General features: G+C 72.8%; 91 protein-coding genes (2 of these 91 only partly in view). 34 read left to right on the top strand and 57 right to left on the bottom strand.

Annotated features, from left to right (window positions below):
- Window positions 1-499, bottom strand: the 5' portion of a protein-coding gene (locus FHX71_RS04745) for a sensor histidine kinase (protein WP_182614650.1). Its footprint begins 1,151 nt before the window's first position; 499 of the gene's 1,650 nt are visible here — the first part of the coding sequence; the start codon lies at window positions 497-499; the stop codon falls past the left edge of the window.
- Complete coding sequence (locus FHX71_RS04740; RefSeq protein WP_246402213.1) at window positions 496-1,878, bottom strand: PP2C family protein-serine/threonine phosphatase; 1,383 nt, start codon at window positions 1,876-1,878, stop codon at window positions 496-498. The genes FHX71_RS04745 and FHX71_RS04740 overlap by 4 nt, the downstream gene beginning before the upstream one ends.
- 121 nt (window positions 1,879-1,999) lie before the next feature.
- Between FHX71_RS04740 and FHX71_RS04735 the strand changes: the two genes are divergently transcribed.
- Together FHX71_RS04735 and serA are read left to right on the top strand one after the other, a co-directional pair.
- Window positions 2,000-4,270 carry a HelD family protein gene (locus FHX71_RS04735; protein WP_182614649.1) on the top strand — a complete coding sequence of 757 codons (2,271 nt, stop codon included), beginning with the start codon at window positions 2,000-2,002 and terminating at the stop codon, window positions 4,268-4,270.
- A gap of 112 nt (window positions 4,271-4,382) precedes the next feature.
- Window positions 4,383-5,621, top strand: a complete 1,239-nt coding sequence (gene serA, locus FHX71_RS04730) for a phosphoglycerate dehydrogenase (RefSeq protein WP_182614648.1) — start codon at window positions 4,383-4,385, stop codon at window positions 5,619-5,621.
- Window positions 5,622-5,700: 79 nt separating this feature from the next.
- Here the strand turns inward: serA and FHX71_RS04725 are convergent, their stop codons facing one another.
- Entirely contained in the window at window positions 5,701-6,900 is a 1,200-nt protein-coding gene (locus FHX71_RS04725) for a sulfotransferase family protein (protein WP_182614647.1), read from the bottom strand.
- A 178-nt stretch (window positions 6,901-7,078) separates the two neighbouring features.
- Here FHX71_RS04725 and FHX71_RS29940 point away from each other — a divergent pair, with 178 nt between their 5' ends.
- The 4 genes from FHX71_RS29940 to FHX71_RS29935 all read left to right on the top strand — a co-directional run bounded on the left by FHX71_RS29940 (window position 7,079) and on the right by FHX71_RS29935 (window position 10,628).
- Window positions 7,079-8,374, top strand: coding sequence for a cytochrome P450 (locus FHX71_RS29940; RefSeq protein ID WP_182614646.1), 1,296 nt, complete (start codon window positions 7,079-7,081; stop codon window positions 8,372-8,374).
- Window positions 8,375-8,409: 35 nt separating this feature from the next.
- Window positions 8,410-9,234 (top strand): helix-turn-helix domain-containing protein, encoded by an 825-nt coding sequence (locus FHX71_RS04715; RefSeq protein WP_182614645.1) that lies wholly within the window; start codon window positions 8,410-8,412, stop codon window positions 9,232-9,234.
- A gap of 109 nt (window positions 9,235-9,343) precedes the next feature.
- Window positions 9,344-10,021 (top strand): nucleoside triphosphate pyrophosphohydrolase family protein, encoded by a 678-nt coding sequence (locus FHX71_RS29015; RefSeq protein WP_246402210.1) that lies wholly within the window; start codon window positions 9,344-9,346, stop codon window positions 10,019-10,021.
- The gene (locus FHX71_RS29935; protein ID WP_182614644.1) at window positions 10,014-10,628 is read left to right on the top strand and encodes a GyrI-like domain-containing protein; all 615 of its coding nucleotides are present in this window, start codon (window positions 10,014-10,016) and stop codon (window positions 10,626-10,628) included. Before FHX71_RS29015 ends, FHX71_RS29935 begins: the two co-directional genes overlap by 8 nt.
- 105 nt (window positions 10,629-10,733) lie before the next feature.
- Here the strand turns inward: FHX71_RS29935 and FHX71_RS04695 are convergent, their stop codons facing one another.
- Window positions 10,734-11,210 carry a nuclear transport factor 2 family protein gene (locus tag FHX71_RS04695; RefSeq protein WP_182614643.1) on the bottom strand — a complete coding sequence of 159 codons (477 nt, stop codon included), beginning with the start codon at window positions 11,208-11,210 and terminating at the stop codon, window positions 10,734-10,736.
- Window positions 11,211-11,327: 117 nt separating this feature from the next.
- Here FHX71_RS04695 and FHX71_RS04690 point away from each other — a divergent pair, with 117 nt between their 5' ends.
- The 7 genes from FHX71_RS04690 (at window position 11,328) to FHX71_RS04660 (ending at window position 20,521) form a co-directional block, all read left to right on the top strand.
- The gene (locus FHX71_RS04690; RefSeq protein WP_182614642.1) at window positions 11,328-11,921 is read left to right on the top strand and encodes a TetR family transcriptional regulator; all 594 of its coding nucleotides are present in this window, start codon (window positions 11,328-11,330) and stop codon (window positions 11,919-11,921) included.
- A 192-nt stretch (window positions 11,922-12,113) separates the two neighbouring features.
- Window positions 12,114-13,040 carry a carbohydrate ABC transporter permease gene (locus tag FHX71_RS04685; protein ID WP_182614641.1) on the top strand — a complete coding sequence of 309 codons (927 nt, stop codon included), beginning with the start codon at window positions 12,114-12,116 and terminating at the stop codon, window positions 13,038-13,040.
- Window positions 13,037-13,966, top strand: a complete 930-nt coding sequence (locus FHX71_RS04680) for a carbohydrate ABC transporter permease (protein ID WP_182614640.1) — start codon at window positions 13,037-13,039, stop codon at window positions 13,964-13,966. The genes FHX71_RS04685 and FHX71_RS04680 overlap by 4 nt, the downstream gene beginning before the upstream one ends.
- Window positions 13,967-14,038: 72 nt before the next feature.
- Window positions 14,039-15,355 carry an extracellular solute-binding protein gene (locus FHX71_RS04675; RefSeq protein WP_182614639.1) on the top strand — a complete coding sequence of 439 codons (1,317 nt, stop codon included), beginning with the start codon at window positions 14,039-14,041 and terminating at the stop codon, window positions 15,353-15,355.
- Window positions 15,355-17,220: a BNR-4 repeat-containing protein gene (locus tag FHX71_RS04670; protein WP_182614638.1), complete on the top strand. Its 1,866-nt coding sequence runs from the start codon at window positions 15,355-15,357 to the stop codon at window positions 17,218-17,220. Before FHX71_RS04675 ends, FHX71_RS04670 begins: the two co-directional genes overlap by 1 nt.
- Window positions 17,221-17,318: 98 nt before the next feature.
- Window positions 17,319-19,604: an FAD-dependent oxidoreductase gene (locus tag FHX71_RS04665; protein ID WP_182614637.1), complete on the top strand. Its 2,286-nt coding sequence runs from the start codon at window positions 17,319-17,321 to the stop codon at window positions 19,602-19,604.
- Window positions 19,604-20,521, top strand: coding sequence for a LacI family DNA-binding transcriptional regulator (locus tag FHX71_RS04660; RefSeq protein ID WP_182614636.1), 918 nt, complete (start codon window positions 19,604-19,606; stop codon window positions 20,519-20,521). The genes FHX71_RS04665 and FHX71_RS04660 overlap by 1 nt, the downstream gene beginning before the upstream one ends.
- Before the next feature lie 8 nt (window positions 20,522-20,529).
- On the opposite strand, the gene FHX71_RS04655 is transcribed toward FHX71_RS04660, so the two are convergent.
- Complete coding sequence (locus FHX71_RS04655) at window positions 20,530-21,321, bottom strand: DeoR/GlpR family DNA-binding transcription regulator (protein WP_182614635.1); 792 nt, start codon at window positions 21,319-21,321, stop codon at window positions 20,530-20,532.
- 83 nt (window positions 21,322-21,404) lie between these two features.
- Here FHX71_RS04655 and FHX71_RS04650 point away from each other — a divergent pair, with 83 nt between their 5' ends.
- Window positions 21,405-22,484 (top strand): acetylxylan esterase, encoded by a 1,080-nt coding sequence (locus FHX71_RS04650; protein ID WP_220489493.1) that lies wholly within the window; start codon window positions 21,405-21,407, stop codon window positions 22,482-22,484.
- On the opposite strand, the gene map is transcribed toward FHX71_RS04650, so the two are convergent.
- Complete coding sequence (gene map / locus FHX71_RS04645) at window positions 22,468-23,253, bottom strand: type I methionyl aminopeptidase (protein ID WP_182614633.1); 786 nt, start codon at window positions 23,251-23,253, stop codon at window positions 22,468-22,470. The two genes, FHX71_RS04650 and map, sit on opposite strands and share 17 nt — an antisense overlap.
- 67 nt (window positions 23,254-23,320) lie before the next feature.
- On the opposite strand from map, the gene FHX71_RS04640 reads away from it, so the two are divergent.
- Window positions 23,321-23,623: a helix-turn-helix domain-containing protein gene (locus FHX71_RS04640; RefSeq protein WP_182614632.1), complete on the top strand. Its 303-nt coding sequence runs from the start codon at window positions 23,321-23,323 to the stop codon at window positions 23,621-23,623.
- 21 nt (window positions 23,624-23,644) lie between these two features.
- On the opposite strand, the gene FHX71_RS04635 is transcribed toward FHX71_RS04640, so the two are convergent.
- From FHX71_RS04635 to FHX71_RS04590, 10 genes are all read right to left on the bottom strand, one after another.
- Window positions 23,645-25,081: a sulfatase-like hydrolase/transferase gene (locus tag FHX71_RS04635; RefSeq protein ID WP_182614631.1), complete on the bottom strand. Its 1,437-nt coding sequence runs from the start codon at window positions 25,079-25,081 to the stop codon at window positions 23,645-23,647.
- 75 nt (window positions 25,082-25,156) lie between these two features.
- On the bottom strand, window positions 25,157-26,023 hold the full coding sequence (locus FHX71_RS04630) for a carbohydrate ABC transporter permease (protein ID WP_312876924.1): 867 nt from the start codon (window positions 26,021-26,023) through the stop codon (window positions 25,157-25,159).
- A complete protein-coding gene (locus FHX71_RS04625; protein WP_182614630.1) occupies window positions 26,020-26,973 on the bottom strand; it encodes a carbohydrate ABC transporter permease in 954 nt (317 codons plus the stop codon). Before FHX71_RS04625 ends, FHX71_RS04630 begins: the two co-directional genes overlap by 4 nt.
- Window positions 26,970-28,424 (bottom strand): ABC transporter substrate-binding protein, encoded by a 1,455-nt coding sequence (locus tag FHX71_RS04620; protein WP_182614629.1) that lies wholly within the window; start codon window positions 28,422-28,424, stop codon window positions 26,970-26,972. The genes FHX71_RS04625 and FHX71_RS04620 overlap by 4 nt, the downstream gene beginning before the upstream one ends.
- Window positions 28,425-28,543: 119 nt before the next feature.
- On the bottom strand, window positions 28,544-29,572 hold the full coding sequence (locus tag FHX71_RS04615) for a LacI family DNA-binding transcriptional regulator (RefSeq protein WP_182614628.1): 1,029 nt from the start codon (window positions 29,570-29,572) through the stop codon (window positions 28,544-28,546).
- 49 nt (window positions 29,573-29,621) lie between these two features.
- Window positions 29,622-30,695 carry a WxL protein peptidoglycan domain-containing protein gene (locus FHX71_RS04610; protein ID WP_182614627.1) on the bottom strand — a complete coding sequence of 358 codons (1,074 nt, stop codon included), beginning with the start codon at window positions 30,693-30,695 and terminating at the stop codon, window positions 29,622-29,624.
- Between the two features lie 90 nt (window positions 30,696-30,785).
- Window positions 30,786-31,421: a hypothetical protein gene (locus FHX71_RS04605; protein ID WP_220489492.1), complete on the bottom strand. Its 636-nt coding sequence runs from the start codon at window positions 31,419-31,421 to the stop codon at window positions 30,786-30,788.
- A 52-nt stretch (window positions 31,422-31,473) separates the two neighbouring features.
- Window positions 31,474-33,384: an Ig-like domain-containing protein gene (locus tag FHX71_RS04600; RefSeq protein ID WP_182614626.1), complete on the bottom strand. Its 1,911-nt coding sequence runs from the start codon at window positions 33,382-33,384 to the stop codon at window positions 31,474-31,476.
- On the bottom strand, window positions 33,381-35,396 hold the full coding sequence (locus FHX71_RS04595) for a glycoside hydrolase family 127 protein (RefSeq protein ID WP_220489490.1): 2,016 nt from the start codon (window positions 35,394-35,396) through the stop codon (window positions 33,381-33,383). The genes FHX71_RS04600 and FHX71_RS04595 overlap by 4 nt, the downstream gene beginning before the upstream one ends.
- 276 nt (window positions 35,397-35,672) lie before the next feature.
- On the bottom strand, window positions 35,673-40,415 hold the full coding sequence (locus FHX71_RS04590) for a discoidin domain-containing protein (protein WP_220489488.1): 4,743 nt from the start codon (window positions 40,413-40,415) through the stop codon (window positions 35,673-35,675).
- Between the two features lie 335 nt (window positions 40,416-40,750).
- On the opposite strand from FHX71_RS04590, the gene FHX71_RS04585 reads away from it, so the two are divergent.
- On the top strand, window positions 40,751-43,894 hold the full coding sequence (locus FHX71_RS04585; protein WP_246402208.1) for a family 43 glycosylhydrolase: 3,144 nt from the start codon (window positions 40,751-40,753) through the stop codon (window positions 43,892-43,894).
- Between the two features lie 915 nt (window positions 43,895-44,809).
- Here FHX71_RS04585 and FHX71_RS04580 read toward each other — a convergent pair.
- The 4 genes from FHX71_RS04580 to FHX71_RS04565 all read right to left on the bottom strand — a co-directional run bounded on the left by FHX71_RS04580 (window position 44,810) and on the right by FHX71_RS04565 (window position 50,302).
- Window positions 44,810-47,011 (bottom strand): glycoside hydrolase family 127 protein, encoded by a 2,202-nt coding sequence (locus FHX71_RS04580; RefSeq protein ID WP_182614625.1) that lies wholly within the window; start codon window positions 47,009-47,011, stop codon window positions 44,810-44,812.
- Between the two features lie 48 nt (window positions 47,012-47,059).
- Window positions 47,060-47,953 carry a carbohydrate ABC transporter permease gene (locus FHX71_RS04575; protein ID WP_220489483.1) on the bottom strand — a complete coding sequence of 298 codons (894 nt, stop codon included), beginning with the start codon at window positions 47,951-47,953 and terminating at the stop codon, window positions 47,060-47,062.
- A gap of 1 nt (window position 47,954) precedes the next feature.
- Entirely contained in the window at window positions 47,955-48,884 is a 930-nt protein-coding gene (locus tag FHX71_RS04570) for a carbohydrate ABC transporter permease (protein ID WP_182614624.1), read from the bottom strand.
- Between the two features lie 113 nt (window positions 48,885-48,997).
- A complete protein-coding gene (locus FHX71_RS04565) occupies window positions 48,998-50,302 on the bottom strand; it encodes an ABC transporter substrate-binding protein (RefSeq protein ID WP_182614623.1) in 1,305 nt (434 codons plus the stop codon).
- Window positions 50,303-50,493: 191 nt separating this feature from the next.
- Between FHX71_RS04565 and FHX71_RS04560 the strand changes: the two genes are divergently transcribed.
- The 4 genes from FHX71_RS04560 to FHX71_RS04545 all read left to right on the top strand — a co-directional run bounded on the left by FHX71_RS04560 (window position 50,494) and on the right by FHX71_RS04545 (window position 53,825).
- Window positions 50,494-51,516 carry a LacI family DNA-binding transcriptional regulator gene (locus tag FHX71_RS04560; protein ID WP_182614622.1) on the top strand — a complete coding sequence of 341 codons (1,023 nt, stop codon included), beginning with the start codon at window positions 50,494-50,496 and terminating at the stop codon, window positions 51,514-51,516.
- Between the two features lie 28 nt (window positions 51,517-51,544).
- Entirely contained in the window at window positions 51,545-52,168 is a 624-nt protein-coding gene (locus tag FHX71_RS04555) for a trimeric intracellular cation channel family protein (protein ID WP_182614621.1), read from the top strand.
- Between the two features lie 83 nt (window positions 52,169-52,251).
- Entirely contained in the window at window positions 52,252-52,689 is a 438-nt protein-coding gene (locus FHX71_RS04550; RefSeq protein ID WP_182614620.1) for a hypothetical protein, read from the top strand.
- An 80-nt stretch (window positions 52,690-52,769) separates the two neighbouring features.
- Window positions 52,770-53,825, top strand: a complete 1,056-nt coding sequence (locus FHX71_RS04545) for a hypothetical protein (RefSeq protein ID WP_182614619.1) — start codon at window positions 52,770-52,772, stop codon at window positions 53,823-53,825.
- 43 nt (window positions 53,826-53,868) lie between these two features.
- Here the strand turns inward: FHX71_RS04545 and ggt are convergent, their stop codons facing one another.
- Window positions 53,869-55,680: a gamma-glutamyltransferase gene (gene ggt, locus FHX71_RS04540; protein ID WP_182614618.1), complete on the bottom strand. Its 1,812-nt coding sequence runs from the start codon at window positions 55,678-55,680 to the stop codon at window positions 53,869-53,871.
- 145 nt (window positions 55,681-55,825) lie between these two features.
- The gene (locus FHX71_RS04535; RefSeq protein WP_182614617.1) at window positions 55,826-56,683 is read right to left on the bottom strand and encodes an HAD family hydrolase; all 858 of its coding nucleotides are present in this window, start codon (window positions 56,681-56,683) and stop codon (window positions 55,826-55,828) included.
- 69 nt (window positions 56,684-56,752) lie between these two features.
- On the opposite strand from FHX71_RS04535, the gene FHX71_RS04530 reads away from it, so the two are divergent.
- Window positions 56,753-57,166 (top strand): hypothetical protein, encoded by a 414-nt coding sequence (locus FHX71_RS04530; RefSeq protein WP_182614616.1) that lies wholly within the window; start codon window positions 56,753-56,755, stop codon window positions 57,164-57,166.
- A 46-nt stretch (window positions 57,167-57,212) separates the two neighbouring features.
- Here the strand turns inward: FHX71_RS04530 and FHX71_RS04525 are convergent, their stop codons facing one another.
- From FHX71_RS04525 to FHX71_RS04515, 3 genes are all read right to left on the bottom strand, one after another.
- Entirely contained in the window at window positions 57,213-58,166 is a 954-nt protein-coding gene (locus FHX71_RS04525) for a DUF1177 domain-containing protein (protein WP_182614615.1), read from the bottom strand.
- A 71-nt stretch (window positions 58,167-58,237) separates the two neighbouring features.
- Window positions 58,238-58,939 (bottom strand): AroM family protein, encoded by a 702-nt coding sequence (locus tag FHX71_RS04520; RefSeq protein WP_182614614.1) that lies wholly within the window; start codon window positions 58,937-58,939, stop codon window positions 58,238-58,240.
- Complete coding sequence (locus FHX71_RS04515) at window positions 58,936-60,579, bottom strand: OPT/YSL family transporter (protein WP_182614613.1); 1,644 nt, start codon at window positions 60,577-60,579, stop codon at window positions 58,936-58,938. Before FHX71_RS04515 ends, FHX71_RS04520 begins: the two co-directional genes overlap by 4 nt.
- 176 nt (window positions 60,580-60,755) lie before the next feature.
- Here FHX71_RS04515 and FHX71_RS04510 point away from each other — a divergent pair, with 176 nt between their 5' ends.
- Window positions 60,756-61,637, top strand: coding sequence for an IclR family transcriptional regulator (locus FHX71_RS04510; RefSeq protein WP_182614612.1), 882 nt, complete (start codon window positions 60,756-60,758; stop codon window positions 61,635-61,637).
- Window positions 61,638-61,687: 50 nt separating this feature from the next.
- Window positions 61,688-62,425, top strand: a complete 738-nt coding sequence (gene pepE, locus FHX71_RS04505; RefSeq protein ID WP_182614611.1) for a dipeptidase PepE — start codon at window positions 61,688-61,690, stop codon at window positions 62,423-62,425.
- A gap of 18 nt (window positions 62,426-62,443) precedes the next feature.
- Here the strand turns inward: pepE and FHX71_RS04500 are convergent, their stop codons facing one another.
- From FHX71_RS04500 to FHX71_RS04445, 12 genes are all read right to left on the bottom strand, one after another.
- Window positions 62,444-63,646, bottom strand: coding sequence for an MFS transporter (locus FHX71_RS04500; protein ID WP_182614610.1), 1,203 nt, complete (start codon window positions 63,644-63,646; stop codon window positions 62,444-62,446).
- Window positions 63,643-64,623, bottom strand: coding sequence for an acetylxylan esterase (locus FHX71_RS04495; protein WP_182614609.1), 981 nt, complete (start codon window positions 64,621-64,623; stop codon window positions 63,643-63,645). The genes FHX71_RS04500 and FHX71_RS04495 overlap by 4 nt, the downstream gene beginning before the upstream one ends.
- Window positions 64,624-64,669: 46 nt before the next feature.
- Window positions 64,670-66,259, bottom strand: a complete 1,590-nt coding sequence (locus FHX71_RS04490) for a polysaccharide lyase 6 family protein (protein WP_182614608.1) — start codon at window positions 66,257-66,259, stop codon at window positions 64,670-64,672.
- Between the two features lie 85 nt (window positions 66,260-66,344).
- Window positions 66,345-68,834 carry a polysaccharide lyase 8 family protein gene (locus FHX71_RS04485; RefSeq protein WP_182614607.1) on the bottom strand — a complete coding sequence of 830 codons (2,490 nt, stop codon included), beginning with the start codon at window positions 68,832-68,834 and terminating at the stop codon, window positions 66,345-66,347.
- A gap of 132 nt (window positions 68,835-68,966) precedes the next feature.
- Window positions 68,967-70,325, bottom strand: coding sequence for a GDSL-type esterase/lipase family protein (locus FHX71_RS04480; RefSeq protein WP_182614606.1), 1,359 nt, complete (start codon window positions 70,323-70,325; stop codon window positions 68,967-68,969).
- On the bottom strand, window positions 70,322-70,993 hold the full coding sequence (locus tag FHX71_RS04475) for a hypothetical protein (protein WP_182614605.1): 672 nt from the start codon (window positions 70,991-70,993) through the stop codon (window positions 70,322-70,324). Before FHX71_RS04475 ends, FHX71_RS04480 begins: the two co-directional genes overlap by 4 nt.
- Window positions 70,990-73,188 carry a DUF4962 domain-containing protein gene (locus FHX71_RS04470; protein WP_182614604.1) on the bottom strand — a complete coding sequence of 733 codons (2,199 nt, stop codon included), beginning with the start codon at window positions 73,186-73,188 and terminating at the stop codon, window positions 70,990-70,992. The genes FHX71_RS04475 and FHX71_RS04470 overlap by 4 nt, the downstream gene beginning before the upstream one ends.
- Window positions 73,181-75,118, bottom strand: a complete 1,938-nt coding sequence (locus FHX71_RS04465) for a heparinase II/III domain-containing protein (protein ID WP_182614603.1) — start codon at window positions 75,116-75,118, stop codon at window positions 73,181-73,183. Before FHX71_RS04465 ends, FHX71_RS04470 begins: the two co-directional genes overlap by 8 nt.
- Window positions 75,115-75,879 carry an SDR family NAD(P)-dependent oxidoreductase gene (locus FHX71_RS04460; protein ID WP_182614602.1) on the bottom strand — a complete coding sequence of 255 codons (765 nt, stop codon included), beginning with the start codon at window positions 75,877-75,879 and terminating at the stop codon, window positions 75,115-75,117. The genes FHX71_RS04465 and FHX71_RS04460 overlap by 4 nt, the downstream gene beginning before the upstream one ends.
- A gap of 77 nt (window positions 75,880-75,956) precedes the next feature.
- Window positions 75,957-76,904, bottom strand: coding sequence for a carbohydrate ABC transporter permease (locus FHX71_RS29930; RefSeq protein WP_312876923.1), 948 nt, complete (start codon window positions 76,902-76,904; stop codon window positions 75,957-75,959).
- Entirely contained in the window at window positions 76,891-77,841 is a 951-nt protein-coding gene (locus FHX71_RS04450) for a carbohydrate ABC transporter permease (RefSeq protein ID WP_312876922.1), read from the bottom strand. Before FHX71_RS04450 ends, FHX71_RS29930 begins: the two co-directional genes overlap by 14 nt.
- A 34-nt stretch (window positions 77,842-77,875) precedes the next feature.
- Window positions 77,876-79,162, bottom strand: a complete 1,287-nt coding sequence (locus tag FHX71_RS04445) for an ABC transporter substrate-binding protein (protein WP_182614601.1) — start codon at window positions 79,160-79,162, stop codon at window positions 77,876-77,878.
- Between the two features lie 197 nt (window positions 79,163-79,359).
- On the opposite strand from FHX71_RS04445, the gene FHX71_RS04440 reads away from it, so the two are divergent.
- Together FHX71_RS04440 and FHX71_RS04435 are read left to right on the top strand one after the other, a co-directional pair.
- Window positions 79,360-80,415: a LacI family DNA-binding transcriptional regulator gene (locus FHX71_RS04440; RefSeq protein ID WP_182614600.1), complete on the top strand. Its 1,056-nt coding sequence runs from the start codon at window positions 79,360-79,362 to the stop codon at window positions 80,413-80,415.
- Window positions 80,416-80,455: 40 nt separating this feature from the next.
- Window positions 80,456-81,004 (top strand): hypothetical protein, encoded by a 549-nt coding sequence (locus FHX71_RS04435; RefSeq protein WP_220489481.1) that lies wholly within the window; start codon window positions 80,456-80,458, stop codon window positions 81,002-81,004.
- 525 nt (window positions 81,005-81,529) lie between these two features.
- Here FHX71_RS04435 and FHX71_RS04430 read toward each other — a convergent pair.
- From FHX71_RS04430 to FHX71_RS04400, 7 genes are all read right to left on the bottom strand, one after another.
- The gene (locus FHX71_RS04430) at window positions 81,530-81,937 is read right to left on the bottom strand and encodes a hypothetical protein (protein WP_182614599.1); all 408 of its coding nucleotides are present in this window, start codon (window positions 81,935-81,937) and stop codon (window positions 81,530-81,532) included.
- 3 nt (window positions 81,938-81,940) lie between these two features.
- Window positions 81,941-88,381, bottom strand: coding sequence for an RHS repeat-associated core domain-containing protein (locus tag FHX71_RS04425; RefSeq protein WP_182614598.1), 6,441 nt, complete (start codon window positions 88,379-88,381; stop codon window positions 81,941-81,943).
- Between the two features lie 81 nt (window positions 88,382-88,462).
- Window positions 88,463-89,425 (bottom strand): Dyp-type peroxidase, encoded by a 963-nt coding sequence (locus FHX71_RS04420; RefSeq protein ID WP_246402790.1) that lies wholly within the window; start codon window positions 89,423-89,425, stop codon window positions 88,463-88,465.
- A gap of 873 nt (window positions 89,426-90,298) precedes the next feature.
- The gene (locus tag FHX71_RS04415) at window positions 90,299-90,556 is read right to left on the bottom strand and encodes a helix-turn-helix domain-containing protein (protein ID WP_182614596.1); all 258 of its coding nucleotides are present in this window, start codon (window positions 90,554-90,556) and stop codon (window positions 90,299-90,301) included.
- 190 nt (window positions 90,557-90,746) lie between these two features.
- Window positions 90,747-91,100: a DUF5302 domain-containing protein gene (locus FHX71_RS04410; protein WP_312876921.1), complete on the bottom strand. Its 354-nt coding sequence runs from the start codon at window positions 91,098-91,100 to the stop codon at window positions 90,747-90,749.
- A 59-nt stretch (window positions 91,101-91,159) separates the two neighbouring features.
- A complete protein-coding gene (gene nrdR, locus FHX71_RS04405; RefSeq protein ID WP_121387196.1) occupies window positions 91,160-91,642 on the bottom strand; it encodes a transcriptional regulator NrdR in 483 nt (160 codons plus the stop codon).
- Between the two features lie 140 nt (window positions 91,643-91,782).
- A complete protein-coding gene (locus tag FHX71_RS04400) occupies window positions 91,783-92,394 on the bottom strand; it encodes a LysM peptidoglycan-binding domain-containing protein (RefSeq protein ID WP_182614595.1) in 612 nt (203 codons plus the stop codon).
- A gap of 192 nt (window positions 92,395-92,586) precedes the next feature.
- On the opposite strand from FHX71_RS04400, the gene lexA reads away from it, so the two are divergent.
- Window positions 92,587-93,402, top strand: coding sequence for a transcriptional repressor LexA (lexA, locus tag FHX71_RS04395; protein ID WP_376770121.1), 816 nt, complete (start codon window positions 92,587-92,589; stop codon window positions 93,400-93,402).
- Window positions 93,403-93,540: 138 nt separating this feature from the next.
- On the opposite strand, the gene FHX71_RS04390 is transcribed toward lexA, so the two are convergent.
- The 8 genes from FHX71_RS04390 to hflX all read right to left on the bottom strand — a co-directional run bounded on the left by FHX71_RS04390 (window position 93,541) and on the right by hflX (window position 104,746).
- On the bottom strand, window positions 93,541-94,527 hold the full coding sequence (locus tag FHX71_RS04390; RefSeq protein WP_182614594.1) for an L-lactate dehydrogenase: 987 nt from the start codon (window positions 94,525-94,527) through the stop codon (window positions 93,541-93,543).
- Between the two features lie 158 nt (window positions 94,528-94,685).
- On the bottom strand, window positions 94,686-96,791 hold the full coding sequence (locus tag FHX71_RS04385; RefSeq protein ID WP_425566311.1) for an ATP-dependent DNA helicase: 2,106 nt from the start codon (window positions 96,789-96,791) through the stop codon (window positions 94,686-94,688).
- A 145-nt stretch (window positions 96,792-96,936) separates the two neighbouring features.
- Window positions 96,937-97,842, bottom strand: coding sequence for a carbohydrate ABC transporter permease (locus FHX71_RS04380; RefSeq protein WP_182614593.1), 906 nt, complete (start codon window positions 97,840-97,842; stop codon window positions 96,937-96,939).
- A gap of 1 nt (window position 97,843) precedes the next feature.
- Complete coding sequence (locus FHX71_RS04375) at window positions 97,844-98,812, bottom strand: carbohydrate ABC transporter permease (RefSeq protein ID WP_182614592.1); 969 nt, start codon at window positions 98,810-98,812, stop codon at window positions 97,844-97,846.
- 7 nt (window positions 98,813-98,819) lie between these two features.
- Window positions 98,820-100,193: an ABC transporter substrate-binding protein gene (locus tag FHX71_RS04370; RefSeq protein ID WP_182614591.1), complete on the bottom strand. Its 1,374-nt coding sequence runs from the start codon at window positions 100,191-100,193 to the stop codon at window positions 98,820-98,822.
- Between the two features lie 99 nt (window positions 100,194-100,292).
- Complete coding sequence (locus tag FHX71_RS04365) at window positions 100,293-101,951, bottom strand: glycoside hydrolase family 13 protein (RefSeq protein WP_182614590.1); 1,659 nt, start codon at window positions 101,949-101,951, stop codon at window positions 100,293-100,295.
- 87 nt (window positions 101,952-102,038) lie between these two features.
- Complete coding sequence (locus FHX71_RS04360) at window positions 102,039-103,055, bottom strand: LacI family DNA-binding transcriptional regulator (protein WP_182614589.1); 1,017 nt, start codon at window positions 103,053-103,055, stop codon at window positions 102,039-102,041.
- A 149-nt stretch (window positions 103,056-103,204) separates the two neighbouring features.
- Window positions 103,205-104,746, bottom strand: coding sequence for a GTPase HflX (hflX, locus tag FHX71_RS04355; protein ID WP_182614588.1), 1,542 nt, complete (start codon window positions 104,744-104,746; stop codon window positions 103,205-103,207).
- Window positions 104,747-104,931: 185 nt separating this feature from the next.
- On the opposite strand from hflX, the gene FHX71_RS04350 reads away from it, so the two are divergent.
- On the top strand, window positions 104,932-105,516 hold the full coding sequence (locus FHX71_RS04350) for a hypothetical protein (protein ID WP_182614587.1): 585 nt from the start codon (window positions 104,932-104,934) through the stop codon (window positions 105,514-105,516).
- 9 nt (window positions 105,517-105,525) lie between these two features.
- Here FHX71_RS04350 and FHX71_RS04345 read toward each other — a convergent pair whose 3' ends face one another.
- Window positions 105,526-106,110 (bottom strand): GNAT family N-acetyltransferase, encoded by a 585-nt coding sequence (locus tag FHX71_RS04345; RefSeq protein WP_182614586.1) that lies wholly within the window; start codon window positions 106,108-106,110, stop codon window positions 105,526-105,528.
- Window positions 106,111-106,162: 52 nt separating this feature from the next.
- On the opposite strand from FHX71_RS04345, the gene FHX71_RS04340 reads away from it, so the two are divergent.
- Entirely contained in the window at window positions 106,163-106,762 is a 600-nt protein-coding gene (locus tag FHX71_RS04340; RefSeq protein ID WP_182614585.1) for a class I SAM-dependent methyltransferase, read from the top strand.
- Between the two features lie 65 nt (window positions 106,763-106,827).
- Here FHX71_RS04340 and dapF read toward each other — a convergent pair whose 3' ends face one another.
- From dapF to FHX71_RS04325, 3 genes are all read right to left on the bottom strand, one after another.
- Window positions 106,828-107,793, bottom strand: coding sequence for a diaminopimelate epimerase (gene dapF, locus FHX71_RS04335; protein ID WP_182614584.1), 966 nt, complete (start codon window positions 107,791-107,793; stop codon window positions 106,828-106,830).
- Entirely contained in the window at window positions 107,790-108,785 is a 996-nt protein-coding gene (miaA, locus tag FHX71_RS04330; RefSeq protein ID WP_182614583.1) for a tRNA (adenosine(37)-N6)-dimethylallyltransferase MiaA, read from the bottom strand. The genes dapF and miaA overlap by 4 nt, the downstream gene beginning before the upstream one ends.
- A gap of 64 nt (window positions 108,786-108,849) precedes the next feature.
- Window positions 108,850-109,446, bottom strand: a complete 597-nt coding sequence (locus FHX71_RS04325) for a hypothetical protein (protein WP_182614582.1) — start codon at window positions 109,444-109,446, stop codon at window positions 108,850-108,852.
- A gap of 112 nt (window positions 109,447-109,558) precedes the next feature.
- Here FHX71_RS04325 and FHX71_RS04320 point away from each other — a divergent pair, with 112 nt between their 5' ends.
- From FHX71_RS04320 to FHX71_RS04300, 5 genes are all read left to right on the top strand, one after another.
- Entirely contained in the window at window positions 109,559-110,158 is a 600-nt protein-coding gene (locus FHX71_RS04320) for a type III secretion system chaperone family protein (protein WP_274994189.1), read from the top strand.
- The gene (locus FHX71_RS04315; RefSeq protein ID WP_182614581.1) at window positions 110,155-110,748 is read left to right on the top strand and encodes a type III secretion system chaperone family protein; all 594 of its coding nucleotides are present in this window, start codon (window positions 110,155-110,157) and stop codon (window positions 110,746-110,748) included. Before FHX71_RS04320 ends, FHX71_RS04315 begins: the two co-directional genes overlap by 4 nt.
- Window positions 110,749-110,866: 118 nt before the next feature.
- Window positions 110,867-111,859, top strand: coding sequence for a WXG100 family type VII secretion target (locus FHX71_RS04310; protein WP_182614580.1), 993 nt, complete (start codon window positions 110,867-110,869; stop codon window positions 111,857-111,859).
- A 58-nt stretch (window positions 111,860-111,917) separates the two neighbouring features.
- Window positions 111,918-112,571 (top strand): hypothetical protein, encoded by a 654-nt coding sequence (locus tag FHX71_RS04305; protein WP_182614579.1) that lies wholly within the window; start codon window positions 111,918-111,920, stop codon window positions 112,569-112,571.
- A complete protein-coding gene (locus tag FHX71_RS04300; RefSeq protein WP_182614578.1) occupies window positions 112,568-112,879 on the top strand; it encodes a hypothetical protein in 312 nt (103 codons plus the stop codon). The genes FHX71_RS04305 and FHX71_RS04300 overlap by 4 nt, the downstream gene beginning before the upstream one ends.
- A 40-nt stretch (window positions 112,880-112,919) precedes the next feature.
- Here the strand turns inward: FHX71_RS04300 and miaB are convergent, their stop codons facing one another.
- Window positions 112,920-114,602: a tRNA (N6-isopentenyl adenosine(37)-C2)-methylthiotransferase MiaB gene (miaB, locus tag FHX71_RS04295; protein WP_182614577.1), complete on the bottom strand. Its 1,683-nt coding sequence runs from the start codon at window positions 114,600-114,602 to the stop codon at window positions 112,920-112,922.
- Between the two features lie 137 nt (window positions 114,603-114,739).
- Between miaB and FHX71_RS04290 the strand changes: the two genes are divergently transcribed.
- On the top strand, window positions 114,740-115,343 hold the 5' portion of the coding sequence (locus FHX71_RS04290) for an amino acid ABC transporter ATP-binding protein (RefSeq protein ID WP_246402205.1). It continues 212 nt past the right edge of the window; the window shows 604 of its 816 coding nt (coding positions 1-604); it begins with the start codon at window positions 114,740-114,742; its stop codon lies beyond the right edge, outside the window.

Genomic DNA, 115,343 nt, shown 5'->3' with positions numbered 1-115,343 from the left:
CCGCGCTGGGCGGGGCCGTGGCCAGCAGCGCCATGCGGCAGTCCATCTGCCCGGCGGGCGCCGCCTCGACGGCCGCGACCACCGGCTCGGCGTACTCGTCGAACCACCGGTCCGTGAGCCGCACGGCCTCCTCGTAGGCCTGCGCGACCTCGGCGTCCTTCGCCAGCGCCCGCCGCTCGACGTCGGCCAGGAGCATGATCCGGCCGCTCGACCCGACGGCGCGCGTCCAGGGCTCCAGCGCGGCCTCGTCGCACGTCGCGCGGTAGGCGCGCAGCGACGAGTCGGCGTCGGCCAGGGCCAGGGAGGCCCGTTCGCCGTCGACCAGGGCGCGGTAGTAGGGGCCGTCGGCGCGGGCGTCGAGGCCCCGGGACTGGACCAGCGCGAGCACCGCGACGGCGAGCGCGAGGACGAGCATGGCCGCGACGGCGCCCAGGAGCCGCGCGAGGCGGCGACGCATGGAGACACCGGTGAAACGGTGCTCGTCCGGCACCAGCGTCATGCCCGCGACCACTCCACCGAGTCGGCCAGGGTCGAGGTGCGTTCGCCCGGTTCGGTGGCGCCCGCGCCGGCCCAGCCGACGAAGAGCAGCGCGGCGTCGTCGACCAGGGGGCCGCCGTGCAAGGCACGCACCCGGCGCAGCACGCGGGTCACGACCTCCTCGGTGCCCTGGTCCATCTCGTGCTCGACGACGCTGCGCAGGCCGTGCGCGCCGAGGCGGGGCATGCGTCCGTGGGCGCTGGGCGGCAGGACGGGCGTCCCTCCGGGGTCGGCGCCGACGGCGGCCTCGACGAGCCCGTCCGTGTAGAGCACGGCGGTCCACACCTCGGGCAGGCGGACGCGGTGCGCCGTCCAGGTGCCCTCGACGGGGATGCCGAGGGCGCGGCCGCGGTCGGAGGAGGGCAGCTCCTCGCACTGGTGGGTGACGGGCGCGGACCGGCCGGCCGGCTTCTGCGGCACGACGAGCAGCGGCGGCAGGTGCCCGGCGAGGTAGACGTCCATGTGCGCTCGGTCGGGCGAGATCACGGCCTGGCAGATGGTGACGAACACCTCGGGCCGGCCGCGTTCCGCCAGGAGCACGCGCTCCAGCAGGGGCAGCACGTCGTCGGCGGGCGTGTCGGCGAGCACGAGGGTGCGCCACGCGGTGCGCATCGCGGCGCCGAGGGCGGCCTCGTCGGGGCCGTGCCCGGCGACGTCGCCGATGACGGTCACGAGGGTGCCGTCGGGGCGCTCGACCGTGTCGAAGAAGTCGCCGCCGAGCAGGCCGTTGCCGCCGGGCAGGTAGCCGACCATGACGGAGACCCGCGCGTCGGTGACCAGTTCCTTGGGCAGCAGCGCGCGCTCCAGCCGCGTGGTCTCGGCGGCGCGCACCTCGCTGCGGAACAGCGCGATCTGCTGGGCGGCGGAGCGCCGGCGCAGGGTCGCGTAGCGCAGGCAGCGGGCGAGGCCGTCGCCGTCCACCTCGCCCTTGACCAGGTAGTCGTCGGCGCCGTTGGCCACGGCGGCGGAGCCCAGGTCGTGCGACGTGTTGCCGGTCAGCACGACGACGGCGGGCTGCACGGGCAGCACCTCGATGCCGTCGATGATGCGGCGCAGGGCGCCCAGCCCCTCGGCGTCGGGCAGGCCCAGGTCGAGCAGCAGGCAGTCCACCGAGACCATGGACAGGATGTTCAGGGCCTCGTCCACGGAGCGGGCGCGGTGCAGGTCGGCGCGCAGGTCGGACTCCACGTCGGCGTCGGCGAGCAGCTCGCTCACGAGGAACGCGTCGGCGTCGTCGTCCTCGACCAGGAGCACGGAGATGGGGCCGTCCAGCCCGGAGGGGCGCGCCTCGGGTCCGGGCCCACCTCCGGGCCTCGCAGATCCCGCCCCGCCCAGTGCCATGGCGGCGATCCTATCCAGCGAGAAGACGCCGTGTCAGCGGACAGGCCGACCGGTAGGCGATAATGGTCGGCCGGTTCTTTCTGACCGGAGTGATCTTGCTGGTGGAACACGGAGGTAGGGCGTGACGGGAATCGCGGGCGAGCTCGCCCACGAGCAAGCAGTCGTCGACACGATGTACGTCCGCTTGGACACCCTGCGCGGCACCACCGCGAACCGGCTGCGGGACGTCCGCCTGGCGGGCTCGACGGGCACGCACCAGAACCGCAGCGAGCGCGACGCGTTCGCGACCCTCTACGAGGACCGCGCCGCGCAGCTCGACGCCGTCGAGGACCGGCTGGTCTTCGGCCGCCTCGACCTCGCGGAGGGGTCCGAGGACGGCGCGGTGACCCGGTACGTGGGGCGCATCGGGCTGACGGACGCCGAGCACCGGTCCATGCTGACCGACTGGCGCGCCCCGGCAGCCGAGGCGTTCTACCGGGCCACGGCGCTGCACCCGGGCGACGTGCGGCGGCGGCGGCACCTGGTGACAAAGGGCCGCGCGGTCACGGGCCTGGAGGACGAGGTCCTGGACCTCGAGGGCGACATCGACGCCGACGCGCTGTCCGGCGAGGGCGCGCTGCTCGCGGCGATGGCCCAGGGCCGCACCGGCCGGATGACCGACATCGTCGCGACCATCCAGGCCGAGCAGGACCGCATCATCCGCTCCGAGCTGAGCGGCGCGCTGGTGGTCCAGGGCGGGCCCGGTACCGGCAAGACGGCCGTGGCGCTGCACCGTGCGGCCTACCTGCTGTACGCGCACCGGCGCCTGCTGGAGCGCTCCGGCGTGCTGGTGGTCGGGCCGTCCAGCGCGTTCCTGCGGTACATCGACCAGGTGCTCCCCTCGCTCGGCGAGACCGGCGTGGTGTCCACGACGATCGGCAGCCTGCTGCCGGGCGTCCGCGCGACCGGCGTCGACGAGGGCCAGATCGCGCGGCTCAAGGGCCTGCTGCTGTGGCGCAAGGTGATCCGGCGGGCCGTGCGGGCGCGCGAGCGCGTGCCGGGGCACGACGTCGCGGTGCGGGTCGAGGGGCACGACTTCGTGATCCGCCCGCGCGACGTCGCCGACGCGATCGCCCGCGCCCGCCGCACGCACAAGCCGCACAACCTGGCGCGCGCGTCGTTCGTGCGCGACATGCTCGACCGCCTCACGGACCAGTACCGCGACTTCGAGGGCGCGCCGCTGTCGTCCGAGGACCGCGCCACGGTCTTCGAGGACCTGCGCTCCGACCGCGACGTCCGCGTGGCGCTCAACCTCGCGTGGCTGCCGATCACGCCGGAGAAGCTGGTCTCGGACCTGTACGCCAAGCCGCACCGGCTCGCCGAAGCCGCGCCGGAGCTCAGCGAGCGCGAGCGGCGCCTGCTGGTCCGCGCGCCGGGGGCGCCGTGGACGGAGTCGGACGTGCCGATCCTGGACGAGGCGTACGAGCTGCTGGGCGAGGACGACTCCGTGGCGCGGGCCGAGGCCCGCAACCGCGAGGCCGAGCAGGCCCGCGAGGTCGAGTACGCGCGCAGCGTGCTGTCCGCGACGGGCGCGGGCGGCGGCCTGGTCGACGCCGAGACGCTGGCCTCCCGGTTCGCCGCGACCGGCCCGTCCCTGACGACGGCGGAGCGCGCCGCCGGCGACCGGTCCTGGACCTACGGCCACGTGGTGGTCGACGAGGCGCAGGAGCTGTCCCCGATGGCCTGGCGCGCGCTGGTGCGCCGGGTGCCGACGCGGTCGATGACCATCGTCGGCGACGTCGCCCAGACGTCGTCGGCTGCGGGCGCGCGGAGCTGGGACCGGATGCTCACGCCCCTGCTGCGCGACGGCTGGCGGCTGTCCGAGCTCACCGTCTCCTACCGCACGCCGTCCACCGTGGCCGACACCGCCCAGCGGGTCGCGCGGGCCGCCCGGCTGCCCGTCTCCGACCTGCGCGCCGCGCGCGAGGTCGAGGGCTCCCTCGCCGTCGTCCGCACCTCGCCCGGGGCCGACGGCCTGCCGGAGGACGGCGCGGCGGTGACCGAGGCGCTCGGCCTCGTCAAGGAGCTCGTCGGGCCCGACGCCGGCCGCGTGGCCGTGGTCGCGCCGTCCGGCGCCGTCGCGCGCCTGGCCGCCGCCGTCGCCGAGGCGCTGCCGTCCGCCGTCGGCGCCGAGGAGGCCGCCCGCCTGAGCGCCCAGCGCCCGGAGGACGCGCAGCTCACCGTACTGGCGCCGCGGGAGACCAAGGGCCTGGAGTTCGACGCCGTCGTGCTGGTGGAGCCGGCCGCGATCGCGGAGGGCGCCGGCGGGGTCAGCGACCTCTACGTCGCGATGACCCGTCCCACGCAGCGCCTGGTCGTGCTGCACGTGCGCGACCTGCCCGAAGGGTTCTAGGCCGGCCGCACGCCGGCCCCGGCGCGCCCCGCGTCCCACCTGCCGTCCCAGCAGGCGGGACGTGGGGCCGATCCGTTTGTTGCATCCCCTCCCCCTGGCGCACCATGGGTGCGTGCAGCGAGCCCTTCTCCTCGAGAACGTCCACCCCACCTCCGTCCCGATCCTCGAGTCGGCCGGGTACGAGGTCGACTACCGCAAGGGAGCGCTCGACGAGGACGAGCTCATCGCGGCGCTCGACGGCGTCCAGCTCCTCGGCATCCGGTCCAAGACCGAGGTGACCGCGCGGGTGCTGGCCGAGACGGACAGCCTGGTGGGCGTGGGTGCGTTCAGCATCGGCACCAACCAGATCAACCTGACGGCCGCCGCCCACCGCGGCGTCGCGGTGTTCAACGCGCCGTTCTCCAACACGCGCTCCGTGGTGGAGCTGGCGATCGCGGAGATCATCTCGCTGACCCGCCGCATGACCGAGCGCGACCGCGCCCTGCACTCGGGTGTGTGGGACAAGTCCGCGGACGGCTCGCACGAGGTGCGCGGCCGCACGCTGGGCATCATCGGCTACGGCAACATCGGCTCGCAGCTCTCCGTGCTCGCCGAGAACCTGGGCATGTCCGTCGTCTTCTACGACACCGCGGAGAAGCTGGCCCTGGGCAACGCGCGCCGCGCCGAGACCCTGGACGAGCTCCTGGAGACGGCCGACATCGTCACGCTGCACGTCGACGGGCGCTCCGGCAACGCCGGCCTGTTCGGCGAGAAGCAGTTCGCGCGCATGAAGCAGGACGCGATCTTCCTCAACCTGTGCCGCGGGTTCGTAGTCGACGTCGACTCGCTGGCCGAGCACATCACGTCCGGGCACCTCTCGGGTGCGGCCGTCGACGTCTTCCCGGAGGAGCCCAAGAAGCGCGGCGACGCCTTCGAGTCGGTGCTGCGCGGCCTGCCGAACGTGATCCTGACCCCGCACGTCGGCGGCTCCACCGAGGAGGCGCAGGAGTCGATCGGCCAGTTCGTCGCCAAGAAGCTCAGCGACTACGTGACGACCGGCTCGACGATGCTCAGCGTCAACCTGCCGAACCTGCAGCTCGAGCACACCGGCGTGGGCCGCATCAAGCTGCTGCACCGCAACGTGCCGGGCGTGCTCGCCACGGTGAACCAGATCTTCGCCGACCACGGCGCCAACATCGAGGGCCAGATGCTCGCCACGCGCGGCGACATCGGCTACGTGGTCACCGACATCTCGGACGTGACCGAGCGCGGCGCGTCCAAGAAGCTCCAGGCCCTGGACGCGACCATCCGGCTGCGGATCCGCGACGCCTTCGAGCGCCCCGAGTTCCCGCCGGGCCCGGCGGCCCGCTGAGTCCGTCCACCGCTGGTCGAGCTTGTCGAGACCCGGGTCTCGACAAGCTCGACCAGCGACGGGGCCGACCAGCGATAGCTCAGTGCAGGACCGACGCCGGGATCTTGTACGCCGAGAACGCCTGCGCCACCTTCGCCTCGTCCAGGCCGTAGCGCTCCAGCGTGTACGCGTGCGGACGGTGTCCGCTCCGGTCGAGGGCGGCGGCCAGGTTGGCGTCGTCGGTCGCGCCCCAGTCCAGGCCCAGGGTCTCGAAGAGCCCGTGCACCACGGTCTCGGGGTCCTTCATGAGGTCGTCGTAGACCACGTCGATCACGGCGTCGTCGGGGAGCTGCTCGCGCAGCCCGACGGCGCGCTCGACGCCGCCCGCGGAGATGTCCAGCCACTCCCGGCCGATCCGTTCCAGGTCGATGCGGCCCGGCTTGATGTACATGGCCTGCGTCGCCTCGGCCATGGAGCAGCCGGAGGCGACGGCGGCGCCGGGCGCGCGGTGCGTCCACACGAAGCGCGCGCCGGGGAAGGCCTTCAGGATCTCCGGCATCCGCCACAGGTCCATCGGGTGCTTGAGCACCCAGCGGTCGGGCGCCTCGCCCGCGGCGATGACCTGCAGGGCGTCGCGCAGGAACCGGTAGTCCTCCGTGAGGTCGGCGCTGCCGACCCAGTCCAGGTAGCGCGGCGCCGGGCCCCACGTCGCGAACATCTCGGTGTGGGCGCGGAGCATGAAGTCCTCCTCCTCGCTGTCGGCGATCAGCGGGTGGAGGTGCCCCCAGGCGGGGCTGAGCCGCGCCACGTTCGCGAACTTCCTGCGGGCCTGCGCGATCAGCCGCTCGCGCTCCGCCGCGGGACGTGGCAGGCCCAGGTCGTCCATCTCCCACAGCTTGGGCCCGCGGTGGCCCGGGTGCCGGGCGATCAGGTTGTACGTGAGCGTCGTGCCGGTGCGCGGCAGCCCGACGACGAACACGGGCGCGGTCACCGGCTCGTCCCGCACCTCGGGCCGGCTGGCCTGGGCGGCGCGGACGACCGCCCGGTTGGTGAGCCGGGCCCGGATCTGGTCCTGCGTGCTCTGCCAGCCCATGCCGCTCAGGTCGGGGTTCGCGGCGTGGTCGGCCAGCAGCAGGCGCAGGCTGTCGAGCGCCGCGAGCTCGTCGGCGTCGAGCACGGCCCGCCCGCTCTGGGCGTCCTGGAGCAGCTTCTCGAAGACGGCGTCGGGGTCCTTGCGGGTGCGCAGTCCGGGGGCGAGCAGCACGTTGAGGATTCGGAGCAGAGGTGTGGCCTGGGGCATAGCGCACATCCTGCCCATGCGGCCGGGCGCCGACAAGCGGCCTGAGGAACGCCCGCCGGATCGTGACCTGCGGCATTGCTACTGGTAAACCCGGCCCGCTCGCGGTTAGCATCCCGAGCGGGGGCTTGTGCGCGGTGTCACGAACGACCCCGGCTCGGCCTCCGACGAGAGGGGAACTGTGACCGCATCACCGCCGTCGGGCCCAACGGTGCGCCTCGGCGACGTCGCCGACCGCACGCTGCTCGTGGAGACCACGGCCGCCGCCGACGCGAACGCGGTGTACGAGCGCCTCCGGAAACGGTGGGGCTCGGTGGCCCCGATCGAGCTGGAGGCCGGGGTGCCCGCCTGGCTGGTGCTGGGCCACTCCGCGGCGGTCGGGGTGCTGCGGGACGACCGCACGTTCATCAAGGACCCCTCGATCTGGAACGGGCACGGCCAGGACCTGCTCGGCCCGCAGTCCACGCTGCACCTCGTGCTCGCGAAGACCCCCAAGCCCACCCTGGCCGACGCCGACGGACCCAAGCACACCCGCCTGCGCCCGCCGGTCGACGACGCCCTGGAGCAGATCGACGAGACCCGGGCCGGCGCGATCACGCGGCGGCTGTGCGGCATGCTCATCGACCGGTTCCAGGACCGCGGCCGCGCCGACCTGGTCGCCGAGTACGCCGCGGTGGTCCCGTTCCTCGTGCTGTCCGAGCTGGACGGCCTGGAGCCCACGCAGGCGCAGCGCCTGCAGGAGATCACGCGGGCGATCTTCGAGGCGGGCGCCGACGCGCGGGCCCTGACCGACGAGCTGCGCGCGATCGTCACCGGGCACATCGCCTACAGCCGCGAGCGTGGTACCCACGACATCGCCGGCATCCTGTCCCGGCACGACAACTTCCAGAGCGACCTCGAACGGGCCCAGACGCTGACGGCGATCACCGCCGCGGCGACGGAGGCCCTGATGGCCTGGATCGCCCAGACGCTCGTGCTGGTGCTCAGCGACCCCCGGTTCTCCCACCGCATCTCGGGCGGCCGCCTGCACATCGACGACGCGCTCGACGAGGTGCTGTGGCGGTCCACGACCAACCCGAACCTGATGCCGCGGTTCGCGGCGCGCGACGTGACGATCGACGACAAGCTGATCCAGCTGGGCGACCCGGTGGTCGTGGCCGTGCACGCCGCCAACCACGACCCGCTGGTGCAGTCCGACGACCCGTGGGACACCGTCGGCAACCGCGCCTACCTGTCCTTCGGCGCCGGCGTGCACCGCTGCCCCGCGCCGCGCCTGGGCCGCGTCGTCTCCCGCATCGCGGTCGCCGAGCTGCTGCAGCGCCTCCAGGTCACGCTCGTGGGCGACCCCGACGACGTCGAGTGGGCCACCAGCCCGTGGATGCGGTTCCCGTCCCGGCTGCCGGTCACGTTCCCCTCGCCGCGCGAGGAGCCGCCGCCGCCCCGTCCCCTCTTCCCGACGACGGCGCCGCGCCGATAGGGGCAGCGTGGGTCCGCGCGCGTAGCCTCGGGTGCATGGCAGCCAGTCGGAACGCGTTCGGTGAGTTCCTCACGGCCCAGCGCGCCCGGGTCTCCCCGCAGGACGTCGGCCTGCCGACGGCGGGAGCTCGGCGCGTGGCGGGCCTGCGGCGCGAGGAGGTCGCCGTCCTGGCGGGGGTGAGCGCCGACTACTACGCGCGCCTGGAGCAGGGCCGGGAGCGGACGCCGTCGGCCCAGGTGGTGGAGGCGCTCTGCGCCGCGCTGCGACTCGGCCCCGACGCCCAGGCGCACGCCTACCGGCTGGCCCGGCTCGCCCCGACGGCCCTGCCCGTCAGCGACCAGGTGGGCCCCGACATGCTGCGCCTGCTCGACAGCATGCCGGACGTCGCCGCCTACGTGGTCAACCCCGCGTTCCGGGTCCTGGCCACCAACCCGGTCGCCGCCGAGCTGCTCGGCCCGGAGCAGGTGACCCGGGGCGCGGTCCCGTACCTGTTCCTCAGCCCCGCCGCGCGCACCTACTTCGTGGACTGGGAGCACATCGCCCGCGCGGCGGTCAGCGCGCTGCGGCTGGCGCTGGGCTTCAGCCCGCCGCGGCCGGAGGTGACCGAGCTGGTCGCCCGGATGGAGCGGGAGAGCACCGACTTCGCGCGGCTGTGGCAGGACCACCGCGTGACCGGCCTGGTCGCGACGACCAAGCAGATCAACCATCCCGCCGTCGGGCGGCTGGAGCTGACCTACCAGACGTTCGAGAGCCGGGACGCGCCGGGCCAGCAGCTCACGATCGCGACGGCCGCCGAGGGGTCGCCGAGCGCCGACTCGCTGGCGCTGCTCGGGACGCTGGCGGCGGACCGGGCGGTCTGAGCCAGGGAGTGCCACACCCAGGAAGCCACTGCCTTCCTCGCGCGGGCCGCGCACCTCAGGCTGGAACGGCACCCGGAACCCGGGCGCCCGCACCACGAGAGGACAACCCATGGCCCAGGTCCTGGAGATCACCACGCTCCGGCCCGCCCCCGGACGCACGCCGGAGGACTTCGTCACCGCGAACGCCGACATCGACGACTACCTGCGCCGGCAGCCCGGCTTCCTGGGACGGCGGATCGCCGTGCGCGACGACGGCACCGTGGTCGACGTCGTCGCCTACGACAGCATGGCGCACGCCCGGGCCGGCGCGGGCGGCATCACCGGCGAGATGGGTGACTCCCCCGTTCACGACACGATCGACCAGACGTCCGTCGACTGGCAGCTGACGACGGTCCTGCACGAGGTCGAGCCGCCGGCGCCGTCGGGCACCCCCGCCGTGCGTGACGGGGCCGAACCCGACCCGGCCGGGCAGACGCTGGCGCAGGCCGACGCCACCGCGCGGGAGGTCCGCGCCCTGTACGAGCAGATCGAGCAGCGCGTGCTCGGCCGCACCTGGACCCTGCCGGAGCTGGCCGTCGGGTTCACGAACGACGCCGCCTACGTGGGCCGCCTGGTCCTGGCGGCCGAGCACACGTGGGACATCTCCGGCGACGTCGACGCCGAGCTGCGGCACAAGCTGGCCGAGAACATGTGGTGGCTCTTCGTCCTCGCCGACAAGCTCGGCGTCGACCTGCCCGCCGCGTACGCCGAGACGATGGCGAAGATCGGCGGTGGGCTCCGTGGCTGACGCGCTGCTCCCCACCGCTCTTCTCGCCGCCGGCGACGAGCCCGAGCTGGTCCGCTCTCCCGCCACGCGCTACGTGGCCGTCCTCGGCGCGGGCGCGCCGGGCAACGAGGAGTACTACCGCCGGATGGCGCTCGTCTCGGACGTCGCCCGCGCGCTCGTGCCGGACCGGGCCGCGCCGGGTGCGGCTGCGCCCGACCGGTCGGTCGTCGAGGGTCAGTACTGGTACCCCGAGGGCTCGGCACCGGTCGGCATCGCGGACTTCTACAGCGTGCACCCGGTGACCGAGCTGAGCTACCGGCTCATGGTTGCCGTCGCGCAGGAGACCACGGCGGACGACGTCGCCGCGGCCCGCACCGCGGCGGCGAGCCCGTCGGACACCGCCGGGGACGCGCTGGAGGTGGTCGACCTGCCCGAGGAGACCGTCGTCCAGGTGATGCACCACGGCCCCTTCGCCGACGAGCTCGCCACGCTGGACCGGCTGGGCAGGTTCGCGGCGGGTGCCGGCGTGGCCCGCAGCGGACCGCACCGCGAGGTCTACCTCGTCGCCTACACCGCCGAGACGCCGCAGGACGGGCTGCGCACGATCCTGCGCGACCCGGTGGCCTGACGGCGGACGCGCGCCGCAGTCCGGCCCCGGGCCGAGAACGGCGAAAGGCCTCGCCGCCGATCCTTGCGGACCGGCGGCGAGGCCTTCGGCGTGGCGCGGGGCGACCTAGATGCCGGCGAGCACGCTGGTGTCGCCCGCGGTCCAGGCGTTGTCCACGGTCACGCGCCGGATGAGCCAGACCTCGTCGCCCCGGACCAGCTCGACGTCGTACCGGTTGGTCATCAGGACGTGCCGCGAGTGGTCGCCGCGCGGCAGGTGCTGGCAGGCGACGATCGCCTCCAGGTGGGCCGTGTCGCCGTCGAGGGTCACCCGCGGGTTGCTCACGGAGTGCGTCGTGTCGAGCGCGGCGAGCGACTCCGCCAGCGCCGCGGCGATGGTCTCGCCGCCCTCGACCGGCGGGTAGGCCTGGCCGGCCTTGGCGGTCGCCGGGCCGAAGTCGGCGACGGCGTCGTGCGTGAACGCGGAGGCGAGCAGCGCACGGTCGCGCAGGTCGAGCCCTGCCGCGTACCGGTAGAGGGTCTCCACCACCGCGAGCTTGTCCGCGGTGGCCGTGAGGGAGGTGATGCTGTCGGTGACCGACATGGTGCTTCCTTCGTCGAGGAGTGATGCGTGCTCCACGGTAGACCCCTATTCGACAGGTGTCGATTAGTTGGGCGGTGACGAAGGGAACACCGCCGACGCCTCCTGTACGGTGCGTTCATGGCGAGCGCTCACCCCTCGACGGCCGGCGAGGACCCGCGCTTCACGCGGTCCCGGCAGGCCATCACGGAAGCGCTGGGAAGGCTCCTGCAGCAGATGGGGCCCTACCCCTCGGTCGCGGCCGTGGCCTCCGCTGCCGGCGTCCACCGCGCCACCTTCTACAACCACTTCCAGTCGGTCGAGGAGGCCGCCGTCTCCCTGATCGCGGAGGACTTCCGCGCCCTGCGGACCGCCGACCCCGGGGAGACGACGCCCGCCGTCGACCCGGCAGCCGCGGCGCTGACGACGCTGGAGGCCATGCTCGAGACGCTGCGGCAGCGCCGCAACGTCTTCCTGGTGGCCTCCGCGTGGCGGTCACCGAGCGGGCTGATGGGCATCAGCGACCTCCTGGTGGAGCAGGTACGCGACCTCCGGCGCGCATCCGGCGGGGCCACGGCGGGCGCCGGCGACGACGTCGAGGACGTCTACGCGGCCTGCGGGATCAACGGGGTCCTGTCGGCCGCCGTCGGCGGGAGCCTGGGCGACCGGCCGGAGGAGATCGCCGCGCGCCTGTACGCCGTGCTGCCCGCCTGGATGCGGCGGCCCTCCCCCTAGCTCAGGCCGCAGCCCGGGACACGCCCGGGCCCTTCCGCGATGAGATGCGATGTTGTCTTCTGTTATTTAGTGAGAACTTTTTCGTCTCACATCTCGACGCGATCTAGCACGCTGATTGACAGAACCTCACAGAGTCGGCCATTGTTGCGCTCACATCCGGCAGCCCGCCCTCGACGACGAGGAACATCAGCGATGTCCGCTTCACAGCTTGAAACTCTTCATCACACTAGTTCACATTCGCCACCACGGCGGCTCAGCGACGGCCAGTTCGCGCTGCTCCTGCTCCTGCCCGGCGGCGCCCTGCTGCTCGGCGTGGTGCTCTACCCGCTCGTCGCGGCGCTCGTCACGGCCTTCTTCGAGCAGAGCTTGGTCGTCCCGGGCCGCACGTTCGTCGGCCTGGCGAACATCGTCGACGTCCTGACGGGCGACTTCCCCCGCCTGCTGTGGCAGACGCTCGTCTTCACGGTGGGCACGACGATCTTCCCGTTCGTCATCGGCTTCGCGCTGGCGCTGGCCCTGAACACCCGCATCCGCGGCGCCAAGGTGCTGCGCGGCCTCATGCTCATCCCTTGGCTGGTGCCCGGCGTCGTCGTCTCGTTCCTGTGGATGTGGATCTTCAACGCCAACTACGGCGTGCTGAACGCGCTCCTGGAGTCGCTCGGCGTCATCGACGGCGCCGTGCCCTGGCTCGCCCAGCCCGGCACCGCGATGACGGCGGTGGTCGTGGCCAAGACCTGGCAGTCCTTCCCCTGGATGATGGTCATGCTGCTGGCCGGCCTGCAGACCGTGCCGCGCGAGCTGCACGAGGCCGCGGAGATGGACGGCGCCGGCACGGTCCGCCGCTTCTTCTCGATCACGCTGCCGCAGGTCAAGGGCATCGTCGGCCTGGTGCTGCTGCTGGAGCTCATCTGGAACTTCCAGCACTTCGACATCATCTACGTGCTCACCGGCGGCGGCCCCGCGGGTGCCACCCAGACCTTCGCGACCGCCGTGTACGAGACCGCCTTCCACGGCTTCGACCTCGGGCACGCGGGTGCACTCGGCCTGCTCTGGATGGTCCTGCTGATGGGCCTCGTCGTCGTCTACATCCGCTTCTCGGAGAAGGGAGAGGCGAAGTGAGCGCGCTGACGCCGACCCGCACCCCCGTCCCCCGCACGCCCGCCGAGCCCGGCGCCGAAGCCCCCGCGCGCCGCCCCCTCCGACGCGACCTCCTGCGCTCCGAGCGCCCCGGCGTGCGCATCGCCGCGTGGTCCACCGTGGTGGTCTTCGGCGGTTTCGCCCTGCTGCCGGTGTACTGGCTGCTCGCCACCGCGCTCACCCCGCGCGACCAGGTCTTCGCCTACCCGCCCCGGCTGTTCCCCGCGACCCCGACGCTCGACGCGTTCGCCGCGCTGGCCGGCAACGAGCAGCTCTTCGTGTACCTGCGCAACAGCCTGCTGGTCTCGGTGCTCACCGCCGTGCTCTCGGTGCTGGTCTCGGCGTACATGGGCTACTCGTTCTCCAAGTTCCGCTACCGTGGGCGCCGCTCCCTGATGTACTTCGTGCTCGCGTCGCAGATGTTCCCGCAGGCCCTGCTGCTGGTCACCCTCTACTCGCTGTTCAGCGCATACGGGCTGCTCAACACCTACACCGCGCTCGTCCTGAGCTTCACCACGTTCACGCTGCCGCTGTGCGTGTGGATGCTCAAGGGGTTCTTCGACACGATCCCGGACGAGCTCATCGAGGCGGCCCGGGTCGACGGCGCCTCGCGGCTGCGGATCATCCACTCGATCGTGCTCCCACTGTCGGCCCCCGGGCTCATCGCGGCCGGGCTGTTCGCCTTCGTGCGCGGCTGGAACGACTTCATCTTCGCCCTCACCCTCGCGGGCCCCGAGAAGCAGACGCTGCCGCCCGGCCTCGTCAACACGTTCGTCGGCGAGGCGGCCACCGCCTGGCCGGAGCTCATGGCCGCGTCCCTCGCGGTCTCGCTGCCCGTGGCCATCGCCTTCATCGCCCTGCAGAAGTACCTGGTCGGCGGCCTCACCGCCGGCGCCGTCAAGGGCTGACGGCGGGGCGCACCGTCGCCCCCGCCCCGGCCCGCACCCCCGTACGCCCACCCCTCATCGTGGAGGACTCCCATGCCCACCTACCCCGCCCTCGACACCACCGCCCTGTCCCGCAGGCGCCTGCTCCAGCTGCTCGGCCTCGGCGCGGGCACGCTCACGCTCGCCGCCTGCGTGCCCGAGGCGGGCCCCGCGGCACCGAACGCGGCCGGCACCGCCGCAGCGGGCACGAAGACCGACTTCAGCTTCGCGTCCTGGTCCCTCACAGAGGAGAGCGCCGCCCCGGCGATCCGGGAGCTGCTCGGCCAGTACGCCGGCGACAACGACGTCGAGGTCCGCGAGGTCTCCTACCCGTACAACGAGTACATCAGCCAGCTCACCCTGCAGGTTAAGGGCGGCCAGGTCGCGGGCGCCGTGCACGTGGACGTGGCGTGGCTCGGCTCGCTGGCCGCGCTGGGCAAGCTCCAGGACCTCGGCCCGCTCGCGCAGGGCGTCGACTACACCGAGGCGGGCCTCTCGGCCGCGACGTTCGACGGCGTGCAGTACGGGCTCCCGTGGAACATCGGCGCCATCGGGCTCATCGCCAACACCGACCTGCTGGAGCGGGCGGGGATCGCCGCGGCGCCGACGACGGTCGACGAGTTCGAGTCCGCGCTGAAGGACCTCAAGAAGCTCGGCGGCGGCGTGGTCCCGTACGCGGCGTCCACCAAGGCGGCGCAGCTCAAGGACGTGCTGATCTGGATGGAGACGTTCGGCAGCCCCCTCCTGGACAGCGGCAAGGTCACCATCGGCGACGACGCGAGCGTCGAGGCCGTCACCTGGTACAGGTCGCTCTACGACCAGGGCCTCATCGCGCCCGACGTCGACCGGTTCGACGCCCGGTCGCTGTTCGCCCAGGGCCGCGCCGCGATCTACGACGACGCGATCGTGGGCCGTGACGCCGTGGTCACCGAGTCGCCCGACAAGAAGCTGGCGGACAAGCTGACTGCCTGGTCGCGTCCCGTGCTCGCCGCGGGCGACACCCCGCGCGCCCTGGTGTGGGGCGGCGCGATCGCCGTCGTCGACGGAGAGGGCGCCGAGACCGCGGCGGACTTCGCGCGGTGGATGACGTCGGACGTCGACGTGGCCCGGCAGTACTTCGAGGCGCGCGGCCTGCCGCCGGCCACGGAGTCGGCGCTGGTGCTGCCGGATGTGGCGGACGACGCGTTCGGCGCGCAGTTCGCCGAGCGGATCACCGCCACGGCCACCACCAACCCGTTCTGGGTCTACCCGCAGTACGCCCAGATCGAGACCGTCATCGCCGAGCAGGTCCAGGCGGTCCTGGTGGGCAGCGCCGAGCCGAGGGCCGCCATGGAGAAGGCCGGCGCGGCCGCGCAGAAGCTGGTCGACTGATGCGCCGGCACCACACCCGCGGCTGGAGCGCCGCCCGTGCCGTCACGGCCGCCCTCGCGGCGGTCGTGACCCTCGGCGCCGCCCTGCCGGCGTCGGCCGCGGCCCTGCCCGCCGCGGCCGTGTCGAAGCACGCGGCACAGGTCGACGAGCTGCCGTTCACCGTCGACTCGTCCAACCAGGCGGGCTGGTGGAAGCCGCTCGACGTCGTGGACGGCGTCACCTACGTCGCCTTCAACGCGCCCGGCCCCACGGCCGCGACGCACCAGGTGCACGTGGCCGCGCGCGGGACGGACGGCACCTGGACCGACGGCTGCCTGCGCACCGCGAACGGCTCGTGCGCCACGTTCGCGGACGACAACGGCCACAACCAGCCCTCCATCGTGGTCGACGGCGCGGGCCACGTGCACGCGTTCGTCTCGATGCACCACGAGCAGTGGAACTACTTCCGCACGACGACGCCGGGCGACGTCACCTCCCTGGTGGACGTCTCCGCGCAGATGCCGGACCAAGGCCTGGCGATCACCTACCCTGTGACGGCGCGCGGCGCGGACGGCGACGTCTACGTCATGGCCCGCGCGGGCGCCGACCAGCGCCAGGCCCGCACCGGCAACCTGTACCGCTTCGACACCTCGGCCGGCACCTGGTCGCGGGTCGCGGTGATCGCCGACGCGCAGGGGTACTCGTTCTATCCGGACGATCTCAAGGTCGGTACCGACGGCCGGGTGCACGTGCTGTGGGAGTGGGGCCCCTGGCCCGCCGACCCGTCGCGGCACCTCGGCTCGTACGCCGTGTACGACCCGGCCGACGGCTCGTTCCGCGACGTCGCGGGCGCCACGCTCACGACGCCGGTCACCCCGGCCACCCCGGGCGCCGTGATCTACCAGCCGTACGTGGACGGCGAGGACATCGGGTCGTACTGGCCCGCGCTGCAGACCGCGAAGCTGTCGGTGCACGGGGACCGCCTCGACGGCATCGCCTATCGGTTCCGCACCGAGGGCGTCACCGCGTTCGACGGGTACGACGTGCGGTACGCGCGCTGGGACGGCGCCGCCTGGCAGCGCGAGACCGTGCTCGACCTCGCGGAGCTCGGGCCGGGCGTCGAGACGTCGGCGGCCATCGAGACGACGTCGGCGGGTCCGACCACGCGCGTGTACGCCGTGGTGGAGACGACGTCGTGCGTGACGGGCCAGCAGAGCGCCGTCGTGCGGGCCGAGCGGGTGCGCGGCCAGAGCACGTGGCGGTTCGGCACGGTCGGCGAGCCCCGGACGGGCGCCCAACGGCTCAGCGCGGTGACCGGGCAGACCGGCACGGACCAGCTCTACGTCACGGTGCCGAGCGCGGGGCAGCTCTTCCACGCCACGCTCCCCCGCACGGGCGGCACCCCCGCCGGTACGACGGCGGCCCAGGTCGTCGCGGACCTGCGCGGCGAGACGACGGACGTCAACGTCGCCCGCGGCGCCGCCGTCACGGTCTCCTCGACACTGCGCGCGGACACCGGCGGCGGGCTCGCCGTCGACGGCTCGTGCACCGACGCCAGCCGCTGGATCTCCGCCCTGGACGACGCCGCGCCGGTGCTCACCGCCGACTGGGGCACCGCGACCGCCGTCGACACCGTGCGCGTGCGCAGCGGGTACAGCAGGGCGACCGGTACGGCGGACGTGCTGCGCGACTTCTCGGTCGAGCTGCACACGGCCGCCGGCTGGGTGCCGGCAGGCCAGGTCACCGGCAACACGCACGGCACGCTCGCCCTGACCTTCCCGGCCGTCGCCGCGGACCAGGTCCGGCTGCTGGTCACCGACCCGTCGGCGTCGGCCACCGACGTCGCCCGCGTCTACGAGGTCGAGGTGCTGGCCGTGGACGACTGATCCCCGGCGGGCGGGGACGGCCCCGAGGCCGCCCCCGCCCTGCCCGCACCACCGGCACCACCAGCACCCGCGACCAGCACAGAGGAACCAAGGAGAACATGCGCACCCAGACGGTAGAAGCCGACATCGTCGTCGTCGGAGGGGGCCTCGCCGGCGTCTGCGCCGCGGTCTCGGCGGCCCGCATGGGCCGGCAGGTCGTGCTGATCAACAACCGGCCCGTGCTCGGCGGCAACTCGTCGTCCGAGGTGCGGGTGTGGGTGTGCGGCGCGACCGCGCACGGCAACCAGCGCTGGGCCCGGGAGACCGGGGTCGTGGGCGAGATGTACGTGGAGAACCAGTACCGCAACCCCGAGGGCAACCCCGTCTACTGGGACGACGTCGTGCTGGACACGGTGCGGCGCGAGGAGAACATCCGGCTGTTCCTGAACACCGACGTCCGCGAGGTGCGTGCCACGGGGCCCGACGAGGCCCGGGGCATCGAGTCGGTGACTGGCTGGACCATGGCCTCGGAGATCCTGACGACGTTCACGGCGCCGGTCTTCCTGGACTGCACCGGCGACGGGCTCGTCGGGCACCTCGCGGGCGCCCGGTACCGGCTGGGCAAGGAGAGCCACGAGGAGTTCGGCGAGGAGTGGGCGCCGCCGGAGCCGGTGCGCGAGTTCCTCGGCTCGACGCTCCTGTTCTACACGAAGGACCTGGGGCACCCCGTGAAGTACGTGGCCCCGGAGAGCGCCATCGACATCACCACGACGCCCATCCCCGAGCACCGCATCATCCGCAGCGGCGACTCCGGGGCCCACTACTGGTGGATCGAGTGGGGCGGCGAGCTCGACACCGTGGACGACAACGAGCGCATCCGGGACGAGCTGCGCGGCGTCATCCTCGGTATCTGGGACCACATCAAGAACTCCGGGAAGTTCGACGCCGACAACCTCACCCTGGAGTGGATCGGCAACGTGCCCGGCAAGCGCGAGTACCGGCGCTTCGTGGGCGACTACACGCTGCACCAGGGCGACATCGTGGACCAGACGCAGTTCGACGACGGCGTCGCGTTCGGCGGCTGGTCCATCGACCTGCACCCCGCGCAGGGCATGTACGCGCAGGGCGCGGGCGCGCTCCAGCGCTTCTCCGACGGCGTCTTCGAGATCCCCTATCGGTCCCTGTACTCCGTGAACGTCGAGAACATGCTCTTCGCTGGCCGCGACGTCTCGGCCACGCACATCGCGTTCGGCGCCGCGCGCGTCATGGCGACCTGCGGCGCGATGGGCCAAGCCGTGGGGACGGCGGCGGCGCTGTGCGTCGAGCACGGCACCACCCCGCGCGGCATCTACACCGACCACCTCGACGAGCTGCGGCAGACGCTCCTGGCGTGGGACGCGCCCGTCGTCGGCGTGGCGAACACCGACCCGCGCGACCTGGCCCGGCGCGCCCGTGTCACGGCGTCGAGCACGACGACGACCGTCGGGGTCCCGGACGACGGGCCGGCCGGCGACCCCGAGGCCGACCTCGACGCGCACGACCTCGACGTCGACCTCGGCATCGCGCTGCCCGTGGACCCGCGCCTGGACAGCGTGGACCTGCTGGTCTCCGCGCGGCGGGACACGACCCTGAGCGTCGAGGTGTGGTCCACGGGCAGACTCCAGAACGTGGTGCCCGCCCTGCTGGAGGGCAAGGCCGAGGTGGCCGTGCCCGCGGGCGACCGGCGCTGGGTCACCGCGCACGTGGCCTTCGCGCCCGGCACGCCGCAGAACGCCGTGGTGGTGCTGCGCGCCAACCCCGACCTCGCCGTGCACACCACGGCGCCGCTGCCGCCCGGCGTGCTCACCCTGGTGCACCGCGTCGACAGCGACGACCAGAACGTGCAGGTCAGCACCGACGAGCTGCTGGTGCAGTGGCCCACCAAGCCGCTGCGCGGCCGCTCCGTCGTCTTCCGAACGGCGCCGGAGACGCGCGCGCTGGCGCCCGAGCGGGCGACGTCGGGCTACCACCGCAACCACGGCGGGCCGAACCTGTGGGCCTCCGGCCCGCTGTCCCCGGGGCGCGCGGAGTGGCTCCGCCTCGACTGGGACGAGCCCGTCACGGCGGGCGAGGTGCGGGTCGTGCTCGACGACGACCTCGACGTCGAGCTGAACACGCTGCACCACCACCGGACCCCGGACGAGGTGCTGCCGACCCTGGTGAAGGATTACCGCGTCGAGGTGCTGCCCGACGGCGCCGGCGAGGACTGGGTCACCGTCGCGGCCGTCACGGACAACCGGCGGCGGCTCCGGGTCCACCCGCTGCCGGACGACGTCGGCGCTCTGCGGTCCGCGCGCCTCGTCATCGCCGCCACCAACGGCGCCGCCCAGGCCCGCGTGGTCGCCTTCCGGGTGCAGGAGCGCTGATGGCGACCGAGAACCGGGTCCCGGCGCCGCGCCACCGGGCCGGCACCACTACGCTGTCGGTCGTGCACAGGAAAGAGCGCACCGGCATCGTGGCGCTCGCCGTGCCCGACCTGGAGGAGCCGTACTTCGCCGAGCTGACGGCGCTGCTGGTGCGCCGCGCGGACCAGCGCGGCCTTTCGGTGCTCATCCAGCTCACCGCGGGCGACCACGAGCGCGAGGTGAACGTCGCCAACGGCACGGGCCTGCCCCCGACGGACGGTCTGATCCACATCCCGCGCGCGCTGTCGGTCGCGGACCTGACCCGGCGCGCCACGCCGGGGCCGCTCGTGCTGCTGGGCGAGCACATCCTGGTCAGCCCGTTCACGCACGTGACCATCGACAACCGGGCGGCGTCCTACGCCGCGACCGAGCACCTCGCCCAGGTCGGCTGCGCGCGCGTGGCCTACGTCGGCACGCGGGACGCGCGTCCGTCCGACGCCGCGGACCGGCGGTTCACGGGTTACCGCGACGCCGTCGCGGCCCTCGGGCTGGCGGCGGAGGCCGAGCTGGTCGCCCAGGTGGACGCGTTCACCCCGGACGAGGGCCTGCGCGCGGTCGCGGACCTGGTGCGGCACGGGATCGCGTTCGACGGGCTGGTGTGCGCGAACGACTCCGTGGCCTTCGGCGCGCTCGTCGCGCTCCAGGCGGCCGGGCGGTCCGTGCCGGACGACGTGGCCGTGGTGGGCATCGACGACGTGCGCGGGGCGCGCTTCACGGCGCCCGCGCTGACGTCGGTCTCCCCGGACAAGGAGGCCCTGGTCGAGCGCGCGCTGAGCGAGCTCGAACGCCAGATCGCCACGCCGCCCGGCGGCAACCTGCCCGTCGAGCACGTGGTGGTCGGGGCGCGCGTGGTGCCCCGGGCCAGCACAGCCCGGTGAGCCCGGGCTCAGCCGACCGCGACCACCTGGAGCTCGCCGACCTGGCCGTCGAGCGCCGTGCGCGCGTCGTCGTCCAGCCCGTCGTCGACGACCAGCCGCGCGACGTCGCGCAGGTCGACGACGGTGGTCAGCCCGACGACGCCCCACTTGGAGTGGTCGGCGAGCACGACCGCCTGGCTGCCGGCCGCGAGCAGCGCGCGGTCGGTCTCGGCCTCCAGGAGGTTCGGCGTCGTCAGGCCGGCCTGGAGGTCGATGCCGTGCGCGCCCAGGAACGCGATGTCCAGGTGCAGGTGCTCCAGCGAGCGCACGGCGACGGGCCCCACCAGGGAGTCCGACGGCGTCCGCACGCCCCCGGTCAGCACGACCGACTGGGTGTAGGGCTCGTCGGAGCGGTCCGGGCGCCGGAACACCTCGGCGACCGGCAGGGAATTGGTCACCACGGTGAGCTCCGGGACCTCGCGCAGCTCCTGGGCCAGCACCCACGCCGTCGTCCCACCGGACAGGCCGACCGCCATGCCGGGCTCCACCCAGGCCGCGGCGTGCTGCGCGATGGCGCGCTTCTCCGCGACCTGGCGGTGCATGCGCGTCACGAACGTGCGGTCCTGCCGCGTCGTGTCGCTCTGCCGCGCCGTGGCGCCGCCGCGCACCTTGTCGAGCTTGCCGTGGTCCGCGAGCACGTCGATGTCGCGGCGCACCGTCATCGCGCTCACCCCAAGGTCGTCGGCGAGCTCGGCGATGCTCGCGGCGCCGCGGCGGGCGACCTCCTCGACGATCCGCGCCCTGCGCTCAGCGACCAGCACACCTACCCCTTTCGACGACCGGCTCAGTGTGCCACGAGCAGCGTGTCGCGCCGTCGAGCCGCGCCCCGCCAAAGGAGCTCGCCATGACCGCGCCCCTCTCCCTCCCGAGCCCGTCCCTCCCGAGCCCGTACGACCGGTGGTTCCCGGGCAGCCCGATCGACGGCACCTACGGGTACGGCCGTGACGCGCTGCTCGCCGTCGAGCCGGCCGACGAACCGGACGGGTACGCCGCGCTGTGGCGGTCGTGGTCCGCGCGGGCGCGGGAGGTCGCGCCCGAGGTGGTGCTCGAACCCGTGGGGCGGCGCGGCGCGCACGACGTGTCCGTCGCGACGTTCACGGCCGACGGCGGCCTGCGGCTGCGCGCCTGGGTCGCGCTGCCGGCCGGCGTCGAGCCCCGGGTGGGCGTGGTGCACAGCCACGGGTACGGCGGGCGGGACGCCCCGGGCTTCGAGCGGGTGCCCCGCGACGCCGCCGTCATCTTTCCCGTCGCCCGCGGCCTCGGCGCGCTGAACACCGGCGTCGGTGCCCCGGACACCAGCGCCCTGCACGTGCTGCACGGCATCGGGTCCGTGGAGACGTACACGGTGGGCCGGAGCGCCGTGGACCTGTGGCACGCGGCGTCCGCCCTGCTCGACGTGCTGGGGCGGCGCGACCCCGCCCTCGGGGACCTGCCGCTGTACTTCGTCGGCACGAGCTTCGGCGGCGGCATCGGCGCGCTGGCCGTGCCGTGGGACGACCGGTTCGTCGGGGCCACGTTCGAGGTGCCCACGTTCGGCCAGCACGACCTGCGGCTGCGCATGCCGTGCACCGGCAGCGGCGAGGCGGTGCGCCACCACGTGGCCGGCCACCCGGAGGCACGCGAGGTGCTCGCGTTCCACGACGCGTCCGTCGCGGCCACCTACCTGCGGGTGCCGACCCGGGTCGAGTGCGCCCTCTGGGACGTGCACGTGCCGCCGCCGGGCCAGTTCGCGGTCGCCTCCGGTGTGCGGCGGGCCGAGGCCGGGGGCACGAGCGCGCACCTGGAGCTCGCGGTGCACTCCGCCGGCCACGCCGAGTACCCGGGGATGGCGCGCGAGCTGGCCACGGCGTTCGCCGCGACGCGCGCGCACGTCGCGGCAGCGGTCCGCCGGGCAGCCGCGCCCGCGCCTACCGCGGCAGGGTGAGGATCTCAGCGCCGTCGTCCGTGATGGCGATGGTGTGCTCGCTGTGCGCCGTGCGGCAGCCGGTCGCGCTGCGCAGGGTCCAGCCGTCGGCGTCGGTGACGAGCACGTCGGTGTCCACCATGACCCACGGCTCCAGCGCGAGCAGCAGCCCGGGGCGCAGCCGGTAGCCGCGGCCGGGACGGCCCGTGTTCGTGATGTGCGGGTCCTGGTGCATGGTCGAGCCGATGCCGTGCCCGCCGAACTCGACGTTGATCGGGTACCCGGCGCCGCCCAGCACGGTGCCGATGGCGTGCGACAGGTCGCCGATCCGCGCCCCCGGCCCGGCCGCGGCGACGCCCGCGGCCAGCGCTCGCTCGGTCACCTCGATGAGCGCGCGGCTCTCGGCCGCCACGTCCGCCGGGAGCGACGCGCCGCCCACGACGAAGCTGATCGCGGAGTCGGTCGCGATCCCGTCCAGGGACACCGCGAGATCGAGGGTGAGCAGGTCGCCGTCGGCCAGCCGGTAGTCGTGCGGCATCCCGTGCAGCACGGCGTCGTTCACGGCCGTGCAGATGTAGTGACCGAACGGCCCGTTGCCGAACGACGGCGCGTAGTCGACGTAGCAGGACTTCGCCCCGGCCGCGTCGATCATGTCCCGGGTCCACCGGTCGATGTCCAGGAGGTTGGTGCCGACCGTGCTGCGCTCCTTGAGCGCCCGCAGGATGCCGCCGACGAGGGCGCCGGACTCCCTGGCACGGGCCAGCTCGGTGGGGTTGAGGATCTCGATCATGGGGTGCCCTTCGCATGCCTACCAATAACTATCCCGGCCATGTTATCCCGGTATTAGTATTGGCGTCATGGTCAGGTTGCCGCTCACCCCCGCCGACGTCGAGCGCGGACAGCGCCTCGGCGCGCTCCTGCGTCGCGCCCGGGGAGACCGCTCGATGCTGGAGACCGCGCTCGACGCCCGCGTCTCGCCCGAGACCCTCCGCAAGATCGAGTCGGGCCGGGTGGCCACCCCCGCGTTCTCGACCATCGCGGCGATCGCCGGCGTGCTCGGCCTCTCGCTGGACGAGGTGTGGGCGGAGATCAGCCGGCCCGACGACGACGGGGTGACCACCCGCGCGGGCCGCAACGCGCGCGAGTGGCTGGCGTCCTGACCGGCCGGAAGCCGGCACCGGCTAGAAGCCGGCGAGCCGGGGCCGGCTGCGGTCCTCGGTCGCGACCAGCACGTCCAGCAGCTGCTCCTGCAGGCCCAGGCGGCGGTCCCGGAACCGCTCGTCGTCCCAGAGGTTCGTGAGCTCCTGCGGGTCGTCGACCAGGTCGTACAGCTCGCCGGTCCGCTCCCGGGCCGTGCTCGGCGCGCCGTGGTGCACCACGACCTTCCAGTCGTCGGTGCGCAGCATCGTGGTGTGCACGGGCACCTCGTAAGGGATGCAGCTGTTGCGGTACTCGGCCAGCGCCCAGCCCCGCGCGTCGTCCCACTGCCCGGACCGCGCTAGCCCGAGCAGGCTGGTGCCCTGGGCCCGCGGCAGGGCCTCGACGCCGGCGGCCTCCAGCAGCGTGGGCGCCAGGTCGATCCACTGCACCAGGTCGTCGCGGACCGCGCCCTCGGGCAGCTCCCCGGGCCAGCGCACGATCAGCGGCACGCGCACCGAGCTCTCGAACATCATGGGGCCCTTGAGGAGCATCCGGTGGTCGCCGAGCAGCTCGCCGTGGTCGCTGGTGAAGACCACGAGCGTGTCGTCGGCCAGTCCCTCGTCCTCCAGCGCGGACAGGATGCGCCCCACCTCGTCGTCCACCAGCGAGACCATGGCGTAGTAGTCGGCGACGATCCCCTGGATCTCGTCGGCCGTGTAGTCCTCGAAGCCCGGCAGGCTGCCCGCGTACGACCGGGCGGAGGCCTCGCGGTAGATCGCGGGCTTGTCGTCGAGGTCGTCCGGACCTCCGACCGGGCGGGGCAGCGCCTCGGGGTCGTAGCGCTCCCGGTACTCCGGCGGAGCGCCGAAGCCGTGGTGCGGGTCGAAGAAGTTCACGACGAAGCAGAACGGCTTGGCCCTGTCGCGGCCGGTGGTCAGGTACTCGATCGCCTCCTCGCCGACCCAGTGGCTGTAGTGCGCCTCGGTGGGCAGCCGGTCGATCGCGTCGCCGCCCTGGGCCAGGGTCTCGTCCAGCAGGCCCGGGAACCGCTCCTCGAGCCAGGTGTGGTAGCTGTTCTCGGGGCTGCGCACGTACGGGTCGTGCGACCAGCGGAAGACCCGGAAGCCGTCGTCGAGCCGCGGCTCGGTGCGCCCGCCCCAGGCCGAGCCGAGGTGGAACTTGCCCACCAGGCCGCAGTCGTAGCCGTCGGCCGCGAGCGCCGCGGTGAAGAGCTGCTCGGTACCCGCGATGTCCACGCCGTTGGCCCAGAGCCCGTGGTTGCGGGGATAGCGGCTGGTCATGAGGCTGGCGCGCGACGGCGCGCACACGGGTGACTGCACGATGCAGCGGTCGAACCGCACGCCCTGGGCGGCCAGCCGGTCGAGGTTCGGGGTCTGGACGGCGCTGTTGCCGGCGGCGGCGAGCGCGTCCCAGCGCTGCTGGTCGGTGCAGATGAGCAGGATGTTGGGCCGGGTCATGTGGTGCTTCTCCTCCTGGGTGTCCGGGTGCGGGGCGTTCGGGGGTGCGTTCGAGGGCGGGCGCGTTCGGCGGGATCAGCTCTTGACCGCGCCCGCGATGCCCTCGACGAAGTAGCGCTGGAGCAGCACGAACACGAGCAGGACCGGGACGAGCGACATGGTCGCGCCGGCCGCGAGGCCGGTCCAGTCGGTCGAGTTGGTGCCCTGGAAGGCGAGCATCCCGACGGCGAGCGTGCGCTTGTCGGGGTCGCTGAACGTGAACACCAGCGGGACGAAGAAGTTGCTCCAGGTCCCGATGAAGGTGACGACGGCGACGGTGGCGGTGATGGGCCCGGACAGCGGCAGCATGACGGAGAAGAAGGTGCGCAGGAACCCGGCGCCGTCGACGTGGGCGGCCTGTTCGAGCTCGTCGGGGATCTGCGCGAAGAACCCCGTGTACAGGAGCACCCCGGCGACGTTGCCGCCCGCTGACAGGGCGAGGATCAGCCCGATGGTGCTGTCGAGGATGCCCAGCTCGGTGCTGAGCTGCACGATCGGGATGATGGCAAGGCCGGTGGGGATGAAGCTCGCGGCGAGCAGCACGCCGAGCACCACGCGGCGTCCGCGGAAGCCGTACCGGCCCAGCACGTAGCCGGCGGTGGCGCAGCGCAGCACGACCACGACGACGGAGCCGGTCGTGACGACCAGCGAGTTCAGCGTGTAGCGGGCGAACCCGGCGGTCTGCCAGGCCTCGGCGTAGTTCTGCCAGTTCCACTGCTGCGGGATGAGGCCGAGGCCGTCGGTGAAGATGGACGCGTCGTCCTTGAGGGACGCCGCGAAGATCCACAGCAGCGGGTAGACCCAGGCCAGGGCGAGCACGGCGAGGACGGCGAACTGGACCCAGCCGGCCGTGCGGCGGCGGCCGCGCAGCGGCTGGTTCCGGGTCATGGTGGTGCCGGTCACTGGACCGCTCCCTTCCGGCCGATGAGCCGCGAGACGATCGCCGCGGCACCGACCACGACGAGGGTGAGGACACCGAGCAGGACGCCGACGGCGGAGGCGTACCCGTACTCGGGCTTCGCCGTCTCGAAGGCCTGCTGGTAGATGTAGACCTCGGTGACGAGGGTGGAGAAGAACGGCCCGCCGCCAGTCATGGTCTGCACCAGGTCGAAGATCTGCATGGTCTCGACGATGGTGAGCATGGTGATGATGGCGACGAACGGCGCGAGCATCGGCAGGGTGATGTGCGTGAAGCGCTGGCGGGCGGTGGCGCCGTCGACGCGGGCCGCCTCCTGCACGTCGTTCGGGATGGTCTGCAGGGCGGCCAGCCAGTACATCAGCGTCAGGCCGAGCCACTTCCAGAAGTGGACGCCCATCACGGTCCAGAGCGCGGCCGAGGAGTCGCCGAGGAAGTCGACCGGGCCGATCCCCAGGTTGCCGAGCACGTGGTTGACGGGCCCGCCGGCGGGGTCGAGCACGAAGTTCATGACGATGCCGATGATGGCCGTGGTCGCCACGACGGGGACGAAGAACGCGGTGCGCAGCACACGGGCGAACGGCAGCCGGGGGTCGTTGAGGAAGATCGCGAGCACGAGGGCGAGCAGCACGCGCAGCGGCACCGTGACCACGATGATCAGCAGCGTGACGCCGATCGACTTCCAGAACAGCGGGTCGGAGAACGCGAGCTGGTAGTTGGCCCACCCGGCGAAGGGCCGCTCGGGACCGTAGCCCGACCAGCTCAGGAACGAGTACCAGATGCTGGCGAGCGCGGGCCACACGGTGTACGCGCCGAAGAGCACGATGGTGGGCAGCAGGAACAGCCAGATCCACGGGCCGTGTCGGCGGGAACGTGCCTGCTCGGGCGGACGGGTGGTGGCGGCCCGGCGGGCGGGCGCGGTGCTGACGAGGGTCATGGGCGGGGGCTCCCGGTGGTCTGGTCGGCGTCGTCGAAGATCCAGTCGTCGAGCGAGACCTCCTGGCCGCGCGAGCGGACCACCTCGATGGCCCGGTCGCGCTCGGTGGCCAGGCGGCTGCGGTAGCGCGTGAGCTCGGCGCCGACGTCGTCGACGTTGCCGCCGAGGTAGCCCTGCGCGATCTCCCCGAGGTTGGGGCGGATCTGCTTCATCTCGGACAGCACCGCGCCGACGGCGGGGTTCTTGGCGACGGGGCTGGGCCCGAGCCGCACGCTGTCCCGCATGAGGGAGACGGCCTGCCGGTAGGCGTCCGGGACGTCGGCCTCGGCGACGGCGGCGACGTCGGCCGGGGGCTGGTCCATCGCGGCGGCCAGTCCCCGCGCGTACTCCGCGGAGGCCATCGCCGAGAGGATCTCGCTCACGGCCGTGGCGTCGGACGACGTCCGCGACAGCCAGAACGAACCGCCGACCGGGCCGTTCATCGCCCGGGCGACGCCGTCGGGGGTGGGCATGGCCGACAGGCCGAGCGTGGCGAGCGCGTCGGGGAACTGGCCCGCGAGGACGCCGACGTTCCAGGGCCCGTCGAAGAACAGGCCGGCCGAGCCGCCCACCCAGCGGGCGCGCGCCGTGCGCACGTCGAGCGACGTCGAGGACGGGAACATGACGCCGTCGCGCACCAGGGAGCCGAGGAACTCGAAGACGTCGAGGAACTCGGCGGAGTCGAACGGGTACTCCCCCGTGCGCGCGTCGGCCACGCGGGGCGCGTCGGCGCCGTTGCCCGCGAAGCTGAGCACCGCGCCCGCACCGGTCGCGAGGTCGATCACGTGCTGGCGCAGCCGGTCGAGCAGCGCGAGCCCCTCGATCCAGCCTGAGGACGTGCCCGCGGACGTGAGCGCGCCGGCGAGGGTCCGGAACTCGTCCCAGGTGCGCGGGCCGTTCTCCGGGTCGCCCCCGGCCTGCTCGACGGCGCGCTGGTCGAACCAGGTCAGCGTGGCGTGCTGGTAGGGGGTGAACAGCGGGAACGAGTACAGCTCGCCGCCGAACGTGTGCAGCCCCTCGACCAGCGCGCCCTCGGGGAACCGGGCGCGCGCGTCGGGGCTGAGCTCGATCGGCGCCACCCAGCCGTTCTCGACCAGGACCAGCTCGGGCACGCCGTACCCGTTGGTGAACACGTCGGGCACCCGGCCGCTCTGCTGCGCGAGCTGCAGGGCCTGGCCCAGACCCGCCGGGTCGTAGACCGTGTAGTCGACCGTGACGCCGAGCCGGCCCGCCACGGCGTCGAAGGTCTCGCGCTGCAGGGCCTCCAGCGGCTGGAACTGGTCCCACCAGGTGATCGTGCCGGCGACGTCCGGCGCGGGGCCGGAGCGCCCGCAGCCCGCGAGCCCCAGGGCGCCGGCCAGCCCGGCGGCACCACCGAGGGCCAGGAAGGTGCGGCGGTCGAGGTTCCTCATCCATCCTCCGTGCAACGTTGCATCTGTGCCGTGCAACGTTACACGGCCGCGTTCGAACGTAGGGGGCGGGGCCCGGCGGTGTCAATGGCGAGGTGCCGAGTCAGCGGGGTGGTACGACGTCAGACGGCGCGCGTCGAGTCGCGCACCACGAGCCGGTGCGGCGAGACGTGCCGGCCCGGCCGGCGGGCGGGGTCGGCCCGGCGCGCGGTGACGAAGCCGAGCGCCGCGGCGGCCAGGTCGTCGAGGTCGTGCGCCACGGTCGTGAGCGACGGCGTCACGAACCGGCTCTCGGGCGCGTCGTCCCAGCCGGTGACCGCGACGTCGCGCGGCACGTCGACCCCGCGGCGCGCGAGCGCGTGCAGCACGCCCACCGCGAGCTCGTCGGTGGCGCAGACCACGGCGTCGAACCCGTCCTCCCCCACCGGGAGACCCTCGCCGACGGAGATGCCGGTCTCGCGGCCGAAGTCGGGCGTGCCGAGCACCGCCGCGTCGGGCAGGTCGAGCCCCTCGGCACGCAGCACGTCGCGCACGCCCGCGAGCCGCAGCGCCCCGGGGCCGGTCCCCTCGCCGCGCTCGGTGCCGACGAACGCGAACCGCCGCCGGCCCCTCCCCACGAGGTGCGCCGCGACGTCCCGCGCGGCGGCCCGGCTGTCGATGAAAACCTGGTCGAACGCGTCGCCCTGCGTGTGCTCGCCGAGCAGCACGGTGGGCAGCTCGGGGCGCAGCTCGGCCAGGTCGTCGCTGGTGAGCGACATCGGGCAGATGAGCGTGCCGCCGACACCCCGGTGCGGGTGGCTGCTCGCCACGCGCTGCTCCTGCTCGACGGCGCCGTCGGTCTCCTCGATGACCACCGTCATCCCGAGGTCGCGCGCCCGCTGGATCACCGTGTGCGCCAGAGCCGAGTAGTACGGCGAGCGGATGTCCGGCAGGGCGAGCTGGATCACCTCGGACGTGCCGCTGCGCAGCAGGCGGCCGGCGGCCGACGGGACGTACCCGACGTCGGCGATGGCGGCCTCGACCCGGGCGCGGATCTCGTCGGCCACGCTGGACCGGCCGTGGAGCACGTTCGACACGGTGCTCGCCGAGACCCCGGCATGGCGTGCGACGTCCTTCACCGTCGCGGGCCGGCCGCGGACCAGGGACGTCATGGCCCCATGATCACATGCGGGGCCGTCCGCCGACGACGGTGCGGGCCCGTCAGCCCCGCGACGCCAGCACCTCCGCCCGACCCTCCGCGCGGGACCGCTCGATGAGCCGGTCCAGCCGCGTCCGCCGCGCGCGCAGGGCCCGGCGCACCGCCCACCCGACGAGCACCAGGGCGAGCAGGACCAGCAGGTGCAGCAGCGGCAGCGCCCAGGCCGTGTCGGTGAGGGTGACGTCGCCGGGCGGGGCGACGTCCGGTCCGCCGTCGGCCACGGTGGCGCCGACGACGGCCTCGACGCCGAACGGCCCGAGCGGCCAGACGCCGGGCACCTCGACGGAGACCTCACGCCGTCCGCCGGGCAGCACCTCCAGCGCCTCGCCCGACGGCGCCGACGCGTCCGGCCCGCCCAGGGCGCTGTCCGCGGCGACCCGCGACGCGGTGCGCAGCGCGACCGTCCCGTCGTTGACCACGGCGTACCGCACCACGAGCGCGCCGGGCTCGAACAGCCCGGACCCCTGCGTGAACGACACCCCGAGCAGGTCGGCGTCCAGCGCGGCGACCACCTCGCCCGGGACGCGCAGGTTCACGCGGACCCCGACCCGCGACTCGACCTGCATCTCTCCGTCCGAGCGCACCGACGCCGCGACGCCGGCCGGGTGGTCGCCGGGAACGGCGTCGGCCGGGGCCACCACCTCGACGGGCACCACCTCGGTCTCCCCCGGGCCCACGACGACCTCGTCGGGCACGGTGACCCACGCGCCGCCGTCGACGGGCTCGACCGCGGACGGCCGCATGTCGAAGCTACCCCGCTCGGTGAGGTAGCCGTCGTTGGCCGACAGCGCGAACGTGACCTCCTCGGCCGAGTGGTTGCTCACGGCCACGTGCTCGGTGGCCCGCTCGCCGGGCGCGAGCTCCAGGTCGAGCACGCGGCGCCCGTCCGGCCCGTCGGCGTCGGCGGGGGCGACGGACCAGGTGACCCGGCCGCCGTCGTCCGCGGCGAAGGCCGCCACCGCGACCGGTGCCGCCACAACGGCGGGGGCCGCCACCGCGGCGGGGACCGGCCACAGTGCAGCCGACGTCAGGACGGCGAGGCCGACGACCGCCCTGACCACGGAAGAGATGCGCATGCGGAGACCTTTCTGCGATGTCTCACGGACGTGTCAGACGCTCAGGTCACCCGAGGGACCTGAGCGTCTGACACGTGCCGGGGAGTGGGGTCAGCCTTCGAACAGGGACAGGGTCAGCACCGACGAGTAGTCGCCCGGGGCCACGTCCGCGGGGGTGCGCAGCGTGAGGTCCGCGTTCACGTCCCACGGCCCGGCCTCGGAGCCCGCGGCCCACGTGGACAGGAGCAGCTCCTGCCCCTCCAGGCCGACGGCGGCGCCCCCCGACCCGTCGGGGAGCACGCTGGAGACGGGCTCGCCCGCGGCCACGTCGCCCGACGGCGACGGGGTCAGCAGGCGCGGCGCCCAGCCCAGGTACTCGGGCCCGATCGGGTCGCGCCCGTCGGCCGTGAACTCGCTCGCCTGCCCGACGACGGCCCAGTACGAGCCCTCGGGGATCTCGTCGGCGTCGCGGGTGTCGGCCACGGTGACCGTGGGCAGGGTGCCCACGAACTGCCGGGCCTCGGCGTCGGAGCCGTCCTCGACGAGGGCGACGCCGTCGTTCGGGGCGACCGACAGCGTCAGCGCGCCCGGGGTGTTGTCCTCGATGGACACGGACAGGTCGACGCCGGCCTCGTCGCCGTCGGCGGCCGTGGCCGTGGTCGCCGTGACCGCGAGCGCCCCGACCGTGGCGACGGCCAGGCCCGCGGCGGCCGCCGCGATCCGCTGGGTGGTGCGGTGGTTGTTCATGTCGTCTCTTCTCTTTCGTGGTGGTTCTCGGTCAGCTGCTGGTCGGGTGCGGTCACGAGCAGGACAGGGCCGGGACGGTGAGGTCGTTGCGCACGGTGACCTCCTCGCCGTCGACGGTCCCGGTGGCGGTCACCGAGGCGGCGCCCTCCGGCACCGCGGCGGCCCGGGTGGCGAACGACTGGTAGGCGGCGGCGCCGGGCTCGACGCCCGCCACCGAACGCGTGCCGTGCTCGGTGGTGAGCACGACGTCGACCGGCACGTCGGACCCGTTGACGGCGCGCACGGCGACGTGCGCGGCGCCCGCGACGCAGCGGGCGGAGGCCTCCGCCGTGACGGGCAGGTCCGCCCCGGCGGCCGGGAGCGTGAGCGACCGGCGTTCCTCGGCGTTGCCCGCGGTGTCCGTGGCGGCGAACTCGATGACCTGCTCGGTCTCCGTCAGCGCCCGGGTGAACGGCCCGGTGTAGGTGCCCCAGAAGGTGCCGGGCCCCTCCCACTGGACGCGGTCGACGCCGGACCCCTCGCCGTCGGTGGCCTCCAGCGTGATCTCGACGCTCGCGCCGAGGTTCTCGACGGACGCCGTGGTCACGGGCGCGGCGGAGTCGACGCGCAGCTCGCGCTCCGCCTCGCCGGTGTTGCCCGCGGCGTCGGTGGCCGTCACGCGCACGGTGTGCGTGCCGTCCTCCAGGGTGAACGGCCCGGCGTACGGCGCCGGGTCGCCGCCGTCGACCGCCACCTCGACGCGCGGGTCGGGGTCGCGGTTGTCGGTGGCCCGCACGGTGACCGTGACGGGCGCCAGGTACCAGCCCGACGGCGCCGCGGCCGGCGCGGTGGTCAGGGTGACCGACGGCGGCGAGGTGTCCTCGGCGTCGTCGGGCTCCAGGACGAACACCACGGCCTCGGCCGGGACGTCCGTGCCCTCGACCTCCCCGGCGACCAGGAACAGCCCGCCGGCCTCCGCGTAGTCCGCGGGGTCGACGTCGGCCCAGGTCACCGGGATGCGGCTGTCCCGCGAGCCGTCCTCGTACTCGGCGGTGACCGCGGGCGGCAGCACCGGGGCGGTCCCGGCGAGGGTGACCACGGCGACGTTGTCGACGCCGACGACGTCGCCGGGCGCGCCGTCGCGCACGTGGACGGTGCCGGTCACGGGCTCCACGAGGTCGGGCGAGGCGCCCGTGACCTCGAACGAGCCCGGCTCGGCGACGTCGTCGGCCGTGACCTCGGCCCAGGTCACCGCGACCCGGACCACGCGGCCGTCCTCGTAGACCGCGTCGAGCCGGTCCGGCAACGGCGGCAGCTCGCCCACCTGCGTGGGGATGTGCACCGGCGTGTGGTCGATCGGGCCGAACGGGTCCTCCGGCTCGGGCTCGACCACGCCGCCCGTGCCCCAGACCTCCCACTCGGAGACGCCGACGGCCGAGTACGTGTTCTGCGTCCCGCCCCGCAGAGCCTGGAAGGTGGCGCGCAGCCGGGTGGTCTCCACGGGCTCGAAGGTGGTCACGTTGACGCCGAGGCGGTCGGTCGGGAAGCCGCTCGGCGCGGGCAGGTCGGCGAACGCCCCGGCGTCGGCGTCCCAGAACTGGACCTTCCAGGACGTGGGGACGCGCACGTTGTCGCCGTTGGCGGTCTCGCCGTCGGACCAGAAGCGCAGGGCCGAGCGGTCGACCCGGACCGGCGACTCCCACGTGTACTCCAGCCACTGGCTCGCGGGGCGCGGGTCCTCGCCCCAGGTGGCCCAGGTCGCGTCGTGGGCGCCGCCCGTGCTGACGCCGGCGCCGTCGTTCACGGACGCGACGCGGTTCCAGGAGGCGGTGTAGCTGGCCGTGGGCACGGCCAGGGCGGCGACGTTCGCCGGTTCGGCGTCCGCCGCCGCGGCGGGCGTGAGGCCCGCCAGGGCCAGGACGAGCGCTCCGACGACGGCGGCGGCACGCCGCCCCCGGACCCTGCGTGCGGTGGTGGTCGTCATGCCATGTCCGCCTTTCCCGCGGTGAGCAGGACGCGCTGGGCGTCCCGGCGGCTGAGCAGCCCGTCGGCGGTGAACCGCTCCGTGGTGCGCTGCACCTGGGCGAGGAAGGCCGCCCGGGTGGCGAACCCGCCGTCGGCCCAGACGGCGTCGAGCAGGGTGGTGCCGTCGGGACGGGCCGCGTTGGCGACGCCGCTGTCCAGGCCGGCGAAGACGACCCGTGGCTCCGCCCGGCGCACGTACATGTGGTACGTGGTGTGGTCGCCGGACCAGGCGGGTTCGAGCACGCGGTCCCCGAGCCGGAAGTAGCCGTCGCCGGTGGGCTCGAAGGCGCTGTCGAGGGTGCCGTCCAGGCCCATGTGCCCGTAGAGGGAGATGTCCAGGTAGCTCGTCGTGGGGTCCCGGACGAGCAGCACGGTCGGCCCCCACTCGATGCTCTGCACCGCCGGGTCGTCGATCGCCGGCACGGCCCGCACGCTGAACGGCATGTCGACGTCGACCACGTCGCCGGACGCCCAGGTGCGGTCGATGCTCACGTACTCCCCCGGGACGACGTCCAGATCCTGGTCCACGCCGTTGACCTGGACCGTGAACCCCTGCCGCACCCAGCCCGGCACCCGCAGGCGCAGGTCGAGCTCGCCCGACCCCTCGATCGTGAGCCGCGAGGACCCGGCCTTCGGGTACTGCGTCTCCTGGACCACGCGCAGCCCGCGCTCGGGCCAGTCCAGCGTCGAGGCGAGGTACAGGTTGACGTGCAGCGCGGCGCCGTCGGACGAGCGCAGGTACACCGTGTCGGCGTACTTGACGTGGTTCTCCAGCCCGGTACCGCCGCAGCAGGTGCCGGTGTTGCCGTACTCGCGGCGGGTGCCGGGGTTCACGCCGTACATGTAGGTGACGTCGGGGCTGGTGTCCGACTGCGTGTTCCGCTTGGAGCCGACGATGTGGTTGAGCAGGCCGCGCTCGTAGAACTCCATGTACTTCGGGTCGAGGGTGTGCAGGTACAGCAGCCGCGACAGCTTGAGCATGTTGTACGTGCCGCACGTCTCGGCGTTTCGCGCCCCGATGTCGCCCGCGACGGTGCCGGGCGGGCCGAACAGCTCGCCCTCCCCGTGCCCGCCGTGCGCGTAGGTGCGGCCGGGCACGACCATGCCCCAGAACCCCGTGACGGCGTCCAGGTACCGCTCCTCGCCCGTGTGCTCGTAGGCCTTGAGGTAGCCGGGGAACTGCGGGATGTGCTGGTTGGCGTGCTTGCCGTTGAGGGTGTCCCGGCCCTCGGCGCAGGCGTCGACCAGCGGGTTCAGGTCGAACTTCCGGGCCGTGGCGAGGTACTTGTCCTCCCCCGTGATCGACGCGAGGTCGCACAGCACCTCGTTCATGCCGCCGTACTCGCCCGCGATGTAGATGCCCCACATCCGTTCGAGCTGGTCGGCGGGCAGCGGGTCCAGGCGCCCGGAGACCCAGTCCGCCATCGGGGCCCAGACCTCCAGGGCCTGGTCGCTGTCCGCGAGCTGGTAGGCGTCGCGCAGGCCCGCCATGATCTTGTGGCACGTGTAGTAGGGCGCCCAGATCTCGCCGTACGGGGCATAGCCCTCCAGGCGGCTGAACTGCCACTCCCCGTACGCGGCCAGGAAGCCCGGGTGGCTGAACCGGTCCATCGCGGCGAGCGCCGCCTGGACCTCGCCCAGGCCGGCGACGACCTGGTCCACCTTGTCCTTGAACACCTGCTCCCCCGTGGACGCCCACGCGAGCGCGAGCGCGGACAGGAAGTGGCCGCCGTAGTGGCCGCGCAGCAGGTTGGCGGTCTGCACGTTGGCCCGGCCCGGGTAGTCGTCCGGGCCCCAGGGCTGCTCGTTGGCGTGGCCGAAGCCCTCCCAGCCGCCCGGCGGGTTGGCACCCCGGGTGTCGAGGCCCGCGTTGCGGCGGAAGACCGCCAGCACGCGGTCCACGGGATAGACCCGCAGCAGGTGCAGGAGCTGGTCCTGCGACCGGGTGGCGACGCTGGGCGCGAGGCTCACGTCGGCCAGCGGGAACGGCTCGGCGAGCCAGCGGTCGGACGCCGGCGACCGGTCCAGCAGGCGCAGGTAGCGGCGGGGCAGGCGGGCCCCCGCCGCCGCGGCCTGTCCGGCCGCGGCGGGGGTGGCCCCCAGCGGGGCGGCCGAGGCCGCCCCGCTGGTGAGCCCGAGGGCGGCGACGCCCCCCGGCGAGGCCGGTCGCTCCGAGACGGAGCAGGGACCGGCGGGAGACCTCGGTGCTCGTGCTCCGGTTGTCGCGGTGCATGGTGCTCCCTTCCGTCAGCCGCACGTGAGCGCGGGGTACTCGACGCGGATCTCGGAGGTACGGCCGTCGCCGTCGGACGCCGTGACCGTGACGGTGCCCGCCGTGACCGACGCCGTACGGGTGGCGAGCGACTGGTAGGCCGCACCGCCCGGGGCGACGCCGGAGAACGACTTGTCGCCGAACGGCGTGGCGAACGCGATGTCGAGCGGGCCGTCCTCGTCGTTGACCACCCGGACCGCGAGCGTGGCGCGGCCCGCCAGGCAGCGCGGCTCGGCCGTGGCGGTGACCACGGGCCCCTCGGCGGGGTCGCCGAGCACGGTGAGCGTGAGCGTGGTCTGCGTGGTGCCCGCCTCGCTCACGTAGTCGGGCAGGATCAGCCGCCCGGTGACCACGTGCACGCCCGGCCGCTCGACGAGCGACTCGTCGAAGTCCCACTCGACGCCGATCGCCTGGTTGTCGCGCGAGCCGTCGTTGTAGGACACGGCCACGCGGGTGGGCAGGTGGGGCAGCTCGCCGACGTCGACGGTCCGCTCGAACTGCTCCGCGCCCTGGATGGCGATGCCGTCCTGGGCGGTCTCGGGCCGCACGTACACCTGCGCCTGGGCGATCAGCCCGTGCTCGGCGTTGGTGCCGTAGACCGTGAACGGCTCGACGTTGGTCTCGGCGACCATCGCCGGCGTGACCTCCTGCCAGGTGAAGGGCAGGGTGCCCCGCGTGCCGCCCGAGTAGACGACGTCCAGCGCGCCAGGCAGCTCGGGCACGACGCCGACCGTGGTCCGCATGATCACCGGGCTCGCGACCGAGTCCACGGTGTCGCCGTTGACCCGCCAGCGCAGCACACCGGTGCCCGCGCCGCCGGACTGCACGCCCGTGATCCGGATGCGCAGCGCGCTCGCCTCGACCGGCTCGAACGCGAGCTTGTTGTAGGCGTTGCGGGCCAGCGCCCCGCCGTAGGTCGAGCCGTCCGCGAGCGTGACCGGCGTCCAGGTGGTCCCGTCCGTCGTGTACTCGACCACGTACGTGTCGGCCCGCGGGGTGCGGGTGCCGCCGTTGTCGTCGTACCAGTAGATGTCCGTCGAGCTGACCAGCACCGGGGCGCTCCACGAGTACCTGATCCAGGCCGCCTGCGCCGCGCTGGTCCCGTTCTGGGTCTGGCCCCAGGTGCCCCAGCCGTTGCCCGCGCCGGGGTTGGAGCTGGCCGGCGTGTTCTCCGCGTTGACCCGGGCCGGGTTCTCCCACGACGCCGAACCGCTCGTCGTGACCGTCGCGAGCCGGCCGAACTCGGCGGTCGTCTCCCGCTCGGCCAGCGTCACCGTGACGTCCCGCGACGTGCTGAGCTCGCCGTCGGTCGCGGTGAACCGGAACACGTACTGGCCCTCGGCCGTGCCGGTGACCCGGGTGGTCAGGGCCGCGTCGTCGGCGAAGATGACGCCCGCGCCCTCGGGGGCGGACACCGTCTCCCAGCCGTAGGACAGCTCGCCGTCCTCCGGCACGCCGTCGTCGGAGGCGGTGGCCACGAGCACGGTGGACAGGTTGCCGGCCGCGGCGTCGTCCGACGTCGCGGTGACCGTGGGCGGGTCGTTCTGCACCGGCGGCACGGGCCGTCCGGAGTCGAACACCTGGATCTCGGAGATCGCCGTCCAGCGGCCGGGGGCGTTGGTGAACGCGACCCGCACCTTGTCGGTGGTCGTCTCCGGGAAGAGTGCCTCGTTCGCCTTGGGGCCGGGCACCTTGGGCGCCTTGGCCTGCTCCGGCACCGCCGCCCAGCCGCCGTCCCCGTCCGGCACCTGGATCGAGTACCGGCGTGGCGGGGCGTAGCCGCCGGTCTGGCGGTCGTCGACGAACCAGACCTTGACGTTGTCGACCGGGACGGCCTCGCCCAGGTCGAGCTCCACGTACCCCGTGTCGCCCTGGGTGCCGTAGTTGCCCCAGTACGGCTCGTTGACCGTGACGCCGTCGGTGACCGCGGCCAGCGACACGGGCCGCTCGGTGGTCGCGATGGCGCCCGGCGTGTAGTTCATCGAGCTCGTGGAGAAGCCGGGCGTGTGGAAGTTGCGCCACGCGGCCGGACGGGCGCCGTCCTGCGTCGCGGACGAGCTCAGGGTCGCGCCCTGGGCCAGGTTGTCCGCGTTCTGGGTGAGGTCGATGCCCGCGGTCTTCAGGTAGGAGACCACGCGCTCGTCCTCGATCGGTGTGTCGACGGCGGACGGCAGGTCGGCGCCCTCGTCGGCCACGACCGTGACGTCCAGGCCGTCGTCGGACGCGGTGACCTCGTTGGCGGCCGGGTCATAGACGAAGCCGCCGATGGCGTCGGCGCTCGCCTTGCGGTCGCCGTCGACGAACAGCGAGTAGCCCGCGCCGAGCCCGTAGTGCGTGCCGTCCGGGTCCCAGACGATGGTGACGTCCTGCCCGTGGTAGCGCAGGTTGTTCACCATGAAGTGCTCGTAGCCGAGGTCGATCGGGTCGAGCTCGATCAGGTCGTCGGACCGGGGCTGGATGCCGCCCATGTCCTCGACGAAGATGTAGCTCATGTTGCCGAGCATCACGTGGTTCGGGTTGTTGCGGTTGAAGGTCTGGTTGGCCGCGTTCCAGCCCGAGTAGTACTCGGCCTGGTTGGCGAGCCGCGCGTCACCGTTCGGGTAGATGCTCCACGCCATCCAGTCGAGCAGCTTGGCCGCGTACTCCGGCGTGATGTACCGCTGCTCGGGGTCGTAGTCGCGCAGCGCGGCGCGCACCCCGCGGTACTGGACCGTGAAGTTGATGTTCGAGAAGTTGTTGGACCCGCCGATCGAGTACTTCGACCGGTCGTACTGGTTGGCCGTGTAGAACGGGAAGACCGGGAAGTTGTCGCCGTAGCGCAGGAACCGGAACCCGTCGACGTACTGCTCCCAGTCGTCCGCGGGGATCAGGTTCTCCGCGTAGATGTCGTACAGGTTGGACTCCTTGGCCGGGATCAGGTCCCGCTCGCCCGCCGGCAGCGGGTTGGCGCTGCCGCCCGACGACGCCGCCGACGTCGCGCCGTGCGACGTGCCGGCGAGGAACATCTGCGTCTCCTCGCTCCAGAGGCGGTCGAGCACGGCCTCCTGGATGCGGTCGGCCTCGGCGGCCGTGCTGGTCACGCGCTCGGGGTCCGCCCCGGCGATCTCGTACAGCTTGCTGGCGGCGTCGAACGCGCCCCAGACGTACGCCGACTCGGGCCGCTCGATGGTGCGCGCGCCCGGCGCCCCGCCGTTGGAGCGCGGGTAGCCGAAGCTGATCGCGTCGGCGTCGTTGCCGGGCATGTAGTTGGTGTCGTAGGCGATCAGGCCGTCGTCGTTGCCGTCGTAGTGCTCGAGCTGGCCCACGCCGTCCTGCTCGAAGTAGTACGCGAACCGCTCGGCGACGTCGGCCCCGCCGCCGTGCACGTTGTACGCCTCCAGCCCGGCCGTGCCGAGGTACTGGGAGTAGTGGTTGTTCCAGCTCGTGTGGCCCGGGCTGTCCAGGAACGCCGACGAGCCGGACAGCTCACCGACGTTCAGCACCTGCCCGTACGCCAGGTACGGGTTCCGGATCCACTTGGTGTCCTGCAGGTGCATCGGCTGCGTGAGCACCACCGAGTTCTGGTAGAGGTTCACGCCCTCGATCGTGGTCGGGTACTGGTAGACGTAGCCCGGCTCGTTCGCGTCCAGGCTGTTGTACCGCTCGCCCCACCAGCGGTACACGATCGCCTTCTCGATCGCGGGGTCCGGCACGTCGATGTACGGGATGTCCTGCGCCCAGCGCTCGTTGAACGCGGTCACGCCGGTGCGGAACGCGTCGTCCGGGGTCAGGGCCGCGTACTCGCGGAGCTGGTCCTCGCCGTCCGGCAGGCTCGCCGAGTACAGGGAGCCGACGACGGACAGGTCCAGCGTGCCGCCGGCCGGCACCGTGACCTCACGGTCCAGGTTCGTGCCGCTGCGCGTGAAGCCGTCGGCCTTCAGGCCCACGGTCACCGACGACCACGGGGTGTCGACCAGCCCGTTGTTGGCGCCGCTGGTCAGGGTGCGCGTGCCGGTCAGCTCGTCGTCGGCGTCCGCGGCGGCCCGCGCGACCGGGGAGGCCGCGCGCACCGTGAAAGTGACGTCGCTGGCGCCCGGGTTGGTGAACGTGAGCGCGGACAGGGCGGTGTTGTCGTAGGTGATGAGCTTGCGCAGGTCCGCCGTCACGCCCGTGGACCCGATCGTGTAGCGGGCCTTGGCGTGGCTCGGCGCGTTGAAGCGGGCGGCGCCCACCTCGGCGACCGTCTGCCCCGGCACCGTGATCGTGTAGAAGGCGCCCAGGTCGTTGGGGCCGCCCGCGAAGGCGTTGCCGCCGAAGCCCATGCTGTTCCAGCTCGCGGCGCCCGCGCCGCGCAGGTACAGGGTGCGGCCGCGGGTCTGGAGCACGTTGTTGCCCGACGCCCCGGTCACGCCCAGGACCCGGTCGAGGTAGAAGTCGGTGCCCCCGGCAGCGACGTCGGACTCGAAGATCGAGCGGTACATGCTGTCCGCGGTGTACGGGACACCGGGTTCCAGCGCGTCCTGCACGGCGTCCAGGTTGCGGTAGACCGGGTCGCCGATGTCCAGGGAGTCCGTCAGGCCGTTCGTGTAGACGCCGACGTCGTCCTCGTTGCCCGGCAGCACCGCCGTGCGTACCGCGGGTGCCGCGTGCGCCGCGGGCAGCACCGCGGCGCCCCCGCAGACGACCATCGCGGCCGCGGCGAACGCCGCCACCGCGCCTCTTCGTGTTCGTGCCGACATCACATGTCCTCTCCGTCGACTGCCAGGCACTCGGACGGACGAGGTGTGCCGCACGGGCGGAGGCCGCGCATCGCTGCGCACCCCACCCTGGCTCGCGACGCTGTCCGCCAGGTGGTGGTTCCCGCCGGCCCGCTCACCATCGAGGGGCCCGGCGCGGACCAGTGAAGCATCACCCCTCCGACTCCGGCAATGGTTTTCGGTGTTTTCGGTATGAGATCACCCGTTGCGGCCTCATCCATACCGAAAAACACCGAAACCCATTGTTGGGTGCACGGCCGTGTGGCAGGGTCGGCGCGTCAGTGCGCCACGACGAAGTGCCACGACTGGAGGACGACATGAGACAGGTCCGAGCAGGACGGCCGGCCGCAGCCGGCACGCTGGGGGCGGTGGTGGTCGCCGCGCTCGCCGTACCGGCGGCGCCCCTGGCGGCGCAGGCTGCCGACTCGTACGAGTTCACGAGCACGCAGAACCCGATCCTGGCCGACGGGAGCTACTACTCCGCCGACCCCGCCCCGCTGGTGGTCCCGGCCGGGGCGCCCGGCAACGACACGGGGAGCGACCAGCTCTACGTCTACACCGGCCACGACGAGGCCGGCGAGACGCGCAACGACTTCATCATGAACGAGTGGGGCGCCTTCGTGACGGCCGACCCCGAGGCGGGCGAGTGGACCCACCACCCGTCCCTGATGCGCCCCGAGGACGTGTTCGACTGGGCGACGCCAGGCCGCGCGTACGCGGGCGAGGTGCAGGAGGGCCTCGACGGCCGGTACTACTGGTACGTCCCCGTGCACGAGGCGGCGAGCCCGTCGAGCGACAAGTTCGGCATCGGCGTCGCCGTGTCCGACTCCCCCACCGGCCCCTGGACCGACCACGCGGGCGGGCCGATCGTCTCGCAGCGGGTACCCACGCCCAACACGATCCACAACATCGACCCGACCGTGCTCGTGGACGGCGTCGGCGCCGAGGCCCGCGTGCACATGTACTGGGGCAGCTTCGGCAACCTGCGCCGCGTCGAGCTCGCGCAGGACATGAGGACCCCCGTGGGCGACGTCCGGACCGTGACCGGCCTGACCGGGTTCTTCGAGGCGCCCTGGCTGTTCGAGCGGAACGGCACCTACTACCTGGCGTACGCCGGCAACAACGCCGGCCCGACCAGCGCCTGCACGCCCGCGAACTACCACGCGTGCATCGCGTACGCGACGGCGCCGTCGGCCACCGGACCCTGGACCTACCGCGGCACGGTGCTCCCGCCCGTCTCCTCCACGACGAGCCACCCGGGCATCGTCGAGCTGGACGGCCAGTGGTGGATCGCCTATCACACGGCCGACGCCGAGGGCGGCAACCACTTCCGCCGGTCGGTCGCGATCGACAAGGTCGAGTGGGACGACACGCAGGACCCGCCGCGGATGCGCCCCGTCACCATCACGCCGGAGCGGGAGCCGGACCGGACGCCACGGGCGAACGTCGCGCAGGAGGCCCGCGTCACGGTGTCCAACGACCCCGTGCCGACGCAGTACTGGGTCAAGGCGCTCAACGACGAGATCGTGCGGCCCAACCCGCTGCCGCCGGACATGTGGGGCACATGGACCGGGAACAACCCGCCGCAGCAGTGGGTGCAGTACACCTGGGACCAGCCGGTACGCGTGTCCGGGTCGCAGATCGAGTTCTGGAACGACCAGCCCCGCGGCTCGGGGGTGGGCGTGGCCGCGCCGGACGCGTGGCGCATCCAGTTCTGGGACGCCGACGACGGCGCCTGGGCGGACGTGCCCGGCGCCTCCGGGTATCCCACGGGCACCGCGGGCTTCCAGTCGACGTCGTTCGACCCGGTGACGACCACGCAGCTCCGCGCGGTGTTCGACGCGTCGACCAACGGGTCCACGTACTCCGCCGTCGCCGTCGAGGAGTGGAAGGTGCTGGCGGAGCAGGCCGACTCGGTGGAGCCGGGGCGGCTGACCGTGGAGGTCGGCGAGACGGACCTGCCCGGTGCTGTGCGGGCGACCTACCCGGGCGGGGTCTCCCTGTCGGTGCCGGCCTTCTGGGACGCGCTCACCGCCGACGACGTCGCCTCGCCGGGCTCGCTGGAGGTCGAGGGTTCGGTGCTCGGTTACGCCGCGGGCCGGGTGTCGGCGACGGTGACCGTCGTCGACCCGTCGGACACGTCGGGTGACTCGACGGCCCCGGAGGTGGTGCTCACCCCGAGCGGCAGCGCCGGCACGGGCGGCTGGTTCCGCTCGGCGGTACGCGTCCGGGTCGCGGGCACCGACGACGGCGGCGGCCGGGTCACGCTCTCGACCTCGGTCGACGGCGCCGCGCCCGTCGTGGCCGAGGCCGTCCGGTTCACCGACGTCGAGGTGGCGGGCGACGGCGAGCACACCGTCACCGCGACGGCGACGGACCGGGCCGGCAATGTCTCGGCGGAGGCCGCGCTGGACGTGCGGATCGACGCGACGGCCCCGCGGAGCACGGCGACCGTGGACGAGCGGGCGCGGTCCGTGGCTCTTGCTGCTGCGGACGCGACGTCCGGCGTCGCGCGGATCGAGGTCGCGGTGGACGGCGGCGGGTTCGAGCCGTACACCGGCGCGGTCTCCGCGCCGGACGGCGACCGGCACGACGTGCGGTACCGCGCCGTCGACCGGGCCGGCAACGCCGAGACCGCCCGGACGGTCACGATCCCCGCCGACCTGAGCGGGCCGCTGACCGGCAACGTCGCGGCGCTGGCCATGCCGACGGCGTCGTACACGGCGGGCTGGAACTCGGTGCTGGCGCTGAACGACGGGCTCGATCCCGCGAGCCCGCCGCAGGCACAGCTCTGGGGCACGTGGTCGGGCAACCACCCGGCGACCCAGTGGGTGCAGTACGCGTGGCCCCGGCCGATCCGGCTGACCGCGGCCGAGATCAAGTTCTGGGCCGACCAGCCGCAGGGCACCGGCGCGGGCGTGGCCCAGCCGGACTCCTGGGACCTGTCGTACTGGGACGAGGCCGCCCAGGAGTGGGCCCCGGTGCCCGACCCGTCGGCCTCCGGCACGAGCACCACCGCGTTCAACCGCATGACGTTCGCGCCGGTCACGACGTCACGCCTGCGGGCGACGGTCCACGCGAACTCCAACGGCGACGGCACCCAGTACGCCGCCGTGGCGGCGACCGAGTGGCGGGTGCTCGCCGACGACCCGGGGTCTGGTCCGGCGGGGCCCGCGGTGACCGTGACGGCCGCCGTCCGGTGCGTGGCCGGCAGCGCGACCCTGGCGGTGCGCGCCGTCAACGACCACGACGGCCCGGTCGACGTCACGCTCACCACGCCGTTCGGCACGCGCTCGTTCGCTGATGTGGCGCCGGGTGCGGCCGCGTACCAGTCGTTCGCGGTCCGCGCGCCGTCGGCCGAGGCGGGCACGGTGACGGTCCGGGTGCGCGGCGAGGTGGAGGGCGAGCAGGTGACGCGCGAGGTCCCGGCGCAGTACGGGGCGCTGGTCTGCCCGGCCTGACGCCGCCCGGCGGGCCGCTCGTCCCGTGCGGTCGGCCCCCGAGAGTGCGCTTCTACCCAGCCATTACGCCCGAAAACGCTATGGATTCCGGGCCCAATGACTGGGTAGAAGCGCGCTCGGCGCGGCGCGGGGTGACTGTAGGTCTCCGCGGTGTGTTGCTCCGAGTCGACAATGTCTACCCGGAGCAACACAGTCGGTTCGCGAACACTCTCCCCGCGACCGACCCTGACCGAGCAGAGCACAGCTCGGCGGGCCTCTCGACACCGACACCACGGAAGTGCGCTTCTACCCAGTCGTCAGGCCCGAAACCATGGGGGTTTCCGGGCGCAATGACTGGGTAGAAGCGCACTTCTGTTCTGGGCGGGGTCGCGGCGGACACGGCGGGACGGGCGGATGTGACTCTTCATCTCCGAGGTGTGTCACGCAGAGTCGACAATGTCTACGCCGAGCAACACAGTCGGTTCGCGAGCATTCTCGCCAGGAGGTTCTCGTGCCCGGCCGAACTGGGCGGCGGCATGGGCAAAGGTGCGCTTCTACCCAGTCATTAGGCCCGAACCAAGGGAGTTTCCTGGCGTAATCACTGGGTAGACCCGCACTTCTCTGTTCCAAGCGGATTGCAGCGGGCGGGGCGGGCCGATGTGACTCTTCGTCTCCGAGGTGTGTTGCGCAGAGTCGACAATGTCTGCCCAGAGCAACACAGTCGGTTCGCGAATGCTCTCCCACGGAGAACCCGGATCCCCGCCGAGCAGAGCACAGCTCGGCGGGGCCCATGACAGCGGCACCACGGAAGTGCGCTTCTACCCAGTCGTTGGGTCCGGAATCACGGGGTTTTCGGGCGTGATGACAGGGTAGAAGCGCACTTTGGTGCGGCGCCGGACGGCGGCCGCGCAGGGCAGGCGGGGTGGGTGGGTGGGGTCAGAGGGTCGGGAGCCAGACGCGCATCGTGGCCGGGCCTCGGTTGGCCCAGTCGTGGTACGCCACCAGTGGGACGTCGTGCAGCTCGGGGCGCGGGTGCGGGACGACGTCGTCCGCTGCCTTGTAGGGCCAACCGGCATCGGCGTCGGCAGTGTTGTCACCGCTGTCACCAGCGCCGGCAGCATCGGCCTCAGCGCCCGCCCTTGCCGCAGCAGCAGCAGCAACGCCAGCGCCAGCGCGCAGCAGGCCGGCGCGGACGTAGACCGTGCCGTTCACCTCCCACGGGGGGACCGAGGTGTCGACGACGACGTCGTCCACGCCGCCGCCCGAACCGTCAGCACCGGCGCCCAGACCCACCGCCTCCAGGTCCACCGACTCCAGGCAGAGGACCTCCGGGCCGCGCTGCACGGCGACGCAGCCGCGGACGGCGTCGATGTGCGGATCGGGCACGACGAACCGCGGGGCAGCGTCGAGGTCGAGCACCACGACGCCGCCGGTCCGCGGACCGGCCACCGCGACGAGCCCTGGACCCACCTCGCGGACAGCACCGTCGTCACCGCCGCGCACACCGTCACCCACGCCCACGCCCACGCCCACATCCACGCCGGCACCCGAGCCGTCACCCACGCCCACATCCACGCCTGCGCCGCCGACACCAGCGTCACCGCCGCCCACGGCACCAGCGCCGCCGCCCGAACCCACCCGCACCCGCGCCACCCCCGACCACGCCGGCACCCGCAGCGTCAGCGTCCAGTCGCCCGCCGGCGCCTCGACGACGCGCACCTCGACACGCCCGTTCGCCGGGTAGTCGGTGACGACGTCGAGCCCGACCCGCTCCCCCGACGGCAGCTCGGCGCGGATCTCGGCGGGGGCGTACTGGTGGAGCTGCACGCCACCGTCGTCGACCGTGGCGACGTACGCCGCGAGGCTCGCGAAGGTGCGCGCCACGTTGGGCGGGCAGCACGAGACCTCGAACCACGGGGCGCGCAGCGACGCCTCGGCGCGCTTGCTGACGACGTCGTCGGCGACGTGCTCGGCCGGGACACGCTGGTGCAGGGTGTTCGCGTAGAAGAAGGACTGGCCGTCGTGGGCCGGCGAGGTCGCGACGACGTTGGTCAGGGCGCGCTCGATCGCGTCGGCGTACTCGACGCCGCCGCGGGCCAGGAGCAACCGCCATGACACCATGACCGAACCGACGCTCGCGCACGTCTCCGAGTACGCGCGGTCCGGGGGCAGCACCCAGTCGTCGCCGAACGCCTCGTCCTGGTGGTGCGACCCCTGCCCGCCGGTCACGTACGTGCGCCGGGCCTGGGCGCGGGCCCACTGGCCGGCGACGGCGTCGAGCAGCCCGGTGTCGCCCGTCTCGACCGCGACGTCGACCGCGCCCGCGGCCAGGTAGTTGGCGCGGACGGCGTGCCCGTGCAGCACCTCGGAGTCGCGCACGGGCACGACGTCCTGGTAGTAGGAGCGGCCGAACTCGATGTCGGCGAGGGTGCCGTGCCCGTGCCGCTCCACGAACAGCGCCGCCTGCGCGAGGTAGCGCGGCTCGCCGAGCGCCCGGCCGAGCTCGGCCAGGCCCAGCTCGATCTCGGAGTGCCCGCAGATCCCCTGGTTGCCGGCCGGCCCGAACGTCGCGCAGACGTGGTCGGCGCTGCGCCGGGCGACGTCGACCAGGAGGTCGTCGGGCTTGCCGGTGCGGGCCCGGGCCGCGGCCGCCTGGTAGAGGTGCCCCTGGCAGTAGAGCTCGTGGCCCCACTCCAGGTCGGTGTAGCGCGGCTGCTGCCCGGGGCGGCCGAACCGCGTGCCGATGTACCCGTCCGGCTCCTGGGCGGCGGCCACGCGGAGCACAATGGCGTCGAACCGCTCCTGGAGGTCGGCGTCGGGCCGGCGCCCGAGCTCCCAGGCCATGGCCTCCAGCAGCTTGTACACCTCGGAGTCGCTGAACTCCCGGCCACGCCGCTTCTCGGCCAGCTCGCCGGCCAGGCCCCCGGCGACCGCGAGGTCGAAGTTGCCCAGCCAGCCCTCGCGCTCGAGCCAGTGCTCGATGTGCGCCAGGGTGGCGGTCGCGTTCACCTCCTGACGTCGGGCCCAGGGGCCGCCGGTGATGCGCACCTGGTCGAGGCCGAGGGGTGTGAGCCGCCCGGTCGAGGGCACGACGGGCGCGGGCGCGGCGGCGCCACGGTGTCCGGTCGGGAAGAGCATGCGGAGACCTCCGGGAAGTGGTGGACGGGCTGAGCGGGGCACGGGCGGTCAGCCCTTGAGCGCACCGGACATGAACCCGCGGACGTAGTGCCGCTGGAGCAGGAGGAACAGGACGACGCACGGCAGCGCCATGACGACGACGCCGGCCTCGGTGGCGCCGTAGTCGACGATGCCCATGACCTGGGCCCGGAGGTTCGCCACGGCGAGCGGGAGCGGGACCTTGGTGGAGTCGGAGATGAGGATCAGCGGCGCGACGAAGTCGTTCCACGCCGCGAGGAACGCGAACAGGCCCACGGTGATGACGCCGGGCTTGACCGCCGGGAGCAGCACGGTGCGCAGCGCCCGGAACGAGGAGCAACCGTCCACGAGGGCGGCCTCGTCCAGCTCGCGCGGGACGGCGTCGAACGAGATGCGCATCATGAACGTCGCGAACGGGAGCTGGAACACCGTGAGCACGAGCGCCAGGCCGACCAGCGTGTTCTGCAGGCCGATCGCGTTGAGCATCACGTACAGCGGGATGAGCAGCGTCGCGTACGGGACCATGAGGATCGCGAGGGTGAGCAGGAACAGCACGTTGCGGCCCGGGAACTTGAACCGGGAGAACGCGTAGCCGCCCAGCACCGAGGCGACGAGCGTGAACAGCACCGTCATCCCGGACACGAGCGTGGAGTTGAGCAGGTACTGGGGCAGGCCGGCCTGGTACTCCATGAGGGTGGCGTAGTTGCCCAGCCCCCAGCCGTCGACCTGGCTGCTGCCGGGCTGGGGCGCCACGGAGGCGACCCCGGCCCAGATCAGCGGGAAGACGAAGACGAGGGCGAGCCCGCCGGTCAGGACCCAGTACGGGGTGCGCAGGGCGACCCCCGCGAGACGGGACCGAGGTGCGCGCGGACGGCGCCGCGCCTGCGGGCGGGCCGGGGCGGCCGGGAGTGCGGTCGTGGTCATGTCAGTCCTCCTGGCCTGCGCGCATGGCGCGCATCTGGGCCACGTTCACGACGACGAGCACGACCAGGACGACGATCGACAGCGCTGCCGCGATGCCGAGGTCGTTCTGTCCCTGGAAGGCCACGTTGTAGATGAGCTGGACGACCGTGAGCGTGCTGTTGTCCGGCCCGCCCTTGGTCAGGATGTAGAACTGGTCGAACGCCAGCAGCGAGCCGGTCACGCACAGCACCGTGCACAGTGCCAGCGACGGGCGCAGCAGCGGCAGCGTGACGTGGGCGAAGCTCTGCCACCGGTTGGCGCCGTCCATCCGGGCGGCCTCGATCACCTCGTGCGGGATGCCCTGCAGCCCCACCATGAGCAGCAGCATGTAGAAGCCCGCGAACCGCCAGACCACGAGGAACACCGTGGACCAGAGCGCGCTGTCGGGGCTGCCGAGGAACGACACCGGGCCGTCGGCCAGCCCGAGCCGCTGCAGCAGTGGCGAGAGCGGGCCCACCTGGGGCGAGTACAGCGCGTAGAAGAGCAGCGACGCCGACGCGAGGCCGAGCGCGCTGGGCACCAGGATCGACGTGCGCAGCACCGCGGACCAGCGGCTCGACTCCTGCACGAGCAGCGCGAGCCCCAGGCCGAGGCCGATGAGCAGCACCGTGGCGATCACCGTGTACTTCAGCGTGAAGACGACCGAGTCCCAGAAGAACCGGTGCGTGAGCGCGTCGACGTAGTTCTGCGGCGCGTTCAGGCCCTGGTTGCCGGACAGGAGCGGCCAGTCGGACAGCGACATCTGGCCCACCAGCAGCACCGGCAGGACGAACAGGCCCACGACGAGCAGGGCGGTCGGGGCGGCGTAGCCCCAGCCGTGCAGGGCACGGCGGCGCGCGACGGCGACGACGGCGGGCCGGGTGGGCGGACGGGCGGAGGTTTTCGCGGGCACGGGTGGCTCCTCGTTCACGGGACGACGGCGGAGGACGGGCTCGGTGCCGAGGGGCCGCGTGGTCCCGCCGCGCGTCGCGACGGGACCACGCCGGCCGTTCTCGGCCGGGGCGGCTACTGCCCCAGCACCGCCGTGATCTCCTCGTTGTCCGTCTCGACGGTCCCGCCGTCGCCGAACACCTCGTTGCGGATCATGGTCATCCACGGGCTGCCGGGGGCGTTGAAGGCCTGCTGGAAGTTGATCGCCAGCGGGGTGCGGCCCTGCGCGGCGACCTCGTTCACGGCCAGGACCCGCGGGTCCTGCGACGAGTACTCGTTCTCCGCCAGGTCGGCACGCGAGACCACGTCACCGTTCTTGGCCAGCACCTCGACCTGGGCCTCCTCCGACATCAGCCAGGACATGAAGTTCCAGGCCTGGTCGGCGTTCTCGGAGTCCTTGGAGATGCCGATGCCGTCGCCGCCCACGAAGGTGGACGCTCCGCCGTCGGGCCCCGGGATGGGGGCCACGCCGACCTCGCCGAGCGCCTCGTCGGCCGTGGCGAGCATGGTCGCCGGGAACGGCATCACGCCGACCTCGCCCTCGAGGAACGGCCCGGTCCAGGTGGCGCCGGTCTCCTCCTGCGAGCCCTCGCCCACGGCGTCGGAGTCCACGAGGTCCTTCCAGACGCCGTACACCTCCTGCGCGGTGTCGCCCGCCAGCAGCGACTCCGTGCCCTCGGCGTTCATGACGTCCTCTCCCCCGGCCCAGATCTGGGGGAACCACGTGAACACGAGGCAGCCGCCGCAGTTGCCGCCGAAGTAGGTGCCGTTGACGTCGCCGCCCAGCTCGTCGACCGCCTTGGCCTGCTCGGAGAACTCGGCCAGCGTCGTCGGGCCCTGCTCGGGGTCGAGGCCCGCCTGCTCGTAGAGGTCCTTGTTGTAGAACATGACCGACACGTCGAGCACGAAGGGCAGCACGTGCTGCCGGCCGTCCAGCGTGCCGCCGTCGAGGTGGCCCTGGTTGATCTGGTCGGCGTGGTCGAGCTCGGCGACCGCGTCGGTCACGTCCGCGAAGAGGCCCTGCTGGACCCAGTTGGGCACGTACACGATGTCGGCCGCGAACAGGTCGGGCAGGCCGCCGCTGCCCGCGGCGGCGCCGACCTTCGCCACGTAGTCGTCGTTCGGCACGACCGTGAGCGCGACCTGGTTCTCGTGCGACGCGTTGTACGCCTCGACGAGCAGGTTCGCCTGCTGCTCCAGCGGGGCACGGGTCCAGAGCGTGAGCTCCGTGCCGTCGTCGACGCCCTCGGCCGAGACCTGCGCCTCCTGCGTGCCGCCGTCCGCGCTGGACGTGCTGCAGGCGGCGAGCGCCGTGCTCGCCAGGCCGGCCGCGAGGAAGGAGGCCACGAGCCTCGCGCTCGCCCTGCGGTGGGTAGCCATCATCCGTCTCCTTGACTTCGTCGTCACTCGGCCGGTGGGAAAGCTCGCGGAAGACGCGATGCCGAAACCGTCCGAAAAGGCTTTCTGCGACTGTAGGGTGGGCTTGCCACCGCGTCAAGGACGAACCTTCGTCACGTTTGTGTTACACCTTTTCGGTACGGTTCGACATCGACTTCTCACAGGAGGAAGCCATGGCCTCGGGCGAAACGCCGCGCACCGCCACCCTGACCGACGTCGCCCGCCTCGCGGGGGTCTCGATCGCCACCGCCTCGAAGGCCATCAACGGGCGCGCCCAGGTGCGAGCCGAGACCCGCACGCGGGTGCTGGAGGCCGCCGAGCAGCTCTCGTTCGCGCCCAACGCGCTGGCGCGCGGGCTGCTCCAGGGGCGCACGGGCACGGTCGGCCTGCTCACGTCCGACCTGGAGGGCCGGTTCTCGATCCCGGTGCTGATGGGGGCCGAGGACGCGTTCGGCGCCGGGCAGGTGTCGGTCTTCCTGTGCGACGCGCGCGGCGACGCCATCCGGGAGCAGCACCACATCCGCGCGCTGCTGTCCCGCCGGGTCGAGGGCCTGATCGTCGTCGGCTCGCGGACCGACCCGCGCCCGCCGCTGGCCGGCGACCTGCCGGTGCCCGTGGTCTACGCGTACGCGCCGTCGGAGAACCCCGACGACATCTCGATCACCGCCGACAACGTGAACGCCGGCGGCCTCGCGATCGACCACCTGATGTCCTGCGGACGCCGCCGGATCGCGCACGTCACGGGCGACGCCTCCTACGCGGCGGCGCAGGACCGCAGCCGCGGCGCGGAGCGCGCGATCGCCGAGGCCGGCCTGGAGCTCGTGGGCGGCCGCACCTTCTTCGGGTCGTGGAGCGAGGGGTGGGGCCGGGGCGTGGCGAGCATGATCCTGGACCAGTACCCCGACGTCGACGGCTTCTTCTGCGGCAGCGACCAGATCGCCCGGGGCGTGCTCGACACGCTGCGGGAGTCGGGCCGCGACGTGCCGCGCGACATCTCGGTGATCGGCTTCGACAACTGGGCCGTGCTCACGACGAACACCCGGCCGCAGCTCACGAGCGTCGACATGAACCTGGAGCAGGTCGGGCGGGTCGCCGCGCGGCGGCTGTTCGAGGCCATCGAAGGACAGGCGGCCTCGGGCATCGAGGAGCTACCGTGCCGCATAGTCACCCGGGAGTCGTCCGTCCCGGTCCCGTGACCCACGTGCCCGGCGGAAGGACCCTGACATGGTGTGGGCGCAGCTCGCCGGCGACCTCCTGGGCGTCTTCTTCTTCGCCGTGTCGGGGTCGCTGCTCGCGGCGCAGCGGCAGTTCGACATCGTCGGCTCGCTGCTGCTCGGCACCTGCGTGGGCCTGGGCGGCGGCATCCTGCGGGACGTGATCCTCGACGTCGGCGTGCCCCGCGCGTTCAACTCGCCGGTCTACCTGCTCCCGCCCGTGCTGGCCGCGGTGGTCGTGTACTTCTTCGCGCGCGTCGTGCACCGCTTCCACGACCTGCTCATCACGTTCGACGCCGCCGGCATGGCCCTGTTCGCCGTCACCGGCACGCTGGTCTCGCTGGCCGCGGGCATGAACCCGGTGGCGTCCGCGATCCTCGGCCTGGTGACGGCGGTGGGCGGCGGCGTGATCCGCGACGTCGTCGCCAACGACGTGCCGCAGATCTTCCGGGCGCGCGGCCTGTACGCCATCCCCGCGCTGCTCGGGGCGGGCCTGACCAGCGTGCTGTCCTGGGCCGGCTGGTTCAACCTCGGCACGGGCGCCGCCATCGCCGTGCTGGTGTTCGTGCTGCGGATGGTCTCGCTGCGCTACCGCTGGCAGGCGCCACCGGCGGGCGGCAACCGCGCGGTCTGACGGCGCCCCGCGGCCAGCGCCACGGACGGCACCTCACCCGCGGCGCACCTCACGGAACGCCCGTCCGTGTCGTCAGATGAGACATGAACACCATCTACCGCCGCGTCCTGCTCCTCGCCACGGTGGCGGTCGGGGCCTACGTCGGCGTCTGGGCCGCGTTCTTCCCCGAGTCGTTCTACGTCTCGTTCCCCGGCTTCGGGCTGCACTGGATCGACGTCGACGGCGCCTACAACGAGCACCTGATCCGCGACGTCGGCAGCCTGTACCTCGCGCTCGGCGCCGGCAGCCTCGCGGCCGCGCTCAGCCGCAGCGCCCTGCCCGGCCGGGTGCTCGGCCTGGTCTGGGCGGTGTTCGGCGTGCTGCACCTCGTCTACCACCTGGGGCACCTGCACGGCTCGGTGCTCGACGTCGTGGGCAACGTCGTCAGCCTGGGCGGGAGCGCGCTGCTCGGCGTCCTGCTCATGCTCCCGGTGCGGGGAGAACCCGCGGCCACGGAGCCCCCTGGCACGACGGGCGCGTAACGCCCCCACGGGCGGCCCCGGTGCGGAAGGATGAGCCGCCGTGGGACGACGGGAGCCGTCCCGGACCGAGGGGAGACGGCGTGAGCGACCACGGAACGACCGGACCGGGCGGCCTGGCCCGCCGCGGGCACCTGCTGCGGCTCGGCGCGCCGCGCGACACGGCGGCGGTGCGGCACCTGGTGACCTTCCTCGTGGCGAGCGTCGTGACCGTGCTCGCCACGCGCGCCTACCTCGCGGCGACGGGCTACCCGCAGATCGGCGGGGGCGGGCTGCACCTGGCCCACGTGCTGTGGGGCGGGCTGCTCATGGCGCTGGCGATGATGCTGCTGCTGTCGTACGTCGGCCCGGTGCCGCGCTCGCTCGGGGCCCTGCTCGGCGGCGTCGGCTTCGGGCTGTTCATCGACGAGGTCGGCAAGTTCGTCACCTCGGACAACGACTACTTCTACGCCCCCACGGCCGCGATCATCTACTTCGTCACCGTGGTGCTCGTGCTGGTCGTCGAGGGCCTGCACGGTCGCCGGGCGCACCACCCGGCCGAGTACCTCGCGGTGGCGGCCGACCGGCTCGCCGCCGGCCTGGCCGGCGGGTTCACGCCGTCGGCCCGCCAGGAGGCGCGCGAGCTCGCGGCGAAGGGCGCCGGCGAGCCCGGCGCCGCGCAGGTCGCCGACCTCGTCGAGGCCGTCCCCGCCGACGACGCGGACGTGCCCGACCCGGTCCGCGCCGGGGTGCGGGGCGTGGTGCGGTGGCTGGACGGGCTCGTGGACCGGGCCTGGGCCGCGTGGCTGGTCATCGGCCTGCTCCTGCTGGTCGGCGTCGCGGAGGCGGCTGTCGGCGTCCGCGTCCTGGCGGGGCAGGTGTCCGGGGTGCCGGCCTGGACGGGCGCCGCGATCCTCGTGGCGGTCGGGGTGTCCGTCGTGCTGCTCGTCGTCGGCGTCGTGGTGGGCCGCCACAACCGCCTGGAGGGCGCCGTCTGGGTGCGCCGCGCCGTGCTCGTGAGCCTGCTGTTCACCCAGCTCCTGGTGTTCCGGGCCGTGCGGTGGACGGCAGCGTTCGGCCTGGTCCTGGACGTGCTGGCCTTCGTGGCCCTGGAGGTGGCGCTCCGCGAGGAGCGCGGGGTGCGGGCCCGCACCTCCTGACCCGCACCCTCGCGCCCCCGGCGACGTCACCAACCGGCGCGGATCACCCCGCGGGCGTCACCACCCGGGCCGAGCCGCCGCCGAGCCGCGTCGGCTCCGCCACCGCCGTGAGCAGCCCGTCCGGGCCGATCTCGATGGCGGTCGCCGCCCCGATCGCGTTCGCGGTCGGCACGAGCGTGTGCCCGTACGCGGTCAGCGCGGTGCCGTACGCGTCGACGTAGGCCTGCTCGGCCGTCGTCCGCGCGCCGTTCTGCGGCGCCGCCCGCGGCGCGGCGATGGCCTCCTGGATCGTCATGCCGAGGTCGATCCGGTTGACCAGCATCTGAGAGACCGCCGAGATGATGTTCGACCCGCCCGGCGACCCCAGCGCGAGCACCGGGCTCCCGTCCCGCAGGACGATCGTCGGCGCCATGGACGAGCGCGGGCGCTTGCCGGCCTCGATCCGGTTCGGGTCGTCGGCGTCGTACTCGATGCTGAAGTCGGTGAGCTCGTTGTTCAGCAGGAAGCCGCGCCCGGGCACCACGATGCCCGACCCGCCGATCTGCTCGATCGTGAGGGTGTACTCGACCACGTCGCCCCACTTGTCCACGGCCGTCAGGTTCGTGGTGGACGTGCTCTCCGTGTCCTCGGGCACGGTGCCGGGCGCGGGGGCGCCGTCGCACACGCCGTCGTACGAGCGGGCGTCACCCGGGGCGACGGGCTTGGGCGCCGCGGCCCCCGGGTCGAGCAGGCAGGCCCGCTCCCGCGCGAACGTGTCGTCCAGCAGCCCGTCGACGGGCACGTCCACGAAGTCGCCGTCGCCCAGGTAGGCGGCCCGGTCCGCGAACGCCAGCGCGCTTGCCTCGAAGAAGTGGTGCCGCGCGCCGGCGTCGTCCAGGGACGCCAGGTCGAACTGCTCCAGGATGTTCAGCGTCTCGCCGATGGTGGTCCCGCCCGACGCCGGCGGCGCCATGCCGTAGACGTCGTACCCGCGGTAGGAGAAGACGGTCGGGTCGCGGTCCACGACCTCGTACGCCGCGAGGTCCGCGGGCGTCATCGAGCCGGCGGGCACCGGCAGCGCGGTACCGGCCGCGACCGGCGGGGCCTGCACGGCGTCGGCGATCTCGTGCGCCAGCGCGCCCTCGTAGAACGCGTCGACGCCCCCGGCCGCGAGCTCCCGGTACGTCGCGGCGAGGTCCGGGTTGCGGAACACCGAGCCGACGGCGGGGGCCGCGCCGTCCGGCAGGAACAGGTCGGTCGTGGAGGTGATCGCCTCGAACCGCGCCTGGTTGGCCAGGGTCTGGTCGTGGAAGGTCTGGTCGACGACGAAGCCGTGCTCCGCGACCGCCGTCGCCGGCCGCAGCGCCTGGCGCAGCGTGGTGGTGCCCCAGCGCTCCAGCGCGCGGTCCCAGGTGGCGGGCGTGCCGGGGACGCCGACGCTGACACCGCCGGTCACCAGGTCCGGGTAGAAGGGGTAGGGCTCCCCCGTCGCCGGGTCGAGGAACACGTCCGGCCCGACGGCGGCGGGCGCCGTCTCGCGCCCGTCGATCGTCTCGACCTCGCCGGTCGAGGCGTCGTAGTGCACGAAGAACCCGCCGCCGCCGATGCCCGCGCTGTACGGGTCGGTCACGCCGATCGCCGCCGCCATCGCGACGGCGGCGTCGGTGGCGTTGCCGCCCTGGCGCAGCACCTTCAGGCCCACCTCGGAGACGACGGGGTCGAGCGAGCTGACCGCGCCGCCGTAGCCGACCGACGTCGGCACGCGCGGTGGTTGGTGCGTGCTGGCGCCGGCCGGGCTCGCGGCGACCGAGCCGGCCAGCACGAGCGCGAGCGCGCCCGTGACCGCCGAGGATCGGACGACGAATCTGCTGCTCATAGGGCAAGTCCTCCTGGGTGTCTGCGTTGACGTCCCGGTCGGGACGCCACGACTATGACGCACAATTCACCCGAAAGGTTGTCTCCGTCCCCCGGCGAGTTCCCCGCGAGTTCCCGCCGAGCTCCCCCCGAGCTCCCAGGCGAGCTCAGCGCAGCGTGCTCAGGACCGCCACGACCCCGTGCTCCTCGATGCGCCCGGTGACCTCGTCCGCGGCGTCGATGAGGGCCGCGGGCGCGTGCCCCATCGCGACGCCGCGCGCGGCCCAGGCGATCATCTCCAGGTCGTTGACGCCGTCCCCCACGGCCACGGTCGAGCGCGGGTCCACGCCCTCCCGCTCCCGGATGCGCTCCAGCGCCGTCGCCTTGCTCAGGGCCCGCGGGGTGACGTCCACCCAGTCGGGGCCGGCGGGGGTCGCCGTGACGCCCAGGTCGCGCAGCGGCTCCAGCAGGTCGAGGACGCCGTCCCCGCGCAGGATGACGCGGGACGACGGCGCGGCCCACAGCTCCGTGTCGGCGACCCGGCGCTGCTCCCCGTTGACCAGCCCGTGCTCGAAGACGCGGTTGACCCGGTACCCCCAGCCCACCTCCTCGACCCCGACCTGCACCGTGGGCAGGGCGGCGCGTGCGAGGCGGACGACCGGCTCGACGTCGAACGAGTGCACCTTCTCGATCCGGTAGCCGCTGGGCAACGTACGGTCGACGCGCGCGACGACGGCCCCGTTGGAGGCCACGGCCCAGCCCCGGTCGATGCCGAGCTGGCCCGCGACGGGGAGGATCCCCACCAGCGACCGGCCCGAGGCGAGCACGACGTGGTGCCCCGACCGCCGCACCTCCCGCACGGCCCCGACGGTCACGGCCGGGACGATCCCGTCGGTCCCCAGCAGGGTCCCGTCGATGTCGAGAGCGACCAGGGTGCGGGTCACGATGCTCTCGCGGGGAGCGGCCACGGGGGCCGTCCGCAGGTCGGTGGTGGACGACGTCACGGTGCCGGTCGTGTGTGTCATGTACCTCAGACGCGGGGCCCTCCGGGATGTCACAGCACTTTTCGGACAGATGAAGGGCAAGGTGGGGGCATGACGACGCGCAAGAAGCCCAACCCCACCCTGACCACGCTGACCGTGGTCGTGCTGACCGTCGTGGCCTGGTGGATCTTCCTGGGCCGGGACGCCGTCCAGGACGTCGACGCCGCGACCGGGAACGTCACCGGCCCCTACGAGGCACCCCAGGTGATCGCGTGCGTGCTCGTGCTGATCGCCCTCGTGGTGGTCGGCACGCTGGCCGCCCCGGCATGGGTCGCGGTGCTCGCGGTGGCCGTGCCGTTCACGGCGGCGTGGACCATCCAGGCCCAGGCGACGGACGACTCCGGGCTCTGGGCCGTCGGCGCCCTGCTGGTGCTGGTGGGCACCCTGGCCGGGGGCGCCGTCGTCGCCGTGCTCACCCGGCTCGTGGAGCGCCGCCGGGCGGCGCGGAGCACGACCGCGCCGTAGCGCGACCGCGCCCGGCCGGCCCCGGCCACGCCCCGGCGAGGCCCCGTCAGACGGCGGCGGCCGCGGCGCCGACCGTGCGCAGCCCGGCCATGCTGCCGTACAGCTCCTGGAGCCGGGCCACCTCGTCGGCGTCGGCGAACCGCGCGACGCCGCGGCCGAAGTCCTTGGCGGTCTCGATCGCGAAGCGGACGGCGGCCTCGACGTCGTGCAGGTCGGTGGCGCCCGTGGCAGAGCCCGCGACCGCGGTCTCGGTGACGATCGCCAGGCCGACGACGGGCACGGCGGTGGCCGTCGCGGGCTGCACGATCGAGTTCACGTGGAACAGGCCGTTCCCGTAGGGCGTGATGTCCTGCATCGTGATGGGCATGACCGCCGGGGGCCGGCCGGTGGTGCGGCTCGCGACGTCCAGCAGGGTCTCGGAGACCCGCACGATCCAGCCGTCCACGATCGTGGGCGTGATGGCTATGCCCTTGTGGTTGCAGACGCGGTTGCCCTTGGTGGTGTCGATGGACAGGATCGCGTCCATCTCGTCCAGCACCTCGTGCCGGTTGCTCGTCTCCTGGTCCACGGCCGAGCTCATGAACGGCACGGGGTCGTGCGGCTGGGTGGGCGCGTCGGGGTCCACGTGCGTCGCGACGATCACGTCGCCGGGCAGGTGCTCGCCGCGCGCCCGCATCGCGATCAGCTTCGCGGCGACGGTGAGCGAGGCCAGGGCGCCGTCGCCGTCGCTGACGAAGCCGATCTGTTCGGGACGGGCGCCCAGGCCGCCGAGGCGGCCGAGCACGCCGAGCGTCGGCGCGGTGCCGCCGGCACGCTTGCCCTCGCTGCCGGGGATCGTCACGCGCACGAAGTCGGTGGTGCCGCCGGGCCCGTCGACCACCTCGACCTCGATGCTGTCGGGCGACGCGCCGAGGCTCGCGAGGTGCTCGGCCACGGCCGCGCCGCGGACGGCGGGGTCGTCGAGCAGGTCGAACAGGGCGATGAGATGGCTCCAGGACATGGGTGTGCCTCCTAGTGGGGTGGGTAGGTCAGGGTGCGGGTGGGTGGTTCAGGACCGGGCCGGGCGCACGCTCACGCGCCCAGCACCTCGGCGGCGAGCCGGGCCGCCACGGACCGGGCGACGACGACGGGCAGCCCGCTCGCCTCGGCCACGACGTCGCGCATCGCCGCGGTGTAGCCGAAGCAGTCCAGCGCGATCACCTCCGCGCCGTCCGCTGCGAGCCGCTCGGCGGCGGCGCGCAGCGTGGGCTCGCCGTCCGTGTAGGGCGAGGCCACCGCGACGGCGACCCGGGTGCCCGTGCCCAGCACGCGCCCGAACTTGCGGGTCGTGTCCGCGGCCTGCTCCGCGAGCGGCGCGACGACGCCTACGACGGCGCCGTCGCCGGCGAACGCGGCCACGGCGTGCGCGATGATCCGGTCCGGGACGAACAGGGGCTTGGTGTGCGCGAGCGCGGGGAACGGCCCGGTGCAGGCCAGCAGCACGGCGTCGGCCTCCCGCTCCAGGTCGGCGACCAGGGCGGGCAGCCGCCGCAGCACGGCGGCCTCGCCGATCACCGCGGACCCGCCGTCGGCGAGCCGGGTGGTGAGCACGTGGTCGCCGGGCTCCGGGGCGAAGGACGCGATCTGTTCCGGGGAGCACCCGTCGAGCACGCCGCGCTCGACGAGGGTCACGCCGGGCAGCAGCGGGGCGAGCTCGGGGGTCAGGTCGACGCGGGGCGTCTGCCCGATGGTGACGACGCCGAGCTGGGTCGGCCGTGCGGGGTGCGCCGTCATCGCCAGATCATCCTTCCGACCGAGTAGAGGGAGTCGCCGGCGATCAGGCCCGCGCCCACGAGCGCGGTCTCGCGCTCGCCCTCCTCGCCGCGCAGCCGGCGCCAGACGAGGCGCGCCACGAGGGCGACGAGCACGAGCCAGCCGGCGTTCGGCGTGGCGACGAGCAGGCCGGTGGCGAGCAGCACGCCGAGCTGGCGGCCGGGTCCGCCGACGAGCTGCACGACGGCGCCGGGCACGGCCCAGATGAGCAGGTTGACCAGCACGGCGGGGTCGGTGATCCCGGCCTGGATGGTGTCCACGTAGACCTTGGCCGTGGGCGGCACCTGGCCGCTCTCGAACAGGCTGGGCCACACCAGCGCGACGATGCCGATGGCGACGACGAACCCGAGGATGGACGCCTTGAGCTGCTCGCGGCGGCCGTCCAGCTCGAACACCGTGTACGGGCGGCGGTCGCGGCGCAGCAGCCAGCCCGCCTTGAAGTCGTAGCCCATGTCGGCGAACGCCGGGCCCGTCGAGGCGCAGTAGCCGACCAGCAGCGCGAGCGGGACGGTCGGGAACTGGAGCACCAGGCCGAGGATGAGGAAGATCAGCGTCACGGCGAAGGCGGGGAACCAGCCGGCGTGCATGGCGGCCAGGCCCACGATCAGCTCGTGCACGATGGCGGCGACGGCCGCGAACAGGGCGAACCCGAGGATGCCCCACCACGGCAGCTCGACCCAGACGCCACCGGCGATCGCGAGCACCACGGCGCCGAGCAGGAACAGCACGAAGCCGGACCCGAGCGCGCCGCGCAGGGTGCGCTCGTCGACCGTGGGCACCAGGGACGGGTCCTCCTTGGCGGCCTCCCGCAGCGCGGCCTCCTTGGCGACGGCCCGCTGGGACGGCCGGCCGAACAGCATGACGCCGATCTGGGCGAGCGCCACGAGGCCCGCGCCGATCATCACGCCGTGCGGCACGTAGAAGGCGTTGAGGTCCAGCCCGGTCAGGGCGGGCACGTACTGCGCCACGAGCAGGCCGACGGCGAACATCAGCAGCGCCCAGACGTTGCCGATCATCGCGATGCCGGCCGCGGACATCGGCAGGCCGAGGAACGAGGCGCCGAACCCGACGATGCCGCCGCCCACGAGCAGGGCCGCCTGCTTGCCGCCCCGGTCGCCGGCGCGGATGGTCTCGGCGGCGGCGACGCCGGGCGGCCAGGCGGCGTCGGCGGGCAGGAAGCGCGAGCCGTACGCGCGGTAGAGCACGTACACGTCGATCGCCAGGCCGAGGCTGGCGCCGAGCAGCATGGGCCACACCAGGTCGGGCCGCCCGAAGAGGAAGGGGATCGCCATCGGCGTGAGCAGCGAGTTGGCCGCGGCGAACGTCGCCCCCGAGATCGCCGACTGCACCAGGTTCTGCCGGTTCACGTCGCGCATCCGGTGCAGCCCGGCGAATCCGATGCGGCCGGTCAGCATGGCGACGACGGCGCCGATCACGCTCGTGTTCGGGGAGACGCCGAGCGTCGTGATCATGTGGATGCCGATGACCGCGCCGACGACGCTCATCGCGAGGGTGATGATCGCCGTGCGCGGCTCGAACGCCCGCGGGTGCCGCGCCGTCGCCGCGTCCTGCGCGGGATCGCTGACGGGTGAAGCTGCCATGGGGTGAGCCCCTTCGAGGAGTGGTGCTGCGGACGGCGCGCTGGCCGCCCGGTGGAGGACGTTGCCGAGCACCGTGCGCCACATCGGCCGCCGGGGACAACCAGGTCCCACTATCTGGGAGTTACATTCATATTTCGGGCCGTCCGTTAGGATTCCGGCGACCGAGAGGAGCGACCGTGCCACCAGCCACGACACCCGATCCCGCGCCGTCGGGGACGACGCCGCCCGGAACCACGCCGCCCGAGAGCAGCTCCCCGCTGCAGACCGTCGACCGCGCCCTCCAGGTGCTGCTCTCGTACAGCGAGACGCGTACCGAGTGGGGCGTCTTCGAGCTGGCCGAGGAGTTCGGCATCACCAAGTCGACCAGCCAGCGGCTGCTGGCCGCGCTGGCGGCGCAGGGCTTCCTGGCCGCCGACCCCTACACGCGCCGGTACCACCTGGGCCCCGCGATGTGGCGCATGGCCGCGCTCTGGGAGCGCGGCGGCGGGCTCGCGCGCCTGGCCGAGCAGGTGCTCGCCGACCTCGCCGCGGCCACCGGCCGCACGGCGTCGTTCACCATCCCCGACGGATTCCACGTGCGCTGCATCGCCGCCGTCGACGGCGAGCACGGGCCCGTGCGCTCGCACCCCCTGGTCGGCGACCTCTACCCGGCCCACGCCGGGGCGACGTCGCGCGCCTACTTCGCGTTCCTCGACCCGCTCGCGCGGCGGAACATGCTCAGCGGGCGGCCGTTCGCCCGCTACACGGAGCTCACCGAGGTGGACGAGGCCGGCCTGGACCGCCTGTTCGACGAGGCCTACCGCACCGGCTGGGCCTTCTCCGAGGGCGAGTACGACTCCACGACCCGGGCCATCGCGGCGCCCGTCCTGATCGGCTCGAACCCGGTCGGCTCCATCTCCGTCGTCGAGCCCAAGGTGTTCGAGTACGACGACGACCTGCGCGACCACGTGCCCGCCCTGCTCGACGCCGCCGCGACGCTCGCCGGGCTGCTGCACCGCCCGCCCACGCCCGCCCAGCGCGACTGGCGGCGCGGCCGGTCGCGCGCCGCGCGCCCCTGACCCCGCCGTCCGGCACCAGGACCCGAACCCCACCCCGAGGTAGGAAACCCATGCGACTGCTGCTCCTGTCGAACTCCACGAACCACGGCACCGGCTACCTCGAGCACGCGCTCGAGACCGTGCTGACCTTTCTCGACGGCGCCGCCCTCACGTTCGTCCCCTACGCGCTGGCCGACCACGACGCCTACACCGCCAAGGTCGCCGCGGCGCTGGCGCCGAGCGGGACGCGCGTGACCGGGCTGCACGAGGCCGCCGACCCGCGGGCCGAGATCGAGCGCGCCGAGGCCGTGTTCGTGGGCGGCGGCAACACGTTCCGCCTGCTCGACACCCTGGGGCGCCTCGGCCTGCTCGCCCCGCTCGCCGACCGCGTGCGCGACGGCCTGCCCTACATGGGCGCGAGCGCGGGCACCAACATCGCCGGGCTGACCATCCGGACCACGAACGACATGCCGATCGCGCAGCCGGCGTCGTTCGAGGCGCTCGGGCTGGTGCCGTTCCAGCTCAACCCGCACTTCCTCGACGCGGACCCGACCAGCACGCACCGCGGCGAGACCCGCGAGCAGCGGCTGGCCGAGTTCCTGGAGGTCAACGACGTGCCCGTGCTCGGCCTGCGGGAGGGCACCTGGCTCGCCGTGCAGGACGGCGCCGCGCGCATCGGCGGGTCCGCCGTCGGCGCCGGAGCGCCCGGCCCCGCCGTGGTGTTCGCGCGCGGGGCCGCGCCCCGCGAGGTGAGCGGCGACGTCAGCGAGCTGCTCGGGACGACGCCGCGGTTCGACGTGCCCGCCTGACCCGGCCCTGCCCGAGGCCTACCCGAGCCGGGCCCGCGCGTACCCGGCCGCGAGCAGGGCGCCCGCCACCCCGAAGCCGGCCCAGGCCCAGCCCGGGCCGGCGAGCGGCCCGGCCAGCAGCACCCCGACCAGGGACGACCCGACGACGCCGCCCACCGCGAGCGCGAGCCCGTTGACGCCGAACCGGGTCGCGACGGACCGCGCCGGGGCGCCCGCGGCGACCAGCGCGCTCATCGCCGGCTGGAACACCATCTGCCCGAGCGTGAACACGGCCATCCCCGCGACCAGGGACGCGAGCCCCGGGCCGCCGCCGATCAGGGCGACGCCGGCCCCCATCGTGCCGACGCCGAGCGCGAGCACCACGGGCAGCCGCAGCCGCGCCTGGAGCCACCGCGTCACGGGCACGGTCGTGGCGAGCACCAGCACGGCCGCCGCCGCGTACACCGCGCCGACGCCGACGCTGCTGCCGAGCGCGGCCTCCAGCCGCAGCGGCACCACGAGCTGGAGCTGCGTGAAGATCGCCCACGCGCCCGCGTTGAGCAGCAGCAGTGTGACGAGGCTGCGGCGCGCGTCGCGCATGCCTCGGGCAGCCGGGCGGACAGGTTCGTTCTCCGCCGACGGCGCCCCGCCCGGCGCCGCCCCGCCCTGCTCCACCGCCCGGCCGAGCCCCCACCAGGTGAGCGGCGCGGCCGCGAGGAAGAGCGCCGCCGCGACGACGCACACCACGTCGAACCCGGCCGTGACCAGCAGCCCGCCCAGCAGCGGACCGACGACGAACCCGGCGTTGCTCAGCGCCTCCCGCCGGGCGAAGACGTCGGGCCGTGCGCTGCCGAGCCGCGCGTACGCCGCGTAGCTCGCCGGGTGGAACAGGGCGCCGCCGAGCCCGATGGCGAGCCCGGCGGCGCCGACGGCCACCGGCGTCGTCGCGAGGGCCAGCGCGCCGAAGCCCGCTGCCCGCACGAGCACGCCGGCCACGATGGTGCGCCGCACGCCCCACCGGTCGGCCAGCATCCCGGCGGGGAGCTGGAGCCCCTGCTGCGCGGCGGCGCGGAGGCCCGCGAGCAGGCCCACCAGCGCGAGCCCGAAGCCGAGCCGTCCGGAGAGGTGCACGGCGAGCAGCGGCACCAGCAGGTAGAAGCCCGTGGCCATGACGAAGGTGTTGGCGTACAGGGCCAGCAGCACGCGCGGCGCGGCGGACGGCGACCCGTCGGAGGAGGTCACCGGGGGCCGAGCACCTCCGCGAGCGCCGCGAGCTTGCGCGGGGTGTCGTACGCCCCGCCGCCCTCGTGCTCGTTGTAGGGGAACACCTCGATCTGCGCGGGCCCGCCGTACCGGTGGTAGGCGGCGAAGACGGTGGACGGCGGGCAGATCTTGTCCATGAGCGCCACGGAGAACCAGCCCGGGCAGCGGGCGCGGGCGGCGAAGTTCGTGGCGTCGAAGTAGGAGAGGGTGCGCATGGCCGTCTCGATCTCGAACCGGTGGCCCTTGAGCCAGCGGGCGATCTCGGAGTAGGGGCCGGCGTCGGTGATCTGGGAGGCGCGCCGGTAGTGGCTGAGGAACGGCACGTCGGCGATGACGCCCGCGACGTCGTCGCGCAGACCGGCGACGGCGAGGGCGAGGCCGCCACCCTGGCTGCCGCCGAGCACGGCGACCCGCTCGGGGTCCACGTCGGGGAGCTGCTTGGCGGCGTCGACGGCCCGGACGGCGTCGGTGATCAGCCGGCGGTAGTAGTGCTTGGCCGGGTCCTCGATGCCACGGGTGAGGAACCCGGGCGACGAGGAGCCGTGGCCGTCAGGGGCGACGTCGGGCGTGTCCGCCGTCGTCTTGCCGCCGCCGCCCTGCCCGCGGTTGTCCATGACCAGGTGGGCGTAGCCGGCGGCGCTCCAGGTGAGCCACTCCCACGGGACGCCCCGCCCGCCGTTGTACCCGATGTACTGCACGACGGCGGGCAGCGGCCCGGTGCGGTGGCGCGGCAGGAGCAGCCACGCCTTGACGGGCTGCCCGGCCCACCCGGAGAAGGTCACGTCGTGCACCTCGACGGTCGCCAGCCCGGCGTCGTACGGCACGGTGACGGGCTCGGTGGCGGCGGCCGCGGCGGCGTCGAGCGTCTGCTTCCAGAACGCGTCGAAGTCCGCGGGCTCCTCGGGCTGCGGGCGGTAGGCGCGCAGCTCGTCGAGCGGCTTGTCGAAGAGGGCCATGGATCTCCTCCGGGTGGGGTGGTGGGTGCGTGGGGTGGTCAGTCGGTCAGAGGTCGGCGAGCGGCCCGACGTCGGACGGCTCCAGGGGGTCCCGCAGCACGGGCGCACTGGACACCTCGTCGGCGCCGACGTCGGGGTGCTGGTCGCGCGGCTGCCCGTCCAGGTCCTCGACGACGAACGGGTAGGTGCCCACGGCGGCGTCGACGGCGGGTCCCTGGCGCAGCCGCCAGAGCCCGCCGGAACGGACCAGCAGCGGGTCGGCGACCCGGATCTGGCCGGGCTGGGCCTCGATGCCGAGCGTCGCGCCGCCCTGCGGGTACGCGATGTTGCCGGCGAGCGTCAGGCCATCGGTCTCCTTGTGCTCGGCGAACAGGCGGCCCGTGGAGCCGACCACCACGTTGTTCGCGAGGGTCACGTCGGCCGGCGGGTAGACGTAGTTGGCACCGAGCTCGACGTTCGAGACGTTGTCGACGAACGTGTTGTGCACGATCGTCGCCCGGTGCACGCGCCAGTGCGCCGACGTGGCGCCGGACCCGTCGACGTCGCCGCCGTCGACCTGGAGGGCCGCCGTGTAGCCGGAGCCCGTCAGCCCCTCGAAGTAGTTGTCGTGCACGCGCTGGTCGTCGCCGTACAGGCGCACGCCGCCGGTGCCGGCCTTGCCCCCGCCGAGGAACACGTTGCCGTGGATGGCGTTGCGGTCCCCGCGCCGGGCGACGACAGAGCCGGCCGACGTGCGGAACGTGTTGTACCGGACGGTGTTGTCGTCGCTCTTCAGCGAGACGATCTCCGGGTCGGAGTCGCAGTTCTCGAACAGGTTGTGCTCCACGACGGCGAACGAGCTGGAGTCCGAGATGGCCGAGACGCCCAGGCGGATGGCCTCGCCGCCGTTGACGGGCTGGGCGGGGCTGTCGGAGAAGTAGTTGTGGTCGATCCGGTCGTGCTGCGAGATCTGGGTCGCGCCGCCGTAGACCGTGACGTAGTTGCCCAGCACCGTCTTGCCCGCGAACGCGTTGTAGTCGACGCGGTTGTACCCGCTGCCCTCGCCCGCGATCGACACCCAGTGGCGCGAGGAGGAGGGGTCGGCCGGGGGCACGAACGCCAGCCGGAAGTCGTTCCGGGTCAGGCGCACGTTGGTGGACGCCTCGATCTTGAGGGTGGCGGCGTTGCGCCAGGACAGGCCCCGGACGACGACGTGGTGCGAGCGCGCGACCTCGAGCTGGCCGCCGGTGACGACGGCGCCGCCGAGCGTGGCGCCCTCGATGACGATCGGGTGCTCGGCGGTGCCGGCCTTGTCGGCGAGCTTGACCATCGAGTACTCGCCGTCGGCGAGCACGATCCTGTCGCCGGGGACGGCGCCGGCGAACGCGGCCGCGAGCTGGGCGCTGGTGCTCACCCGGACGGTACGCAGCGGGACGGGGTCGGCGGCGGCGCGGGCGGCACCGTCAGTGGTGGCGGCCGGGCCCGGCGCGACAGCGGCCGACGCCGGGGCGGCGGTGACGGAACCGGTGACAGGGCTGGTGACGGGGCCGGCGCCCGCGGGGGCCGCGACGGCGGCGGACGCGAGCGCGAGGCCGAGGGCCGTGGTGACGGCGGCGCGGCGGGCCCACGAGCGGGATCGAACGGAGTGCAGGTTCATGGTGCTACCTCCTGGATCGATGTTCTGGATCGGGCTGGATCGGGCTGAGTAGATGACGCGGGCAGGGTCGGTGGCGCGGGCAGGGTCACGCGAACGAGGCCGTGACCGTGGCGCCGCGCAGCGCGACGCCGTCGGCGACGAGCCGCCAGCCCGCGCCGCGCCGGGTGACGGTGACGCCGTCGTCCGCGCCGACGAGGGTCAGCCCGGGTACCTCCAGGTCGACCACGACCTGCTCCCGGGTCTGGGTCGGGTCGCTCAGGGCGACGCGCGTGGTCCGCTGCCCGCCGGCGGGCGGCTCGGTGTGCAGGACGACGGACGCGGCGCCGTCGGCCACGAGCGCACCGACGAGCCCGGCCCGGTGTGCGCCGGAGGCCCCGGGCGCCGCCGCGCCGTCCAGGGTGACTCTGCCCGCGCCCCAGAAGTTGGCCGCGACGCTGCCGCCGAGCGCGACGGCGTGCAGGCCGTCGTCGTGCGCGAGCACCCGCAGCCCGTCCGCCGTGCCGCACGCCGCGGAGAAGAGGCGCGTCTGCTCCGGGGAGGCGGCGGGCAGCAGCACGTAGGCGTAGGACCCGCCGTCGGGCGCGGCGCCGTGGTCGAGCCACGCGGTCAGGTACGGGCGGGTGACGGAGGTGTCGGTGCCGTACTTGACGTTGATCTCGCGCCAGGTGTGGGTGCGGTCCTCGCGCAGCGCGTGCAGGCGGGCGCCGTCGGGGAACACGTAGCCGGACGTGCCCGCGAGGTGGCACCAGCGCACGTCGTCCAGGGTCGCGTTCCAGCCGGGCGTGACGCGCTGGTCCACGCCGTCGACGACGAGGGCGGCACCGTCGCGCACCTTGCGGTTCTCCACCACCGTCTCGACGGCGGCGGCGCCCGGTGCCGTGATGCCGGAGCCGAGGCAGACGACGGCGTCGTCGAGCAGGAACCAGCTCTTGAGCGCGCGCAGGTCGGAACCCTGGGCGCGCAGGTCCTGGCCGTAGCCGCCCAGCGTGGTGCCGGGCAGCGTGGCCCCGCCCACCCAGGTCGCGGCGTTCGTGGCGCGGTGGTCGGCGCCGTCGGCGCGGCGCGCGGTGTCGACGGTCGTGCCGGGCAGGCGGTACGGGTCCACGGTGGGCCAGTAGTCCTCGCTGTAGTGCCCCAGGTCGTCCGTGTAGAGCAGCACCATGCCGTCGGAGAGGTGCCAGCCGTGCAGGTTCTCGTTCTGGATCGACTCGTAGTTGTAGACGCGGGACGAGTAGGCGCTGACGCTGACCGCGAAGCCGGGCCGGTGGTGCACCACCTTGTCCATGGCCGGGTACTGGTGCTGCGCGACGAGCGGCCCGCGCGGCGTCGGGCCCGCGGCCAGGAGCGCCTTGGCCGCGACGACGGACGCGGGCGTGGTGCCGGCGAGGAAGTCGCGGTAGGTGTCCTCGGCGATCCACTGCGCGACCAGGGCCGTCAGGGTCGCCGCCTGCGCCGCCGGGGCGGACGGGATGAGCCGGAGCGTGCCCTCGACCACCGTCTGCGTGGACGCGTGGCCCTGCTTGCTGGGACGCGCGATCTCCCGCCCGCACACCGAGGCCACCATGTCGCCGCGCACCATGAGCGGGTCGAACGCGTCGGTCACCCAGCCGTAGACGTTGGCCAGGGCCGGGTCGGTGACCTGCCACGGCGAGTCGCCCAGCAGGTGCAGCAGCGAGGAGAGCGTGCCGAGCAGCTCCTTGCCGTAGCCGCCGTTGTACGGGTGCTTCCAGTGCTGCAGGAACGAGCCGTCGCGGAAGAACCCCTCCCCCGTGCCGGCGGCGCCCGCGGCCTCGTCCGCGAACGCGAGCACGCTGTTGGCACCCCCGCCCTCGACGTCGCTCAGGGCGTCGCGCACCCGCGCCAGCGCGTCCTCGTCGCCGTCGAGCGCGGCGCGGACGGCGACCACGGTCGCGATCCACACCCGGTTGGCGCCCGTGGCGATCTGCCGGTCGGCGCGCCACAGGTTCGGGTCGGGTGTGTAGTGGTCGACGGCGGCCGTGGAGCGCGCGAGGTCGGCGCCGAGGTGCTCGCGCAGCACCACGAGGGTGTCCACGAGGGCCGACGCGGAGCCGATCTCCCAGTCCCAGTCGTTGTCGAAGCGCGGCAGGCCGGGGCCGTAGAGGGTGTCGTGCATCCAGCCGATGCCGTCGGCCACGGCGTCGGCCACCGTGGCGTCGCCGGAGACCGGGGTGCCGGGCGTCGCCCAGGCCACGGCGATCGAGCGCAGCCGCTTGAACGTGGTGGTCACGTTGGTGGACCGGGTGCGGTCGGCGAGGTCGGCCCACAGCGCCGTCCGCCCCGCGGAGCGGTCGAGCGTGGCCAGCACCGTGGTCGCCGCGCGGTCCACGCGGCGGACGGCGGCCGCGACGTGCGCGTCGGCCAGGTCGAGCCCCGGGCCGCCGGTCTGCAGCACGGCCCAGCGCTCGACCAGCTCGGTGGTCGAGGACGCGGGCAGCGCGCGGGCGGGCAGGCTCACGTAGGGCGCCAGGGCGGCCAGGCCCGCGAGCGTGCCCATGCCGCGCAGCACGGAGCGCCGGTTCGGGCCGGAGCCCTCGGTTGCGGTGTCGTTCTCCATCACGGTCCCTCTCGTCGTCGAGGTGGTGCGGTGTGGTGCTGGTGCGATGTGGTGCGTGGTCGTGCCGGTGGATCGCCGCGCGCGGGCGCGCGGCAGCCGCTCGTCGTCCGACGAGCGAGGTCTCGGGCGGCGTCAGCCCAGCAGCGCGCGGCGGCCGATCGCCGCCGCCATCGCCGCGGCGCCCGCGGCGCTCGGGTGCAGGCCGTCGCCGCTGTCGTGGGCGGGCAGCAGCCGAGCCGGGTCGGCGGGGTCGGCGACGGCTGCGGCGACGCCGGCCACCGCGTCGAACGCCCCGGCGTCGGGCCGCACGCTCCGTGTCCCGGCGAGCAGCGCCGCGTTGACGTACCGCCGTTCCTCCTCCAGGGCCGGCGTCCAGCGCTGCCAGCCGCCGAACGGCGTGATCGTGGTGCCGACCACGCGCAGCCCACGGTCGCGGGCGCGCAGCACGAGCTGCCGGTAGCCGGCGAGGATCACGTCGGGGTCGGTCTGGCTCGGCGGCTGCTGCAGGTCGTTGACGCCGAGCACCACGAGCAGCGTATCCACGCCGGGCAGCGCCAGCGCGTCGCGGTCCAGGCGCGCCTGGCCGCTCGGGCCGAACCGCTCGTCGTCGAGCAGCACGCGGTTACCGCTGATGCCCAGGTTCGCGACGCCGACGGGGCCGCCGCGCTCCGCGAGCCGCCGCGCGAGGTGGTCGGTGAGCCGCTGGTCGGCGTCGTCGGGCGTGCCGACGCCCTCGGTGATCGAGTCGCCCAGCACGGCGACACCGGGGACGCCCGGGCGGTCGACGTCGACGCCGGACAGGAGCACCGCCGAGCGGGTCACGGCGGCGTCGCCGCTGGTGAAGACGGCGCCGTCGTCGCCCGTGCGGTCCCCCGTGGCGACGTAGCCGGTCGCGTGGACGTTGCGGTGAAAGCTCAGGGGCCCGGTCGGTCCGGGCAGGTGCACGCTGACCACGAGGTCGCCGCCGTCGGGCACGGCGAGGGTCACGGGGTCGCTGACGAGCGTCGCGCCCGCGGCGAGCAGGCCGCCGCGCGCGCCGCCGAAGGTCACGGGGGTCACGGTCGCCGGGTCCACGCCCGGGCCGGTGCCGGTCAGGCCGGGAGTACGGCGGGCCACGGTGACGGCGCCGACCTGCACGGGCCGCTCCGAGAACGTCCCGGCGAGCCGGACCCGCAGGCGGCCCGCGCCGGCTGGGCCGCCCCGGCCCGACGTCGTGCCCGCGCTGAGGCGCAGCACGTGCCGGACCGTCTGGTCGGTGGCCCCGGCCAGGACGAGCGGGTCGGACGCCGTCGGGCGGGTGTGGGCGGTGGTCCACGACGGCACCCAGGTGGTGGGGCGGCGGCCCGGGCCCGACACCTCGTCCGACGCGGGGCCGGCGGCGAGGAGCGTGCGCGGGGTCGCGACGGCAGCCGGCCCGGCCAGGAGCGCACCGGTCGAGGCCAGCGCCCCCGTGAGCAGCGTGCGGCGGGCGAGCGGGGCGGTGCCGGTCATGCGTCCTCCGTCGGGTCGGTGCGGTCGGGGGTCACGGTGGTGTCGGGGGCAACCGTCTGGTCGAGGATCACGAGCCCCACCAGGACGGGCACGCTCGCGCACAGCAGCAGGGGCCCGGCGGGCACCACGAGCGAGAAGACCGGCGTCGCGACGACGGCGCCCAGCAACGCCGTCCCCCGCGCGACCGAGCCGAACGCGAACCAGAGCGCGTCCCCGACCCAGCCGCGCGCCGTGCCCTCGGGGTGCGCGCCCGCCACGACGGCCAGCGCGAGGTGGTAGGGCACGGCGACGAGCAGCAGCCCCAGCGCGAGCAGCACGAGGACGACGGCGGCGGGGCCGGTCCGCCCGGTCAGGAAGACGACGTCGACCACGAGCAGGGCGAGCCCCGCGGACGAGGCGACGGCGTGCGGCAGCAGCGGCCGCAGGTAGGTGCCGAAGGCGCGGAAGACGCCGGTGAACGTGCGTGTCTCGCCGTCGGTCCGCCAGGCGCGCAGGGCGTGCGCGGTCGCCGCGAGCGCCGGCAGCCAGGTGACGACGCCGACGCACAGGACGGCGAACGCCAGGCCCGCGAGCACGGGGTGGGCGAGCCACTCCAGCCAGCCCAGCAGCGTCCGGGACCACTGGCGGGAGCCGTCGGGCCGGACGGCCGCCGGCGCCACGGCGGTCATAGGTCCGCCCCGAGCAGGCCGGTCAACGCGCCGTCGTCGGCCACCGTGCCCCCGGAGAGCAGCGTGCGCCCGTCTAGCGTGACCTGGTGCGCCGCCACGACGGCGACCCGCCGCCCGGACCCGGTGCCCGCGACCAGGACCGCCGCGGCCCGCGCCCGCACGCCGTCGGCGTCGATCACGCCGTCCGGGTCCGCGAGGTAGGCGAGCTCCCCGTCGCCGAGGTCGACCGCCACCCCGGAGCGCGCCGGGAGCAGCCGCGCCGTCGGGCCGCCCGAGCCGCCCGGCCCGGCCGGGTCGCCGGCGCGGAACGCGTCGAAGGGCTCGATCACGGTCACCGCGAGCAGGTCGCGCGCGGCGGGCAGCGTCACGCGCAGGGTGTGCAGGCGGCGCGTGACCACGAGGTCGGGCGTGCTGGAGGTGGGGTTGGCCTCGACGTCGGTGACGACGCGCTCGACCGTGCAGCCCTCTCCCTCGCCCACACCGCCGTCGACCGCCGGGCCCGCGTACGTCGTGAGCCACGCCCCCGCGCGGCCGTTGCGCAGCTCGTGCCGGGCGGCCCCCGGCCCGGGCGGCGCGGCCTCCTCGCCCGGGTGGTCGGAGTGGAAGAGCAGCGTCCAGGACCGCGGCTCGGCGGCCCGGCCCCGGTCGACCACGACCACGCGCCCCGACGGCAGCACGGCGATCGTGCGCTCCAGGGACTCGACCCCGAGCTCGTCCGGGTACATGCGCCCGGTGCGGGCCCGGCCGTGCAGGAACCCGCCGTCGGCCAGCACGTCGACCATGTCGGCGGTGCGCGTCGGGGGCGCGTCCGCGTACACGTGGTAGCGGCCCTCCCCCGCGAAACCCTGGCCGTCCACGAGCACGAGGTTGTGGTGCCCGGCGCGCTTGCGGTTGGAGTAGCCCTCGTCGACCAGCAGCCACGCGCCGCGCGAGGCGAGCACGAACGAGCCGGCATCGGGGTGGTGGTGGCCGGCGCTCAGGGTGTCCCACCCGCGCTCGGCGTCGAGGCGGCGGGAGGTCTCCCAGGCGGTGTGCCCGCCGCCGGGCGAGGACTTGAACGAGAGCAGCGTCGCGTCGTCGTCCCACGAGGTGCGGTGCACCAGCAGGCCGAGGTCCTCGAACGCGGCCTGGGCCGGGACGGTGGTCGCCGGGTCCACGGGCGCGACGGCGTCGTCGTACCAGAGCAGCTCGGCCCACGCCTCGGGCAGCACGCCCGGGCGGACGCCGCTCTCGTACGCCTCGCGCCAGAAGAAGCGGTCGGCGACGGTGTCCGCGAGCCACTGCGCCTCGCCGATCCCGTACCGGGCGGCGAGGATCCGGTAGAGCGCGACGCTGTGCCCGCTGCGCCGGTCGTGGCAGTCGCCGTGGTCCACGATCTCCTCGTAGCCGGGCGCGGCCTGGTGCAGCCGGTACCAGAAGGTGTTGGCGAGGAACAGGCAGCGGTCCCACCAGTCGACGCCCTCGGCGTGCTGGAGCAGGTCGAGGTAGGTCGCGAGCCACGGCACGCCGTACCGCCAGTAGACGACGCCCTCCATGTCGGAGCCGTCCGCGGGCAGCACGTCGACGACGGTGGCGAACGCGTCCTTGGCCCGCTGGGTCCACGCGCGCTCGCCGAGCGCGTAGCCCACGGTCGCGAGGCCGGTGTGACAGATCCAGTGGTGGTTCTGCCAGTACGAGCTGCTCCACCAGGAGCCCTCGTTCGCCACGGCGAAGTCGTACAACCGCTCGCCCTGCAGGGCGAGCTTGGCGCGCAGGGCCCCGGCCCGCTCCGGCCCGAGGTCGTCCCCGAGCCAGGTGTACGCCAGGGACAGGCCGTGCAGCAGCCAGCCCGCGTCGAGGTCGTGGTCGGGCAGGTGCGCGCGGCCCCAGTGCTCGAACGACACGGCCACCGAGATCCAGCGCCACGCCTCCTCCAGGTAGTGCCGCTGCCCCGTGAGCCGGTAGGCGAGCGCGAGGTTGGCGGCCGCCGGGCCCAGGTAGGTGATGCTCGCCAGCGGGTGCTCCGCGGGCGGCGTGGTGCGCCGGTACAGGTCGCACTGCTCGGCGAGCCGGCGCCACTGCGCCGCGAGGTCGCCGTCGAGCCGGGAGCGGAGGTCGGCCAGACGCGCGTCGTCGAGCAGGAGCCGGGCGGGCGCGGGGTCGGCGGGTGTGCCGGTCGCGCCGGGCGTGGGCAGGCCGAGGTCCGTGTCAGTCATCCGTGGCCTCCTCCGGCAGGGGGTGCACGTCCACCACGCCGTCGGCGCGCCGGACCCGGATCTCGCCAGCGTCCACGTCCAGCTCGACGCCGGCCTCGGGCTCGCTGCCGGACCCGCCCGTCCCGCCGTCGACCCGGAACACCGACACCCACACGGCCCGCGTGGCGCCGTGCGCCGTCCAGTCGACGTGGGCGCGCTCGCGCTGCGGGTCATCGGCCGGCCCGGGGCCCGGGCGGACGGCGGCCCGCACCGGGACGGGCCCGGCGGGTCCCGTGGCGTGCGCGGCGTGGACGCCGTCGAGCCGTTCCGCGCCGCCCCACGCGGTGCGCACGACGTCGCCGTCGAGACGGACCCCGAGCGGGACGTCGGGCCGCAGCCCGAGCGTGAGCCGACGGGGCCGGTCCGCGGACGCGACCACGACGTCGAGCAGGTAGCCGTCACCCGCGACGAGGCGGCGCAGCGCGCGGGCGCCGTCGTACCAGGAGGTCGCGTCGCCGCGGACCTCGACGGTCAGGGACCGCTCGTCGCGGTCGAGCAGGCGGCCCGTCGCCTCGGCGGGGTCGCCGTCGTCCACCCGCACGCACGGGTGCGCGGTGGCGGACATGTAGTGGTCGCGCCACCCGGGGTGCCCGTAGGGCACCTGGCCCGGGTCCGGCTGCCACGGGGTGCCGCGCCCGTAGAGGTGGAGCGCGAGCTTGTCGTGGTGCCCGTGGCCCGCGCCGTGCGGCCCGTGGTCGAGCACCGCGTGGATGCCGGCGGCTCGTACGACGGCGATCCCCACCTCCTCGTCGACGCTCACGACCGGACGGGCCGGGCGGTCGACGACGAGCGGCGGGCCGGCGAACCAGCCGCCGGGCAGGGTGCGCAGCTCGTCCTCCAGGAGGTCGCCGTCGCCGGCCTCCCGGCGGGCGCGGGCCGCGACCGCGTCGAGCCCGGCGTCCGCCACGAACCCGTCCGCGAGCACGCTCAGCTCCGTCCACTCCAGCGCGAGAGCCGGGCGGAGGTAGGGGCCGTCGTGGATCGCGGGCAGGATGCCGTCGTCGGTGGCGAGGCCCGCGAGCACGTCGGCCATCGCGACGAGCCGGTCCCGGGAGCCGGCCGGCAGGTCCGCCGGGTCGGTCCCGCGCAGGGACAGCAGGTAGGCCCGCAGCACGAAGCCGTGGTAGTACGTGCTGGCCTCCCACTCCCAGCCGTCGCGGGTGGTCGCGGCGAGCGCGTGGGCGAGCTGCCCGTGCTCGCCGGCCAGCCACTCGTCGTCGGCCACGGAGACCGCGGGCGCCCCGGCGGTGCCCGCCCGGACGAGTGCGGCGGCGCGGGCGCAGACCCGGCCGGCGGCGTTCAGCCAGGCGGTGTAGTTCGAGGTGAACCGGCCGTCGGCCACGAGGCGGTCGCGGGCCGCGCGCGCGGCCTCGGCGGTCGCGTCGAGCACCGGGAGCACCGGGCGCAGGTCCGCGGCGCGCTCCGGGGAGGACTCGGCGAGCGACCACACGGCGTGCCCGATGGAGACCGACCAGATCGCGTCGGTCAGCGCCTGGTGGAACAGCCGGCCCCGGAGCATCCAGTCCTGCGCCCGCTCGTGCTCGCCGCCGCCGGCGACCTCGGCGTACACGTCGGCGTACGCGACGAGCAGGGCGACGGCCTCCGACCGCTCGGCGTCCGAGCCCGTGCGGGCGGCCCGGTGCGCGAGCACCCGGATGCGCCGCGCCCACGCCTGGTGGCTGAGCACCAGCCAGGCGCCGCGCACGGGCTCGGAGCCGACCCGGCACCCGTGCGGGCACCGCACGCCGCCCGCGGGCGGGACCGGTCCCGGGATGCCCTCGTGGGAGAGCTCCGTGCCGTGCGTCGGGCAGACGAAGTCGTGCCACCAGCCGCCGCGCTCGCGCGGCAGCCCGGAGGCGGAGACGGTGTGCTCCGGGGCCAGGGAGGTCATCGCGGCCAGGTCCCGCCGTCGACGTCGAGCGTGGTGCCGGTGATGTACGACGCCTCGCGGGAGGCGAGGTAAAGCACGGCGGCGGCGACGTCGTCCACCGTCCCGGGGCGGCCCACCGGGGTGCCCGCGACCATCTTCTGCTGCGCCTCGGCGGTGCTGAACGTGCCGTGGAACGCGGTGTCCGCGATGTAGCCCGGGGCCACGGCGTTGACCGTGACGCCCTGCGGCCCGAGCTCCTTGGCGAGGCCCTTCACGAACCCGCGGACGCCCGCCTTCGACGCCGCGTAGACCACCGACCCGGGCCCGCCGCCGTTGTGCGCCGCGAGCGACGACATCGCGACGATGCGCGGGCGGTCCGACTCCAGCAGGTGCGGGATCGCCGCCCGGCAGGTGCGGAACGTCGCCCCGAGGTTGACGTCCACGACGGACGCGAAGTGCTCGTCGCTCATCTCCGCGACCGGCACGCGGCCGATCAGGTGGCCCGCGTTGCAGACCACCACGTCGAGCCCGCCGAGGAAAGCCACGGACTCGGCGACGAGCCGGTCGACGTCCTCGGTCACCGTCACGTCGGCGCGCACGGCGACGGCCTTGCGGCCGAGCGCCTCGATGTCGGCCACGGTCTGCGCCGCGGCGTCGGCCGAGCTCCCGTAGTGCACGACGACGTCGGCCCCCGCCGCGGCCAGGCCCAGCGCGATCCCCCGGCCGATGCCGTGCCCCGCGCCCGTCACCAGCACCCGTGCGTCCGTCATGTCGATCGCCATCTGCAGTCCTCTCGTCCCGGCACGCGGCGCCCTGCCGCGTGCCACCTGTTGCCCACGTGCCACGTCGTGCCCGCGTGTCACTTGATGCCCGCGTTCGCGAAACCGCGGACGAAGTACTTCTGGCCGAGGAGGAAGAGCACCACCATCGGCAGGGTCGCCAGCGTCGTGCCCGCCATGAGGAAGGCCCACTGGGTGTCGTTCTCGGTGCGGAACACCGACAGGCCCACCTGGATGACCCGCATCGAGTCGCTGCGGGTCACCAGCAGCGGCCAGAGGAAGTTGTTCCAGGAGCTCTCGAAGGTCAGCAGGCCCACCGTGATGAAGGCCGGCTTGACCAGCGGCGTCATGATCCGCGCCCAGATCCCCAGCTCGCTGACGCCGTCCAGGCGGGCCGCCTCCTCCAGCTCCACCGGGAGGTCCAGGTAGAACTGGCGGAACAGGAACACCGCGAACGGCGTCACCGCCCCGGGGACGATGAGCGCCCACCAGGTGTCGAGCCAGCCGGTGCCGCCCTGCCCGAGGATGTCGTTGCCCCCGAACAGCGGCATGAACCGCACGATGAGGAACTCCGGGATGATCTTCGTGTAGGTGGGGATCATCAGCGCCGCGACGAAGCCGATGAACACCAGCTCCGAGCCGCGGAACCGCAGCCGGGCCAGCGCGTAGCCCGCCATCGACGCGATCACCAGGTTGATCGCGGTGTGGCTCACCGCGATGACCAGGGAGTTTCGCGCGTACGTCAGGAACGGCGCGGCCGCGAGCGCCTCCGTGTAGTTGCTCCACGCCCACTCGGTCGGCAGGAGCGTCGGCGGGCTGGCCGCGATGTCCTGGGGCGACTTGAGCGAGGTGAGGATCATCCAGACGAAGGGCACCACCATCACCACGGCGATGATCGTCAGCGCCGTGTAGAGGGCGCCTCGTTCGAGCCGGCGTCGGGCCGCCGGGGTGCGGGCGAACCCGCCGCCGGTGCGGGCTACGCCGCGGGTGGTGCGCGGCGGGGGCGCCGCGAGGTCAGTGCCTGCCACTGTCGCCTCCGTTGAGCCGTCGGTTGGCGAGGGTCAGGACCAGCAGGAACACGAACAGCACGATCGACTGGGCGCACGCGTAGCCGACGCGGAACTCCCGGAACGCCGACTTGTAGATCTCGTACGTCATCATCGTGGTCGTGTTCGCCGGTCCGCCGTCGGTGAGGATGTAGATGAGGTCGAACGCCTGGAAGGCGGAGATGACCGAGGTGACGAAGACGAAGAACGTGGCGGGCCGCAGCAGCGGCAGCGTGAGGCTGAAGAACTGGCGGGTCCGGGAGGCGCCGTCGACGGACGCCGCCTCGTAGACGTCCTTGGGCAGCGACTGGAGGGCGGCCAGGTAGATGAGCATCTTGAGGCCGATGCCCTGCCAGATGCCGACGGTGATGACGGAGGGCATCGCCCAGGTGGTCGACGACAGCCAGTTCTGCGCGGGCAGCCCGAAGAAGCTGAGCCCCGCGTTGAGCAGGCCGCTGCGCGGGTCGTAGATCCACAGCCAGACCAGCGCGACGGCGATGGTGGCGGTCACCTGAGGGATGAACACCGCGGTGCGGAACAGCGCCCGGGCGCGGAGCTGCGTGTCGAGCATGAGCGCGATGAGCAGGGCGATCGCCATGGCGACCGGCACGGTGAAGAACGCGTAGACCAGGGTGTTGAGCATGCCCCGGCGGAACACCGGGTCGCCGAACGCGTCCAGGTAGTTCTGCACGCCGATGAACCGCGGCTGCGTGAGCACGTCGTAGGACGTGAACGACAGCACGAACGCGGCGATCACCGGGATGCCGATCCAGATCAGCGCGTGCAGGAACGCGGGCGCCACCATGAGCATGCCCGCGCGGCGGCGGGCCGCCGCCGCCCGTCCGCGGCGGGGCGCGGGCGAGCGGGGCGGGGTGGAGGACGGCGCGCGCACGGCGCGCGGCGCGGAGACTACGGCCACGACGGACCCCTCTTCCTCGATCGGTCGGACCGGGTCACAGCCGGGCGATCGCGTCGTCGGCGATCCCGGCGAGCTGGGCGATGGCCTGCTGGGCGGTCTGCTGGCCGACGATCGCGGTCTCGAGGGTCGGCTTGATCTTCTCCCGGATCTCCATCCAGGCCGGGGTGCCGCCCTCGGAGCGCGCCTTGTCGAGGTTCTCGAGCGCGAACGCGACCATCGGGTTGCCCTGGACGTAGTCGCTGTCCAAGAGGTCGGAGATCGCGGGGACCGACCCGCGCTGCTCGGCCGCGACGAGCACGGCGTCGGGCGAGCCGAGGAACTCCACGAGCGCCCGCGCCGCGGCCGGGTTCTTGGAGCTGGCCGACTGCGAGATCATCGTGCCGCCCTGGAGCATGGCCGGGCCGGTGTTCCCGAGCACGAACGTGCCGATCTTGTCGATCAGCTCGGGGTTCTGCTGCTGGAGCTGCACGTACAGCGAGTTGTTGGTCATCATGATCGCCGAGGTGCCCTGCTGCAGGGTGGTCGGCTGGCCGGCCTCCGTGGTGAGGGAGAAGTCGGCCGAGCCGTCCGCGACCATGTCGAGGAAGAGCTGCAGCGCCGCGACGCCCTCGGGGCTGTCGAACAGCACCTCGCGCCCGTCGGCCGAGAAGAGCTCGCCGGAGTTGCCGAACAGGAACGTCTCCCAGCACTGGCGCAGGTCGATCGAGAACGGGTCGAAGCCGGCCCGCTGGAGCGTCCCGTCGGCGTCGCGCACGGTGAGCTGCTTGGCGATCTCGCGCAGCTCGGCCCAGTCCTTGGGCGGCCCGTCGATCCCGGCCTCCTCGAAGAAGTCCTTGCGGTAGGCCACGATGCGGGTGTCCAGCACCATGGGCAGCGCGTAGAGCGTGCCGTCGAACCGCGACGGCTCCAGCACGCGGTCCTCGTAGGTGTAGCGCGTGGCCAGCGACTCGGGCAGGGGCGCGATCGCGTTCTTGAACGCGAACGGCGGGATCCAGCCGACGCCGAGCGTGACGACGTCCGGCATCAGGCCGCTGGCCAGGCCGGTCGTGATCTTCTCGTTGAGGGACGCGTAGTCCGTGTAGTCCACGGTGACGTTGACGTCCGGGTACTTCTCCTTGAACTGCTTGAGCAGGTTGCCCTCGAGCGTCTCCTTGCCCGTGGCGCCCTCGAACAGCGCGCACAGGAAGGTGATGTCGCCCTCCGCGGGCCCCGTGACGTCGGCGACGGGTGCGCCGCTCCCGCTCGTCGTGGCGCAACCCGCCATGACGGTCGCGGTCCCGAGGCCCATGGCCGCGAGGAAGCTGCGACGGCTGAGTTCCATGACTTGCCCTTTCGATCGGCACTGATCTCCACGCAGGGCGGGAGTCTGCTGTGACTCCCGGTGTAACGATGCACTGACGATAGGGCGCCGTCAGGCAGGGGTCAAGTGTCCGTTTATGGACTATGCTCGGGCCTGTTCAGTCCATCGATGCACTGGCAGATGGCTGAGTCCCGATCCGGAGGAGGCCGCACGCGCACATGGCTGGAGTCACGATCCTTGACGTCGCACGAGCGGCGGGGGTGTCCACGAGCACGGTCTCGAACCTGCTGAACGGCAGGACCGACCGGATGCTGCCCGAGACGCGGCACCGCGTGGAGTCCACGATCCGCAAGCTCGGCTACCGGCCCAACCGCGCCGCCCGGCAGCTCCGCACGGGCAAGCCGCAGGTCATCGGCCTGGTGGTGCCGTCGGTGGGCAACCCCTACTGGGGCGCGCTGGCGCGCCACGTCGAGGCGGCCGCGCTGACGCAGGGGTACCACGTGCTGCTGTGCAACTCGGAGCGCGACCCCGAGCGCGAGCGCCAGTACGTCGACGAGCTCGTCTCGGACGGCATCCGCGGGATCGTCCTGTGCTCGTCGCTGCCGTCCCTGGAGCACGTCGCGAGCCTGCTCGACGACGGCCTGCGGCTGGTCGCCTTCGACCGCACCGCCCAGGCCGACGACCCCGCGGGCCTGATCAACGTGAGCGTCGACAACGCGATCGGCGCCGAGCTCATGGGCGACCACCTCGTGTCGCTGGGCCACCGCCGCATCGCGTTCGTCTCGGGGTCCATCCGGTCGATCAACCGCACCGAGCGGTTCCAGGGCTTCCTGCGTGCGCTCGAACGCGCGGGCATCGCGCGGCCCGACGTCGTCACCTGGCCCGGCAGCATCGTCGACAGCACCTTCGGCGACGTCGAGGCCGCCGAGCTGGGGCGGGTCGCCACGACCGAGCTGCTGTCGGGTCCGAACCCGCCCACCGCGATCTTCGCGGTCAACGACATGACGGCGATCGGCGTGTGCCGCGCCGTGCGCGACGCCGGCCTGGAGGTGGGCCGGGACGTCTCGGTCGCGGGCTTCGACGACATCGTGCTCGCCGAGCTCTACTCACCGGCCCTGACGACCGTGCGCCAGCCGATGAAGGAGATGGCGGCCGCCGCGTTCCGCGCCCTGCACGAGCCGGAGGACGACGACGCGTCGAGCCGCGGCAGCTCGCTGCTGTTCCGGCCGGAGCTCGTGGTGCGCGACTCGACGGGGCGGCCGGCGGCGGAATGAGAGGCTGAGGCTCCCGGAGCCGAGGCCCTAGGCTTCGGGCGTGAACTACGGCGAGCTCGAGGCGAACGTTCTTCGGCTGATCATCGAAGCCACCGACGACGACGTTCGCGCCTTCGGCGAACAGACGGTCACCCGCCTGGTCCGGCCCGAGCTATGGCGCGGCGCGGTTGCGGAGGAGCTCACCGACGAGGCCCAGGCCGCGCTGGCAAGAGCCTGCGCAGACGTCCTGACGATCAGCGCCGCCGAGCTGGGCGACGAGCTGCAGACGATCTACGACGGCATCCTGGTCGACGACGACCTGGACAACGGGGTCCTGACGGCCGTCAAGGCGCTGGCCCACTGGCACAGCTACCTGGAGCAGGACCGGCGGGGCGAGCTGTACGAGCTGGCGATCCGGTCCGTCGAGGAGGTGGACCACGAGGTGTCCGCCGCCCTCGACGACTTCCTCGCCACGCCGGAGATGGCCGCCGAGTACGAGCGTATCCAACGGCTGCTGGCGCCCGGCGCCGGACCGGCGCCGGCGGAGTCCAGGCCCGCGCTCGGGCAGGAGCCGGGTGACAGCACGACGAAGGCCGCCGACCAGGTCTGATACCCGGTCGGCGGCCTCGGTCGAGCAGGCTCGGCCGGACTTGCGGCGGAACATCTTTTGTGGCGGAGAAGTTCGCTTCGGGGACCCACTCAGCATGGCCTGTTGTTGTCGCTTACTGTCCTCACGACCTGCAGAAACCGCAGGAATCCGCGGTTTCAGGCCGAGACAAGGCCACTGCGGCACGGCCTTCCGACGAGGGCAACCATGGGCATTGATGAGCAATGGAACCGTGCCACTCGCGTGACAGAGACCGGCAATCGTGACACGTCCCCCGGCCCTCCGAACTTGTCGCGAGCTAGTTGCTCGAGGGTGCTCGCATGAGCAGTCACGCTTCGCTTGGGCATGCTCGCCGATCTTGCAGACTTGAGAACTTGGAAGTCCACTTCTTGCGGAATCGACGAACAGCACATGCGATCGGGCTTGGCCAAAGGGGGGCGACCCGTGTCGCCACCGCGCCAGACTCCAGTTCTCTGGTAGGGCAACCCGGTAACAGGCCCGTGCGCGCCATGACGTCCGGATCACTGGTCAGCCCCACATCTTCTTGGATCGCTTTCTCTCGAGCTCCTTCAGGCTCTCGCGGGTACTTTCCCACTGTTCGGGCGAAAATCGAGACTCGATGTCATCGAGGTTGTCGCCGATGAATTCCGCGATAGACGCGTCCACCATGCTAGGAACATCTGGTTCGCCAAAAAAGTACCGACGGACGATTTCAACCGAATACCAATCTCTCGGCCGATTCGTGCGAACAGGCTGGAAATCCAGAAATAGTTGACGACGATCCGTCTCCAGCCTGATTCGGAGTATCTTGGATTCGATCACGACCGTTGAATTACCACCGTTGCTGGTGGTGACATCGGAATCCGTAATGCGGAACCGCGCGTCACGCCAGAGGTAGCTCATGTGCGCGGCAAGAAATTCAAGAATCTGATCCATTACTCACCCTTTCGGCTTGAGCGCCCACTGATTGACCCACTGATAGCCATTCTCCAACAGGTATTCGATCTCCTCCGTCAAGTAGCTGATCTCCTCAATCCTACCCTTCGGAACCGACACCAACACACGATCACCAGCCGCGATTCGATCATCCAGGAACGCCCTGTTCAGAAACCAAGGACTGCCGCCACGATCCGCGATCACATTCCACTGATTGCCGATGTCGAAGTAACTGGCACCGCGTGCCTGGGCCTTGGCGATCCACCCCTTGTGACCCAACACCGTGTCGCCGCTGTTGGTTATGTGCTGCAGTGGGAGCGTGGCGTACTCGTCCGCCACGCGTGCGGCCGCGCTGGCGTCGGCTCCGATCCTGCCGGTCTTCATAATGGTTCCCGCCAGAGGACCGAGCATGCCGATTGCGCAACCCTGGGCGGCCGCCGCGCCGACCTGCCCCCATTGCACCTTTCGGCCGGACAGGCGTTGCATCGTGTAGTCGATTCCGCCGTCGATTGCGGCGCCGGCGAGGCAGCCGATCAGGAGCGGGTTGTTCCCGGTGGGGTCGGTGTAGGTGGTTGGTGCGTTGGCTCCGTAGGTGTAGAGGTTGGAGCCGCCCGAGAAACCGATGGGGTCCTCGGAGATGAATCGACCGGTTGCCGGCTGGTAGTAGCGGGAGCGGTGGTAGGTGAGCCCGGTGCCGTCGTTCTGGCGACCTGTGAAGCCAAGGTCCGATCCGCGCGTGTCACCGTCGACCGTCGCCAAGCCGAACGGGTCGTAGTCGTACTCTGCAGCGAGGCTTCCGTCAGCAGAACCAAGTGCGATCGGTGATCCGAGCATGTCCGTCAGGACTGCGTCGGTGCCACCGGCATGGGTACGGGCGAACCACTGATCCATGCCGCCAGACAGAAGGCTGGCTGCCGGGTCGCCGTCCCCGTCGAGCTCGGCCGCGACGTTTGGCCCGATCTCGACGAATCCGGTCTGAGAACCATCGGTGCTGCGTGAGGCTCGGGTACCGGTGGGTGAGTATCCGAATTCCGTGACCGACGTTCCTTGAGTGACCGATTCCAGACTGCCGCTGGCGTCCCAGTCATACGTGCGGGTGCCGTCGTCGAGCAAGTTGCCGTCGGCGTCGTACGAGAGGGGCACTCCCCCAGCTGAGACCAGCCGGTTCTGATCGTCGTACTCCAGGCCGGACCGGGCTGCTGGCAGCACCACGTTCGCGTGCGAGCCATCAACGGCCGCTACCTGGCCGCCAGGTTGATAGGCGTAGCTCAGGTCGCCCTTGTCTTGACCGTTGTGGTCGTATCCAAGTCCGACGACGAGGTTGTTCGAGTCGTATGTGTACGACTGGTTCCATCCACCGGGAAGCTCGACCTCTGAGACTCGACCGGCGATGTCCCTTGTCAGCTCGACATTTGTCGAGCCTTGCTCGACCCCTGTCAGCTGTCCCGTGTCGTCGTACGTGTACAGCCGCGCCGCCTGCCCGGCTACGACTGCCGAGATCACCTGGCTGTTCTCGTCGTACGTGTAGCTGCTTGCACCGGTTGGCTCGTTGAGCTGGGTGAGTCGGTCAAGCGCGTCGTAGGCGTACGACGTGGTTCCCGCGACGCTGTCCGTGACCTCCGCCAGGCGGTCCAGACTGTCGTACTCGAACACCTGCTCCACTTCGGCTGTGCCGTAAGCGTCGCTCGTCGAGTCGATGCGACCGAACGAGTCGTAGGCATAGGTGGTCGACCGTCCAGCTCTGGAGGTTGTTGCGGTGACGCGCCCGGCAAGGTCGTAGGTGACCAGGTCAGCTGCGCCCAGGGGATCGGTGCGTTCCACGATGCGGTCGGCGTCGTCGAAGGTCCAGTGCGTGGAGTGCCCTGCCGCGTCGGTGAAGGTGGTCAGATTGCCGTTGGCGTCGTACTCGTACTCTTGGAAGTTGCCCAACGGGTCAGTGGTCCGCACCGGTTGGTTGAGCACGTCGTAGTCGACTGTGCGGGTTGCGCCCGTCTGGAAGATCGTTGTGGTGCGCCTCCCGACCGCGTCGGTGAAGTACCTCGCCGTCTCACCGTTCGCGCTCGTTGTGGCTACCAGGTCGCCGGCCGCATAGGTGAGCGTGGTGGTGTTTCCGGCACCGTCCGTGACCGTCTTTACCTGCCCCTTCGATGTGTAGGTGGCAGTGCGTGACCGTCCCTCCGCGTCGGTGTAATCGACGATGTTTCCTCGCCGGTCGTACTCCAGCTCGGTGACGTTGCCGGCCGGGTCGGTGTGTCGGGTCGGCTGGTCGAATCGGCCGTAGACGGTGGTGCCCAAAGTCGCTTCGTCAGAGGTCCCAGCGAGCACTGTTGTGCTCTCCAGCCTTCCCTGGTCGTCGTAGTCGTACGTCGAGACCCTGCCGTAGGGGTCTGTGACCTGGGTGATGAGGTTGTCCGCCCGACGCGTGAACGTCGTGGCCCGCTCGCTGCTACCGCCCGCTGCGACGACCGTGTCGCTCGTCGCGACTCCCGCGTTGTTGAACGTGACATGTCGCTGCGTGCCGTCTTGATGGGTCACGCGCGCCTCTTGCACAGTGCCCCAGGAACTGAGCACGTAGTCGAACTCGTACGTCTGCCCACCAGCGAGTGTTTGTCTCGCGACGCGTCCGTTCGTGTCGTACTGGTTGGTCAGGAACGTGATTCCGCGGGCATCGGTGATTGTGGAGACGCGTCCGGCTGTGTCGTAGGTGTATTCGGTGGTGTCTCCTGCTGGGTTGGTCACCGTGGACAGGCGTCCGGCGGAGTTGTAGGTGTAAGTGACCGTTCGCCCGATGTTGTCCCTCACCTCGGTGACGCGGTGTGAAGAGTCGTAGGCAAGCTTGATCCAGCGGCCCGTGGGCGAGGTGATCTGGGTCAGATCTTGGCCTGGCCCTCCACCGTCGGCCCCGTCTCGAGTCAGCGTGACCGTGTTGCCGTTGCGGTCGGTGATCGCGCTGCCTCGTGACCAGTCGGGGAACCAGTAGGTCAGGCCGTCGCGGGTCCGCAGCGACCAGCCATCGTCATTCCAGGTGATCGTGGAGTCCCGGAAGGCGCCCGTCGTGGCAACCGATCTGAAGGCGGCGTCGGTGTACCCGGTGCCTCTGCTCGTGCGTTCGTAGTGCACCTTGCTGCCGCCGGCCAGGTACAGGTCGACCTCCTGATACTCGTCCTCGGAGTAGAGGAACATGCCATAGCTCAGCTGCTGGCCGCGACCGAACTCTCGAGAGGCTTGGTCGCCCTGCCAGTAGTGGCGTTCGATGCTGATCGGCGCGATGCCGTCGTCGATCGCGAGGTCGGTGCGTGCGTCGGTGAACAGGCCGGTGGACAGGTCGACCGGGTCGCCGCTGAGCCAGTCGATGAAGTCGCTGAAACGGGACTGGTTGAACTTCTCGGAGCTCGGCACGTTGAACATGGCACCGTCGAACGACCAGACTCGTGTGTCATCGTCCGGCACGACCTGCTGCGCGTCTTCTGAGACCGTCCCGTGCCCGTAGACGTACCAGCCTCGCTCCTCGGGGTCGTAGTTCCAGAATTCCACGCGAGTCTCTGGAGCGAGGCCCGTGTAGTTGGGGTACACGATCTGCGCGCCCTCAGGAAATACGAAGGTTCCGCCCGGTTGGACCGTGAAGTACGTCGGCACGATGCCGTTGTCCGGAAGGGGGAAAGGGGGTCTGTCGACGGGGATCGGTGTGATGCCTAGTTCGTCGACCAGTTCGCCCTCGGCGTCGCGCACGACAGTTCCTGCTGGGAGGCGCACCTCAAGACCAGGGATGTACGGCGTGGTCAGCACAGTTTCTTCTGCCGTCGGGGTCGCCAGCTCGACCACGTTCTCTGTGTCCAGGGCGGGCATCCATACCGTCGCCGGCAGTGCGGTGGTCCCCCCTTGCGCCAGTTCCACGTGAATGCGGAACGTTCCGTAGGTGGCGATGGGCGTGTTTGCCGTCGATCCGTCCACCACGATCATCGGCGTGGTCGCGCTGACACCTTTCAGCAGGAAGCGGCCGGCCCTGTCGGTCGTGGCCAGGTCGTCTCCCGCGGTGACAGTCACACCAGTCACGGGAGCGCCATCGAGGCCGAGAACATGCCCTGCCACAGCCGTCACACCAGCGGGCGCCTCAAGGTCCTTCGGTGCGTCGACCTCGGGTCGGCGTGTGTACCAGTCCGCCCCACCCAGGTTGGCTTTGTCAGGGCGCCACTGCGGCAAGGTTCCGTCCGACCCTTCACGCTCGTCACGGGTCGATGAACCAGACGGCTCTCGGCTCTGCTCCATGTCCTTGGCGCGTGCGACCCGCGCGCCCTGCCGGAGCAACACGGTCAGGGCACCAGTGGCCGCGGTCATCTGGACGGAACCCGTCGCCGTCGTCGTCGGCCGCACGACCACGGTGTACTCACCAGTGACGGCAACGGCGGTCAGGTTCACCGAGTCCGGTGAGGTGAAGCTGTACCGCGACACGATGCGCGTGCCTTGTGGGTTGAAGACCTCGATGTAGCGAGCACCCAGCGAGGTGACCGTCCACGCCAGTGCGGCGTCCTGACCGGCGACGAGGTCGAGCCTGGCAACAACCTCTTGTCCTGCACGCTGGACGACGAATGACGTCGGTCCACCGTCCAAGACCAGTTCATCGGCCTCAGCGCGGAGTGATGCGGTGACGCTGACCGATCCCGTTGTGGGACCGTCCGGCCGGACCACGACCGTGTACGTCCCGGAGGCCGTGATCGTGGGGCCGTTCATCACAGCGGTCGTGCCCGAGCTGTAGTCGTAGTCCACCCGGGTGCCGTCCGGGGCGAACAGTTCCACCCAACGCCAGCCGACCGTTGACCCTGACATCGCGAAGGTCGGGACGTCGCCTTCATTCAGGTCGATCATCCCGGCCACCTCCTGTCCCGCCCGCTGGACCACGAACGACGTCGGTCCGCCAGTGAGGCTGATAGGCCCGGCGGCCCGCCGCACTGACGCAGTGAGGTTCACCGAACCAGTCGTCGGGGTGTCCGGGCGTACCAGCACCGTGTACGTCCCGGATGAGGAGATCTCGCCCAGATTGATGGCGTCCGACGCGCCCGAGGCGAACTCGTCGGCAACGGACAGCCCGTCTTGGTCAAGCAGTTCCACCCACCGCCAGCCGAGCGTGGAGCTCGCCAGCGCCAGGGTCAGGTTCTGGCCGGCCTCCAGGTCCAGCTCGACTCGAGCGGTCTGCCCCGCCCGGTTGATGGCCAAGGACGTTGCCGCGCCACTCGTCGTGGCCGTGGCCTGCACGGGTTCCGAGACGGTGACTGTCACCTGCCCCGTAGAACCACTAGCCGGCGTGACCAGTAGGGCATATGTACGTCCAGGCACCATGCCCTTCGCCTGGACGCGCGTCTGCCCGCTGACCGTCTCGTCGGCGAGTACCTCGTTGTCGGGCGCGATGACGCGGTACCTCGTGCCGCCGGCAAACGTCGTCCCGGTCAGACCGATGTCGACCCGACGGCTTGCCGGTGCATCGAAGTGCACGAGCGCAACTCTTCCCGCCGCGGTGACCGGGATACTGACCGCGGTGCCACCGACGTCTGCTCGGCGCACGGACTCGACCGTTGCCGGGTCGACACCGGCCAGCGCTATCGCGAAGTCCTGTCCCCAGCTTGTCGCACCATGGGAAGTCCGGACCTCCAGCGGTCCAGTCCCGGCGCGTGAAGGCACAACGACCCGAAGTTCCGTCGGAGTAGCGGATGCGATCTCGGCGACCTGCCCGTTGAACGTGACGACGTTGGCCACCGGGTCCGGATCGAAGCCCGAACCTGCAAGGACTACCTCTGCTCCGGGTACGGCAGATGCTGGTGTGACCTGATCCAGTTCTACCGCGTCGGCCACGACCGCCAAGTCCGGGCCCTGCACGCTCTGGTTCCCGTCATCGACAGTCACCGGACCGTCAGATCCCGTGGCTGGCACCACAAACGACGCGGACGTCGGGGTGACATCCGAGACCTGAACGACATCATTGCCGACCGATATCTCGAGCGCGTCGGTGGGGAAGCCTGTCCCGAAGACGCGCACGGTCTGCCCAGGAGCGGCGCTCAACGGCACGAGCGAGACCACGGACAACTCGCTTGCTGACCGCCGGTCGACCTCAGTGATGTTGCCTGCGGCGTCGTAGGAATACTCGGCCACTTCTCCGGACTCGTCGGAGACCACCGCGGCCAGCCGTCCTGCCGCGTCGTACAGGTACTCGGCTGCTCCACCCGGGCCAGCCTGCAGCGACTGGACGTCAGCTTGGGTGCTCGATGCGCTGGCATCGATTTCAGGATCTGCGCCCTGGTGATCGGTGGCCCCGGTGTGAGCTGAGGCGTCACCGGCCGGTTCAGCGGTCGGTCGCGACCCTGCAGTCTCGACCGTGAGCGCGTCGGGCACACCGCTGAGCCCCATGACGACGGCGAGTGCTGAGGACAGGAAGATCCGGAACTGTGTACGCAACAGAACTCATCTCCGCTCGGGACGTCTCGACCGATACTTCGCTTGCGCGTTGCTCGACTCGCCGTTGCCGCCAACCTCGGATCAGCCAGATGAGAACAAGGCGTCCTCCCACGGCTGCTCTCCGACCCGGTCCGGCGGAACCAGGAAGTAGCCTCCGCCAGTCGCTAGTACGTACCGATCGAGCCGCGAGCCGGCCAATCGCTCCTGCGCCCGGCGAAAGCCCTCATCCAGGTCAGCTTGGAACGCCATGAAGAACAGCCCGGCCCCGCGTGAGGCGGCGTCGGTCGACCAGGTCCACGACCGGCGGAGCATCACCGGCGGGGCCGCGCCGTCGCGGGGGTTGAGCAGTCGGACGTGGGAGTCCAAAGGCGTGACTGCACCGTCGGGATCACCCGCAAAGTCCGGCTCATTTTTGGCCGAGGTTCCGTCGAGCCAGGTTCCGTCACGTCGCCGCCCGATGATCTGTTCCTGCAGTTCGATGCTCTCCGCGTCCCACAGAGGGTGAGAGACCTTCAGGACGCGTACTGCGAGGTAGGTACCACCGACGACCCACGCTGGCTCATCGGAGCCTGCCCCGACGAGAACCGTCTGATCGATGGCTTCCTCGGCCTCGGTAGACGGGTTCGCGAGGCCCTCCGTGAAGCCGAAGACGTTCTGGTTCAGAGCCCGACCATGCTCAGGTTGGTTGTCTTCCCGAGAAAGTACGGCCTGCCAGCTGACGTCGAATTCGTCGACGCCTCGAAGCACTGATGAGAGCGTCTCGGCCGCCCCGTCCGGACTGCGACCATCGACTTGAACGACGAGATCAGCATCGGTCCTGGCCGGGTCGAGGATGTCTCCGGCGAACGTCTCCATGGGCGCCAATCCCAGCGGCCGCCGGTCCACCAGGCCCAGCTTGTCGAACACGCCATAGCCCAGTCCGATGACCCCTGTGCGGGATGATCTGACGCGCTGCGCCAGCACAGCAGTAGCGCGACGAAGCGCAGCCCCTGATGCTCGGGCGGTCAACAGCGCGGTTTGCCCGTGCGGAGCGGGAAACGACATCGCGGGGTGAGAGACGCGCGATGTCGCCATAGGGTTCTGACAACCGCCCAGCAGCGCTCCGACGCTGAGCACGGCGGCAGCGGTCAAGACTGCGCGTCGATCGACGTCAGTTCCGCCCACGAAGGGGCACGAGACCATTCGGCCGTTCAACGCTGCCATCTCGCCCCCTGCCCCACACCCACCCCTACGGACAGTAGGACTTTTGCACCCATTTGGGGTACTGACAACGGTTTTGTACTGAGTTCACCCGCTACTTCACCCGGCGAGATGCCAGTGCATGCGGTGTGCATAGGAAAGGGCTGCTAGCGGTTCACGTGTCGCCGCATGATCCGCCGTCGCTCATGGGCGCCTCGCCGCTAGGGCACAAGCGGGCATCCAGTCGTGCCATCAGCAATCCAGGACTCCCTCCTCTGGTCCCCGACGCGGTAGGCATACTGCCGGTAGGGCTGGGCCGTCCGGGGGCGCGTAGCGAGCCATACGAAACAGCATTGGTAGAGGAGCTGCCAGTCAAAGAAGGCCATGACACGACCACCGAGACCGAGCACGAGGTGGGCCACCAGATCTCCTGTAGCCGCATGGGCGGACGTGGCCAGGTAGCCCGCACGCACTTCTCGGCGATCCATTGCATGCAGGCCAGGCCGACCATCGAATCGGGCTCGAGCTCGTCCGATCCGCGGGAGGCGTTGACCTTCGCTGTCGCCGCGTCCTGCGCGTGCAGCCGAGCACCGTCCTCCGACGTCGCGCTGGCCGTCGCCCACGCCCCGGAACCATCAAGCAAGCACACCCGTGTCCTTGCTCGCCAGGATTTCGGGCCTTTCTGGGTCACGAAGATCTTGCCGTGCTGACCGGGCTTGAGCTTGACCTTTCCCACGGTCACCACCCCGATCCGGTGGGCCGGCGCGTTGCCGGGGCACGGGACGCCACGTCGCGCTCGGCGTCAGCGGCGCAGGCCTCGAGCCACTCACGCACGTCCGCGTCGGCAAACAGCAGGTGGCGTCCGACCTTGTAGGCACGGGAACCGCGCCCGTGCTTGCGCCAGGTGTGCACGGGCGTGGTGCGAAACACGGTGCAGAGCTCGTCGAGCGTCCACATCGGCGTCCGGTCAAGCGGCTGGCCCTGCTTCGTTCCCATGCATGTCAGGTGGGGCAGTCCGGCCGACCACACCTTGTACTGGTGGTCACGATTGGGCAGCCATCGGCACCCCAATCGTGACAGGAATCGTGACACTCTCATCGCACCGGCTTCCTCTCGGTGCTGCGCAAGTACGACAAAGGCCGCTGACCTGGTCGTTCACCAGATCAGCGGCCTCCACCACCGAGGATCAGCCGGACTTGCGGCGGAACATCTTCTGCACGGGGCCGGTCGTCTCCGACCCGTGCACCGCGCCCGTGTTCACGTCGCCCGCGGCGGTACGCCCGCGCGCGGCGTTCTTGCGGTCCAGCGCTTCCTTGAACCGCGCCTTCGCGTCCGTGCTCGGCGCGGTCGCGGCCTTGGGCGCCTCAGCGTCCTGAGCCACTGCCTCCTCGGCATTGGGCTTCTCGTCCGTCACACCGATCACCTCCTCCTGTTTCGGGGGTCCCTCGATCGGGTCCGTCGTCGGCCCCAGCCTGCCCCACGGCACGCCGGGGTGCCAATCGCTTTTCGTCCCCACCAGCGGTTCGACGACGTCGACCACAGCACCTGCTGCCAAAGCCGGGCCGATCCTGGCAGCAACCGCTGTGATCAACACGTGGGCTAGGCCTGGGCCGCCGCGCGGTCCGCCTCACGTTCGGCGCGCTCGGCGCGGAGCGAGGTGATGGCGCTCTCGAAGTCCTCGAGCGAGTCGAAGGACTGGTAGACGCTGGCGAACCGCAGGTAGGCCACCTCGTCGAGCTCGCGCAGGGGGCCGAGGATCGCGAGGCCCACCTCGTAGGCGTCGATCTCGGCGCTGCCGTTGCTGCGCAGGGTCTCCTCGACGCGCTGCGCCAGGATCGCGAGGTCGTCGTCGCTGACCGGCCGGCCCTGGCAGGCCTTGCGCACGCCCGCGGCGACCTTGTCCCGGCTGAAGGGTTCGGTGGCGCCGGAGCGCTTGACCACGGAGAGGCTGGCGGTCTCGACGGTCGTGAACCGCCGGTTGCAGTTCGGGCACTGCCGCCTGCGCCGGATCGACAGGCCGTCGTCGGCGGTCCGCGAGTCCACCACGCGCGAGTCGGCGTGGCGACAGAACGGGCAGTGCATGCTCACTCCAGCGTGGTCGGCCACGGACCGGAGACATCCGGTCGCGCCCCGACCGTAAGCGGGCAAACCACCCCCATGCAACATCGCCGCAACATTTGACGGCGAATCGTGGCCTCTGGCCACTTTCGGGGTGCTTCCCGTCACTCCTTCGGGAGCAGGAGCAGCTCGCCGACACGCACCGTGGCCGACGACATCTCGTTCAGGTCCTGCAGCCGGGCGACGGCCTGCCGCACATCCTCGCCGGGTTCCGCGACCTCCTGGGCGAAGCCCCAGAGCGTCTCCCCCGGCTGCACCGCGTGCACGCGCACCTCGGTCGGCTCGCCCGGGGCGCTTGCGACGGCGGTCGCCCCCCACGTGACCATCGGCGCCACCAGGAGCATCGCCAGCAGGACGAGCACGGCCCGGCCGCGGCGCGTCAGCCGCAGGCCGGCCAGGCCGAGGCGGTCGGCGAGCGCGGACCGGTCGGTGGCGGGGTGATGAGCCTGCCGCGCGTACGCCTGGTGCGGTGCGTAGGACTCGCGGGGTGCATGCGACCGGTGGGGCGCGGAGCCCTGGCGGGGTGCGTGTGCCTGGCGGGGCTCTCCCGTCCGGCGCGGTCCGTGCGCCGGGGCGGCCGCGCGATGCTCGGCCGGTGCGAGCCTTCGGCCGGCCGGGTGCGCCGGGCTCGGCCGGTACGCCCGCACCGTGGCACTCGTTCCGGACACCTGCCCGTACGCCGGGGTGTACTGCCGCAGCGGGATCACGTCCCCCATGGCCCCTCCTCGAAAGACGATTCGAACTCTTGTCCGTTCATACACACGTTCGTCGAACGCTCGTACCATTGTGTAGCACGGGACACCGCCCGTGTCGAGACACGCTCGAACATTCGTTTGAGCCGAGCACATTTGTGATCTAGAGTGGGCAGCGCACAGGAGAACATTTGTCGGAACGGGAGGGGCACGGGCATGACGGGACGGGACGGGACCAGCGACACGAGAGCCGTCGACACGGCACTCTCGGGTGTCGCCACGTTGGACGCGCCGGGCGACGGGGCGGTCGCCGACGTCCACGCGATCTCGCCGGCAGACCGCCTCACCGAGCGGCAGCGCCTCGTGCTGGACACGATCCGGCAGTCGTTCGAGACGCGAGGCTACCCGCCGTCGATGCGTGAGATCGGCGAGGCCGTCGGGCTGGCCAGCCCGTCGAGCGTCAAGCACCAGCTCCAGATGCTGGAGAAGAAGGGCTTCCTGCGCCGCGACCCGAACCGGCCGCGCGCCATGGAGCTCGTCGAACCCCTGGCCGAGCAGGTCGAGAAGCCGACGCGCGGCGAGATCCACTGGCCGGAGCCGCGACGCAGCGGCCAGGTCCACTGGGGCGGTTCCGTGCCCGACGACGCGAGCACCCCGCCGCCGTCGTACGTGCCTCTGGTCGGCCGCATCGCGGCCGGTGGCCCGATCCTCGCCGAGCAGGTCGTCGAGGACGTCTTCCCGCTCCCCCGCCAGCTCGTCGGTGACGGTGAGCTGTTCCTGCTCAAGGTCGCGGGCGACTCGATGGTCGACGCCGCGATCTGCGACGGGGACTGGGTCGTGGTGCGCCGCCAGAACGTGGCCGAGCAGGGCGAGATCGTCGCCGCCATGATCGACGGCGAGGCCACGGTCAAGACCTTCAAGCAGACCGACGGGCACGTGCTGCTGCTGCCGCAGAACCCGGCCTACGAGCCCATCCCGGGTGACGAGGCGCAGATCCTGGGCCGCGTCGTCGCGGTGCTGCGGAGCCTCTGAGCACGAAGGTCTCGACAGGCTCGACCAGCGATTCGACAGGCTCGACCAGCGAAATGCTGGTCGAGCCTTTCGTTTGCCGGTCGAGCCTGGTCCCCCGCGGGTCGAGCCTGACCCCCCGCTGGTCGAGCTTGTCGAGACCTAGAACCCGAACCGCTTCTGTACCGCGCGCACGCTCTCCGCGGAGGCGCGCAGGCCGGCCAGCTCGTCGTCGGACATCGGCACCCGCACCGGGTCCGCGACCCCACGCCGGTCCACGAGGGACGGCACGGACAGGCACACGTCGCTGATGCCGTAGTAGTCGTCCAGCAGCGAGGACACCGGCATGATCCGGCGCTCGTCCTTCAGCACCGCCTCGATGATCCGCGTGGCGGCCAGGCCGACGGCGTAGTTGGTGGCGCCCTTGCCCGCGATGATCCGGTACGCCGAGTCGACCACCTCGTGGTGCACCTCGGCGCGGACCTCGGCGTCCAGGGGCGCCGCACCGCCCACCGGCACCCAGTCGAGCAGCGGCACGCCGCCGATCGAGGCCGAGCTCCACAGCGCGATCTCGGAGTCGCCGTGCTCCCCGGCGATGTAGGCGTGCACGTTCCCGACGGCGACGCCGCACCGCTCCGCGAGCACGACCCGCAGCCGGGACGAGTCGAGCACGGTGCCGCTGCCGAAGAGGCGCTCGCGCGGCAGGCCCGAGATCTTCAGGGCCGCGTAGGTCACCACGTCCACGGGGTTGGTGACCATCAGGTACGTCGCGTCAGGCGCGGCCTCGACCAGGCCCGGCAGGATGGTGCGCATCAGCCCGATCGTCGCCTCCGCCAGGTCGACGCGGCTCTGGCCCGGCTTCTGCTTGGCCCCGGCGGTCACGACCACGACGTCTGCCCCCTCGCACACCGCGGGGTCGTCCGAGCCGATGACGTGCGCCTGGGACGTGAACATCAGGCCGTGCTGCAGGTCGAGCACCTCGGCGTCGACCTTCTGCCGGTCGATGTCCAGCAGGGCGATGGTGCGCGCCGAGCCGCGGGTCAGCGCGGCGAAGGCGAGCGTCGAGCCCACGGCCCCGGCACCCACCACGGCGATCTTGGTGGTCCGGGAGCCGGCGGGCTGGGCGGGGACGTCCGGGATGACTGCCATGACCTCAGGCTAGGCGCCGAGGCCCCCGTCGCGTGGGCTGACGCTCCTCTCCTTTGAGACCTAAGTTTCTCCGCTTTGGGCCGCCCCAAAGCGGAGAAACTTAGGTCTCAAAGGAGAGGAGCGTCCGCGCGACGCCCGTGGGACCCGCGCAGCGACGGCTACGTGTCGAGCCGGGCGAGCGCCGCCCGGACCAGCTTGCCGTCGGTCGTGGGCCAGAACCCGGGCATCGACCGGGTCAGGAACGACGCGTACCGCGCCGTCGCGAGCCGCGGGTCGAGGACCGCCACGACGCCCCGGTCGTCCATGCTGCGCACCAGACGGCCGGCGCCCTGCGCGAGCAGCAGCGCCGCGTGCTGGGCCGAGACCGCCATGAACCCGTTGCCGCCCGCCTGCTCGATGGCCCGGGCGCGCGCCGCCTTGACCGGGTCGTCGGGCCGCGGGAACGGGATGCGGTCGATGAGCACGAGCTGGTTCGACGGCCCCGGCACGTCGACGCCCTGCCACAGGGACAGGGTGCCGAACAGGCAGGTCGCCGGGTCCTCGGCGAACTCCCGCACCAGCGTGGGGAGCTGGTCGTCGCCTTGCGCGAGGATCGGGAAGTCGAGCCGCTCCCGCATCGCCTCGGCGGCGGCGTTGGCCGCGCGCCGGGACGAGAACAGGCCGAGCGTGCGCCCGCCGGCCGCCGTGATCAGCTCGGCGATCTCGTCGAGCTGCGCCTCCGTGGTGGGCTCGCGGCCCGGGGCGGGCAGGTGCCGCGCGATGTAGAGGATGCCCTGCTTGGGGTAGTCGAACGGGCTGCCCGCGTCGAGACCGTGCCACGGCGGGGCGTCCTTGCCGTTCAGCCCGAGCGTGCCGGCGACGGCGTCGAACGTGCCGCCCAGCGCCAGCGTCGCCGAGGTGAACACGCCCGTCGACTCCCCCAGCAGGTGGGTACGGATCAGGCCGGCCACGTGCAGCGGCGCGGCGTGCAGGCGCGTCACGTTGTCGCCGAACCCGCCCCACCCGTTGTCCGGTCGCGAGCACCACAGCACGTCGGCGGTCGTGTCCTGCGCCGCCATCCGCTCGGCCGTCTCGAAGAGCTGGAGCACCGCGCCCTGCGCCATCTTCAGGCCCGGGTCGGGCTGGCCGCCGTCCTTGCCCTGGGGGCCCTTGCCGCCCTCGGGCTTGAGCGTGCTCAGCACCTCGCGGGCCGCGTCCCGCACCGCGCCGACCGCCAGGCGCAGCTCGTCCGGCAGGCCGCTCGGGAACCGCTCGGCCGGGGCGGTGACCAGCAGCGTGCCGAGGCTCTGCGCCGCGGCGTCGAGCGTGTCCGTGTTGGTCCCGGCGTGCCGGCGGGCCAGCCGCGCCGCGCTTTCCACGGACGCCATGGACAGGTCGACGGTGGCCGACGACGTCACGCGGTCGGTGAGCTCGTGCGCCTCGTCGACCACCACGACGTCGTGCTCCGGGAGCACACCCGGGCTGCCGGTCGCCGCGATGCCGAGCATCGCGTGGTTGGTCACGACGACGTCGGCCTCGCGCGAGGCCGCGCGCGCCTTGTCCGGGAAGCACTCGGAGAGCATGGGGCATTTGCCGCCCAGGCACTCCATGGCGGTGACGGACACCTGCCGCCAGGCCCGCTCGGGCACGCCGGGCACCAGGTCGTCCCGGTCGCCCGTCTCGGTCTCGCCCGCCCACTCGTGCAGGCGCCGGACGTGGTCGGCGAGCGAGGCGCCGTCGTCCCGCCGCCGGGAACGCGCGGCCCCGCCCGAGGCCTCCTCCGTCTTGGGGTGGTCCTCCCCGCCGGGCAGGTCGAAGAGCGTGGCCTCGTCCTCCGGATAGCCGCCGCCCACCTTGTGCACGCACAGGTAGTTGTGCCAGCCCTTGAGCAGCGCGATGCGGGGCTCGCGCGGCAGCCGCGGCGCCACGGCCTTGGCCACGAGCGGCAGGTCGCGGGTGATGACCTGGCGCTGCAGCGCGAGCGTCGCGGTCGAGATGATCACCTTGGACTGCGCGGCCACGGCGTGCCGGACCGCGGGCACCAGGTAGCCGAGCGACTTACCGGTACCGGTGCCGGCCTGCACCAGCAGGTGCTCACCCTTGTCGATCGCCTCGCCGACCGCGACGGCCATGCGGTGCTGGCCGTCTCTGCGCCCGCCACCGAGCTGTCCGACGGCGAGGTCGAGCAGCTCCTCCACCTCGGGGACCTCGTCGGAATCGGTGCTGGCGGGCGGTGCGTCGGGAAGGCTGGTCACACGTTCGATCCTAGGCCGGACCACCGACATCCACCCGCCCCGTCCACAGGTCCGGCGCGGGTCCCGGGCAGGCGCCGACGAGCGTCCGGAGACGGATCAGTCACGCATCGGCCCAGGTCAGGGGCACCCGGCGTCGGGCCAGGTCAGGGAGACCCGGCCCGACGCGCCGTCGGGCCTACCCCTTGACCGCCCCGCCCAGGCCCGCCCCACTGAGGAACAGGCGCTGGAACGCGAGGAACAGCGCGATGGGCAGCACCGTCGAGATCGCGAGCGCCGCGAGGAACACGTCGAGCTCCAGGTAGGGCGCGATGGCGGGCAGGCGGACGGACAGGGGCTGGTTGTCCGGGTCGGGCAGCACGAGCAGCGGCCAGAGGTAGTCCTTCCAGGCGGCGATCACGGCGAACACCGAGACGACGCCGAGGATGGGCTTGGACATGGGCAGCACGATGGACCACAGCAGCCGGAAGGGTCCGGCGCCGTCGACCCGCGCGGCCTCGAAGATCTCCCGCGGCAGGCCGTCGAAGAACCGTTTGACCAGCAGCACGTTGAACGCGCTGGCGCCCATGGGCAGCCAGACCGCCCAGAACGTGTTGAGCAGGCTGATGTGCAGGAGCGGGATGTCGAGGATCGTCAGGTACAGCGGGACGAGCAGGACGACCGCCGGCACGAAGAGCGTCGCGAGCACGAGGCCGAAGATCAGGTTCCCGTACCTCGGGCGCAGCACGGACAGCACGTAGCCGCCCGTGGTCGCGACGAGGAGCTGGAAGAACCAGGCGCCCACCGCGAGGATCAGCGTGTTGACGAAGTAGTGGTCGATCTCGGCCCGGCCCCAGGCGGTGCTGAGGTTGGCCCAGTCGATCCCGTTCGGGAACAGGCCGAGCGGCTGCCGCAGGGTGTCCTGCGTCGGGGTGACGGCGGCCTTGGCGAGCCACAGGATCGGCCCGAGCCCGGCGAGGACCAGGGTGAGCAGCAGCCCGCCCTGGAGCAGGCCGAGCGAGCCGCGCACGCTGGGGCGGCGCCGGTCGTGCGCGGAGACGATGCCGCGCTCGGCCACCGCGACGGCTGATTTCTTGGCTGCCATGTCAGCTGCTCCAGGGTCGGGTCACGCGGAAGTAGACCGCGGACAGGACGGCCAGGACGCCCGCGAGCATCAGGCTCAGGGCGGTCGCGGCCCCGTAGTTGCCGCCGAGGCTGCTGCCGAACGCGTAGTCGTAGATCAGCATCAGGACCGTGAGGGTCGCGTTGTTGGGCCCGCCGCCGGTGAACAGGAACGGCTCCAGGAACACCTGGGAGGTGCCGATGACCTGCAGGATCAGCGTGATGAACAGGACGCCGCGCAGCTGCGGCAGGGTCACGTGCCAGATCTTGCGCCACACGCCCGCGCCGTCCACCTCGGCCGCCTCGTAGAGCTCGGTGCGGACGCCGACGAGCGCGGCGAGGTAGATGATCACGGTCCCTCCGGCCGCGGCCCAGGTCGCCTCCAGGACCAGGGACGGCATGGCGCTGTCCGCGTTCTGCAGCCACGGGAAGGGCCCGAGGCCCACCCAGCCGGCGATGGTGTTGAACACGCCGGTGGGCGAGGCGTCGTAGAAGAACTTCCACAGCAGCACGGCCACGACAGGCGGCACGACGACGGGCAGGTACGCGAGCGCCGAGAACAGGCCGCGCATGCGCCGCACCTCGCTCATCAGCACGGCGGCGGCCAGCGGCAGCGGGTAGCCGAAGACCAGCGCGAGCAGCGCGAACCAGAGCGTGTTGGTCACGGCCTTGCCCAGGAGCGGGTCCTGGAGCACGAACACGAAGTTGTCGAGCCCCACGAACTCGGGGGTCGAGATGAGGTTCGTCTCCTGGACGCTCATGACGAGCGCCCGGCCGATCGGGAACCAGGAGAACACCCCGAAGACCAGGATCATCGGCAGGGCGATGATCAGGGTGCTGAGGCCGCCGTCGCGCAGCCAGTCCCGGGGCGTGCGGCGGGCACGCGGCCGGGGTCCGGACGACGACGGCCGCGGGGCCGTCGTCGTCCGGAGCGGGCTGGACAGTGTGGTCATCGCCAGGTCAGCTGCGGTCGAGCAGTCCCTGGACCTGGGTCTGGGCGTCGGCGAGGAGCGCGTCGATGTCCGCGTTCTCGTCGGTCAGCACAGCCTGGACCACCGGGTCGAGCGCCGCGTACACGTCCTGGGTGGCGACGGCGGGCTCGGGGATGACGGGCTGGTCGAACATCTGGTCCGTCATGGGCGCGAAGTTCTCCAGCGGGACGTTGACGAGGTCCTTGATCCAGCTCTGCTGCTGCTCGTAGGTCTCGCGGTCGAAGATCGGCAGGGCGGGGGCGCCGACCGGCTGGTCGGTCTCGGCGGCGACCTCGGCCTCGGCGACCGCCTGCTCCTCGACGGTCAGCTTGGAGATGTAGTAGAAGTCGATCCACTTCACGGCCGCGGCCTGCTCGGCGTCGGAGGCGGCGGAGCTCACCGCGGCGAGCGTGCCGCCGCCGAGGGTGCCGGCGTCGGCACCTTCCAGGGGCAGCACGGTGACGCCGTACTCGTCCGGGTTCATCTGGTTCTGCGTGAACAGGTTGGGGTAGTTGGCCCCGCCCGAGACGTACATGCCGATCTTGCCGGCGGCGAAGTCCTGGTTGATGGTGCCCCAGTCGTACAGGAAGCTGGAGCCCATGGAGTTGTCCTCCCAGCGCATCTCGCGCAGCATCTCCAGGGCCGCGACCGTGGCGTCGTTGTCGACGGTCGCGGTGATGTCGTCGCCCTCGCCCTCGACGACGCGGCCGCCCAGCGCGTAGGTCTCCGTGGTCAGGATCCAGCCGCCGGTGTTGCTCTGCGTCATGTGGGCGTAGCCGGCCTGGCCGGTCTTGTCCGCGATCGTCTTGGCGGCCTCGCGCACCTCGTCCCAGGTGGCCGGGGGGTTGTCCGGGTCGAGGCCGGCCTCCTCGAACAGCGCCCGGTTGTAGTGCAGGCCCTGGTTGTAGGCGGCGATCGGGACGGCCCACATGCCGCCCTCGGCGTCCTGGCCGGCGGCGGCGATCGTGGGGTTGAACTGGTCGGCGTACGGCAGCTCGGCGACCAGGTCGCTGACGTCGGCGATCTGCCCGCGCTCGATCAGCGCCCGGCCGTCCGTGAACGGGATCGGGAAGACGTCGGGCAGCGTGCCGCCCGCGAGCTCGGCGGCGAACGTGGTGCCGGACCAGGTGAACTCCTTGGTCTCCACCTGGATGTCCGGGTTGGCCTCCTCGAACTGCGCGATGCGCTCGTCGAACGCGTCGATCGCGGCCTGCTCCAGGCCGGCGTCGATGGAGACCTCGATCGTCACGGGGCCCTCGGGCTCGTCCGCGGCGTCCGAGGACGAGCCGCAGGCGGTGAGGGTCCCCGCGAGCGACAGGACGCCCACCAGGGCGAACGCCGCGCGCTTGTTTGCTGACTTCATTGTCACTCCTTGGTCGTGTGCCGCTGGGTCGGCACGTCTGGGGGAAAGGTCGTTCCCGGCCGGGTACCGGAGATCCGGGTGCCGACGATCAGGACGGGATCAGGACGGCAGGCCGAGCCAGACAGCGATGTCCGGTCCGACGGCGCCGTCGACGGGGCCGCTCGCCAGGAGCACCGTGGCCCCGGCGGGCAGGGGGACGGGGTTCGTCCCGAGGTTGACGACGCAGGCGAGGCCCGCGCCGCGAGCGAAGGCGAGGACGTCGTCCCCGCCGAGGTCGAGCCAGGTGAGGCCCTCGGTGTGCAGCGCCGGGAGCTCGCGCCGCAGGTGGAGCAGGCGCCGGTAGAGCGCCAGCATCGAGTCGGCGTCGCCGTCCTGGGCCTCGACGGAGCGGTCCGCCCAGCCGGCGGGCTGCGGCAGCCAGGGCGCGGCGCCGTCGTCGGGCCCGAAGCCCAGGCTGGTGCCGGTACGCGCCCACGGGAGGGGGACGCGGCAGCCGTCGCGGCCGGGGTCCACGCCCTCGGAGCGGAAGTGCATCGGGTCCTGGATCAGCTCGCGCGGCACGTCGGCCTCGGGCAGGCCGAGCTCGTCGCCCTGGTAGACGTACAGCGCGCCCGGCAGCGCGGCGGTCAGCAGGGCCGCGGCCCGCGCCCGGCGCGTGCCGAGGTCCAGGTCGGACGGCGTGCCGAAGCGCTTGGCGGCGAAGTCGAAGGACGAGTCCTCGCGGCCGTACCGGGTCACGGGCCGGGTGACGTCGTGGTTGGAGAGCACCCAGGTTGCCGGCGCCCCGACGGGGGCGTGCGCCTCCAGCGTGGTGCGGATCGACTCGCGCAGCTCCTTGGCGTCCCAGGGACGGGCCATGAAGTCGAAGTTGAACGCGGTGTGCATCTCGTCGGGGCGCAGGTACTGCGCGAACCGCTCCTGGTCCGCGAGCCACACCTCGCCCACCAGCACGCGAGGCTCCGCGTAGTCGTCGGCGACGCGGCGCCAGCCTCGGTAGACGTCGTGGATCTCGTCGCGGTCCAGGTGCGGGTGCTCCCCCGGGCCGGGCGTCGCGGGCACCTCGGGCAGCGCCGGGTCCTTGATGATGAGCGCCGCGGAGTCGATCCGGATGCCGGCCGCGCCGCGGTCGAACCAGAACCGCAGCACGTCCTCGTGCTCCTGGCGCACGTCGGGGTGGTTCCAGTTGACGTCCGGCTGCTCCGGCGTGAACAGGTGCAGGTACCACTGGCCGGGCGTGCCGTCCGGGTTCGTGGTCCGCGTCCACGTGTCGCCCTGGAAGCTGGAGACCCAGCCCGTGGGCATCTCGTCGCCGCCCGGGCCCTTGCCGTCGTCGAACCAGAAGCGCTCGCGCTCCGGCGAGCCCGGGCCCGCCGCGAGCGCCGCCTGGAACCACTCGTGCTCCGAGGAGATGTGGTTGGGCACGACGTCGACGATGGTGCGGATGCCCAGCTCGCGGGCCTCGGTGATCAGGGCCTCGGCGTCCGCCAGCGTGCCGAACGCCGGGTCGATCGTGCGGTAGTCGCGCACGTCGTAGCCGCCGTCGGCCAGGGGCGAGGCGTACCAGGGCGTGTACCAGATGGCGTCGACGCCGAGGTCGCGCAGGTACCCGAGCCGGGAGCGGACGCCGGCGAGGTCACCGGTGCCGTCGCCGTTCCCGTCCGCGAAGCTGCGGGGGTAGATCTGGTAGATCACGGCGCTGCGCCACCAGTCGCTTGCTGCGGGGCGCGGCTCGAGGGGCGCGTCGGACGTCGTCGTCATGTCGTGAACCGTAAATCACATGACAACGACCGCGCAAGAACTCGACAGCTACTTGATGAAATTGTGACAGCGCTCGGTGGCGCCAGCTCAGCGGGCGGCCACCTTCGCCGAGGCGGTGGAGGCGCGCACCACGAGCTCGGGCTCGAACAGCAGCTCGTCGCGGGCCACGTCGCCGCCGCCGATCAGCGCGGACAGCAGGTCGACGGCGGCGCGGCCCATCGGCTCGATCGGCTGGCGCACGGTGGTGAGGGCCGGGTCGGTGGAGTTCATCAGCGCGGAATCGTCGAAGCCCACGACGGACACGTCCGCCGGGCAGGCCAGCCCGGCCCGGCGCACCGCCCGGATCGCGCCCAGGGCCAGGGGGTCGCTCGCGCAGACGATGGCCGTGGCGCCGCTCTCGATGAGCCGGTTCGCCGCGGCCTGGCCGCTCTCCAGCGAGTACTGCGAGTGCACGACGAGCTCGGGGTCGAGCTCCAGGTCGTTGCGCTGTGCGAACCGCTGGGCGGCGGCGAGCTTGCGCTCCGAGGGCACGTGGTCGGCCGGGCCGAGCAGCAGGCCCACGCGCTGGTGCCCGAGGGACGTGACGTGGCCCATCGCCTGCTCCATGGCCACGAGGTCGTCGCAAGCCACGCGGGGGAACGCGAGGTCCTCGATCGAGGCGTTCATGAGCACCACGGGCAGGCCCAGGTCCTCCAGGCGCCGGTAGTGCGCGTGGTCGGCCTCGCGCTCGGCGTAGAAGCCGCCCGCGAAGATCACCCCGGAGACCTGCTGCTGGAGCAGCAGGTCGATGTACTCCGCTTCGGTGACGCCGCCGGCCGTCCGGGTGCACAGCACCGGGGTGAACCCCTGCTGGGCCAGCGCGCCGCCGATCACCTCCGCGAACGCGGGGAAGATCGGGTTGACCAGCTCCGGCAGCACCAGCCCGACGAGCTTGCCGCGGCTGCCCCGCAGCTTGGTGGGCCGCTCGTAGCCCAGCACGTCGAGCGCCGTGAGCACCGCGTCCCGCGTGCCCTGGGACACCCCGGGCTTCCCGTTGAGCACGCGACTGACCGTCGCCTCGCTCACGCCGACCTTCTTCGCCACATCCGCCAGCCGTCTCGACATGCGTCGATCCTAGCCACGGAGAACGCAAACTGCTTGCAGGGGTTGCAGCGGACTGCAAGTGGCTTGCGTAGCACGACAGCCCCCGGAAACGTGTCAGACGCCCAGGTCCCTCGGGGGACCTGGGCGTCTGACAGGTGGTGCGGGAGGGGTCAGTGCGCGACGGCGACCTGACGCAGCTCCGTGGCAAGCTGCTCGTCCACGCGGCCACGCAGGTGCGTGCCGGCGGCGACGTGCTCGGTGAGCTCGATGTCGCCGTGCTCGTGCACCCGGTGCACCAGGTCGCCCCGCTCGTACGGGACCACCAGGTCCACGTGGACGCCCGGCCGCGGCAGCTCGGCCGCGATCCGTGCGCGCAGCTCGGCGATGCCCTCGCCGGAGTGCGCGGAGACGACGGCGGTGTGCCGCTCGCGCCGCTGGATGCGGCCGACGACCGTCGGGTCGGCGACGTCGGCCTTGTTCAGCACCACGATCTCGTGCACGTCCTCGAACGCCGGGATCTCGGACAGCACCTCGCGGACCGCCGCGATCTGCCCCTCCGGGTCCGGGTGGGACGCGTCGACCACGTGCAGCAGGATGTCGGCGTCGCCGACCTCCTCCAGCGTGGACCGGAACGCCTCGACGAGCTGGTGCGGCAGGTGCCGCACGAACCCGACCGTGTCCGTGAAGGTGTAGACGCGGCCGTCCTCGGTCTTCGTGCGCCGGACCGTCGGGTCCAGCGTGGCGAACAGCGCGTTCTGCACCAGCACGCCCGCGCCGGTCAGCGCGTTCAGGAGCGACGACTTGCCGGCGTTGGTGTAGCCCGCGATGGCGACCGCGGGGATCGCGTTGCGCTTGCGGCTGAGCCGCTTGGTCTCGCGCGCCGGCTTCATCCCGTTGATCTCGCGCCGCAGCTTGGCCATGCGGTCGCGGATGCGCCGCCGGTCCAGCTCGATCTTGGTCTCACCGGGACCACGCGAGCCCATGCCGGCGCCCGCGCCGCCCACCTGGCCACCGGCCTGGCGGGACATCGACTCGCCCCAGCCACGCAGGCGCGGCAGGAGGTACTCGAGCTGGGCGAGCTCGACCTGGGCCTTGCCCTCACGGGACTTCGCGTGCTGCGCGAAGATGTCCAGGATCAGCGCGGTGCGGTCGACGACCTTGACCTTCACCACGTCCTCCAGCGCACGGCGCTGGGACGGGGCGAGCTCGCTGTCGACGATCACGGTGTCCGCGCCGGTCGCGAGCACGACCTGCGCCAGCTCCAGTGCCTTGCCGGAGCCGAGGTACGTGCCGGGGTCGGGCTTCTGCCGTCGCTGCAGCAGGCCGTCGAGCACCTGGGAGCCGGCGGTCTCGGCCAGCGCGGCGAGCTCGCGCAGCGAGATCTCCGCGTCGCGGGCCGCGTGCTCGCCGCCCGAGAACAGGCCGACCAGCACGACCCGCTCCAGGCGCAGCTGCCGGTACTCGACCTCGGTGACGTCCTCGAGCTCCGTCGACAGGCCGGCCACGCGGCGCAGCGCGGTGCGCTCCTCGAGCTCCAGCTGGTCGCCGTCGGCCACGGTGTGCACCGTTCCGCCGTCGGCACGTGCGGTCCCCGCCCGAGCGAGAACCCGTGCCACGACATCGTTCGCGATCGCCTGGGCGTCTGCCTGGGCCGCGCGGAGTTCGGGCGTCTCCTCTGCGGGGAGCTCGGGCTCTGTCGGGGTGTGGGTCATGTATTACCTAACTCTCGATGGTTCGTGCTCGTTACAACAAGTTTCCCACGCCTGAAAGTCCCGCGGCTATGTCTTTCCCCAACCGGCTGCCGTGGTGGTAGGGCCTGTGGACAACCAGCGCGGGCCGACGGCGGCCGCTAAGACTTGGAGGACGACGACCACCACACGCAGGGGACGGTACGACCATGCCCGAAGAGACCGAAGGACCCGACCGGACGGGCCGCCCATGGACCGACGAGGAGACCACGCGGATCGTGGCCTGGGTGCGCGACGGCGCGGACGAGCACACCGTCGTCGCCCGTTCCAGACGGAGCGGCACCTCGGTGGTGCACCGGATGCGCCGGATGCTGCCGCTGGAGCACCGCTCGTGCCCCACCGACATGGTGGTGGCCGCGCTGCGCGGCCACCTGCGCGACCCGGACTACGACTGGCGGGCGACCATGCTCCTGACGCCGCCCCCGCGGCCGGTGGTCCGCCCGCCCGACATCGTGCGGACCGGCGTGCCCGGGCTGACGGACGCCGACCTCGTCGTCGTCACGCACAGCGTCCTGCTCGACGACCGGGCGGCCACCGCCGACCTGCGCGAGCGCCTGGTCGGCCAGGTGAAGGAACGCGGGCTCCGCCGAGAGGTCCTCGACTCCCACGAGACCTACCTGACCACGCTCCGGGAACCGGCCGCGATCCGGGACCTCGACGAGTGGGTCCACCGCTGGTCGGGCGCGGTGGGTCTCGGCGTGGGCCGGTTCCCGGACTATGCGCCGTGGGAGTGAGGGAGCGGATCAGAGGTCGAGCCGCATGACCCGGCGGCGCTTGGTGGGCCGGCTGACCTCCGTCAGTCCCGCCGCGGCGAACGGCCCGGGCGTGCCGACGTTGACCTCGCCCCAGGTGATCTGCTGCCCGGGGTCGGGCACGATCGGGTAGCCCTCGACGGCCTGGGCGCCGCGCGTGCGCGCGTGCTCGACGGCGGCGGCCGCCAGCTCGTACATCAGGCCCCGCTTGCGGTACCCGGCGCGGACGGCGAAGCACGTGACGGCCCAGACGCCGTCGTCGTCCTTGTCCTCGTGCCGGCCCGCCCACGGGACCTGGCTGCCGCGGTACCGGACGAACGTGGTGCGGGGCGCGACGGCGACCCAGCCGGCCGGCTCGCCGTCGACGTACCCGAGCAGCGCGCCAAACGTCGGGGCGTCCGGGGGCGGGTCGAGCTGCTCGCGCAGCTCGTGGGCCCGCTCCTCGGCGGGCATGTACCACCAGGCGCGGTCGCCCAGGCGGATGCGCTGGCACTGGCAGTGGTGCGCGCCGCCGCGCGTGCCGAACACGGTCTGCACGTCGTCCCACCGCTCGACGGTGGCCTCGGCGATCTCCATGCCCGCAGGCTGGCACCGGTCGCCGGCGGCAGCAAGCGCCTAGGATCGTCCGGTGTCCAGCGACCACTACTTCACCGCCCAGCCCGCCTCGGACGACGAGCGCCGCACCCGCTCCGTCCGCCTCGCCGGCCGGGAGCTGGAGGTCGAGGTGGCGGCCGGCGTCTTCTCCCCCGGCGGCCTCGACAAGGGCACCGCGGTGCTGCTGGACCACGTCCCGGCACCCCCGGCGTCGGGCCACCTGCTCGACCTGGGCTGCGGCTGGGGCCCGATCACGATCAGCCTGGCGCTGGCGGCGCCCGAGGCCACGGTCTGGGCCGTCGACGTCAACGAGCGGGCGCTCGACCTGGTGCGCCGCAACGCCGAGAAGCTCGGCCTCGACAACGTCCGGGCGGCCCTGCCCGACGACGTGCCCGACGACGTCCGGTTCGCCGCCTGCTGGTCCAACCCGCCGATCCGCGTGGGCAAGGAGGCGCTGCACGAGCTGCTGACGCGCTGGCTGCCCCGGCTGGAGCCGGACGCGGCGGCCTGGCTCGTGGTGCAGAAGAACCTGGGCTCCGACTCGCTCGCCCGCTGGATCACCGAGACGCTCGGGCTCCCGGTCGAGCGGACGACGTCGTCCAAGGGCTTCCGCGTGCTCCGCGTCGCGGGCTGACCTGTCAGACCCCACCCCACGTGTCAGACGTACAGGTCCCCCGAGGGACCTGTACGTCTGACACGTCAGAGGGAGACGCGGCCCGAGTAGACCAGCTCCGCCGGGCCCGCGAGCTCGACGTCGCCGCCCGGCAGCACACGCACGCGCACCTCGCCGCCCGGCACCTCGACGATCCAGGTGTCAGGGGCGCCGTCGCCGGACGAGCCGCCCTGCCAGGTGCGCACCGCGAGCGCCGCGGCGCAGGCGCCGGTGCCGCAGGACGGCGTCTCGCCGACCCCGCGCTCGTGCACGCGCATGCGCAGACGCCCGACGACGCCGTCCGGCCCCTCCTCCTCGCCGAGCGGCACCACGAGCTCGACGTTGGTGCCGTGCGGCGGCACGGGGGCGACCTCGGGGGCGTGGAACAGCTCCAGCGAGGCGAGCTCCTCGACGCTCGCGAGGGCGACGACGGTGTGCGGGTTGCCGAGGTTGACGCTCAGGGCCGGGCGGGGCGCCGTCCAGCCGCGCACCGCGACGGCGGCGTCGTACCCGTCGGCCGCCGCGGACTCACCGCCGGGCAGGAACCAGCGGCCCATGTCGACGGCGTACCAGCCGTTGGCCTCCTTGGTCACGCGCTTCACGCCCGCGCGGGTGCCGAGGCTGAGCGGCCCGGCCGAGAGGTCGGCGAGCCCCTCCTGCTCCGCGAACGCGGCGAAGACGCGCACGCCGTTGCCGCACATCTCGGCCACGGAGCCGTCGGAGTTGCGGTAGTCCATGAACCACTCGGCCGTCGGGTCCTGCGCGAGGGCGACCTGGGCCGCCTCCTCTCCCGCGCGTGCCAGGGCGGCGGTCGGCGCGAGCCGGATGACGCCGTCGCCGCCGATGCCCGCGCGGCGGTCGGCGAGCCGGCGGACGTCGGCCGGCGTGAGGTCGAGCAGCCCCTCGGGGTCCGCGATCAGCACGAAGTCGTTCTGCGTGCCGTGGCCCTTGGTGAAGGCGAGGGTGCCGGGCGTCGGGACGGAGGGCACAGGGCTGGTCGCGGGCTGCGTCATGACCCCAGGCTACGGCGCACCGGCTCGGTCCCGGCAACCGGCAGGGTCCCGGCGTCGGCGGCGGCCACGATGGCGAGGGCGTCGTCCAGCAGGTGCGGCGACGCGGCGTCGAGCCAGTGCACGCGCGGGTCGCGCCCGAACCAGCCCATCTGCTTGCGGGCCAGGCGCCGCGTCTTCGCGGTGACGGCCTCCCTGGCCTCGGCCTCCGTGGACTCGCCGCGCCACCAGGCGAGCACCTCCGCGTAGCCGACGGCGCGGGCGGCGGTCACGCCGAGCCCGCTCCCGGTGCCGCCCTGCTCGGGGCTCGCCAGCCGGCGCACCTCGTCGACGAGGCCGCCGTCCCACATCCGGTCCACGCGGCTCCCGACCCGCGCGTCGAGCACCTCGCGCGAGCAGTCGAGCCCGATCTGCACCGCGGGCCGCACGTACTCCTGGCGCGGCAGGTTGGCCGTGTAGGGGCGGCCGGTGATCTCGATGACCTCCAGCGCCCGCACGATGCGGCGGGTGTTGTGCGGCCCGATGCTCTCGGCCGCCTGCGGGTCCAGGCGCTCCAGCTCGGCGTGCAGGGCGCGCCGCCCCTCAGCCTCGGCGCGCGCCTCCAGCCGCTCCCGGACGGCCGGGTCCGTGCCCGGGAAGTCCATCTGGTCGAGCAGCGCCCGCACGTACAGCCCGGACCCGCCGACGACGACGGCGCGCGCGCCACGTCCGGCGATGTCGTCGAGGTCGGTGCGGGCGTCCTCCTGGTACCGGGCCACGGAGGCGTCCTGCGCGGGGTCGAGCACGTCGAGCTGGTGGTGCACGATGCCGCGCCGCTCGGCGGGCGGCACCTTGGCCGTGCCGACGTCCATGCCGCGGTAGAGCTGGTAGGCGTCGGCGTTGACGATCTCGGCCGGGGCCCCGGCGCCCGGCGCGTCGCTCAGCGCCTGGGCCAGGTCGAGGGCGAGGTCCGACTTCCCGGTGGCGGTGGGCCCTACGACGGCGACGACTATCACCGGGCAACCTTACGGTCGGCCGCTCCCAGGGACGACAGCGGGGTGGGCCACGCCGCGCGGGGCGTCACGCCAGCGTGGTCACGCGGTACTCGGGCGGCAGGTGGTCGTGCGACTGGGCGAAGACCTGGACCTCCGAGGTCCACGCGTCGGCGCCCGCGGCGCGCAGGGCGGCACGGACGCCGTCCGTCAACGCACCGGGGTCACTGTCGAGCCCCCCGGGCACTCCCCCGCCGGCGACGACGAGGCCGTCGGCGGCGCGCAGCAGCCGGACGGCGTCGGCGTCGGGCCCTGTACCGGACGAACCCGGCCAGGACGGCGGCACCTCCAGCACCTCGACGTCGGCGGCCCGCGCGCCGAGCACGTCCGCGAGCGCCAGCAGCGCCACCGAGGCGCCGGTGCCCGCGGCGGGACGGCCCTCGTCGGACACCCCGCCCCCACCCAGCCAGCGCTCCCCGATACCGGAACCCGCCAGCGAAGGCCGCATCCGCCCGGACCGCAGCGCGGGCCCGTGCGCGAGGACCAGCGGCACCCGGCCGCCCTCGGTGAGCCGCGCCAGCGCGTCCGCCACGGCGGCGCGGACGCCGCTCAGCGGGTCGCCGCGCAGGCCAGGGGCCGTCCCCGGGACGAGCAGCGGGGTCGCGGGCAGGATCACGGCGTGCACGATCGACGAAAGTAGCACCAGGCGCGGCCTCCAGCGGGTCCTGGGCGATTCCACCCCTCTTTCCGGACGAAGGGCGCAGCGGGGGGAGGGGTCTGGCAGGTACTGTGGTCAGGTGAGGTTCTTCGGGTCACGACGCCGTAACACGGCGGGCGACGGCGACCGTGCGGCCACCGGCCCGCAACAGCCCGAGCCCAGGGAACTCGACGACGACGAGCTGCGGGCGCAGGTAGAGGGTGTGCTGCTCCGCGAGCTGACGGGCGGCCTCGACGATCCCTCCAGCATTCCTGAGCCGCTCACGCGCGACCGCGTCGTCGAGTGGCTGGGCGAGAACGGGTTCAGCTACTTCGTGGACTCGGAGGGCGACGTCGGCGGGCTGTGGCACGGCTGGCTGTTCTACTTCCTCATGGTCGGCGAGAGCTCCGAGGTGCTCCAGGTGCGCGGGCAGTGGCACCGGGACCTGACCATCGAGCGCCTCGAGGAGATCCTCGAGCTGTGCAACGAGTGGAACGCCGAGCGCATCTGGCCCAAGACGTACGTGCGCGTGCGCGACAACGGGGCCGTGCTCGTCTACACGGAGGTCACGGTCGACCTGGAGCACGGGGTGACCGAGGACCAGCTCGACCAGCTCCTGCAGTGCGGGCTGACCACGGGCTCGATGTTCTTCGAGCACCTCGACGAGACGTTCCCCGACCCGCTCAGGTCCGCGCCATGACGCCGCCGCGCAACGGAGGCGGAGCCGGCCGCTGGCTCGCGCGACTCCTGAACCCCCGGCCCCCGGCGGCCCGGCGCCCCACGGGTGCCCAGGTGCGCACGCTCGCGAACGCCCAGGTCGAGAAGCCGCGGCCGCTCAGCACGCAGCGCGTCGGCGACGACCTGTCGCGCCGCGGCTACCGCTTCCGCATCGACGACGACGGCGACGTGACCGGCACCTGGGACGGCAACCGGTTCTGGTTCCTGCTGCTCGGCGAGCACGACGAGATCCTGCAGGTGCGCGGCCGCTGGGCGGGCGCACTGCCGGCCGCCGCCCGGCTGGCGGTGCTCCAGGCGGCGAACGACTGGAACCGCGAGCGCATCTGGCCCAAGGTCTACACGCGCGAGGAGGGTGCGGGGCTGGCCCTGTACGCCGAGGTGTCGGTGGACTTCGAGCACGGCGCCACCGAGGAGCAGCTCGCCCAGACGGTGTCGTGCGGGCTGGTCACGGCCAGCCAGTTCTTCTCGACGGTCGCGTCGCTGGCCCCGCCGTCGGACGCCGACGCGGACGGCGAGACCGCGCCGGACGCCCCGGACGACCCGTCGAAGTAGGCGCGCTCCCCCGCACGGCCCCCGACGGGTAGTTCTACCCGTGGAGTTTTTTAGCCCTGTTGTCGCAGGTCAGTTACGGTCCTGAGCAGACGATGACCGGACGAGGGCAGGGGAACCGATGGGTGAGATGTGGGGCGCTGACGTCGGACAGCTGCGCGCCCTGGCACGAGAGTTCGAGGGGGCCGCGCAGTCGCTCGACACGACGGTCAGCGAGGTCACGTCCATGCTCTCGAGCGTGGACTGGCTGGGACCGGGCGGCGACCAGTTCCGCGGGGAGTGGGACGGGCACCACGCGCCGGCCATCCGCGGCGTGTCCGGCAGCCTGGCCGAGGTGCGGGGCATCCTGGAGCGCAACGCCGACGCACAGGAGGAGACCAGCGGCGACTACACGAGCGCGGGCGCTGCCGGTTCCGGCCTCGGCGGAGTCGGTGGGCTCGGCGGCCCAGGCGGCCCCGGCGGCTTCGGGACGATGGCCGGCGAGGGCACCCCCGCCGGGAACCCCGAGGACCAGGGCTTCCCGGAGTGGTTCGACGACGCCCTCGGCGGCTGGTCGAACGGGCTCACCGCGGGTGGCCTGGGGCAGGACCTGTTCAACTGGATCGTCAAGACGGGGACCGCGGTCGACTCGCTCGCCGACCTGGGCGCCGGAGGACACCTGCTCGACGCCTTCGGCAAGGTCTTCGCCGTCGCGGGGGTCGTCACGGGCGGTCTCCAGGCGTTCGACGAGTGGTCGGAGGGCGACTTCTACGGGGGCGCGGACGGCGCGATCACGGCGGGCCTGAGCGTCGCGGTGCTCGCGACGGCGGCCACCCCCGCGGGTCCATTCGTCGCCGGTGGCGCGGCCATCTGGGGCGGGCTCTCGCTGATCAACGGCCTGGTCTCCGACCGCCCGCTGAGCGAGAACCTCGTGAACTACAGCCCCGTGGGAATGGCCTGGAACGCCTTCTCCGACAAGCAGTTCTCGGAGGCGGTGACCGACGCGGGGAGCTGGGCCTGGGACCGCGGAACCGACGCGGTGGGCGGGATAGCCGACGCCGCGGGGGACGCGTTCGATGCCGGCGGCAATATGCTCAAGGGCGCCGGGAAGGCCATCGGCGGCCTCTTCAGCTGAGCCCAACCACTGACAGCCTGAACCAGGCCCTCAGCGGCCACTGGGAGGACAGAAAGACATGACTGACAACTTCACGCCCGACCGGGACGTGTCCGCCGACCCCGACGTCGCGCTGCTCGAGCTCACCGCCTTCGAGCTGATCACGCTGCTCAGCCAGGGCACGACCGAGGCGGGCCGGCGCACCACGGAGATGCTGCGGCTGCCGGAGGTCCCGCAGGACTCCCCGCTGCTCGGCGCGGGCCTGAGCTCGCTCGTGGTGCGGCGGCTGGCCAGGACGGAGGACGGCGCCCTGGTGCCGCTCGGCAAGCTGGCCGCGCTGTCGAACGTCCTGTTCACCGCGGACACCTGGGTCGAGGCCACCGGGATCACCGACCGGGAGAACAACGCGGCGCTGCTGATCGGTTCTCTCCACGGGTCGGTCGTCGTCGAGCCGCGGCCCAACGGGATCTGGCAGGTGCTGCCCCTGGAGTCCTCGGAGCCTGTGCGGGTCGCCGCATCGCGGTACGTCCAGGCGGCGTTCCGCACGCTGGAGGGGCGGCCGTTCGGCGGGAGCGTCAAGGTCACGGACGCCAAGGGTGCCCGGACGGCGGCGGTGCGTGTCGCCGCCGACGACACCTGGCAGCTCGTGCACGGGCCGGTGGACCAGAAGCTCGAGCCCGCCCCGGTGCGGCCCGACCCGACGTTCCGCATCCTCGCGGAGGCGGTCGCGTGAACGAGCGGCGCCCGGTGAGCCCCTGGTCGGACGGCGGGGACCCGGCCCGTGCGCGTGGCCTCGCCCTGATGTGGACCGCGCTGTCCGCCGTCGGCTGGGTGATGGCCGGGTTCTCGACGCTGAGCTGGTGGACCGCACAGGTGTCCGGCCGGGCCGGGGAGAACCAGTGGCGTGGGTACGCCGAGGGAGACGTGTTCCCCTGGTACCTGGTGGTCCCGTTCGCTCTGCTCGGGCTGTGCCTGGCCGTCGTCGCCGCACGCCGGTGGGCGCGCGCCCGTGAGCTGGCGCGCGACACGCCTCGCGACTGAGCAGGACCGGAGCCCGGGCCGTGCGGCCCGGGCTCCGTCGTCAGCGCCGCAGCGTGGGCAGGCCCAGCGAGACCGGGCCCGACGGCGCCGGCGTGCCGTGCGAGTGCTCGTCCTCTCCCCCGCCGAGCCGCGCCTTCTCGCGCGCGGCCCAGGCGTCGCCCGACCGGGTGCGGCGCACCACGAGGCCCGCGGCGTCGGCGGGCTCGGCGATCAGGTGGTGCGGGGCGGCCTTGACGACGGTCACGGTCACGGTGTCGCCGGGGCGCGGCAGGCCCGCGGGCACGACGTCGGCCAGGCGCGGGTCGCCCAGGTCGGCAGGCGCCTGCGTGAGGTCGACGCCGGGGTGCGGCGCGGCGCCGTCGGGCACGCCGTCGTCGGGCGAGGCGGTGAGGCCGAAGTGGACCAGGCGGTTGTCCGCCGCGCGGCCCGACAGGCGGTGCGTGGCGCCGTCCTTGCGGCCGGAGCCCTCGGCGACGAGCACCTCGAGCGTGCGCCCGACCTGCTTGTTCGCCTCCTCGGTACCGATGCGCTCCTGGAGGGCGAGCAGGCGCTCGAACCGCTCCTGCACGACGGCCTTGGGGAGCTGGTCCTCCATCGTCGCTGCGGGCGTGCCCGGGCGCGGGGAGTACTGGAAGATGAACGCCGAGCTGAACCGGGACGCCTCGACCACGCGCATCGTCTCGGCGAAGTCCTCCTCGGTCTCCCCCGGGAAGCCGACGATGATGTCGGTGGTGATCGACGCGTCGGGCATCGCCGCGCGGACCCGGTCGAGGATGCCGAGGAACTTCTCGGACCGGTAGGAGCGGCGCATCGCCCGCAGGATGCGGTCCGAGCCGGACTGGAGCGGCATGTGCAGCTGCGGCATGACGTTCGGGGTCTCGGCCATGGCGGCGATGACGTCGTCGGTGAACGCGGCCGGGTGCGGGGACGTGAACCGCACCCGTTCCAGCCCTTCGATCCGGCCGCACGCGCGCAGCAGCTTGGCGAACGCGCCGCGGTCGCCGAACTCGACGCCGTAGCTGTTCACGTTCTGGCCCAGCAGCGTCACCTCGATGGCGCCGGCGGCCACGAGCGCCTCGACCTCGGCCAGGATCTCGCCCGGGCGACGGTCGCGCTCCTTGCCGCGCAGGTGCGGCACGATGCAGAAGGTGCAGGTGTTGTTGCAGCCCACGGAGATGCTGACCCAGCCGGCGTAGACCGACTCGCGCTTGGTCGGCAGCGTGGACGGGAAGACCTGCAGCGACTCCGCGATCTCGACCTGCGCCGCCTCGTTGTGCCGGGCGCGCTCCAGCAGCACCGGCAGGGCGTCGAGGTTGTGCGTGCCGAACACGACGTCGACCCAGGGGGCCTTGGCGACGATGTCGCCGCGGTCCTTCTGGGCCAGGCAGCCGCCGACGGCGATCTGCATGCCGGGGCGCGTCGCCTTGATGCCCGCGAGCTGGCCGAGGTTCCCGTACAGCTTGTTGGCCGCGTTCTCGCGCACGGCGCACGTGTTGATCACGACGACGTCGGCGGCGTTGGCGGCCTCGTCCTGGCTGGACGCACGCGTGTAGCCGGCCTGCTCCAGCATGCCGGCCATGTGCTCGGAGTCGTGCACGTTCATCTGGCACCCGAGGGTGCGGACCATGTAGGTGCGGGGGTGCTCGGAGGCGTCGTCCCCGACGGCGGTGTCGGTCGTGGCGGCGTCGAGCAGGACTGTGGGAAGGGGGGCGGTCGTGGACATCGCCTCGATTTTACGACCCCTTTCGAACCCCGCCGAACGGTTGATCCAGGCACATTGCGGGCATCTGTTACCGAAACGTTGTGCTGTGATGACCAGTCGACTTGGTCTCTGAAACATCGGATCGTTAGGTTCAAGGGATGGACCAGAGCACCTCGACCACCGGCCAACCGGCGGCCGACAGCACCGCGGACGCTCCGACGTCGGACCGCGCCCTCGGGGCGCCCCTCGTCGAGCTGTCGCGAGTGAACAAGCACTTCGGCGCGCTGCACGTCTTGCAGGACATCGACCTCACCGTCCGCAAGGGCGAGGTGCTGGTCGTGATCGGCCCGTCCGGCTCCGGCAAGTCCACGCTGTGCCGCGCGATCAACCGGCTGGAGACCATCGACGACGGCACCATCACCGTCGATGGAAAGACCCTGCCCGAGGAGGGCAAGGCCCTGGCGCAGCTTCGCGCCGAGGTCGGGATGGTCTTCCAGTCGTTCAACCTCTTCGCGCACAAGACCGTGCTCGACAACGTCACGCTCGGGCCGCGCAAGGTCCGCGGGCTGAGCAAGAAGGACGCGGAGGAGCAGGCACGCAAGCTGCTCGACCGTGTCGGCGTCGGCAACCAGGCGGGCAAGATGCCCGCCCAGCTGTCCGGCGGCCAGCAGCAGCGGGTCGCCATCGCGCGCGCCCTGGCGATGCAGCCCAAGGTGATGCTGTTCGACGAGCCGACGTCGGCCCTCGACCCCGAGATGGTCA

This window comes from Promicromonospora sukumoe, assembly GCF_014137995.1.
GTDB lineage: Bacteria > Actinomycetota > Actinomycetes > Actinomycetales > Cellulomonadaceae > Promicromonospora > Promicromonospora sukumoe.
Note: the sequence above shows the minus strand (reverse complement) of the source record. Positions and strands in the feature narration are given on the sequence as shown.

Bases quoted from the DNA above. Each gene is read 5' to 3' on its own strand.
- FHX71_RS04660 (WP_182614636.1), top strand. From the start codon at position 19,604: ATGGCGACCGAGAACCGGGTCCCGGCGCCGCGCCACCGGGCCGGCACC.
- FHX71_RS04485 (WP_182614607.1), bottom strand. From the start codon at position 68,834: ATGGAGAACGACACCGCAACCGAGGGCTCCGGCCCGAACCGGCGCTCC.
- FHX71_RS04560 (WP_182614622.1), top strand. From the start codon at position 50,494: ATGGCCTCGGGCGAAACGCCGCGCACCGCCACCCTGACCGACGTCGCC.
- FHX71_RS04360 (WP_182614589.1), bottom strand. From the start codon at position 103,055: ATGTCGAGACGGCTGGCGGATGTGGCGAAGAAGGTCGGCGTGAGCGAG.
- FHX71_RS04475 (WP_182614605.1), bottom strand. From the start codon at position 70,993: ATGACCGCCGTGGCGCCGGCGGCCGTCCGGCCCGACGGCTCCCGCCAG.
- FHX71_RS04460 (WP_182614602.1), bottom strand. From the start codon at position 75,879: ATGGCGATCGACATGACGGACGCACGGGTGCTGGTGACGGGCGCGGGG.
- FHX71_RS04415 (WP_182614596.1), bottom strand. From the start codon at position 90,556: ATGGGAACGAAGCAGGGCCAGCCGCTTGACCGGACGCCGATGTGGACG.
- FHX71_RS04365 (WP_182614590.1), bottom strand. From the start codon at position 101,951: ATGACGACGACGTCCGACGCGCCCCTCGAGCCGCGCCCCGCAGCAAGC.
- FHX71_RS04550 (WP_182614620.1), top strand. From the start codon at position 52,252: ATGAACACCATCTACCGCCGCGTCCTGCTCCTCGCCACGGTGGCGGTC.
- FHX71_RS04465 (WP_182614603.1), bottom strand. From the start codon at position 75,118: ATGACCTCCCTGGCCCCGGAGCACACCGTCTCCGCCTCCGGGCTGCCG.
- FHX71_RS04520 (WP_182614614.1), bottom strand. From the start codon at position 58,939: ATGACGGCGCACCCCGCACGGCCGACCCAGCTCGGCGTCGTCACCATC.
- FHX71_RS04390 (WP_182614594.1), bottom strand. From the start codon at position 94,527: ATGGCAGTCATCCCGGACGTCCCCGCCCAGCCCGCCGGCTCCCGGACC.
- lexA (WP_376770121.1), top strand. From the start codon at position 92,587: ATGACGGGACGGGACGGGACCAGCGACACGAGAGCCGTCGACACGGCA.
- FHX71_RS04385 (WP_425566311.1), bottom strand. From the start codon at position 96,791: ATGTCGGTGGTCCGGCCTAGGATCGAACGTGTGACCAGCCTTCCCGAC.
- FHX71_RS04565 (WP_182614623.1), bottom strand. From the start codon at position 50,302: ATGGCTACCCACCGCAGGGCGAGCGCGAGGCTCGTGGCCTCCTTCCTC.
- FHX71_RS04530 (WP_182614616.1), top strand. From the start codon at position 56,753: ATGACGACGCGCAAGAAGCCCAACCCCACCCTGACCACGCTGACCGTG.
- FHX71_RS04670 (WP_182614638.1), top strand. From the start codon at position 15,355: ATGCGCCGGCACCACACCCGCGGCTGGAGCGCCGCCCGTGCCGTCACG.
- FHX71_RS04470 (WP_182614604.1), bottom strand. From the start codon at position 73,188: ATGACTGACACGGACCTCGGCCTGCCCACGCCCGGCGCGACCGGCACA.
- FHX71_RS04430 (WP_182614599.1), bottom strand. From the start codon at position 81,937: ATGGATCAGATTCTTGAATTTCTTGCCGCGCACATGAGCTACCTCTGG.
- FHX71_RS04715 (WP_182614645.1), top strand. From the start codon at position 8,410: ATGGCAGCCAGTCGGAACGCGTTCGGTGAGTTCCTCACGGCCCAGCGC.
- FHX71_RS04725 (WP_182614647.1), bottom strand. From the start codon at position 6,900: ATGCCCCAGGCCACACCTCTGCTCCGAATCCTCAACGTGCTGCTCGCC.
- FHX71_RS04590 (WP_220489488.1), bottom strand. From the start codon at position 40,415: ATGTCGGCACGAACACGAAGAGGCGCGGTGGCGGCGTTCGCCGCGGCC.
- FHX71_RS04690 (WP_182614642.1), top strand. From the start codon at position 11,328: ATGGCGAGCGCTCACCCCTCGACGGCCGGCGAGGACCCGCGCTTCACG.
- FHX71_RS04315 (WP_182614581.1), top strand. From the start codon at position 110,155: ATGACGCCGCCGCGCAACGGAGGCGGAGCCGGCCGCTGGCTCGCGCGA.
- FHX71_RS04400 (WP_182614595.1), bottom strand. From the start codon at position 92,394: ATGGGGGACGTGATCCCGCTGCGGCAGTACACCCCGGCGTACGGGCAG.
- FHX71_RS04370 (WP_182614591.1), bottom strand. From the start codon at position 100,193: ATGAAGTCAGCAAACAAGCGCGCGGCGTTCGCCCTGGTGGGCGTCCTG.
- FHX71_RS29015 (WP_246402210.1), top strand. From the start codon at position 9,344: ATGGCCCAGGTCCTGGAGATCACCACGCTCCGGCCCGCCCCCGGACGC.
- FHX71_RS04555 (WP_182614621.1), top strand. From the start codon at position 51,545: ATGGTGTGGGCGCAGCTCGCCGGCGACCTCCTGGGCGTCTTCTTCTTC.
- FHX71_RS04345 (WP_182614586.1), bottom strand. From the start codon at position 106,110: ATGGAGATCGCCGAGGCCACCGTCGAGCGGTGGGACGACGTGCAGACC.
- FHX71_RS04600 (WP_182614626.1), bottom strand. From the start codon at position 33,384: ATGACGACCACCACCGCACGCAGGGTCCGGGGGCGGCGTGCCGCCGCC.
- FHX71_RS04535 (WP_182614617.1), bottom strand. From the start codon at position 56,683: ATGACACACACGACCGGCACCGTGACGTCGTCCACCACCGACCTGCGG.
- FHX71_RS04350 (WP_182614587.1), top strand. From the start codon at position 104,932: ATGCCCGAAGAGACCGAAGGACCCGACCGGACGGGCCGCCCATGGACC.
- FHX71_RS04480 (WP_182614606.1), bottom strand. From the start codon at position 70,325: ATGACCGGCACCGCCCCGCTCGCCCGCCGCACGCTGCTCACGGGGGCG.
- FHX71_RS04635 (WP_182614631.1), bottom strand. From the start codon at position 25,081: ATGACCCGGCCCAACATCCTGCTCATCTGCACCGACCAGCAGCGCTGG.
- FHX71_RS04585 (WP_246402208.1), top strand. From the start codon at position 40,751: ATGAGACAGGTCCGAGCAGGACGGCCGGCCGCAGCCGGCACGCTGGGG.
- FHX71_RS04575 (WP_220489483.1), bottom strand. From the start codon at position 47,953: ATGACCACGACCGCACTCCCGGCCGCCCCGGCCCGCCCGCAGGCGCGG.
- FHX71_RS04640 (WP_182614632.1), top strand. From the start codon at position 23,321: ATGGTCAGGTTGCCGCTCACCCCCGCCGACGTCGAGCGCGGACAGCGC.
- FHX71_RS04380 (WP_182614593.1), bottom strand. From the start codon at position 97,842: ATGGCAGCCAAGAAATCAGCCGTCGCGGTGGCCGAGCGCGGCATCGTC.
- dapF (WP_182614584.1), bottom strand. From the start codon at position 107,793: ATGACGCAGCCCGCGACCAGCCCTGTGCCCTCCGTCCCGACGCCCGGC.
- FHX71_RS04625 (WP_182614630.1), bottom strand. From the start codon at position 26,973: ATGACCCTCGTCAGCACCGCGCCCGCCCGCCGGGCCGCCACCACCCGT.
- FHX71_RS04445 (WP_182614601.1), bottom strand. From the start codon at position 79,162: ATGGAACTCAGCCGTCGCAGCTTCCTCGCGGCCATGGGCCTCGGGACC.
- FHX71_RS04740 (WP_246402213.1), bottom strand. From the start codon at position 1,878: ATGGCACTGGGCGGGGCGGGATCTGCGAGGCCCGGAGGTGGGCCCGGA.
- FHX71_RS04495 (WP_182614609.1), bottom strand. From the start codon at position 64,623: ATGGCCCTCTTCGACAAGCCGCTCGACGAGCTGCGCGCCTACCGCCCG.
- FHX71_RS04650 (WP_220489493.1), top strand. From the start codon at position 21,405: ATGACCGCGCCCCTCTCCCTCCCGAGCCCGTCCCTCCCGAGCCCGTAC.
- hflX (WP_182614588.1), bottom strand. From the start codon at position 104,746: ATGACCCACACCCCGACAGAGCCCGAGCTCCCCGCAGAGGAGACGCCC.
- FHX71_RS04615 (WP_182614628.1), bottom strand. From the start codon at position 29,572: ATGACGTCCCTGGTCCGCGGCCGGCCCGCGACGGTGAAGGACGTCGCA.
- FHX71_RS04610 (WP_182614627.1), bottom strand. From the start codon at position 30,695: ATGCGCATCTCTTCCGTGGTCAGGGCGGTCGTCGGCCTCGCCGTCCTG.
- miaB (WP_182614577.1), bottom strand. From the start codon at position 114,602: ATGTCCACGACCGCCCCCCTTCCCACAGTCCTGCTCGACGCCGCCACG.
- FHX71_RS04375 (WP_182614592.1), bottom strand. From the start codon at position 98,812: ATGACCACACTGTCCAGCCCGCTCCGGACGACGACGGCCCCGCGGCCG.
- FHX71_RS04305 (WP_182614579.1), top strand. From the start codon at position 111,918: ATGACTGACAACTTCACGCCCGACCGGGACGTGTCCGCCGACCCCGAC.
- FHX71_RS04605 (WP_220489492.1), bottom strand. From the start codon at position 31,421: ATGAACAACCACCGCACCACCCAGCGGATCGCGGCGGCCGCCGCGGGC.
- FHX71_RS04490 (WP_182614608.1), bottom strand. From the start codon at position 66,259: ATGAACCTGCACTCCGTTCGATCCCGCTCGTGGGCCCGCCGCGCCGCC.
- nrdR (WP_121387196.1), bottom strand. From the start codon at position 91,642: ATGCACTGCCCGTTCTGTCGCCACGCCGACTCGCGCGTGGTGGACTCG.
- pepE (WP_182614611.1), top strand. From the start codon at position 61,688: ATGCGACTGCTGCTCCTGTCGAACTCCACGAACCACGGCACCGGCTAC.
- FHX71_RS04310 (WP_182614580.1), top strand. From the start codon at position 110,867: ATGGGTGAGATGTGGGGCGCTGACGTCGGACAGCTGCGCGCCCTGGCA.
- map (WP_182614633.1), bottom strand. From the start codon at position 23,253: ATGATCGAGATCCTCAACCCCACCGAGCTGGCCCGTGCCAGGGAGTCC.
- FHX71_RS04515 (WP_182614613.1), bottom strand. From the start codon at position 60,579: ATGGCAGCTTCACCCGTCAGCGATCCCGCGCAGGACGCGGCGACGGCG.
- FHX71_RS04685 (WP_182614641.1), top strand. From the start codon at position 12,114: ATGTCCGCTTCACAGCTTGAAACTCTTCATCACACTAGTTCACATTCG.
- FHX71_RS04695 (WP_182614643.1), bottom strand. From the start codon at position 11,210: ATGTCGGTCACCGACAGCATCACCTCCCTCACGGCCACCGCGGACAAG.
- FHX71_RS04620 (WP_182614629.1), bottom strand. From the start codon at position 28,424: ATGAGGAACCTCGACCGCCGCACCTTCCTGGCCCTCGGTGGTGCCGCC.
- FHX71_RS04665 (WP_182614637.1), top strand. From the start codon at position 17,319: ATGCGCACCCAGACGGTAGAAGCCGACATCGTCGTCGTCGGAGGGGGC.
- ggt (WP_182614618.1), bottom strand. From the start codon at position 55,680: ATGAGCAGCAGATTCGTCGTCCGATCCTCGGCGGTCACGGGCGCGCTC.
- FHX71_RS04525 (WP_182614615.1), bottom strand. From the start codon at position 58,166: ATGTCCTGGAGCCATCTCATCGCCCTGTTCGACCTGCTCGACGACCCC.
- FHX71_RS04580 (WP_182614625.1), bottom strand. From the start codon at position 47,011: ATGCTCTTCCCGACCGGACACCGTGGCGCCGCCGCGCCCGCGCCCGTC.
- FHX71_RS04675 (WP_182614639.1), top strand. From the start codon at position 14,039: ATGCCCACCTACCCCGCCCTCGACACCACCGCCCTGTCCCGCAGGCGC.
- FHX71_RS04440 (WP_182614600.1), top strand. From the start codon at position 79,360: ATGGCTGGAGTCACGATCCTTGACGTCGCACGAGCGGCGGGGGTGTCC.
- FHX71_RS04420 (WP_246402790.1), bottom strand. From the start codon at position 89,425: ATGTCGTTTCCCGCTCCGCACGGGCAAACCGCGCTGTTGACCGCCCGA.